Annotated in this window: 83 protein-coding genes, 3 pseudogenes and 1 riboswitch (1 of these 87 running past the window's edge); of the genes and pseudogenes, 37 read left to right on the top strand and 49 right to left on the bottom strand. The window is 47.6% G+C overall.

Annotation, left to right across the window (positions count from 1 at the left end; genetic code table 11):
- The 4 genes and pseudogenes from FB479_RS31310 to FB479_RS24495 form a co-directional block, all read left to right on the top strand.
- Nucleotides 1-1,115: pseudogene (locus FB479_RS31310) on the top strand (EAL domain-containing protein); it begins 312 nt to the left of the window's first position.
- Between the two features lie 155 nt (nucleotides 1,116-1,270).
- Nucleotides 1,271-1,729: a GreA/GreB family elongation factor gene (locus tag FB479_RS24510; protein ID WP_142067020.1), complete on the top strand. Its 459-nt coding sequence runs from the start codon at nucleotides 1,271-1,273 to the stop codon at nucleotides 1,727-1,729.
- 115 nt (nucleotides 1,730-1,844) lie between these two features.
- A complete protein-coding gene (locus FB479_RS24505; RefSeq protein WP_142067019.1) occupies nucleotides 1,845-2,120 on the top strand; it encodes a hypothetical protein in 276 nt (91 codons plus the stop codon).
- 237 nt (nucleotides 2,121-2,357) lie between these two features.
- Nucleotides 2,358-2,546 carry an alpha/beta-type small acid-soluble spore protein gene (locus FB479_RS24495; RefSeq protein WP_007729278.1) on the top strand — a complete coding sequence of 63 codons (189 nt, stop codon included), beginning with the start codon at nucleotides 2,358-2,360 and terminating at the stop codon, nucleotides 2,544-2,546.
- Between the two features lie 122 nt (nucleotides 2,547-2,668).
- On the opposite strand, the gene FB479_RS24490 is transcribed toward FB479_RS24495, so the two are convergent.
- Nucleotides 2,669-3,391 (bottom strand): EAL domain-containing protein, encoded by a 723-nt coding sequence (locus FB479_RS24490; protein WP_142067018.1) that lies wholly within the window; start codon nucleotides 3,389-3,391, stop codon nucleotides 2,669-2,671.
- 224 nt (nucleotides 3,392-3,615) lie between these two features.
- Here FB479_RS24490 and FB479_RS24485 point away from each other — a divergent pair, with 224 nt between their 5' ends.
- The 7 genes from FB479_RS24485 (at nucleotide 3,616) to FB479_RS24455 (ending at nucleotide 9,111) form a co-directional block, all read left to right on the top strand.
- The gene (locus tag FB479_RS24485) at nucleotides 3,616-4,230 is read left to right on the top strand and encodes a superoxide dismutase (RefSeq protein ID WP_106655404.1); all 615 of its coding nucleotides are present in this window, start codon (nucleotides 3,616-3,618) and stop codon (nucleotides 4,228-4,230) included.
- Nucleotides 4,231-4,243: 13 nt separating this feature from the next.
- Nucleotides 4,244-4,903 (top strand): helix-turn-helix transcriptional regulator, encoded by a 660-nt coding sequence (locus tag FB479_RS24480; protein WP_142067017.1) that lies wholly within the window; start codon nucleotides 4,244-4,246, stop codon nucleotides 4,901-4,903.
- 138 nt (nucleotides 4,904-5,041) lie between these two features.
- Complete coding sequence (locus FB479_RS24475; RefSeq protein WP_142067016.1) at nucleotides 5,042-5,923, top strand: hypothetical protein; 882 nt, start codon at nucleotides 5,042-5,044, stop codon at nucleotides 5,921-5,923.
- A 98-nt stretch (nucleotides 5,924-6,021) separates the two neighbouring features.
- A complete protein-coding gene (locus FB479_RS24470) occupies nucleotides 6,022-6,801 on the top strand; it encodes a CsxC family protein (RefSeq protein ID WP_142067015.1) in 780 nt (259 codons plus the stop codon).
- 142 nt (nucleotides 6,802-6,943) lie between these two features.
- A complete protein-coding gene (locus FB479_RS24465) occupies nucleotides 6,944-7,381 on the top strand; it encodes a MerR family DNA-binding protein (protein WP_142067014.1) in 438 nt (145 codons plus the stop codon).
- A gap of 82 nt (nucleotides 7,382-7,463) precedes the next feature.
- Entirely contained in the window at nucleotides 7,464-8,657 is a 1,194-nt protein-coding gene (locus FB479_RS24460) for an MFS transporter (protein WP_106655399.1), read from the top strand.
- Nucleotides 8,658-8,745: 88 nt separating this feature from the next.
- A complete protein-coding gene (locus FB479_RS24455; RefSeq protein WP_142067013.1) occupies nucleotides 8,746-9,111 on the top strand; it encodes a MerR family transcriptional regulator in 366 nt (121 codons plus the stop codon).
- A 47-nt stretch (nucleotides 9,112-9,158) separates the two neighbouring features.
- Here the strand turns inward: FB479_RS24455 and FB479_RS24450 are convergent, their stop codons facing one another.
- The gene (locus tag FB479_RS24450) at nucleotides 9,159-9,917 is read right to left on the bottom strand and encodes an SDR family oxidoreductase (RefSeq protein ID WP_142067012.1); all 759 of its coding nucleotides are present in this window, start codon (nucleotides 9,915-9,917) and stop codon (nucleotides 9,159-9,161) included.
- A 145-nt stretch (nucleotides 9,918-10,062) separates the two neighbouring features.
- Here FB479_RS24450 and FB479_RS24445 point away from each other — a divergent pair, with 145 nt between their 5' ends.
- The 6 genes from FB479_RS24445 to FB479_RS24420 all read left to right on the top strand — a co-directional run bounded on the left by FB479_RS24445 (nucleotide 10,063) and on the right by FB479_RS24420 (nucleotide 13,979).
- Complete coding sequence (locus FB479_RS24445) at nucleotides 10,063-10,872, top strand: nucleotidyltransferase (RefSeq protein ID WP_142067011.1); 810 nt, start codon at nucleotides 10,063-10,065, stop codon at nucleotides 10,870-10,872.
- A 192-nt stretch (nucleotides 10,873-11,064) separates the two neighbouring features.
- Nucleotides 11,065-11,349, top strand: coding sequence for a hypothetical protein (locus FB479_RS24440; RefSeq protein WP_142067010.1), 285 nt, complete (start codon nucleotides 11,065-11,067; stop codon nucleotides 11,347-11,349).
- Nucleotides 11,350-11,387: 38 nt separating this feature from the next.
- Nucleotides 11,388-11,843, top strand: coding sequence for a DUF2628 domain-containing protein (locus FB479_RS24435; RefSeq protein WP_106655394.1), 456 nt, complete (start codon nucleotides 11,388-11,390; stop codon nucleotides 11,841-11,843).
- A gap of 34 nt (nucleotides 11,844-11,877) precedes the next feature.
- The gene (locus tag FB479_RS24430; protein WP_142067009.1) at nucleotides 11,878-12,279 is read left to right on the top strand and encodes a hypothetical protein; all 402 of its coding nucleotides are present in this window, start codon (nucleotides 11,878-11,880) and stop codon (nucleotides 12,277-12,279) included.
- Between the two features lie 77 nt (nucleotides 12,280-12,356).
- Complete coding sequence (locus tag FB479_RS24425) at nucleotides 12,357-12,998, top strand: hypothetical protein (protein WP_142067008.1); 642 nt, start codon at nucleotides 12,357-12,359, stop codon at nucleotides 12,996-12,998.
- Between the two features lie 45 nt (nucleotides 12,999-13,043).
- Nucleotides 13,044-13,979 carry a DUF4261 domain-containing protein gene (locus FB479_RS24420; protein WP_106655392.1) on the top strand — a complete coding sequence of 312 codons (936 nt, stop codon included), beginning with the start codon at nucleotides 13,044-13,046 and terminating at the stop codon, nucleotides 13,977-13,979.
- 133 nt (nucleotides 13,980-14,112) lie between these two features.
- On the opposite strand, the gene FB479_RS24415 is transcribed toward FB479_RS24420, so the two are convergent.
- The 3 genes from FB479_RS24415 to FB479_RS24405 form a co-directional block, all read right to left on the bottom strand.
- On the bottom strand, nucleotides 14,113-15,345 hold the full coding sequence (locus FB479_RS24415) for a hypothetical protein (RefSeq protein ID WP_142067007.1): 1,233 nt from the start codon (nucleotides 15,343-15,345) through the stop codon (nucleotides 14,113-14,115).
- Nucleotides 15,346-15,817: 472 nt separating this feature from the next.
- Entirely contained in the window at nucleotides 15,818-16,849 is a 1,032-nt protein-coding gene (locus FB479_RS24410; protein WP_142067006.1) for a YkvI family membrane protein, read from the bottom strand.
- Nucleotides 16,850-17,003: 154 nt separating this feature from the next.
- Nucleotides 17,004-18,398: a hypothetical protein gene (locus tag FB479_RS24405; protein ID WP_142067005.1), complete on the bottom strand. Its 1,395-nt coding sequence runs from the start codon at nucleotides 18,396-18,398 to the stop codon at nucleotides 17,004-17,006.
- A 234-nt stretch (nucleotides 18,399-18,632) separates the two neighbouring features.
- Between FB479_RS24405 and FB479_RS24400 the strand changes: the two genes are divergently transcribed.
- The 3 genes and pseudogenes from FB479_RS24400 to FB479_RS24390 form a co-directional block, all read left to right on the top strand.
- A complete protein-coding gene (locus FB479_RS24400; protein WP_142067004.1) occupies nucleotides 18,633-19,934 on the top strand; it encodes an AAA family ATPase in 1,302 nt (433 codons plus the stop codon).
- Nucleotides 19,935-19,946: 12 nt separating this feature from the next.
- Nucleotides 19,947-21,665 carry a hypothetical protein gene (locus FB479_RS24395; RefSeq protein WP_142067003.1) on the top strand — a complete coding sequence of 573 codons (1,719 nt, stop codon included), beginning with the start codon at nucleotides 19,947-19,949 and terminating at the stop codon, nucleotides 21,663-21,665.
- Between the two features lie 62 nt (nucleotides 21,666-21,727).
- Nucleotides 21,728-21,916: pseudogene (locus FB479_RS24390) on the top strand (MarR family transcriptional regulator); the annotation flags it as partial.
- A 61-nt stretch (nucleotides 21,917-21,977) separates the two neighbouring features.
- On the opposite strand, the gene FB479_RS24385 reads toward FB479_RS24390, so the two are convergent.
- Entirely contained in the window at nucleotides 21,978-22,856 is an 879-nt protein-coding gene (locus FB479_RS24385) for a 5'-3' exonuclease (protein WP_142067002.1), read from the bottom strand.
- 249 nt (nucleotides 22,857-23,105) lie between these two features.
- Here FB479_RS24385 and FB479_RS24380 point away from each other — a divergent pair, with 249 nt between their 5' ends.
- The 12 genes from FB479_RS24380 to FB479_RS24325 all read left to right on the top strand — a co-directional run bounded on the left by FB479_RS24380 (nucleotide 23,106) and on the right by FB479_RS24325 (nucleotide 33,111).
- Nucleotides 23,106-23,312, top strand: coding sequence for an alpha/beta-type small acid-soluble spore protein (locus FB479_RS24380; RefSeq protein ID WP_106655386.1), 207 nt, complete (start codon nucleotides 23,106-23,108; stop codon nucleotides 23,310-23,312).
- Nucleotides 23,313-23,499: 187 nt separating this feature from the next.
- Nucleotides 23,500-23,757 carry a hypothetical protein gene (locus FB479_RS24375; protein ID WP_047067209.1) on the top strand — a complete coding sequence of 86 codons (258 nt, stop codon included), beginning with the start codon at nucleotides 23,500-23,502 and terminating at the stop codon, nucleotides 23,755-23,757.
- Between the two features lie 104 nt (nucleotides 23,758-23,861).
- Entirely contained in the window at nucleotides 23,862-24,737 is an 876-nt protein-coding gene (locus FB479_RS24370; protein WP_142067001.1) for a M23 family metallopeptidase, read from the top strand.
- A gap of 14 nt (nucleotides 24,738-24,751) precedes the next feature.
- Entirely contained in the window at nucleotides 24,752-25,567 is an 816-nt protein-coding gene (locus FB479_RS24365) for a GTP pyrophosphokinase (protein WP_106655384.1), read from the top strand.
- A gap of 46 nt (nucleotides 25,568-25,613) precedes the next feature.
- Nucleotides 25,614-26,834, top strand: coding sequence for a D-alanyl-D-alanine carboxypeptidase family protein (locus FB479_RS24360; RefSeq protein WP_142067000.1), 1,221 nt, complete (start codon nucleotides 25,614-25,616; stop codon nucleotides 26,832-26,834).
- Nucleotides 26,835-27,022: 188 nt separating this feature from the next.
- Nucleotides 27,023-27,898, top strand: a complete 876-nt coding sequence (locus FB479_RS24355) for a glycosyltransferase (RefSeq protein ID WP_142066999.1) — start codon at nucleotides 27,023-27,025, stop codon at nucleotides 27,896-27,898.
- Nucleotides 27,858-28,613 carry a glycosyltransferase family 2 protein gene (locus FB479_RS24350; RefSeq protein ID WP_142067074.1) on the top strand — a complete coding sequence of 252 codons (756 nt, stop codon included), beginning with the start codon at nucleotides 27,858-27,860 and terminating at the stop codon, nucleotides 28,611-28,613. The genes FB479_RS24355 and FB479_RS24350 overlap by 41 nt, the downstream gene beginning before the upstream one ends.
- A 183-nt stretch (nucleotides 28,614-28,796) precedes the next feature.
- The gene (deoD, locus tag FB479_RS24345; protein WP_106655380.1) at nucleotides 28,797-29,504 is read left to right on the top strand and encodes a purine-nucleoside phosphorylase; all 708 of its coding nucleotides are present in this window, start codon (nucleotides 28,797-28,799) and stop codon (nucleotides 29,502-29,504) included.
- 80 nt (nucleotides 29,505-29,584) lie between these two features.
- Complete coding sequence (locus FB479_RS24340; protein ID WP_142066998.1) at nucleotides 29,585-30,274, top strand: DUF4241 domain-containing protein; 690 nt, start codon at nucleotides 29,585-29,587, stop codon at nucleotides 30,272-30,274.
- A gap of 1,472 nt (nucleotides 30,275-31,746) precedes the next feature.
- Nucleotides 31,747-32,310: a YkoP family protein gene (locus FB479_RS24335; protein WP_142066997.1), complete on the top strand. Its 564-nt coding sequence runs from the start codon at nucleotides 31,747-31,749 to the stop codon at nucleotides 32,308-32,310.
- Nucleotides 32,311-32,378: 68 nt separating this feature from the next.
- Nucleotides 32,379-32,567 carry a hypothetical protein gene (locus tag FB479_RS24330; protein ID WP_142066996.1) on the top strand — a complete coding sequence of 63 codons (189 nt, stop codon included), beginning with the start codon at nucleotides 32,379-32,381 and terminating at the stop codon, nucleotides 32,565-32,567.
- Nucleotides 32,568-32,895: 328 nt separating this feature from the next.
- Nucleotides 32,896-33,111, top strand: coding sequence for a hypothetical protein (locus FB479_RS24325; protein ID WP_142066995.1), 216 nt, complete (start codon nucleotides 32,896-32,898; stop codon nucleotides 33,109-33,111).
- A gap of 77 nt (nucleotides 33,112-33,188) precedes the next feature.
- Here the strand turns inward: FB479_RS24325 and FB479_RS24320 are convergent, their stop codons facing one another.
- Together FB479_RS24320 and FB479_RS24315 are read right to left on the bottom strand one after the other, a co-directional pair.
- Entirely contained in the window at nucleotides 33,189-33,395 is a 207-nt protein-coding gene (locus FB479_RS24320; RefSeq protein WP_106655357.1) for a hypothetical protein, read from the bottom strand.
- 612 nt (nucleotides 33,396-34,007) lie between these two features.
- Nucleotides 34,008-34,214: a DUF1657 domain-containing protein gene (locus tag FB479_RS24315; protein ID WP_142066994.1), complete on the bottom strand. Its 207-nt coding sequence runs from the start codon at nucleotides 34,212-34,214 to the stop codon at nucleotides 34,008-34,010.
- A 214-nt stretch (nucleotides 34,215-34,428) separates the two neighbouring features.
- On the opposite strand from FB479_RS24315, the gene FB479_RS24310 reads away from it, so the two are divergent.
- Nucleotides 34,429-35,913, top strand: coding sequence for a flavin monoamine oxidase family protein (locus FB479_RS24310; protein ID WP_142066993.1), 1,485 nt, complete (start codon nucleotides 34,429-34,431; stop codon nucleotides 35,911-35,913).
- Between the two features lie 481 nt (nucleotides 35,914-36,394).
- Here FB479_RS24310 and FB479_RS24305 read toward each other — a convergent pair whose 3' ends face one another.
- On the bottom strand, nucleotides 36,395-36,691 hold the full coding sequence (locus tag FB479_RS24305; protein ID WP_255438598.1) for a spore coat protein: 297 nt from the start codon (nucleotides 36,689-36,691) through the stop codon (nucleotides 36,395-36,397).
- A 319-nt stretch (nucleotides 36,692-37,010) separates the two neighbouring features.
- Here FB479_RS24305 and FB479_RS24300 point away from each other — a divergent pair, with 319 nt between their 5' ends.
- Nucleotides 37,011-37,604, top strand: coding sequence for a DUF421 domain-containing protein (locus tag FB479_RS24300; RefSeq protein WP_142066992.1), 594 nt, complete (start codon nucleotides 37,011-37,013; stop codon nucleotides 37,602-37,604).
- A 57-nt stretch (nucleotides 37,605-37,661) separates the two neighbouring features.
- On the opposite strand, the gene FB479_RS24295 is transcribed toward FB479_RS24300, so the two are convergent.
- The 15 genes and pseudogenes from FB479_RS24295 to FB479_RS24225 form a co-directional block, all read right to left on the bottom strand.
- Nucleotides 37,662-38,873 carry an aspartate kinase gene (locus FB479_RS24295; protein WP_142066991.1) on the bottom strand — a complete coding sequence of 404 codons (1,212 nt, stop codon included), beginning with the start codon at nucleotides 38,871-38,873 and terminating at the stop codon, nucleotides 37,662-37,664.
- Between the two features lie 43 nt (nucleotides 38,874-38,916).
- Nucleotides 38,917-39,813, bottom strand: a complete 897-nt coding sequence (gene thpD, locus FB479_RS24290) for an ectoine hydroxylase (RefSeq protein ID WP_142066990.1) — start codon at nucleotides 39,811-39,813, stop codon at nucleotides 38,917-38,919.
- Nucleotides 39,814-39,843: 30 nt separating this feature from the next.
- Nucleotides 39,844-40,227 (bottom strand): ectoine synthase, encoded by a 384-nt coding sequence (locus tag FB479_RS24285; protein WP_142066989.1) that lies wholly within the window; start codon nucleotides 40,225-40,227, stop codon nucleotides 39,844-39,846.
- Complete coding sequence (gene ectB / locus FB479_RS24280) at nucleotides 40,224-41,531, bottom strand: diaminobutyrate--2-oxoglutarate transaminase (RefSeq protein WP_106655351.1); 1,308 nt, start codon at nucleotides 41,529-41,531, stop codon at nucleotides 40,224-40,226. Before ectB ends, FB479_RS24285 begins: the two co-directional genes overlap by 4 nt.
- An 11-nt stretch (nucleotides 41,532-41,542) precedes the next feature.
- Complete coding sequence (gene ectA, locus FB479_RS24275; protein ID WP_255438597.1) at nucleotides 41,543-42,052, bottom strand: diaminobutyrate acetyltransferase; 510 nt, start codon at nucleotides 42,050-42,052, stop codon at nucleotides 41,543-41,545.
- Nucleotides 42,053-42,070: 18 nt separating this feature from the next.
- Nucleotides 42,071-42,859 (bottom strand): ectoine/hydroxyectoine ABC transporter ATP-binding protein EhuA, encoded by a 789-nt coding sequence (gene ehuA, locus FB479_RS24270; protein WP_106655350.1) that lies wholly within the window; start codon nucleotides 42,857-42,859, stop codon nucleotides 42,071-42,073.
- Nucleotides 42,860-42,864: 5 nt separating this feature from the next.
- Entirely contained in the window at nucleotides 42,865-43,527 is a 663-nt protein-coding gene (gene ehuD, locus FB479_RS24265; RefSeq protein WP_142066988.1) for an ectoine/hydroxyectoine ABC transporter permease subunit EhuD, read from the bottom strand.
- Between the two features lie 5 nt (nucleotides 43,528-43,532).
- Nucleotides 43,533-44,174 (bottom strand): ectoine/hydroxyectoine ABC transporter permease subunit EhuC, encoded by a 642-nt coding sequence (ehuC, locus tag FB479_RS24260; protein WP_142066987.1) that lies wholly within the window; start codon nucleotides 44,172-44,174, stop codon nucleotides 43,533-43,535.
- A gap of 14 nt (nucleotides 44,175-44,188) precedes the next feature.
- A complete protein-coding gene (ehuB, locus tag FB479_RS24255) occupies nucleotides 44,189-45,103 on the bottom strand; it encodes an ectoine/hydroxyectoine ABC transporter substrate-binding protein EhuB (RefSeq protein ID WP_255438596.1) in 915 nt (304 codons plus the stop codon).
- Nucleotides 45,104-45,314: 211 nt separating this feature from the next.
- Nucleotides 45,315-45,450: riboswitch (cyclic di-AMP (ydaO/yuaA leader) on the bottom strand.
- Nucleotides 45,451-46,004: 554 nt separating this feature from the next.
- Nucleotides 46,005-46,234, bottom strand: a pseudogene (locus FB479_RS31050) (biotin-independent malonate decarboxylase subunit gamma); the annotation flags it as partial.
- 147 nt (nucleotides 46,235-46,381) lie between these two features.
- Nucleotides 46,382-47,362 (bottom strand): NADPH:quinone reductase, encoded by a 981-nt coding sequence (locus tag FB479_RS24245; RefSeq protein WP_142066986.1) that lies wholly within the window; start codon nucleotides 47,360-47,362, stop codon nucleotides 46,382-46,384.
- A 122-nt stretch (nucleotides 47,363-47,484) separates the two neighbouring features.
- A complete protein-coding gene (locus FB479_RS24240; protein WP_142066985.1) occupies nucleotides 47,485-48,138 on the bottom strand; it encodes a YczE/YyaS/YitT family protein in 654 nt (217 codons plus the stop codon).
- Nucleotides 48,139-48,430: 292 nt separating this feature from the next.
- Nucleotides 48,431-49,714: a D-alanyl-D-alanine carboxypeptidase family protein gene (locus FB479_RS24235; RefSeq protein ID WP_255438595.1), complete on the bottom strand. Its 1,284-nt coding sequence runs from the start codon at nucleotides 49,712-49,714 to the stop codon at nucleotides 48,431-48,433.
- 230 nt (nucleotides 49,715-49,944) lie between these two features.
- Nucleotides 49,945-50,151: a hypothetical protein gene (locus FB479_RS24230; protein WP_106655343.1), complete on the bottom strand. Its 207-nt coding sequence runs from the start codon at nucleotides 50,149-50,151 to the stop codon at nucleotides 49,945-49,947.
- A gap of 402 nt (nucleotides 50,152-50,553) precedes the next feature.
- Entirely contained in the window at nucleotides 50,554-51,012 is a 459-nt protein-coding gene (locus FB479_RS24225) for a hypothetical protein (RefSeq protein ID WP_142066984.1), read from the bottom strand.
- Nucleotides 51,013-51,095: 83 nt separating this feature from the next.
- Between FB479_RS24225 and FB479_RS24220 the strand changes: the two genes are divergently transcribed.
- The gene (locus FB479_RS24220) at nucleotides 51,096-51,350 is read left to right on the top strand and encodes a DUF1292 domain-containing protein (protein WP_255438594.1); all 255 of its coding nucleotides are present in this window, start codon (nucleotides 51,096-51,098) and stop codon (nucleotides 51,348-51,350) included.
- Between the two features lie 86 nt (nucleotides 51,351-51,436).
- On the opposite strand, the gene FB479_RS24215 is transcribed toward FB479_RS24220, so the two are convergent.
- The 9 genes from FB479_RS24215 to FB479_RS24175 are packed head-to-tail and all read right to left on the bottom strand — an operon-like array spanning nucleotide 51,437 to nucleotide 59,986.
- Nucleotides 51,437-52,225: a 2-keto-4-pentenoate hydratase gene (locus FB479_RS24215; RefSeq protein WP_142066983.1), complete on the bottom strand. Its 789-nt coding sequence runs from the start codon at nucleotides 52,223-52,225 to the stop codon at nucleotides 51,437-51,439.
- Nucleotides 52,226-52,237: 12 nt separating this feature from the next.
- Nucleotides 52,238-53,260: a 4-hydroxy-2-oxovalerate aldolase gene (gene dmpG, locus FB479_RS24210; protein ID WP_142066982.1), complete on the bottom strand. Its 1,023-nt coding sequence runs from the start codon at nucleotides 53,258-53,260 to the stop codon at nucleotides 52,238-52,240.
- 25 nt (nucleotides 53,261-53,285) lie between these two features.
- Nucleotides 53,286-54,173 (bottom strand): acetaldehyde dehydrogenase (acetylating), encoded by an 888-nt coding sequence (locus FB479_RS24205; protein ID WP_142066981.1) that lies wholly within the window; start codon nucleotides 54,171-54,173, stop codon nucleotides 53,286-53,288.
- A gap of 22 nt (nucleotides 54,174-54,195) precedes the next feature.
- Complete coding sequence (locus FB479_RS24200) at nucleotides 54,196-54,981, bottom strand: 2-keto-4-pentenoate hydratase (protein ID WP_142066980.1); 786 nt, start codon at nucleotides 54,979-54,981, stop codon at nucleotides 54,196-54,198.
- Nucleotides 54,982-55,013: 32 nt separating this feature from the next.
- Nucleotides 55,014-56,480: an aldehyde dehydrogenase gene (locus FB479_RS24195; RefSeq protein ID WP_142066979.1), complete on the bottom strand. Its 1,467-nt coding sequence runs from the start codon at nucleotides 56,478-56,480 to the stop codon at nucleotides 55,014-55,016.
- Between the two features lie 10 nt (nucleotides 56,481-56,490).
- The gene (locus FB479_RS24190; protein WP_106655335.1) at nucleotides 56,491-56,952 is read right to left on the bottom strand and encodes a RidA family protein; all 462 of its coding nucleotides are present in this window, start codon (nucleotides 56,950-56,952) and stop codon (nucleotides 56,491-56,493) included.
- Nucleotides 56,949-57,953, bottom strand: coding sequence for an amidohydrolase family protein (locus FB479_RS24185; RefSeq protein ID WP_142067069.1), 1,005 nt, complete (start codon nucleotides 57,951-57,953; stop codon nucleotides 56,949-56,951). Before FB479_RS24185 ends, FB479_RS24190 begins: the two co-directional genes overlap by 4 nt.
- Complete coding sequence (locus FB479_RS24180) at nucleotides 57,944-58,480, bottom strand: 3-hydroxyanthranilate 3,4-dioxygenase (RefSeq protein ID WP_106655333.1); 537 nt, start codon at nucleotides 58,478-58,480, stop codon at nucleotides 57,944-57,946. The genes FB479_RS24185 and FB479_RS24180 overlap by 10 nt, the downstream gene beginning before the upstream one ends.
- Nucleotides 58,481-58,498: 18 nt before the next feature.
- Nucleotides 58,499-59,986, bottom strand: a complete 1,488-nt coding sequence (locus tag FB479_RS24175) for a 4-hydroxyphenylacetate 3-hydroxylase family protein (RefSeq protein ID WP_142066978.1) — start codon at nucleotides 59,984-59,986, stop codon at nucleotides 58,499-58,501.
- Nucleotides 59,987-60,321: 335 nt separating this feature from the next.
- Here FB479_RS24175 and FB479_RS24170 point away from each other — a divergent pair, with 335 nt between their 5' ends.
- Entirely contained in the window at nucleotides 60,322-60,969 is a 648-nt protein-coding gene (locus tag FB479_RS24170) for a Crp/Fnr family transcriptional regulator (RefSeq protein ID WP_142067068.1), read from the top strand.
- Nucleotides 60,970-60,995: 26 nt separating this feature from the next.
- Nucleotides 60,996-61,628 carry a Crp/Fnr family transcriptional regulator gene (locus FB479_RS24165; protein ID WP_142066977.1) on the top strand — a complete coding sequence of 211 codons (633 nt, stop codon included), beginning with the start codon at nucleotides 60,996-60,998 and terminating at the stop codon, nucleotides 61,626-61,628.
- Nucleotides 61,629-61,706: 78 nt separating this feature from the next.
- Here FB479_RS24165 and FB479_RS24160 read toward each other — a convergent pair whose 3' ends face one another.
- The 16 genes from FB479_RS24160 to FB479_RS24085 all read right to left on the bottom strand — a co-directional run.
- Nucleotides 61,707-63,662, bottom strand: a complete 1,956-nt coding sequence (locus FB479_RS24160; RefSeq protein ID WP_142066976.1) for a GTP-binding protein — start codon at nucleotides 63,660-63,662, stop codon at nucleotides 61,707-61,709.
- Nucleotides 63,663-64,170: 508 nt separating this feature from the next.
- On the bottom strand, nucleotides 64,171-64,644 hold the full coding sequence (locus FB479_RS24155; protein ID WP_142066975.1) for a DUF4358 domain-containing protein: 474 nt from the start codon (nucleotides 64,642-64,644) through the stop codon (nucleotides 64,171-64,173).
- A 5-nt stretch (nucleotides 64,645-64,649) separates the two neighbouring features.
- A complete protein-coding gene (locus tag FB479_RS24150; RefSeq protein WP_142066974.1) occupies nucleotides 64,650-65,789 on the bottom strand; it encodes a DHHW family protein in 1,140 nt (379 codons plus the stop codon).
- A 15-nt stretch (nucleotides 65,790-65,804) separates the two neighbouring features.
- A complete protein-coding gene (locus tag FB479_RS24145; protein WP_142066973.1) occupies nucleotides 65,805-67,211 on the bottom strand; it encodes an MBOAT family O-acyltransferase in 1,407 nt (468 codons plus the stop codon).
- 21 nt (nucleotides 67,212-67,232) lie between these two features.
- Nucleotides 67,233-67,919, bottom strand: a complete 687-nt coding sequence (locus FB479_RS24140; RefSeq protein ID WP_142066972.1) for a GDSL-type esterase/lipase family protein — start codon at nucleotides 67,917-67,919, stop codon at nucleotides 67,233-67,235.
- A 112-nt stretch (nucleotides 67,920-68,031) separates the two neighbouring features.
- Nucleotides 68,032-69,852 (bottom strand): sensor histidine kinase, encoded by a 1,821-nt coding sequence (locus tag FB479_RS24135; protein WP_142066971.1) that lies wholly within the window; start codon nucleotides 69,850-69,852, stop codon nucleotides 68,032-68,034.
- Complete coding sequence (locus tag FB479_RS24130) at nucleotides 69,849-70,523, bottom strand: response regulator transcription factor (RefSeq protein WP_106655324.1); 675 nt, start codon at nucleotides 70,521-70,523, stop codon at nucleotides 69,849-69,851. Before FB479_RS24130 ends, FB479_RS24135 begins: the two co-directional genes overlap by 4 nt.
- Before the next feature lie 289 nt (nucleotides 70,524-70,812).
- Complete coding sequence (locus tag FB479_RS24125; RefSeq protein WP_106655323.1) at nucleotides 70,813-71,037, bottom strand: hypothetical protein; 225 nt, start codon at nucleotides 71,035-71,037, stop codon at nucleotides 70,813-70,815.
- Nucleotides 71,038-71,040: 3 nt separating this feature from the next.
- On the bottom strand, nucleotides 71,041-71,358 hold the full coding sequence (locus tag FB479_RS24120; RefSeq protein ID WP_007729137.1) for a heavy metal-binding domain-containing protein: 318 nt from the start codon (nucleotides 71,356-71,358) through the stop codon (nucleotides 71,041-71,043).
- The gene (locus FB479_RS24115; RefSeq protein WP_142066970.1) at nucleotides 71,355-72,131 is read right to left on the bottom strand and encodes a CPBP family glutamic-type intramembrane protease; all 777 of its coding nucleotides are present in this window, start codon (nucleotides 72,129-72,131) and stop codon (nucleotides 71,355-71,357) included. The genes FB479_RS24120 and FB479_RS24115 overlap by 4 nt, the downstream gene beginning before the upstream one ends.
- Nucleotides 72,132-72,146: 15 nt before the next feature.
- A complete protein-coding gene (locus tag FB479_RS24110; RefSeq protein WP_142066969.1) occupies nucleotides 72,147-72,932 on the bottom strand; it encodes an ABC transporter permease in 786 nt (261 codons plus the stop codon).
- Entirely contained in the window at nucleotides 72,932-73,849 is a 918-nt protein-coding gene (locus FB479_RS24105; protein ID WP_106655320.1) for an ABC transporter ATP-binding protein, read from the bottom strand. Before FB479_RS24105 ends, FB479_RS24110 begins: the two co-directional genes overlap by 1 nt.
- A gap of 32 nt (nucleotides 73,850-73,881) precedes the next feature.
- Complete coding sequence (locus FB479_RS24100) at nucleotides 73,882-74,076, bottom strand: PLD nuclease N-terminal domain-containing protein (protein WP_106655319.1); 195 nt, start codon at nucleotides 74,074-74,076, stop codon at nucleotides 73,882-73,884.
- 104 nt (nucleotides 74,077-74,180) lie between these two features.
- Nucleotides 74,181-89,435 carry a linear gramicidin non-ribosomal peptide synthetase LgrD gene (lgrD, locus tag FB479_RS24095; protein ID WP_142066968.1) on the bottom strand — a complete coding sequence of 5,085 codons (15,255 nt, stop codon included), beginning with the start codon at nucleotides 89,433-89,435 and terminating at the stop codon, nucleotides 74,181-74,183.
- Nucleotides 89,436-89,509: 74 nt separating this feature from the next.
- The gene (gene lgrC / locus FB479_RS24090; RefSeq protein ID WP_142066967.1) at nucleotides 89,510-112,723 is read right to left on the bottom strand and encodes a linear gramicidin non-ribosomal peptide synthetase LgrC; all 23,214 of its coding nucleotides are present in this window, start codon (nucleotides 112,721-112,723) and stop codon (nucleotides 89,510-89,512) included.
- Between the two features lie 4 nt (nucleotides 112,724-112,727).
- On the bottom strand, nucleotides 112,728-115,343 hold a 2,616-nt coding region (locus FB479_RS24085; RefSeq protein WP_142066966.1), incomplete at its 5' end, for a condensation domain-containing protein.

The following is a 115,343-nucleotide window of genomic DNA, read 5'->3' as shown; positions in this document are numbered from 1 at the left end:
CTCATGCGAATTATAGATGATCGGAAAGAAGTTTATCCTTACTCAAAAAAACTGGCAAAAGCCATTACGAAGCTGCTCAGCTTTGTACAGCAATTGGTACTGGACATAGATCGTTTTAAAATGATCAATGACTCGTTGGGCCATACGTACGGGGATCGTTTTTTGCAAGAAGTGAGCGAGCGTATCAAAAAAAGCGCGGAAGGATTCGATGTGACAATTGCCCGTATGGGAGGTGATGAGTTCACATGGATCTGCCAAAATGTTGAAACGTGATCACGAGTTTTCGACGTTGGCTGATCGGGTGGTCAAGGAAATCAAGATCCCCTATGTCTTGCAAGGAAAAGATTATTACGTCTCGGCGAGTATTGGTGTTGCGGTGTATCCCGATCACGGATGCAGTGAGGAGCAATTGCTCAAAAATGCAGATGCTGCCATGTACGAAGTGAAGAAAAACGGGAAAAACGGATTTCAGTTTTTTACCAATGAGCTCGATGACCAAGTGTTGATGCGTATCGAACTGGAGAGGGATTTGAGAAAAGCGGTAAAGAATGACGAGCTGGTTTTGTACTACCAGCCACAGATTCAGACGGGGATCAATCAACTCAGTCAATCTGTCCTCTCGTCAGTTCCACCAACCCAATCTCGTAGGTTATATTCGACAAATTCTGGTAGAGAGCGGACTCGAACCGCAGTACTTGGAATTAGAAATAACGGAAAGCATGATGATGGACGCAGAACTTTCCACAGAAATTTTAAAGGAATTGAATGATTATGGCGTCAAAATTAGTCTGGACGATTTCGGAACGGGTTACAGCTCGCTCAGCTACCTCAAGCTGCTGCCCATTCACAAGCTGAAAATTGATCGTTCGTTCATTACGGATATTACAATGAATCCGAGTGATCAGGCGATCGTCGCAACGATCATTTCCATGGCGAAGCATTTTAACATGAATGTCATTGTGGAAGGGATCGAGACGCAGGGACAGTTAGACTTTCTCACGGAGAATGCCTGCAAGGAAATCCAAGGGTATTACTTTAGCCACCCATTACCCGCAACGGAAGTAGAGAAAGCATTCTTCACGCCGGTCCGCAAGCGTTTTGATCATCCTCTGTAAAGCATTTCTAAACAGCAGATGGAATCATTTTGAAATTATTGATACAATAGTGAGAGTCCCTTCGGGGGCTATTTTTTTAAGGAGGGTTTTTCCGATGAAGAACATTACGTTCATCAAACACGTTTATGAAAAACAACTGGGGGGTGAAATCTACTATGAACCCTAGTATATTGAATGGCACCAGAAATCATCTGATCAACCAGCTTGTCTTTTTTGACGAGCAGTATTCGCTCTTTTACGATCAATATGTACGCAATTATGGAAAAGAAAAGCAAGCCATCGATGAGATTGTCGAGCGTTACAAGCAAACACTTGAAAGCCTTTTGGCCAAAGAAGACAGTGCACTCTTTCAATCGCTTAAAGCAGTTACGTTATTAGGCAGCAGCGTAAAAGTGCTATTTGAAGAAGATCAATTTGAGGAGTCATTTACTGTGGTGTATCCCACAGACATTGACCCGGATAACAACAGAATTTCATTCTTATCGCCCATAGGCAGGCAATTGCTGCTAGCGGCTCCACACGATTCTGTTGTGCTGGAAAGTCCGGTTGGCAGGCAACAGGTGCAGGTTCGGGAGATAAGCTTTACATATATGGGGGGATTCTCGTCACCTTAGGAATCTCCCCATCGCATCGATCATATGAGAAGACACTAACACGATGTTAGTGTCTTTTTTTGTCCATTCGAGTAAAATGCAAGAAAAGTAAGCCGTGCGTACAGGAGGAAAGACGATGAAAACAATTGCGTGCCCAACATGTGAACAAGATGTGCAATGGGATATGAATCGCCTGCAGAAGCTGGAGGAGCGGTGGGTGATGGCTTGCGAAAAATGCGGTGGCCAGTTTTTCAGCGTGTCAGAGGAAGAAAAGGAAATGATTCTTGCGGGCATGCGATTGACGGAAGAGTATGTACCGGATATCATCAATGCTTATCACAGTGAGGATGTAAAGAATCTCCCTTCCAGGGTTGGGTTCGGAGAAATCAAAAAAAGCAACTCAGAGGAATGAATTGTAGGCTTTCATCCGATTGCTATTCCTCGTAATCAAACTGCCACTCGATACCAAATTGATCAACGACACTTCCAAAGCATTTGCTTCAAAACGTCTCTTACAGTTCCATTCTGACCGTCCCGCCCTCTTTTCATTGTTCATATTCATACTTCGGTCGGAGCATGTTTGAATATGCTCCCATAATCTGCATATACTACCATTCACTAAAACAATCACAACCAGAGGTGAACAGCAATGGCACGTTCGAATTCCTTGGTGTATGGACAAGCTCGCGCAGCACTTGATCAATTAAAGTACGAGATCGCTGCTGAATTTGGAGTCGAGTTGGGAGCAGATACGTCGGCACGCCAAAATGGTTCTGTCGGCGGAGAGATGACGAAGCGTTTGGTACAATATGCGGAACAGCAAATGTTTCGTTTGTAATCCCTCCTTGTGAGGGATTTTTCTTTCGCTCACATTTGATCGAAATATCGCGTATCGTTAGGAGACCGACGAGACAATCGCAAGGAACGAAGAACAGCAAAAGGGGGGACGATGAGAAGTTTTCATCGTCTTTTTTGTGTTGCTTGAAGTGGTTCTGGGTGCCCCAGCAAAAAACCTTGACCAACAGGTACCCCTAATGCCAAAGCGGCAGATAAATCTTCCGGCTCCTCAATTCCTTCCAGTACAAGCTGCGTTTGATCTTGACAGTATTGGACGAAAAGCGAGACGAGCTTTTGCTTATTCGGTACGGAGGACAATTGCTTGCCGAAGTACCTGTCGAGCTTAACGATATCCGGTTCATACTCCACGATCTTTTTTAATGACGCGGCACCCGAGCCGACATCATCTAATGCGATCAAGAATCCATGCTGTCGCAGCTCACGTATTTTTTGCCCCAACAATCTGATTTCCCACATCTTGTCTTCTTCATTGGCCTCGTTAATTTCCAAGACAATTCGACTGTTCCACGATCTAAACAAGCCCTCGGTAATAAACGATAGGAAAGCAGGGTTCAACAACGTAGAAGGAAACACGTTGATGAACAAGAGCGGAACATGATCGTTGAAAGCCACATTCGTAAAGTACGATTGAATTGCTTTTTTCATCGACAGCGTATCCAACTCATACAAGTGTCCTTCTGAACGAGCCTTTCGAAAAAGGGATTCTGGCGAGTAGTGTGTAGCTGAGCGAAGAAGTGCTTCGTACCCGAAAAATTGTCCTGTCGTCAAATGCACCAGGGGCTGAAAAACAGGATATGGAGGTTCCTTTTGCAATACGACGTTCATGGAATCATATTCCTTCCTGCACCAAAGATTTGACTTAAAGAAAAATTGTTTCCTTTAGGAAAGATAAGTTGTCGATATTTTACAACAGAGCGGTAGGGTTTGCAATGCAAGTTTCCTACATAATTACATTTTGCATTAAGGAAACAAATTTGGATATGTACAAAATATTTTTCATCTTGTAAACTAGGCTTGTAACCGACAATCAAGATTGGAGGAGATAGGAAATGGAAGCCTTTACGTTACCGGAACTGCCATATCGCTATGATGAGCTGGAACCTTACCTGGATGCGAGAACGATGGAAATTCATCACGGGAAGCATCATGCAACGTATGTGGCCAACTTAAACAAGGCCCTAGAAAACTACTCGCAGTTCAGGAATGCTTCGGTCGAAGAACTAATCAGTAACTTGGAGGATATCCCGGAAGACATTCGCATGGCAGTTCGCAATCATGGAGGCGGTCATTATGGACACAGCTTGTATTGGTCGATCATGAGTCCGGCTGGCGGCGGGAAACCGACAGGGGATATTGCGAAAGGAATCGACAAGTATTTCGGAAGTTTTGAGGAAATGAAGGATGAATTGACAAAAGCAGCTGTCAGTCGCTTCGGATCAGGATGGGGCTGGCTTGTAGTCAACGGAGACAAGTTGGAAGTGACGAGCACGCCCAATCAGGATACTCCTTTTATGGAGAAGAAAACGCCCATATTGGTCGTAGATGTGTGGGAGCATGCTTATTACTTGCAGTACCAAAACAAGCGCCCTGATTTTGTCTCGTCCTGGTGGAATGTTGTTAACTGGGAGGAAGTCAATCGTTTGTATAACGAAGCAATCCGCTAAGGCAGGTCCATCAATGAACAGACACGCGGTCTATTTTCAAGAACAGGAGAAGCGTCGAGAAATTTTGATGTTGCTTAAGAAGCGCCGTTCGATCAATGTCCAGGAACTGTCAAAGCATCTTGGCATAACCAAAGTCGCGGTGCGTAAGCATTTAGATGTTTTGCATAGAGAACGGTATATCGAGTCGCGAATCGTCCGCCAGCGAACAGGCAGACCAGCCTATGTGTATCATCTGACGAATACTGCTGAGCAATTATTTCCGCGTCACTACAGCGATTTGGCTACGGAGATGGTGGCGGGCATTCAGGATTTGTATGGGGAAGCCTTCGTCGATCAATTGTTTGAGAAGCGAATGGCACGGACGTTACAAAACTATCGGGAGGTAATGAGAGGACAAGGTTTTGACCAGCGAGTGAAAACGTTGGCGAGCATACAAAATGAAGAAGGATACATGCCTCACTTGGAAAAAATCAGGGATGGTTTGTATGCGCTTGAAGAAGCAAATTGTCCTCTCCTACAAGTAGCCATTCGCTATCGCCACGCATGTCAATGCGAGCTCTCCTTGTTTGAGTCGCTAGTAGACGCTCATGTAGAGCGTACTTCGTGTATGACGGAAGGACAAGTGAAATGCCGTTACCTGATTAAAGAAAAGCGCAGCAATGAAGAATCGTAGTGAACAAGACATCCGTTATAAAGGCGGATGTCTTGTTGTTGTAAGCAAGTGGATGGGAAGACGAATTGTTTACCGAAAGGGCAGGCGTCTATACAATCAGACGGGCGATCACGTATGGATAAAGGGAGGAGTATTTTGATGGAAAGGAGTGAGGACATGCCGAACGACAAGAAAAATCCTAAGAATAGAAGGCCCATTCTTAATCATCGAGGCTCCTTGAAAAAGTCGAGAGCATCACTCCCGCTCCTCTATGTCGAAACGAAGGAACAGATGTTGCCTCAGGAAGGTGCCATAGATAAGCAGAAATTGTATCGTTCTAAGAAACAGAAGGGCAAACGACGAAATCATGCCACGCGGCCTCCTGCCAACCAGGCAGCTAGCGAACACGTCTCTCCTCATTCCAGTCCCACCCCCACCCCCATAGATGCCAAGGATCTTCCGCAAGAAAATAACAGTGCTCAGCATGAACTGATTCAAGCAAAAGTAGTCTACGTGGAACGCACCGGTCAATCGTTCATGCAGGTGGCTTTTCTGGAAGAAATTTGGGACGTAGAGTGGGTCCATTCCTTACGTATACCCTGGAAGCTAAATTGGAAGGAAGTGGAATGCCAAAGCAAGATTGATGTCCAGCACGTTCGGCACGATGATAGCAAAAAGCTTATCTGGCTGTCTGGTGAGTTGGAAATCAAGGGTTTGGGGATCACTGTCCATTCGCAAAAATTAGAGCACGAAACGATTCGCATTCCATTTACCTCCACAGTATTACGACCATCCTTACCGAAAGCAAATGTAGGAACAAGTGCAATTCTCCTCACAGCACCAGCTTGTCCGACGAATAGATGGGTAGAGACGGGAGAATGGCAAATCACAGTGATGGCAGATCCGCTCACGGATTCTCAATCAGAATGGAAGGAGTTCAGCGGCTTGGCAACCATTAGCGGTCGTGTATGGTGGTATCGGAAGCAGCTGGTTCCCGTTCCGCCACCATACATAACGAAAAAGGTAAACAGTCTTTTCTAGAAAAAAGGGCAGATAACGCTTGGCATCAGCCAAATCCATATTGAATCTAGTCCATATAATATAAGGAGAGTAGGTCGTTGATAAAGGAGAGAGTAAAAATGGGTATACATGGCGATGGCTGTAAATGTGGCCAAACTCAAGTTACGCAAAATAGCTGCACGGTGGAAAACGCCCGTGTGTTCGGAATGGCTTCAACCGAAACCGCTTTTCCTAAAACAATTAAAGTACCTGTAACGTTGGCAGAAACGGCTGTTGTCGTCTGTGTGGAGGCTAATGTCCATTTGGAAAGGCCTGCACTTGAGATCATTCGGGTATTAAAGAGTGTCATTTTGGAGCAATGTGAGCTGGTTCCCACATTCAACCCGTTGTCTGCAAAGTTGTTCGTCAGTGGTTTTATTCGCAAAAATATCGAGTACACCACAGTCGATCAAGTAACGGGAAGTGCTGTATGCGGTGATGTACGACATACAACGGCGCTGATCCCATTCGATTTCTGTACGGATCTGACCTTTCCGGCTACAGGACCGACTTTGCAACTGGCACCAGATTTCGAGTCACACGGAGAATATCTGAATAAATCGGGTCATGGGGCAAAGATTAACGTAGGTTTGTTTGGCAACCGAAAATTTTACAACGAAAGACCGTATTGTGAGCTGCTATTCACGGAATTCACCGAATTAGACATCGGTTTGGAAAATAAGCGGTGCAAAGACACAACCAAGACATTCTCGACCGTTCGTGAAAAAATCGTTCTGCGTCTTGGCCTGAAGGTTTTGCAGGATCAGCAAGTTCCTATTCCAACAACACCAGCACCGACACCACCACCAAAACCGACATTTCCGCCGCCTTGCAAACCGATACCTAAGAAAAAATGGTAGTAAAGCTGTAGAAAAAAGAAACATAGTAGAAGTGCAGATGAGACTTCCTGGGGCGTTATTACATGCTGACTGGAAGTCTCATTTTTGCTGATTGACTCTGTACCTAACTACAGCCTTTCTCATACCGATTGAGGAGGAAAAAATGGATAGATTGACCAGAAGCCAAGTGGCAAGTGAAGCCAATGTGCATATTGAAACAGTCAGATACTACGAAAAAAGGGGACTCATTGCCACAGCCCCTCGGAATGAATCCGGCTACCGCATGTTTCCTCTGCAAACCGTTACCGACATCCAATTTATTAAACGTGCTCAGGAAATTGGCTTTACCTTAGAAGAGATCAAAAACCTTTTGATTCTGTACAAAAAAGACGAAGAGCTTCCCACTCAGGAAATGCACCAGCTGGCCCTTGCCAAAATAGAAGAAATCAACAAAAAAATAAGCCAGCTTGAGCATTTCAAAGCATTACTTGAAGAAGTCACGAATCGTGCGCCATCGATGTGGTCCGTTCAAAGGAGCAATGCCCGATCATGCAAAAATGTTCAAAAGGAGAGAAGTAGAATAATCCGTTTCGGGGCATAAATTCTCCGCTCAGAGGTAGCAGCCGTTATGCATTTCTTTTACGATTTCTCTAATGCGAACGTCTGGAAGGAGAAGATGTACAATGTTTCGAATACGGTTCAGCATCTTTTTAAGTGTGTTTGTCGCGATGGTAGGCTTGATGATTATTGCTCCTGTGATGCCCCCGCTCATTCGTGAATTGGGACTCAATGAAATCCATTCTGGCATCATTATTTCACTCGGCTCCATTGCAATGGCTGTGATGGCACCCGTTTGGGGACGGTTAAGCGATCGAAGGGGAAGGAAAGCAGTCATTGTCATTGGCTTTATCGGAATGTTCGTGAGTTATGTCCTGTTCACGGCAACGATGTATGCGGGTTTGTCGCAGCTCATAGGAGGTGGATTACTGGTTCTTTTGCTGATTATGGCTCGTGGATTAATCGGGATGTTTATTCCGGCCGTTCCTTCGGCGGCTCAGGCGTACATGGCGGACGTCACGGATGAAAAAGGCAGAGCAGCAGGTATGGCGTTAATCGGCGCCGCCAATGGGATGGGGCTTGTTCTTGGCCCGGCGATTGCTGGAGCCTTTGCGCTTATCGGTCTCATCTGGCCGTTATACATTGGCGCCCTGTTACCGATTGTCGCTTTGCTTGTCGTCAGTTTCTTGATTCCTGCTCACAAACCAGTTATTCAAGAAAAACTACCCAAGGTGAATCCTTTTCAAAAAGGCCTAACGCTTTATTTGTTTGCTGGATTGGCGACAATGGTCAGTATCGTTACCTTGCAGGTCGTGGGTGGGTTTTATTTTCAGGACCAGTTGTCTTTGACGACGAAGGAAACCGCTCGCATGATTTCAGTTGGCCTCATGATTACCGGAGTAGCGATGATCGTTACGCAAGGACTCCAAATGAGAAATCCGAAATGGCAGCCAAAACCACTTATTCTAATTGGTTCGTTGCTTGTCATCATCAGCTTGGCTCTCTTTCTTTTTTTCATGAACTTGATCGTATATTACGTGGCTTTTTTCTTGTTCGGTATTGGAACCGGGTTCATGATGCCGGGATTTATGGCTGGCTCTTCCTTAGCAGTTGGTCGCGAGCAACAGGGAGGCGTAGCGGGGCTTGTCGCATCCGTCCAAGGTATTTCTGCTGTGATCGCGCCCATTCTCAGCACAAGTCTTTACCAATTGGAAAAGCATCTCCCTTTTGCAGTAGTAGGCGTGCTTGTCATATTGATGGGAATGACATTGCTCTTTTCCAATAAGGAGAAAGGATTTACGACACAGCGACATCTATGAATCATCCTGATACGCGGCATCTTTCATTCCTCGTCTCGACTCGCATATAATTGAGGTAGCCAATTGTTGTGAGGAGGTCCTTTGCCGCGTGAAAATAAGTGAATTATCACAATTAACCAATGTCAGTACCCGGTCGATCCGCCATTATGAAGAAAAGGGCTTGCTACAGGCAGAAAGACTCGAAAATGATTACCGCCATTTCAATGAATCGGCAGTCAAGCGCGTCAAGATGATTCAACTGTACTTAAAGCTGGGGTTAACAGCGGATGAAATCAGAACGTTGTTCAGAGGGGAAGTTGCATCTCCCGACGATTACGAATATTGCGAGGAAATGCTTGCGATTTACGAACAAAAGCTCAGCAGAGTGAACGAACAGATTGAGGCACTCCAAGAGTGGAAGAAAACGCTGGAGAGGCAAATATCCATTACACGTGGTAAAAAAGTTACGAGCTAGTTCATAGTCACAGCCCCGAAGCGATCAGATGCTTCGGGGCTGTCTTATTACAATGAACTTAAGTTTTGCCCGAGACCACCATCCACAGTTAGCCTCGCACCAGTCGTAAAGGTAGCGTCAAAGGCGAGGAATAGCACAGCTTTGGCCACTTCATCAGATGAACCATGACGTTTCATTGGTGTAACCTTGTCGCCAAGCTCCTGGAAAGTAGCACGTTCTGCATCCGTGAAACCGGCAACTCCCATGGAAGGCGTATCAATGAAACCGGGACTCACGACATTGACGCGAATCCCCTTGTCTAGCAACTCCACTGCAAAGCCGGAGGCCAAGGAACGCAATGCCGCTTTGGATGCACTGTATACGCTCATGCCGGGGTAGCCGCCTTCATCTGCTACGGAAGATGTAAATACGATCGAGCCTCCTTCATGAATAAGTGTCGCCAAGCGCTGGACGGTGAAAAATGCCCCTTTGGTATTCACTTGAAAAATCCGATCATAGGTCTCTTCAGTGACTTCCAAAAACGGTTCCAGAATGGAAGTACCTGCATTCACATGGAGAAAATCGATCTTGCCGAAATGCTTTTCAACATAGTCTCCGAATGCTTGCACATCCTTCATGCTTGAAACATCAGACACTACAACCTGTGCCCGTTCGCCCAGCTCACGTTTGGCTTCTTCCGCATTTTTCGGATTGCGGCCAGAAACGATTACCTCAGCGCCACCTGCCAGCAATGCTTTTGCCACAGCCAAACCCATACCATGTGTACCTCCAGTTACGACAGCTTTTTTCCCTGTATAGATGTTCATTTCTGTTCCTCCTTGAGAGAATGAGTAATCTTTCAGAATGTAGTCTAAACGTTCACGCTAATGTGAAAGTCAAGGGCTTATGGATTAGGTAGACGGTATACCGAAAGAAAAATCTGTTGTAAAATTTTTGAAAGGAGTGTGTGAAATGCTAAAACAGAAGCAGATTATCGAAGCCGTTCAAGAAGCTTGTGAGCAAGATGAGCAAGTTACATCATGCATGATGTATGGCTCCTTTACAAAGGGCGAGGGGGATCAATACTCGGATGTTGAGTTTTATATTTTTATAGACGATCCTTCTTTTGAGACATTTCAATCCAAACATTGGGTCGCCAATATTGCTCCTTACGATTTGATGTTTTTCAATGAATATGGAACGGAAGTCGTGATTTTTTCTAATTTGATCCGAGGTGAGTTTCATTTCTTGCCTGCCTCAAAAATCGAAATCATAAAAAGCTTCAAGCCGACGGGAGTTTTCCCTGATACAAACTCCATGTTTATTTACGACAACACAGGGATGCTGAGAGAATATCTGGATGATTTAGGGGGCAAAGGTCCAGAGAGATTGACTGATGAAAATGTTTCCTTTGCTTTCCATAACTTTGTTAACGCTTGGTTGTTGGGAATAAACGTGATGAGAAGAGGAGAACTCGCACGATCTTTAGAGGTGTTAACCTATGTGCAAAAGTATATGTTGCAGCTCCTTAGAATCAATGAGCAGAATGTAGAGCGGTGGCTAAACAGCACGAAGAATTTGGAGAGAGACTTGAGTCCTGAAGCATACGAGGATTACACATTGATCACAGCAAGATTGCGGAAAGAGGAATTGGAACAAGCCTATACGCATGCGCTGATGCTGGCGGACAAATTGAGGAAGCAATTGGAGCCTCACTATGATTTTGATGTGGATGAGAAAATGATCGGTAAGCTTCGCGATTATTTGAGTCAAACCGAATAACAGATGGCCCGCGTATGTAAAAGCTAGGTTTATACGGCAACATATTGGATTCAAAAGACACTAGAGTCGTTCTACTAGTGTCTTTTTGTCAAGATCGGGTTTGGTGTCGAATGGGTTGGTTATTTTTGGTATAATTCAAGGGCATTGAAGCTTTGGGGTTGGATCCAACATGAATGGAAGTGACTGTATTACATGATCAATCTGGGGCAATATCCTCATAGCAAAGAGAGTCTTCGTCAACTACTTGAACGATCAAGAGCGAGAACACTCTCCCATGAAGAAGTCGCAAAGTGGTGTTGGCTGTTTTGGTCAAGATGGAGATCAGATGAAGACGATTTATTTACAAAAACAGATGAGATGGCAATCGATATCGTGATGGAGATTGGAGAATTTTGGGTAAATAAGCCACGGTATGGAGTCCAAACAATCATTTTCGGGGATGAACAGATCGATATGTGGATTGGCAGATTACAATAATCCGTTAGAAAAGCACGATTAGAATTGGAGGGGAATACTTGGACACTCAACTAACGCTAAATTATTTATCTGCGTATGTCCACCACCATAAGTACTATCTGGATGTGTGGCGTACAAAAGGGTTCTCATGGAATTGGGGAGCTGCATTTTTTGGAGAAGCATGGTTTGCCTTCCGGAAGATGTATCTGCTTGCAATCATTATTTATTCTGTGAATCTATGTGTAGGTTTACTATTGGGTTTAGTTGGACTTGATGATGCTACTTTTTATGAAATATACATTGTCTTCGCAATTACTCAACGAGTACTTTTCGCATTAACAGCCAATTTTTTGTACTATGTTTCGGCAGTGCAAACAATTAAAAAAGCTCACAGTAAACATACAACGCTTGATCTAGATGAGATAAAGAAGCTGGGTGGGACTAGTGTCCGGGCTGTTATTGTGGTGGTGCTGGTAAATTTTTGTTTTAGTCTACTGGATCGATTCTTGACATAGTGAAAAAGTTTCCTCAATAGAGGAGGGAAATAGTATGGGAGAAGCTTATAAGCTGCTTTGTCATCATTGTTCCTATAACCAAAAAATATATGTTGGCGTTGGATTCAGATATATTCGATTGCCGGAAATATGGGAATGGTTCGAGGATGAAGCTGGCAAGGAGCGTATCCGTGATTTTATGCAGGACAATAGCACGAGACATAGCTGCTTTCAAGGTCTGTATATTTGCGAGAAATGCAATTACCTGCTGAATGCCACCTATTTGTATATGGAGTCGAATACCGATACATATAAGAACAGCTATGATTGTCCACGATGTTCAGAGAAAATGCCTTCTATGCCTGTCGATGAGGAGCTTGATCACGGTCTTGCGTTAGCTTGTCCCGAGTGCGGCACGGAAAAGCTGTCCGTGGAGTGTTTCTTGCATTGGGATTAGAAAAGGCGTCCCATAGACAAATACGAGTATTTGGACGAATTATTTATAGTAGCTAGAAACTTGAAGGAGAATCTAACATGAGCATTTGGCCTAAGCCTTTCTTAGAGCCCGAAGCATTAAAACAGCGCCTGCTTATCCTAAGCGCACTGGATATCGTATTGTGTCAAGAGGAATGGCTGCGCAGATATCAGTTCGATCCACAATGGGATGAAAACACAGCCTTCGCGAGCGTTAGCAATGGCGCTGGCGACGATCTTTTCATCCTGTTCACCCCTGAGGGCGTCATTGTAAAAGGGTTCGATCATGAATCGGAAATGAGTCCCCATGCCAGAGAAGAATACGAAGTTTGGCCTGGCATCTACGAGCAAGTCCCTCCTGCTTTGCTTCATCGATTCGATGACGAAGCGGTTACCAAGGAGGACGTTACGTTTTGCTTATGGCGAGAATCTACTGATCGCGTGTGGAAAACAGGAGACGTACATAATCCGCAAGGCTTGGATGACGGATCAGATTTTTTGCTTGGGATGATATATGACAGTCCAGAAGACTATGTAGAATGGGCAGAAGCCTACTACGAGGTGAAAGTCCCGCTCGATCTAGTTGGTTTCACGTATTCAAATACTTCCATCACCAAAGAAATGATCATGGAGCTGAATCCGGAAGTTGATCTGGAAATAGCGATGAAGGAGCTTCAAGGGATCGGATTTACAGTTACGTAAAGCACACCATGCCTCATAAAAATAGAATGGAAAGAAGATGACGATATGCCAAAAGGTATGTATTCTCAAGGAGTTGCCGTCCTGCTGTCAGAGGCGGTTCCGATTCATAAAATAGCAGACATGCTCAAGGATCAATTCGAAATTGCCAACATCATGGAAACGTTCGACCAATGGGTGTTCAGCGGTCCTAGCTTGCTTATTCCGTACCGTCCAGATGTAAACGGATATATTCAGGTCGATGTCGTCGATAAGCCTTGGCCGGATAGTATGGGAGATCCGGCAGAAGATACGATGCTGTTTGGCGCTTGGTCGATGGGCTTTTTCGGACCGTTTACGTTCTCGAATAGCCTTGAGCGGGCAGCTCAGCAGTCGTGGGGATTTCCCGAAGGGCGGCAAGTCTCATCCGAGCACAAAGCGTTTATCCGTATTCGCTCTTCTTTCGTGTTGGGAGAGTCGAACGATCAGGCTCCTGTACTGCCTGAGGACTACGAGCCGCTCCCGGAGTTGAAGACAGTCACTGCTATTGCGGAATCGCTGTTGAAAATGCCAGAAGCCCTTTGCTTTTTTAATCCAAATGGAGAGTGCCTTGCGTCTGCCGAGCTGATGCAAGAGCTCGATCAACGCTATGAGCAAATACAGCTTCTTCCGCTGGAGCTGTGGTCCAATGTCCGGTTATTCAATCTTCCAGAAGGATGGCTTTTGATGGATACCGTCGGCATGCAACAGTTGGATGTGATCGATCATGAGGCGGTATTTAATGGGGATGCCTACGATCCGAATGAAGTTGCGAGTTTCCTGCGTAATATATCGAACTATGTATATGAAAATGGTCCTGTTATCAATGACGGCGATACAACCGATGGGCCGGGTGATGAAATTTGGAAGTGTGTCTTGTTAGAGGAAGGGTTGGCAAGCCCTCCGCGTGATGTGCTTCGCTGGTATCCATTGGATGGAAGGGAAAAGCCTGCGGGATTGGAATAATTGCGTGATCACTTGGGAGACCAAGGAAACTTGATAAGAAAAAGCACGACCATTTCCCTTGATTTGCAGGGCATTGTCGTGCTTTTTTCGTTAGCATGAGTATTTCTAGAGAAGCCAGGCTCATTGTACCTGCTTATTTGATAATCTCCTCATAGATCAGTTTACCGTCATGAGTATACACGCCTATTTTCTTGGTCCCTGAGATGGTGTACTCGATGGCAACTGTTTCATTCGTAGGGGTGATCAACAATTGATGCGGAAAGTTGAAGCTTTTATTGTTAGCTGTGTTCGTTATGATCTGGGTATCCGTATGGAACAACTGCCCCGTCTGTTTGAGCTCTTTTAATTGTTCCGGCTTATTTAGCACATATTGTTGAGGTGAGACGACTTTATCTGCTGCGTTTATTTTGGCAAAGGTATATTGCTTGTTGTTTTTCGTCACAGCGAGAAAGTGACCATCAGCTGTCGGGCGGATAAACGCATACTTTTTGGAAACAATGAGCCCTTTTTTATTCATCAGCACATAAAATTCTTCGTTCCCCAGCTTGCCTGAGACAATGAATGCTCCACTGTGCATATTCGATTCGACTTTGTAATTACGGGAAGGCTTCAGCATAATTTTGCCTTCATTGCTGATAAAATGCGTCTGGCCGTTTATTTTCACACGATGCCAGCCTTCACCATATCCGAAATATTCATCAAAAAATGGCTTGCTCAGTTTTTTTCCATGAATATTTCTCATGCCCATCTTGTAGTATTCGTCCCCTTTTGCGTCTTTTACCATTTCACCATAGGGCAAGAAGTACGGATCAAACGTTTTCGTAGTCGGTTCGGCTACGTAGAATGGATGATCCGCGTCCGGAAACTTCTTGGTAATTTTCCCTGTTTTGGCATTGTACAGATACGGCAAGTTTCCCGGGTAGTCCGTGCCCGTAAACCATTCCCCATGTATCTGGTTGAAACCAACATCGCAACAGGTACCCATCGGTGAAACTTTGCCATGCTTATCGTAGACCAAATATTCCGTATGCTTGAAAAAGCTGCCATTATAAAAATAACCGTACCCATTTCGGAGCGGGTACACTTCACTTTTATAAGCGAGGTACTTGCTTTTTATTACTTTTCCAGACGGTGAAACCAATGACATGGTGTAAGTCTTTGGAGGTGAATCGTGCTTGTAAAGTGGTTGCTTCGTGAAAAGAAAGAATGGCTCTGTCAAATGAGACGGGATTTGCAGGTTTTGATAAACCACTGGTAATTGTGGTGGATTTAATGGGTCTTGCTGCTCTTCAGCCTTGATTGGCGAGGTAGAGACGAAGGTGAGGAACAGAGCGAGCATGGTTTTTAACAGGGTAGAAAATTTCATGATAGGAATTCCTTTCTAGTAGGTTGAAGAGTTGGCCTTAATATATGACGGTTCAGTCGTGACAAATGTTACCATTCGTTTGTAAATAAATGAAAGAGTTCCAAAAGAGAGTGCGAATATGTCTGGCGGGTACAAATCAACAAAATTGAAAGCTAGCGGGTGGAAATGATTGGAGATATGATCAAAGAAGCGAGTCGCGAACAATTGATCATTTATAGTAAAAAGCCGACTGCTTCACGATGGAGAGTCGGCTTTTACGTATAGGTTCATATGTGAAAGACTGTTGAGAAACGTGGTCAGGATTTATTCGAACTATATATAAATGTAATTTAAAATCGTTCGTAAATATTGAGCCGTCATCTCATTTTGTTAAAAAATTCTCGGGGGTAATACTTTTGGTTATCGTAAGTATCTCTCCTAAACACGAACAATATGTGTTCTTGATCTTGATGGGAAGAGTGGTCGTCCGTTTTTAAAATCTATGCTTAGGAATCGTCCCTGGAACCGAAATCCGACAGAGGGTAGACAACCCCAAATACCCAAATAACGGATACAAAAACATGAGCAACTGACTATACCCAATCAGGCACAATACAAAAGAAGTTGAGAACAAATACAGGTAAAGCCTCGATTCCGGAACGTTCAATAATTCACGCAGCTGCTGACCAATGCCGAACACGTTGGAAATCAGTGTGGTAAAAATCTCGGAATAGAGCACGAAAACAAAGAACAGTTGGAGCCACTCATTCCATTGGTCCGTTACAAAGAGAATCGGGATATTCATGAGACGGACATCGTCCCAGTTGGCCAACATGGCAGTATGGACGACAAGGAGCATGAATCCAAGCACAACCCCGCCGATAACGGCTGCCCGAAACAAAACAACCTTGTTGCGGATCGCATAGCCGATCGGGATGAGAACGGATTGGGCCATGGCCAGATTAAAGGACACATACAAGATCGTTTTCCATAGAAACGAGTAATCGGATGGCGCTGAGAGGGGCATTGGTGATTCGGCTGTGCCATCCAGCAATATAAGCAATGCAAACAATAACATCGACGGAACGACAATCGCATTCACGACGAGTAGTTGCTCCAACCCTTTTCGCAGAATCAACAGGGCGAACAGAACAGTGGCTATGGTCCCGACCAAATACGGAATGTCAAACTGCTCCTCCAAGACTGAGCCCGCTCCTGCCAACATGACAGTCGTTACGCCAAAAAGGGTGAGAAAGACCAAAATATTCATCGTACGACCGATCATCGGTCCAAACAGTTTCTGATTAAAGGATTCATAGGAGGGTGTGCGCAAATGATGAGCGATTAGCATCATCTTGTAGCCCAGCCAAACAAAAAGAGATGTGGCGAGCAGGATGCCGATCGTTCCCGCATGACCGTAAGCGGTGAAAAACGCGAGAATTTCTTGACCGCTCGCAAACCCGGCACCTACGACCGTTCCAATGTACGTTGCTGCGACCTGGATACTTTTTCCCCACAACTTCATACTGGTTTTTTCCTTTCCCATCCAAATAACTGCTAGTACAAGTGTATGAACCTCGGAAAAAAACAGAATGAGAAAACTTGTCTATCTCCAAACCAGATCAAGAAAAAAGCGAATGGCACGTGACCATTCGCTTTTTCGTATAAATACCGACATTTTACAGAAGAAACATCGCCACGATTGTCGTCACCAAAAGTCCGATCGCCACCGGATATAGATTGCGTCTCGCCAGCTCAAAAGGGTCTACTCCGCAAATCGCGGCAGCAGGGATCAATGCCCAAGGAATAATCGTTCCACCGCCGACCCAGATGGCAGCAATTTGTCCGAGGGCTGTCAAGGTTGCCGCACCAGCACCCAAAGCAGTTGCGAACAGTTGGGCCAAAGAGCCAGCTAGGGTAATCCCGGAGAAGCCTGAGCCATCCAGCCCTGTAATGACACCTACTGCGGATACAGTAAGAGCAGCCACTTCCTTGCTAATGGGAATCGTCTGTGCAAGCGCCACGCCAAGGTCGTTCACGATTCCGTGTGAACCCTGCGGCAGCACTTCCCCAAACACCTTAATAAACCCACTGTCGCCCATATAAAAGAAAGCAGCAATCGGGATGACTGGCCCAAAGACTTTAAACCCGAACTGAAAGCCTTGAATGAGATGTGTTGTAACTTGCTCGAGACCACTTTGCTTGTGCGCGAGCATTGTTGCGATGATGAGAATGAGCAAGGCGGTTCCGCCCACGAGCGCCGTTGCATCGCCTCCGCGTAAATCAAAAGCAAACATGGCCACGACATCGAGGATAAATAATACCGGCACAAGTCCAGCCAACGTACGACGCACGCCATCTGACAAAGGGACTCGTGTGGAAGTAAAAACAGCATCGGGTACGACTGTCTCTTTGGGGGAAGCAAGCACACCGAGCTTCATGTCCTTTTTCAAATACCAGAATGCGATTGCTGTTGTCACGACGCCCATAATAATAACGAGGGGGACACTGGCCGAAATCACGTCCGAGACAGGAATCCCTGCGGCTTTGGCTGTTAAAGTGGGAGCCCCTTGAATAATATAATCGCCGGACAGTGCAATCCCGTGTCCGAACAAGTTCATCGAAACGGCGACACCCATCGCCGGCAGGCCAGCGCGTAATGCCACGGGCAACATGACAGCACCGATCAGTGCGACAGCTGGAGAAGGCCAGAAAAACCAGGAAATGACCATCATGACGATCCCGATGACCCAATAAGCCAATGTGGGATTTCGAACCAAATGGGTCATCGGCCGAATCATCGTTTCATTTACGCCCGTATCCGTCAAAACGTGACTCATGGCAACGATGATGCAGATGACTAAAATCGTCGGCAATAGCTCGGTAATCGCATAGATGAAGCTGCCGAATATTCCGCCGACAGCTGTTGTCACAGATCCGGTCGCTACGAAACCGAGGACCGCTATGCCTACGATACTGATCAGACTCGTATCTTTTCGCAAAACCATTACGAGAATAATGCCGATTACGAACAAGACGTACACACCATGTATCCACAAAAGCTCGATTCCCATGTCGCACCCTCCTTTTTCGTTACTCCGATGAAAGTACCTGGATGTCACAACATATGCGAAAAATAGGCCATGGGTGAACGCACATCCTAGATCAAGCGAGTGGATCGGCTGGAAAACTGGCATTTTTGTCCATGATATGCCACTATTAATGAATGACGAATATTTGGGTTCCAAGCAAGAGAGGGGGATCGGCACATCGACGTACGTAACCAGTCCGTCGTGCAGCCAACTACGATGAATTCGACTACACCCATCCAACGTAAAATGGACCAGGCAATTGAGCTTTTGGAGCGCCGTTTCCTGGAAAGAAGTGAACTGATTCGCCTTTTAATGCTCGGCATCATGAGCGGGGAAAACGCTTTGTTAATCGGTCCGCCGGGAACAGCCAAGTCTCAGCTAGCACGATCTGTCTCTCAGCTTTTTGGATCGGGACATTGGTTCGAGTATTTGCTTACCCGTTTTACGACGCCCGATGAGATATTCGGTCCGGTCTCTCTCCAGCAATTGAAGCTGGATCAATACGTACGAAAAACAACAGGCTATTTGCCCAACGCGCAGTTTGCGTTTTTGGACGAAATTTTCAAAGCGAACAGCGCGATTCTGAATGCGCTGCTTTCAATATTGAACGAACGAATTTATTTCAATGGCAGAGAAAAAGAGGAGGTTCCGTTGCAGTTCTTAATCGCTGCATCGAATGAACTTCCCGATGACGATGATCAATTGACTGCTCTCTATGACCGCTTCCTGTTCCGTTATGAGGTTCACTATTTGAAGCATGCCGCAAGCTATGAGCGCATGTTTTCTTTGCCAACGACGCCTCTTCCTGTTGTGTTCTCGCTGTATGACGTGAAGGATATTCAAGCGGCAGCGAAGCAAGTGGTCATTCCAGAAACCATCATTTATTTCTTGTACCGTCTAAAACAAGACCTGGAAGCAAAAGAGTATGTACTCTCCGACCGTCGCTGGAGCAAAATCGCGCATGTATGGCGTACTTCTGCTGCCTTGCATGGACGTGAGCAGGTGACCATCTGGGACACGGTTTTCACTCCGCATATGCTGTGGAATGTTCCTGAGGACTTGACGGTCATGCAGGAAGCGTTTGAACAACAATTTACGGAAATGCTGAAGAGTGATATGGAGAATGAATTACCACTCCAGCGCTTCGGACAAATTGCGGATAAATGGAAGGAAAAAGAATCGGATCTGCATGCGTTCCAGTTTAAAAAGGAAGTGGGCGCAAAGCTGGGCAAGGAAGCGATGGAGCGCAATATCCGTTTGTTGGAGGAGAGTCGCGAAGAGGTAGAAGAGACGGCGCGAGACTTGCGTAATCGTCTCATTCAATGGGAGAAGCGGGAGCACGATCTGCATACCTATGTCCTGGAAAAAAACCGTTTGATTCCCCATGTAGAAAAATACGCAGTCAAGTATTCGTACCTGCGAATTGAAGGCGAACGGATTTTGCAGCAGCTACAGCGCACGTATCGGACGATTTTTGACAAGGAAATCCCCGGGGCGGATTATGATTTTACGTTGTAGGGGGTAGTTCGCATGATCATTCGCGCTAGCGGTGTTGATCGCTATGTATTTGAAACGTATCTCGCCTCTTCGCGCACTGCTCAGGAATGGGTTCATGAGGCGCGGGTACGAGCAGCATGGTTTGATTTGGAGCTCTTGGCCGATTTTTTCCTCGTCTTTTATTTGGAAAAGCCGGAGATCGATCTGACGCAAGAATCCACTCCTTTTCATCATTGGATGATTCGTACGCTCATGAAGCAGTATTTTACACGCATGATTCATCCTCGTACAGTCGGGCAGGAAAGTGCTTCGTTCAAAACCGCGATCAAGGCCTTGCTGTGGCTGACAGAGACGTTTTCCGAGGAAGTGAAGCAGCGGGAGAAGGATCAACGGCTTTCTCCGCTCTTAACTGGCTTGAAAGACCAGCAAGGCCAGGAAGGCAGTCAACAAGCACAGCTTTCCGAGCTGCTGACAGAAAAGCAAAAGGCCAAGCTCGAGTTAGTCGGCTATACGCTTCAGCAGGGGAAGCGGGTCGTGGAAGACAAGCAAGAGGCCATGGACACCAAGCCGTTAGTACGGGCAGAGGTACTGTCCTTGCAAAATCGCATTACTGAGCTGCAAGAAGAAATGAAAGTTCAGTTCACGAAACGGACCAAGCTGCTGCAAAAGGTGAAAAAATTGGAGGGTGAGCTCTCTCAGCGCGAAAAGCAGCTGGATCGACTGCAAAAGCAAGAGAAGGAAGCGATCGCCGCTTTTGAAAAAGAGCTGGGACAATGGCTGGAGCAATCGTTAAAGGCGACCCTATCCACTGAAGAACTCGATACGCTTTTTGTTGAAGAGGTATTTACGGCCAGTCAGCGTTTTGCCAACCGAAGCTGGGGGCATGAGCTTGGCAAGCTGCGCAGGCAAAGCTTTGAGCAGTATTTAAAATGGATTGAGAAATTGAAGCGACATCCTGACCTGGTCGCTTTTCTGAACGAGGTAGGCAGGCAAGTCCATCGCTTCCGTGTGAAGCGCAAAGAAATTCGCTCCAGACATTTTCCAGAGGAATACTATGACTTGCGGCAATCGGGCGATATTGCACGCATGCTGCCTGGTGAAGCCGTGCTTCTCGCTGATCCGGACTTCGAGAACTATTTCATGCTCAAATGGCTGGAGCAAAAGCTCATGACCTACGATACCTCAGGATGGGTAGAAGAACCGCCAAAAGGTCCGGTGATCTGCATGCTGGACACATCCCATTCGATGCGCGGAAGTAAGCTGCGGCTTGCGCAAATTTTCATCATGACGTTTGCCGCCCTCTCGATGCTGGAAAAGCGTGATTTTATCCTCCTCTTGTTCGGGGCAAAAGGCGAGATCAGAGAACAACCGCTCTACTACAAAAAGCCAGATTGGCCTGCCTTTTACGGCTTGGCGCAAATGGCGTTTGGTGGAGGGACTCACTTCGATGCCCCAATGAAACGAGCCATCGAGCTGGTTGAAAAAGAACAAGCGTGGCGTGGTGCAGATTTTGTCATGGTAACGGATGGAATTGGGGGCATATCTCCTTATGTCCAAGAAAAACTCATCTCTTTGGGCCAGCATAAACAAGTTCGCTTGCACAGCTTGATTGTGGGTTCTGCGAGGCAGCATCTCGTACAAGCGTATGATTTGCTGGGCGTTTCTCACCGCGTCAAATTTGCGACGAGCTGGGAAGCGGATGGGGAGGAAAACACAGGGCTGCTCCTGGATGTATTTCAAACAGCTAAATAAGTGATTCGACGTCAATTCCAAATCTCGTCTCCTCTCGTGGGACGGGATTTTTTTAGGAAGCGATTCTCGAATTTCTGGGAAACGGACCAAAAACAATGGGGGATATTAGCAAGGCTGTTGATTTGTCAAACAGCACAACTTCAGGCTTAATTAGTAGGCTGGAGGAGGAAAATTTGGTACGAAGATTCCGAGACCGAACGGATCGTCGAATCGTGTGGGTTTCACTGACGGAGCGATTATGCAGTGCCTAAAGGAATCGGCTGAAAAAAAGTGGATAGACCGCTTCCTCTCAGCCGATAATCATGACCCCAATTAACCAACTCTCGCTGCCATCGTACGTCCGAATTCAAGCTCGTCGAATTTGCTCTGAACGAGTTGACGATCGTATTCCCACACGGCATCCTCCAGTGCATACTCCACCGGAACATCCCGAATAATCGTAGCCAGCTTTCTGCTCAAGTACACCTGATCGCGATTCTCTTCCAGCTTGCTGCGCATTTTAGGCGTACAGCTTGCCAGATTTACATATAGGTTGTCCAGATCACCATGCTCGGTAATCAGTTTTGTCGCTGTTTTCTCGCCGATACCTGGGCAGCCTGGAATACAGTCAGATGCATCTCCCATTAAAGCTTTGACGTCAACGACCTGTTCAGGTGAAATCCCACGCAACGCCAAGAGGCTCGCTGGATCATAATGCTCGTGTTTGCCACCGTTTTTCAGGATTTTTACACTAACTCGTTCAGATATGAGCTGCAAGCTATCGTAATCCCCTGTCGCAATAATGACCTCGTGTCCTTCTTCGGAAAGACGTGTGGAGAGCGTACCCAATACATCATCGCCTTCATAGCCTGGGCAACCCAAGTTCGGAACCGAGAACGCATCCGTTACTTCTTTTACCAAATCGAATTGTGGAATGAGCTCATCCGGTGCCGCTTGACGATTTGATTTATAGCCGTCATACCATTGACTGCGCACCAAAGATTCGCGCGAAGCGACATCCCAGCCCACCACGAGATGAGTAGGACGTGTCAACTCTGCGTAATCGAGCATCATCTTTGTAAATCCATAAACCGCATTTGTGTACACACCTGTTGAAGTCTGGCGATAGGCTCCACCCCAAGCAGAACCATAAAAGGCACGAAATAAAAAGCTCATGCCATCGATGAGCAGTACTTTTCCTGAATCACTCACAAAACCTTGCCCCTCTCACTACCAAACTATACGCACCATTATAGCATAAAGGAGCGGGACAACCTTGTCAGATTTTACAACTGAAATATCGAAAGAAAACGTGCATGTACTTTTGTTGCGGTGGGATGATAGTACCACAAGAGGTCAACAACCACCTCTTGAAAATCAACTTCCGGTCTCAAGGCGAGAAGCAAACGCTGACGGTGCAAACCCGTCCCGGGAGAAAAAACGCGTCGGGAGGAATCAATCATGGCTAACAACCAAGGTGGCACCAACAACCTGCTAGTTCCTCAAGCGAACCAAGCTTTGGATCAACTGAAGTATGAGATTGCATCTGAATTCGGTGTAAATCTCGGCCCAGACACTACTTCTCGTCAAAACGGTTCTGTTGGTGGCGAAATTACCAAGCGTCTGGTGAGCTTTGCTGAGCAACAAATGGCAGGCCGTCAAGTTTAACGTACTGACAAGTAAATAGCTGGATGAAGAGAGGTCCCTTTTTAGGGGCCTTTCTATGTTTTTCCATTAAAAGCCCTTTTCTTTCCTGTGTGGTGCAAACACACAAGCACAATCGCGGACTAGTCATATGGTGTAACGAACAGTTAACTATCCTCGTTTGTCCAGTGGAAAGGAGCGACGTCCGGCTATGAAGAAAAAAGAAATCAAGCAACTTTTAAAAAAGCATCCCGAATTTGAAGCGTGGGTTCTCGAAGATTCCATGCGGATTAGAGCGGTTCGTAGCAACCCGGGAATGGCTGAAGAGCTGTTTAAAAGATGGAACGACCGAAAAAAAGGGGTGCTTGATTTTGAAGGCATCTCGCAAAAAACAAAACGTGCAAGCGAAATGCTGACAGGCGTGCAATCCATCATGGAAATGATGTCGGATTATTCGAAGAAACAGTAAGATTACATTTGGAATGTTTGGAGAAGGCTAGCTCATTAGCCTTCTTTTTCTTTTTCCTTTCAGGGTGTGTTTTGTTATACTAGAAAATGGGAGGGAGCATGTCTATGTTCAAATCAATGGTTAGTCTCATGTTGGTCACAGCATTGACGCTCGTCTCTGGGACAAGCATATTCAGCCAGACAGTAGAAGGGGTTTACGCCCAAACAACGAAACAACAACCAGCAATCAGCGTAACACCAGCCAAAACATATCCTGGGGACGTTATTTTTGTACGCAGTAAAGAGCCACAAACCGTTACGGTATTCTCGCAGAACTATCGTTTGCAAAAGACTCAAGATGAGTATGCCCGGTTCATCCCGATTCCTTTTAACACGAAAGCAGGGACCTATAAAGTTACATCTGCTGACAAAAAACTTTCCGTAACTGTGACAATCGCACCGAAAAAATTTGAAGTAGACAAGCTCACGGTAAGTAAACAGCTCAACAAAATGCGACAGGATACGAAACGAATCAATGCCGATCAAAAAAAGATCAATGCAGCCCGATCAAACTCGAGAGCGATTCCGTATTTCTCGGAGCCGTTTAAACAGCCAGCAGTCGGAAAATTAACGACTCCATTCGGCTATCAACGCGTAGTAAATGGTGTGCCAGCCAACCGGCACTCTGCGATTGACATCGCGAACAAAACAGGAACGCCAATTTGGGCGAGCAACCATGGGAAAGTGGTTCTGGCCGACTCGTTATACTTAACAGGCAATACCATCATCATCGATCACGGGTTAAATATTTTTTCGATATATGCTCACTTGTCCAAGCTAGATGTCAAGACAGGGCAAGAAGTGAAACAGGGACAGGTGATTGGACAAATGGGTAGCACCGGTTTTTCTACAGGTCCTCACCTTCATTACGGCATGTTAGTGGGAAATACGTATGTGAATCCGCAGCCGTTTTTTGATGCATCACCTTTCCTCTGGAAGTAATTGGAGGTGTCTTCATGAGAGTCACAAATGTGCCAAGCAAAGTGCTCAACAACATGGTTCATTTCTTGGCGCCGTATGAACAGGCAGTTGAAGAGCTAAAGTTAAAACTAAAAGGAATTAAATACGGCTTTCTAAAAAGCGGCCGCTATTCTCCTATTGAATTTGTTGTCGGACGAGTGAAAAAAGTCGACAGTTTAGTAAAGAAGGCGAATGAAAAAGGAATCGATTTTTTGGGAGATCATTGGCAAAGTGACGTCGCCAAGGAAGTCCAGGATATCGCGGGTCTTCGAGTTGTATGCCGCTATGTAGACGACGTGCGCGAGGTGCAGCAGTTGTTGCAGGAGCGGGAGGATATCGTCATTCACGATGTCAAGGACTACATCGCAGCTCCAAAGGATTCCGGCTACAGAAGTATTCACATGATTGTTTCGTATACGGTATACCACGGCAGCGAAAAGAAAACACTCTTTTGTGAGATCCAAATCCGTACATTGGGCATGAACTTCTGGGCGACGAATGAACACGAACTGCGATACAAGTATGCGGGCAACATTCCGACAGACGTGTTGGAGCAGCTTCATGAAGCGTCCGTGATCACGCATCAGCTCGACGTGCTGATGAACAATTTGCGTCAAGAAATTCTCACACCGGCAGAAGTTGATACGACACTGGAAGAAAAATTGGAGGAAATATTTTCCTTGTACGTCAAGCAGGATTTGGATTCGGCCGCAGCCTTGTACAGGGAACATGTCAGTGGTTTCGAAGAGGCTTTTGCGGACAATCCAAAGTTTAAAATGATTCACGATTTGTTGGGGATCCGGTTGAAATAACGTCTCCTGAAAAAACGCGACAAAGTAGGAAAGGATATAGACTAACATGCGCTTTTTACTAACGAACCTACTCGTTGTGGTGATGGTTTTGTTCAACCTTGGCATGCCTTTCGCTTTTGCCGAGGAGTCATCAAGCCTGGAGCCTACTACTCTCACTGGACAATCAGCCATTCTGATTGATGCTACAACGGGACAAGTCTTGTTTGAAAAGAACCCTCATGAGAAGCTGTACCCTGCTAGTATTACAAAAATCGCAACAGGTATTTACGCGATAGAAAAAGGGAATCTGGATGACACTGTCACCGTCTCAAAAAAAGCACGCCGTGAAGAAGGAACACGTGTCTATTTGGAAGAGGGAGAACAGATTTCCCTACGCAATTTGTTGTACGGACTGCTCATGAATTCTGGCAACGACGCTGGTACAGCGATTGCGGAGCATATGAGCCAGACGACAGAGCGTTTTGCAGTGGATTTGAACGCCTATTTGAAAGAAAAAGTAGGTGTCACCGAAACGAATTTTAGCAATCCACACGGACTGCATGATCCAAATCATTACACGACCGTCGCTGACATGGCCAAAATTTCGCAGTACGCGATGAAAAACCCCGTTTTCAGGGAGATTGTCGGTACGAAGCGGCTGCCTTGGCATGGACAAACGTGGGAGACAGTGTTAGTGAATCACAACAAGCTCCTGCGCGATTACGAAGGGGCGACAGGCATCAAAAACGGTTTCACAGATCAGGCAATGCATACGCTGGTAGGCTCCGCCAAGCGTGGAGAAATGGAGCTCATCGCTGTCACGATGAAGGCCTCTACAAGTGCAAATGCATACAAAGATGTGAAAAAGCTACTGGACTTTGGCTTTCAAGGATTTGAGACAAAACCAATCGCCAAAAAAGGAGATGCTTTTTCAGAAGTAGCTGTTCCTGGCAATAACTCCGTTGTGACTTTTACAGCCAAGGCGGACTTGTATGCGACGGTTCCCAAAGGTGTGGAGCCTTTGGTAAAGTTAAAAGCAGATGGGAACCTGTCTGTCCAGGCTGGCAACCTAACCGTCTCTTATCCGTTGCTTCGTCATGATCCGCCTGCTCCAGCTCCTGCTTCTGTATTTGGGGATTCAGAAAGTGGCAACACACATCCTCTGGCCCGTTATAGCGTATTAATCGTCTGGTTAGGAATGAACCTTTTCTTAATCGTGTATACGTTTTCCCGTGCACAGAGGAATAAACGAATTCGTGAGCGAAACCTTCAACGGCGGTTCTACTAATACAAAAATGAGAGTCAAAACAGGACGTGGCAATATGCGCGTCCTGTTTTTTTTGTGAAAGCGCATGGGAAAACCAGTGTTCCAAGCAGGTCATCTCTTGTTGAGTTATGATGGATAGATGCCGTGTCCAATCGTGAAAAACGAGCGTACATTAGAGTAATCACTTATCTCTGGTGAGGGGGATTGAGATGGACAACCGAATCTATGATCGCCCTGCCGTGTCCGTCATCATCCCAATGAGTGACAACGCCAGGAATATGAAGAAACTGCTCTCTATTGCCAAAAGAATAGATCGAGACACGGAAGTAATTGTCGTACGCAACGGAGTAAGCTCCAAAGAAGCTATCCTGTCCAATGAATGGGGAGCCCTCGTTATTTCAACCGGTTTGGAAGTAGACAGCCATGAGGCCAGAGCGATTGGCTCTGCTCACGCGAGGGGAGACGTTGTCCTTTTTATCGACGAACGCGTCGCCGTGCCTCTTTTATATTTGAAGAAATATGTCACGCTGGTCAAAAAGGGATCGGATGTCATTATCACGACATGCTCCAACCGCTCGGTATCAAGAAGAGGAGGAGGTTCACCAAGAAGTGCCTATTGCTTGCTGAACCATCTTCTTGGTCAAAAAAGCATGGGCTCCGCTTCCTTTGAAAACATACCCTTTGCTTTGAGTCGATATGCTCTGGAGGCAATTGGTTCCAAGACTTTAATCAATCCGGCAGTTGCTTTGGTTCAAGCGTCAGTCTTGGGGCTCAAAATGACGACAATCGCCCCGTTTGCCCCGGAAAAACAAGCAACTGGCACTCGTGATATCGTGCGAAAAGACATCCGTACGATTTATCGTGAGCATGCAAAGGCAATCCAGTTACTAACGGGTGGAACGAAGCTGCGACGCGGAGAGCAGGATGGACAACGACACCGCGACTTGGTGCATTCATCGAACGTTTTGCATTTGCGCTCGGTCATTCATCTAGAATCGCGCGTTAAGGAGGGTGGTGGATGGGGTGGCAAACGCAAAGCGAAATATGCGAGATCCCACAAAAAAAAGCAAAGAAGAGAACATTAATGGCAAAGAAAAATGCCAGAACTTAAATCGATTAAGTGTCATCCTCTCCGTTCACCACCACGAGCGGACGATCAAAAAAGTACTCAAACAAATTGAGAAGCTCCGGCCCATGGAAATCGTACTCGTTGTGGATGGCTGCCCGGATCAATCGGTGAAAAAGATACTCACATATTCCTCCTGCCCACTCACAGCGTTTGTGTACCCGTTTCCTTTAGGGAATGATGTATGGAGAGCAATTGGTGCCAAGGAGGCCGCAGGAGATGTGTGGTTGTTTCTCGATGCGGATCACGTCGTAGCTGCAAATGATATGCAGTCCTTTGTCAGAACGTGTTACCGGGGAGCAGACATCGCTTTGAGAAAGCGCATGACATCACTTCGACGACCATCAATGGAACCGGATACCATTTTGCTAGCGAAGACATTTCTCAATACCTTGGTTTCACGACATGAACTAGGGACTTCCTCGATGTACGATTTGCCTTTTGCTATGACGCGACAAGCTGCCTCTATCATAGGCGTTCAACATTTGGTCGTACCTGCAGTTGCGCACGCCATTGCTCTACACAATCAATTGCGAGTCGTGCCATCTCATTACATTGCATCAGCAAAGCTTACGAGAAAAAGAGCGACACAGAGAAAGAATAAACCGAGCGTTAACCAGACGATCCTGGGAGATCACCTGGAAGCGATGGACTATGTGTTGTCCCTCAAATGAATGAAACCGTTGTTGAGGCGATGCCGTCTGTGGGTATCGCTTATTCGTTATTTTCAAAAGTCTCACGCAAATGAGCAATCATAAGCCGCTGGAATCATTTGATCTCTTGACTTTGCATTGTTCGGTTTTTGTAGTACGATAGGCAAGTAGGTCATTTTTTTCTGATAAAGGAGCAAACAGATTATGAGTATTCATATTGGAGCACAGCAAGGTCAAATTGCTGAAACCATCCTGCTGCCGGGCGATCCGCTACGGGCCAAATACATTGCTGAAACTTTCCTCGAAGGAGCAGAGTGCTACAACAACGTGCGTGGCATGCTCGGCTTCACAGGTACATACAAAGGTAAGCGCGTTTCTGTACAAGGAACGGGCATGGGAGTTCCTTCTATCTCGATCTACGTCAATGAACTTATGCAATCTTATGGCGTTCAAAACTTGATCCGCGTAGGCACTTGCGGCGCGATCCAGGAAGACATCAAAGTACGTGACGTGATTATTGGTATGGCTGCATCATCCGATTCCCAAACGAATCGTCTCCTGCTCAATCAGGTTGATTTTGCTCCTACTGCTAACTTTGATTTGCTGCACAAAGCGTATCAAGCAGCGACAGAGCGCAATCTGTCTGTTAAAGTGGGCAATATCTTTACGAGCGACAGCTTCTATCGCGAGAACTTGGATTTGTACAAAAAATTGGCTTCCTATCAAGTGCTTGCTGTTGAAATGGAATCCTCCGCACTGTACACATTGGCTGCAAAATACAAACGCAACGCATTGTCTATCCTCACCGTAAGCGATCACATCCTGACCGGTGAAGAAACTTCCGCTGACGAACGCCAAACGACCTTCAATGAAATGATTGAAGTGGCGCTGGACGCAGCTCTGATCAAGTAAATTAGCATGCAGACGACATCCCACTGGCAAACTATCGTCAGTGGGATTTTATGTAGAGAATGGAAAAAGGGGATGAAATCATGATTCATAACTGCCCTGCCTTTTTTGAAACGGCATTTGACGAAGGGTATACGATAGAGCAAGAGGGCTATTTCTATCGGTTGTTCCGCCAAGATGTGGGCAAGCTTCAGGTGAAAACAGGAAAAATCGTGGCGAATGATCCGTTTGTCATGTTTGAGACGGAACCGTTTACAGAGGTTTTCCCTAAGGGTAGCTTCCCCGTACAGCTCGCAATCGCGCAAGTTCAATCCCTGTCAAAGGAAAACCAAACAGATGACTCTCTGGAGCCAGACGAACGGGTAGCATTGGCACGGATTGCCTTCTCGGATAAACCTGTCGTGTCTTGGGAAATGGCTGTTTGGCCGGAGTCAGATGTGTCACAGCTTGGCGAAGGTGAATTTTTTGGCTACGGTGTGGATGCGGGTACAGGCTCGTTCATGGATACAGAAGCTTGCGCGCTTTTGGAACGAGAAATGGAGAAGGACGAGATGTTCTATGAGACGTTGACGAAGAAAATGGACCAAACGTATAAGCACACGCGGAGTTGGGGTCTAATAGATTTAGCGGGAGGCTGTAATGCTGCCATGTTTTCAACAGGATGGGGAGACGGCAGCTACGCGAGCTATATCGGTTATGATGCCGAGGGACAAATCGCACGTTTGGTAACAGATTTTTACTTGTTGGATTGGATGGGAACGGCTGAAGAATAGAGGTTGGGGTAAAAGGGGAAGGAAGAGAGAAGAAAAGCTTATAGACGCCAAAGTAGAGTGCCTCCGTGGCACTCTTTTTCTATTGGTTATTTTTTCTTATTTCGTTCGAGATATTGCGCCAAGTTGTTCAAGGTATTTTCGTACGATCTTTTTTTCGGTGTAGTGGTGATCGCTTTGGATTTTGGGATTACTTTGGTCATTTGGGGACCTCCGGGCGTTTTTAGTTATAGTGATCTTAATTATATTATAAATGAATTTACAATAAATGTAAATGCTGTTTTTTTATTTAAAATGAATTTTTTTATTCTAATGAAATTTAAGCAGTTTATGTAGATAGTTGATAAATGTTTGAGTGATGGTTCAGACAGCAGTTTGGTTGCTGCTGGTAATGTCTTACTGTGAAGCCGACAAACATACTGGAAAAGCTCCTGATTACTATTAAGGTTTTTATGAGAGCGTGTTTCGGCACATGCATGTATGTCATTTGGGACCAACAGATGGGAAAAAGCTATTTAATTTGCATCATCTTTCAATTAGATTCATGTACGAACGAGTTTGTGACACGTAGCTTATAAAACAGGTGAGTACCCCTCTTAGAAATTATGCATTTCATTTTGAGTCCGATAATATATATTATGTAAACTGATAAAAAGAGCAGAAATCGGCTAGGTGCAAATATAATGGGATTTTATCTGGCGACACAAGCATACTACTAAAGTAGTCATTAATATGTATTTAGCAGTAAGTTTGTGTCGTGAAAACTGTGACACAAGCTTACTGCTTTAACCAGCGTCATACTTGTTAAATAAATTATTTAGATTATATACGAGTCACAGTTTAATTAATGTAAACAACACGAGTAGCCTAACGATACATAATTGGTGAAATAATCTACATCAATATCATCTATAAGTGATTCAAAAGCCCCGATGCATTTACACTTGGTATATACGTTCTCGCGTTCGATCAAAATAAAGTTCAGTTCATGAAATAACATTTTTATGAACTGAATATAATTCTGCATAATAGGCTGCTCATCAGCCAGTGATTCAAAATGTAAAAACTGAATTGTCAATAAAAACTCCTGCACGGTTTCTTCAAGATACTTATCTTATTTAACATGCCTTAATTCGTTGATAATCCACCGCGCTTATTTTCACCTTCCACAAAAAGCTTTCTCAATCTATTTGTGGATAATCCTCTACTCTACCTATTCTTAGGATTAATGGAATAACCCAAACACCGTGATACCAAGGGTTGCAACAATAAAGAGGCTCCATGCGAATACTGAATGAAATGCTGCAAACCTCTGCCGGATTAAACTGATGTAGGAAAGTAGCTTGTATTTTAAGGGGTAAAAAATCCGGGTCCCCTCTCTTTTCCATTCCTTGCGATGAATATCTTTTTTTCAATTGTTGACTCTAAGTTTCATCATGACGTGTTCAAATCATTTTTCATGGAGATTAAAGAAGATGAAAACTTTCATTCACATGTGGTCACTTGTAGACAAACTCTATTTTTGCTTATCCCGCTTAGAGTATGTGAATCAATCCGAAAGAAATATTTTTCGTGTAAAACCTCTGTTTTTTCGCGGTGACGCCCTTTCAATGTCTGACGGAACTTCATTTCTTCCCAACGATCTGCTACTCAAGATCCACTTGCATAACTGCTCACTTTTAAAAGAAATGATGACGATAGAAAATGACGTTAAGCGGGCATTGTATGTGTATAATCGGGTTGAAAATTCTCTTCCCGGTTTAGCACAATTCATAGCCAAGCATCCGCAGGAAAAACTAATCAAAGGAATTATCGGGATTACGCTTTTGACGCGAGGAGTAAAAAAGCTTGGATTTGAGGTTAGAGAAATAAACAATCCACTTTATCTACAACTGAAACAAGCCTATTTAAAACCGATGTTTATTTTATGTCATCCGAATCGAAAAAGCATGGCCAAAGAAAAAGATCTGGTCCCGAAATTCCTAATCATGTCAAAAGAAAAATTGCTGGAAAATTATTTGTCAGCTCCGCCGAAGTGAATCGTATTTTTGAAAAAAGGACATAATTATGTTTGTTAAATATCAAATCGAACAACAGGAGGTTAAAAATGCCTGATAATCAAGAGCAATCAGCACTGGAAGCCACGTCAGCAGCAATTAAAAGAGGGGTTGAAACTGCAACGGATGCTACTCAAAATGCACTGGAAACTGCCAGTGATGCAACTCAATTTGCTATTGACGCAACGGCGGAAAGCGTTAAAAAAGGTAGTGAAAACATTAACCGAATTCAAGAATAAACGATCTTGACCTGTTGATAATTCGTCACGATCCTTCACCCTACATTACAGCAGGGTAAGCACATTAATGGCCCCTTTTATAAGAGCAAGGCGCTTGTTTCCGGTGCCTTGCTTTTTTTGTGGGAAACTGTCTATACTCGCAAAATAATTCCGTACGATTTTCAATTAAACAACTTACTATAATATTTTTTAATGTTTCTAAAAAACGTATTCAATTGCCCATATTATGCTTAATGCTTTGTTTTCCATTCATAAATCATTTATATCATCAACACGAACGGTTTATGGATGTTTTGGGCATACTGAAAACTGTTAGGAGGGAAAAAGATTGGGGAATAACGAAGCAAAGAAAACAATGAGGTTTTGGATATTTGCGGGCATAGCTGCAATTGCTTCATCTCAATTACCATTACTACTCAAAAAACAGCAACAAGAAGAAAATCAAACAAAAGAGCCAAAAAAGAAAAAATCAAAGTGGATGATGTTTCTTATAGGAGCTGTTTTGTTTGTGGTTATTCTTTGGTTGTTCGATTACTTCATTTAATTCATCATCCAGTTCTAAGGAAATGAAATAAACCCGCCTCTTCTGCAGAAACGGGTTCAATCATATTTTTCGTTTCATTACCCCTTCATGTAGTGATCAAGAAATGAATGTAAAGAGTCATCAAGCAGGGTTTCACGTTTAGGATCTTCATTCACATCGCTATCGATCTCAAGATTATCACTATGAATGGCTTCGGTATCCTCTTTTTTTCCGGTGATAAAGAATGTGGACATATTTTGTTTTGTGTCATTTTTAGAATTTTGTATTTTTTCACCTTTATTCATGCTCTTCTCCTTATCCAGTTTTTTCTGGGGAAATCTCTCGGGCAAGAGAGGGTTATGAAGTTTAGTTTATTTGTCATCTTTAGGACTCCCGATTCTAAATTCCTCCTCATGAGTCTGGAAATACTAGTCTATTCTGTGCGGGAGCTTCTATCTAAGATTCGACGTTCCAACCTAAGCGAGCTAAATCTAAAGCGATATACACTACGTCACCATTGATCTGCCGATGTAGAATCGGTCGTTCAAAAAGTTCCTCTAGTGATTCCCTATTTATCCTTTTCTTACTCTCAATTCAAATACGCTCTGTAAAAGCCACTGATATTTCACAACTTCTCAGTTCACTTTATGAACAGAAAAAACATAACCAAGTCTAACTGGCATTTGTTTAAGTGGCAAAAATCACTTCGTCATGGAGAATCTTCCTTAATAGTGAAGCTAAGTGTGCAGTACATCCATTCCATAAGCAGAAACCTGCGATGGAACCCATGGTGATGCCGACGTTATAAGCTCCTTAGCCAGTAGTGTATGTTCAACCAGTCAGGTATATTCCACCTCTGTTAACCATGGGCAAGATCTAAGAGAGAGGGATTCCCTCTCCCTGTTCAAGCGAGATCTCTAGAATCCTTTGTACTGCGGTTCCTCGTTTTCTAGTTCTGTTACCCGTTGTTGCAAGTTGGTAACGATGGCTTGGGTCTGTTCAGCTGCTTGTGCATACAATTGCTTCGCTTGCTGATTTTGAGTACTGAGTGCAAATGCTTCCAAATCTGCTTGTGTACCTTTCAAGGTGGCAAGAGCTTGCTTTACTTGAGCTGCTACTGTCATATCCCTTCACCTCCTGGTACATATAGTTCGGCCCTAAGCCGAAATTTATTCCACCTTAATTGATATGAAGTTTCGATAAAAAAGAATTAGTCGCAACAAGAGAAATACAAAATAATTCATTTTACACAAATACCAACCACTCAATTTGGAATAATCACACCTAGGCAAATCCCAGAATAATTTGTATTCAATATTAAACTCTAAGGTGATACTAATGGCAAATACCTCTACACTATCTGAAGCTCAAATGCTTACTCTAATTAAACATGGGCTACCCAAAACTTCTACTCCAAAACACATCGTTATCGTCGGCGCGGGTATGGCAGGACTGGTTTCAGCCACACTGCTTAAAGACGCGGGACATCACGTAACAATCCTAGAAGCCTCCGACCGGATTGGAGGGAGAGTCTTCACACTTCGTTCCCCTTTTTATGATGATCAGTACATAGAGGCTGGTGCTATGCGGATTCCCAGCAGCCATCAATTGACGATGGAATACGTTTCGAAATTTCAGCTACCTCTCAATGAATTTTTAAACCTGACACCGAATGATTTGTTGTATGTGAATGGAGTAAGGTCACGTCGATGGGTATATGAACAAGATCCCGACATCCTTCGCTTTCCGTTAGCACCGCATGAAAGAGGTAAGACTGCTGACGAATTAGCCCAACTTGCAGTCAAGCCGGTCATAGATTTTATAAATCAAGACCCTGAAAGGCATTGGCCCATCATAATCAAAAAGTTTGATAAATATTCGATGGAACTTTTTTTGCGTAACAACCCTGTGGGCCCATCATTGTCCGCTGCTGCCGTCAATATGATCAATGTCATGTCTGGTTTTGAAGGTTTTCCCGAACTTTCTTTCCTTGAAATTTTGCGCGACTTCATCCTCTTCACACCCACTACCCGGTTTTATGAAATATCAGGCGGGTTTGACAAATTGCCTCATGCATTCCTACCACAATTACAAGAGAATATACACTGCAATTGTAAGATGACTAAAATCATCCAGTACGACAACCATGTTACAATCGCTGGCGAACAGACTCAAAACTTTGAGTCATTTCAAGTAACGGCAGACCTTGCAATCATTACCGTTCCTTTTACTGTGCTTCAATTTGTCGAAGTAGAACCCTTCCATTCGTTTTCTTATCATAAACGGCTCGCCATTCGCCAGCTTCATTATGTCGCTTCAACGAAAATAGGCATCCAATTTTCACGCAGATTCTGGGAAGAAAATGGGGTGTATGGTGGCCAAAGTGTTACTGACTTGCCTATTCGCCTTTCTTACTACCCCAGTCATAATTTTAAAAGTGAAAGTGGAGTTGTTTTAGCTAGTTATACATGGGAAGATGATGCGCTACCTTGGATTAGCATGTCAAAGGAAGAGCAAGTGATGAAGGCTCTCAAGATCATGGCTGACATACACGGTGACGTAGTCTACAAGACATTTGTCACTGGAGTCGCACATAATTGGTCGTTAGATCCATTTTCCGCAGGAGCCTTTACCTTGTTTAAACCATTTCAAGAAACTTATTTATCTCCATACATTGCAACACCTGAGGGAAGAGTTCACTTCGCTGGTGAACATGCTTCTGATTTTCACGGATGGATTCAGGGAGCAATACAATCTGCCATCCGTGTGGCGTATGAGATCAACGAAATACCGACTCACTGTTCCTTTGTTCGAGAACAGTAACCAAATTCAAATGAAAAACCATCGCGCACTAGCATTTCCAATGGCTTTTTGAATGGCTGATATGTAATTGTGAAGGGTATTACGCAGGTGATTTTCGAGTTCCTCCACTTCTTATGAGCCATAGATAGTGTAAAATGTTTAGTCACGGCTAAAAGAACTCCTGTTAGAATAGCGCGAAAGTTACATTCGCACCAAAGAACAAATTGTTATGTACTGGACATTGGGAAATAACCAAGAAAAAAGAATAACGACTATTGGAAACAAGAAAATTATAAGCAATAAACTGGCAATCCAAAACCTTCGATGCTTGAGATATGGAAAACTGCCCTCTTCTGTCAAACGAAGAGGGCAGTTTTGATGCCACACTTTATTGTACAGGTACGGTGACCTGTTCTTGGAACACCTGATACATTCCACCAAGAATGTTAGTCGTTGTTTGCGACGCAGGTTCCAATGGGTAGAACCCCTTTTTTACCATCCATTACCAGACGTCATAGGCATGATGTGAACTCATACGAAAAGCATCCTCTAAAAAGCTTCTAATCTCCGGATGACTCATCTCCATTGTTGCCCACGCATATTCTCTGCCTGCCCTCTTCAGTGTCAGTAAATATGCGGTAGCGATTTCCCGGTCATTAAATTGTTGAACTGTCGTTCTGGGAGTAACTGGAGAAGGGGGCACCGGGGATTGTATGAACGACTGCAGGACTGGCTGGATCTCAGGCACAGGTAGCTTTGACGTTGGACCCGCGGCTTTACCCAAATACTCGGCCTTCATGTTATAGTCCTGAATATGTAATGGGAAATGGCTTTGCAGGATTAGTTTAATTCTGTATCTTGGGCCTGATTAAGAAAGCAGGCCATGTTCGTAATGGAATTTACACAACTTAACGCCAGTCGTGTAGATCTTGCATCTCATGTGCTGCCAATTGCATAACAGACGTATCCCCCTATCAATTTAATTTCAGACAACAGTAGAAAGTACAAAAAACTAGATATGCAAACATCATGATTGTAGATGAAGACATATTTGCATTCATAATACCTCCATCATTTGGGAAACCTATACTGACATGATTGGAAGATGGGGGTAAAAAATGAGCTGGATACTAATTATGCAAACCGTCGGCGTTATCGTATTTGGTACTCTTTTGCTTCGTATTGCAGGCAGAAAATCTATCTCTCAAATGACTATGGCCCAAGTGGTTGTCATGATTGGCATAGGAACGTTACTCATTCAGCCGATTAGTGGTCACGGATATTGGCCTACTTTTGTCTTGGCACTTGTTCTTGTTATTGGAATGATCGCGATTGAATACTTGGGTGTGAAATCTAATTTATTCGAATCCATTATTACAGGCAAGGCAGTCCTCGTTATTGAAAATGGACAATTGCTTATTGAAAACATGCGGAAACTCAGGCTCTCCACTGACAAATTAGAAATGAGACTTCGACAAGCTGGAATATCAAGTATATCCGATGTTGAATGGGCTACGATTGAAGTAAGCGGAAATTTAGGCTATCAACTTAAATCAGATAAACAACCGGCAACCAAAGAAGATATCCAGAAGTTAATTCATTTTATTGAGAATAGAATCCCAATGGTACGAAGAGACTTAACTGTCGAAGATAATATTTTTTCAGAAATCAAGTATGGACATCAAACTACTCATTCAGACAACCTACAGTAAAGATAAAAAATATCCAAACCGATTGGACGATCCTCCGCTCGGTTTGGATATACTCAGCTATGAACCAACGATTGCCTTCATCTTTGCGTCCAGCCCAAGTCCCGTATGCAAAGCCTGAATTGCCCGCTTGCTGAATTTTTGAGGTACGAGACAAGAAGCCCCTTTCGTTCCTTGTCTCCCCCAGCGAATCGGAAAAGTGAAGTCTCTAGCCTTTTGCATCAGCTCTTGTATGCTCGAGTGATTCACACCAATAATATTGATTTTGGTCCATTCCAACTCTTCCCTCCAAAAATCCACACCACCGTCAACTTTCACCTGAAGTAGAGCAAGCAGGGGGTTTACCTGGTATGTGGGCAAACAAATGTCGAGGCTGTTTTTTCCCCTCGCCCATACTTCCGCATAAATGTCCGCTTCATGAAGTATTTCAGTGAGCTCGGTATCCACATGGTCAGTCGAATACGATTTTCTCTTTATGCATAGAACGGACATCTTTTCCTGATGAGCAATTCCGCATACCTGCTGTGCGCTCCAGCTCCTCTCATTTTGTCCTACATAGGTTCCTTCCCTCTCTGTAAAGCTGGAGCGCACGACCAAGGGTACTTGCTTTTTCATCGCCTCTTCCACAGAACGAGGGTGAAGGACACCAGCGCCTGAGCGAGCAAGCTCCAGCATATCCGAGTAAGTGATGCGGTGAATTTTTTGAGCAGTGGGAACGGTTCGCGGGTCAGCCGTGTATACACCTTCCACGTCGGTGAAAATCTCACAAATCTCGGCACCTAAGCTTCCAGCTAGCGCAACTGCACTTGTGTCTGACCCGCCTCTCCCCAGTGTCGTGATTTCCCCGTCTGCCGACACACCTTGGAAACCCGCTACCACTACTACTTTTCCTTCTGCCAATCTTCTTTCAATGGGGGTGGGATCAATGTGCACGATTTGGGCATCGGTGTGTTTGGCTTCAGTCAGAATCCCAGCCTGCCACCCGGCAAGTGAAATGGCATTGCAGCCCTGTTGACGCAGAGCAATCGATAGAAGAGCCGCAGCTGCCTGCTCTCCCGTACTGACCAGCATGTCTAGCTCACGTCCTTCTGGGCAAGGATCGATGTCCGTCGCCATTTTCAGCAGCCGATCCGTGGTTTTCCCCATCGCTGACAAAACTACCACTACCTTGTTTCCGCTTTGTCTTGATTGGGCAATCCGTTGCGCAACCGCGCGAATTCGTTCCACGCAAGCAACCGATGTGCCACCATACTTTTGTACAACGAGAGCCATTTTTCTCCTCCCATTTGCTTGCTAGACTTGTGAGCCGTACTCCTTAGTCCCTTGTGGCGATGTAATCCGGTCTTGGTTTTTGGCCGGAAAAAGGAGCTACCAACCGATTTTCTACGCTGTTGTAGACCATGAATACATTGCTTCGCGGCATAGGTGTTATATTTCCATTGGAGCCGTGCATAGTATTGCAGTCAAAAAAGACTACTGAACCGGCAGGACCGATCATCGTATCAATTCCGTGCTGCTCCACCATTTTCTTCAAGCTTCCCTGATCTGGTACACCGTACTCCTGTTTGCGCAAGGAATGCTCGTAATGAGACTCTGGCGTCTGGCCCACGCATGAGACAAACGTTTGATGCGAGCCTGGCAGCAATAGCAGCGGCCCATTGTAATGATAGTTTTCTTCCAGTGAAATCGAGCAGCTGAGTGCTCTCATGCGCGGCATCCCGTCCTCGACATGCCAGGTCTCAAAGTCGGAGTGCCAGTAAAATTCTTTCCCTGTAAAGCCATGCTTGTAATTGATCCGGGATTGATGGATGTAAACCTCACTCCCCAAAATCTGTTGAGCGATAGAGACTAAGCGCGGATGACGAGACAAGTGTTGAAACACGAGGTTATCACGGTGAACGGCAAAAATGGAACGGACTTCGTTGCTATGCGGCTCGCAAATAACCTCTTTGCGTGTGGACCCGCGGTTTTCTTGCCAGAGTTTGGTCAATTCATCGCGCAATTCCTGCACTTCCTCCGGCGAGAAAAATCCTCGCAGACTGATGTAGCCTTTGTTCTCATACGATTGCAGCGACTCCTGCGTAAGCGGCCCTTCCTTTGTCTTTTCATTCCAGTAGACGACAGGATCTACTCGTTGCAGGAGTGCGGGATGCTCATGGATGCGGGAAGGGTATTGATCTTCTATCAGTAGTTCAGGTCTTGATTGCTTCATACGACAGCTCCTTTCTCCTTTTAAAAATCATTACACTTCCAGCAAAGGATAAGCGCCTTCTTCATCATGGACTTCACGGCCTGTCAGCGGAGGATTGAAGACGCACACCATCCTCATCTGGCTTCTAGCGCGCAAATAGTGTTTTTCATTTTCCGACAAGGCGTACATCATTCCTGGCTTGATCTGGTAGGTCTCGCCGCCTACCACCTCGATTTCTCCCTCGCCTTCTATGCAATAGACGGCTTCCAGATGGTTTTTGTACCAGATGAAGGTCTCCGTTCCCGCCTTGATAATCGTGTCATGCATGGAAAATCCCATGCTATCCTTCTTCAAAAGCATCCGTCTGCTGCTCCATGTTGGCGTATCAATGTCATCCTTGGTCCCCATAATTTCTTCCAAATGCTTGACGATCATTTTCCTTCACTCCTTTTTCGAAAATCGCCAGATAGGCACTCCTTCACGGCCTCATCCAGCATGTTCAAGCCTTTGCGCAGCGCCTCTTCGGTGATGGTCAAAGGCGGCATGACTTTCATGACTTCGCTTTTCGGCCCGGATGTCTCCATAATCAGTCCTCGTTGAAATGCCCGCGTGCATATTTCTTCTGCCAACCCGTCGACACCCACGGCGATTCCTTGCATCAAGCCCTTCCCTCTCACTTCTCCCGACAGGTCAGGATACGTTTGCACCAGATGTGACAAATGCGTTTGCACGATGCTCCCCTTTTGCTTGACTGACTCGCTGAGGCTGTCGTCTCGCCAGTACTCCAGCGCTTCGGCTGCCGCGATGAAGCTGAGATTATTGCCCCGAAAGGTTCCGTTATGCTCGCCCGGCAGCCACACATCAAGCTCCGGCTTCAGGAGTGTAAGCGAAAAGGGCAAGCCGAATCCCCCAATCGATTTGGACAGGCACACGATGTCAGGTGTAATGTCTGCCTCTTCAAAGCTGAAGAAAGGACCCGTTCGTCCGCATCCCGCTTGCACGTCATCCACGATTAACAGGATGTCGTGTTTGCGGCAGATACGCTCGATCTGTCTCAGCCACGAGGCACTCGCTACATGGATGCCGCCCTCCCCCTGAACGGTTTCGAGGATCATAGCTGCGGGGAGAGGTACGCCGCTGCCATCGTCTTCGAGCAGCCGTTCAATATAAACCGTAGTGTCGATTCCCTCGCCCATGTACTTATCAAAAGGCAGAGCCATCACATGGGAGAGCGGGACACCTGCTCCCTTTCTTTTCATCCGGTTGCCTGTGGCAGCCAAAGAACCAAGGGTCATTCCGTGAAAGCCGTTCGTAAAGCTCATGATCATCTCTCTCCCGGTGGCTTTGCGGGCGAGCTTCAATGCTGCTTCCACCGAGTTGGTCCCGGTTGGCCCTGGAAACATCACTTTGTAGGAAAGCCCTCTTGGCGTGAGTATACTCTCGTGAAATTGGGTGAGCAGCGCTTCCTTTGCTTCTGTCGCCATATCCAGGCTGTGCGTGATTCCGTCCTGTTGCAGGTACTCCATCAGCTTTTTCTTGATCGCAGGGTTGTTGTGTCCGTAATTGAGCGCACCCGCACCTGCAAAAAAGTCGATGTACTCCTTGCCCTGACGATCCCAGACCGTATGCCCGCTCGCCTTGGTGAAGACGACAGGAAAGCTGCGGCAATAACTTCTCACTTCCGATTCCATCTGGTCAAACACAGATAAATGTGATCTCGTCTCGACAATCGTTTTCATGCAAAACCTCCTTATGAAATGGTGGGAACGGGACCGATTCGGTACGTCCATTCCGGCTCGTGTGTACGTCCCGGAAACAATCTTGCGGGAAAGCACTCCGTTACTTCACATTCGGTAGCAAGCTCCTTGGCGATTTTCGTGAAAAGCGCACGGGAAGCGCCGTTTGAAGGGGAGACTGTCGCCTCCAAAAAACGCACGTCACTCTTGGCTGTTCGCTGAAGCATTGTCCGGAGCATCGCTTTGGCAATTCCTTGACCGCGCTTGCTCTCGGATACCCCAATCTGCCAAACAAACAAAGTATCCGGAGACTCTGGCGGATGGAAGCCCATTACAAAACCGACAGCTTTGCCTTCTTCCTCTGCAATAAGGCATGTGTCCGAAAAATACTTGGCAAACAACAAGTAGGCATAGGAAGAATTCAGGTCAAGCGTCTTTGAATCTCTTGCCAGCTCCCACATGCTTGCTCCATCCTCCTCAGTCGGCAGGCGCAGGACGATGCGGTCTCGACTTGTCGCTTTCAAAGATTTCACCTCCTTTCATCAGCCGGCACGAAAGCGGCTCAGAAACGCCTGCAAACGCGGGCTTTGCGGATTGTAAAAAATTTGCTCGGGAGAACCTTGCTCGACAATCGTGCCACCGTCTGTAAAAATGACGCGATCCGCAACATCGCGAGCAAAATCCATCTCATGGGTGATCAACAGCATCGCCATCTCACCTTCCCTGGCGATTTCCTTGATCACGGCAAGCACCTCGCCCACTAGCTCCGGATCGAGCGCGGACGTTACTTCGTCGAACAGCATGACCTTTGGACGCATCACCAGCGCACGGGCGATTGCCACTCGCTGCTTCTGCCCTCCAGAAAGCTGGGAAGGATAAGCAGCCAGCTTGTCATCGAGCCCAACTTTTTTCAACATCGTCACGGCCCGTTCTTTTGCCTCCTCCTTGCTCATACCCAAGACATGGATCGGAGCCTCTGTTACATTTCGCAGGATGGTCATATGCGGGAACAGATTAAAATGCTGGAAAACCATCCCGATATTCCCACGGATGCTGTGCAAATGCTTCTCATCCGCCTTGACCAGTCTGCCGCTTACTTGCTTCTGCCATAAATTTTGACCAGCCACCTCAACTGTTCCCTCCGTCGGCTCCTCCAGCGTCATCAATATACGGGCGAGCGTCGTTTTACCGGAACCGCTCGGGCCAATGACCGCAATTTTTTCCCCAGGATGAATATCTAGGTCAATCCCTTTTAAAATTTGCAGGTCACCATAGGCTTTGCTCACATTTCGGTAACGAACGACGGGTTCCGTCTGTATGCCTGTTTTCATGTCGATCACCTCTGCATGTACTGTTTATTCCAAGACTGCTCCCATTTTTTGATCAAAAGGGAGGAACCGTAGCTAAGCACCAGAAACAGAAGTCCCACCACCGTGAACGCCTCCAGATAACGGAACGATTCGGCACCGATGATCTTGGCTGTCGCCAGCATTTCCACTAAGGTAATCGCTGACAGGATGGGCGTCTCCTTGAACATGACGATCAAATAGTTGCCCAGCACGGGGACCACTGGACGGATCGCTTGCGGTAAAATAATGCGCAGCCATGTCTGCCCGATGGAAAAGTTCAGTGCCCGTGCTGCTTCCCATTGCCCGCGGGGGACAGCATCAATGCCGGATCGGTATACTTCTGACAAATAGCAGCTGTAATGAATACCCAAACCAAGAACACCAGAGGTTAGGGGACCAAGCGAGATACCAATCGCCGGAAGCCCGTAAAAGAGAAAGTACAGCTGCACGAGAAGCGGCGTGCTGCGGACAAATTCGATAAATGCCGCGGAAGACCAGGAGAGCACTCGCCTTTTCGACCTGCGCCCGAAGGCAAGTACCAAGCCCCCGACCATGGCTAGGACAAAACCGGCCAGCGTCGCCACAATCGTCGTTTGGATCGCTTGCAAAATTTCAGGAAGGATACTCCACGTAAAAGACCAGCTCCACATTTTTCTTACGCCCTCCCTGCATGAAAGCGCCTTTCAAGCCACCGCATCGCAAGTGTCAGTGGATACGCCATGAGAAAGTACATAACCAAAATCACAAAGAATATTTCAAATGTTCTGGACGAGTCAGTTGTACGCAATATCATGCCCTGGAACGTCAAATCCGCAAGAGTAATCAATGAAATCAGGGATGTACCCTTCAAAAGTTCAATCAACAGATTTCCGAATGCAGGAAGCATCATGACGAGGGCTTGCGGCAAGATGACCAGCTTCATTCGTTGCCATGCTGTCATATTCAAGGCAATCGCCGCTTCGGTCTGTCCTTTTGGAATCGCCTGAATGGAGCTGCGCACAACCTCTGATCCATAAGCGCCGTAGTTGAGTCCCAGCGCAATGACTCCCGCAGCCAGAGGCGGTAGTTCGATCTCCAACAGCGGCAAAGCGTAAAATAACCAGAACAATTGCACTAAAAGAGAGGTCCCGCGAAATAACTCTACGTAAACCGTACTCACAATACGAATGCCGCTCCATCGGCTGAGACGTCCAAACCCTGCCAGAAATGCAACAAACAGAGCGACAAGCACCGACAAGACTGTCACCTGGAGAGTGGTTCCAGCTCCTTTTGCCAATAACGGCAGAAGATCACTCATAGCTTCTCCCTCCACTACTGCTGCAAAAGCTCATTCGCTGTCATATCACCCGGCAGCTCCTGCTCAGTAAAACCGAAAGGCTTCAAAATTTCCAACAGTTCCCCTGATTCTTTCAGCTTTTGCAACTCCTCATTGTAGGCTTTCACGAACGCTTCATCCTCTTTGCGGAAGGCCGCTGCCCCATAACCGCGTACGCTCTTCCCTTCAATTTCCGGTTGGACAAAATCCATCACACGCTCCAGCTGGTCGTCTTTGGCGCTCTCAAGCATGGCTTGCAGGGATGGACCTGTCATCGTTATGGCATCCGCTCTTCCTGCCTGCAAAGCGGCTATGGCAGAAGGTTGATCAGGAACAAGCACCATCTGTTCCTTTTTCACTCCCGATTTTTCGAGATACTCCGTTTCGATGCCGCCGCTCATCACCGCTACTTTTGCCTGCGGCTTAGCCGCAATGTCTTTGTAGCTTTTAAGACCGAGCGGATTGCCCTTCTTCACTGCGAGAGCCTCCCCGATGCTGTATTCAGGGTTTGCAAACGCAACCTCTTGTGCCCGTTTTGGAGTGATGTACATACCGGCCGTGATGATGTCAAATCGCTTCGCCTTCAGTCCGGGAATCAGGGAGCCGAACTCGGTAAGCACGCCATTCATCTCATTGATTCCCATCCGTTTCAGGATCACTCGCGCCACCTCGACCGCTTCTCCCGTCAGCTTTCCATCTGGACTGGCATAGGCGTACGGCTTTTCATTGGCGAAGCCTACCGTGACAAACCCCTGGCTCTTGGCTTTTTTTAGCGTATCCTGGCCTGATTCAGTGGTATTCCCGCCTGCTACTTGCTGGGCTTCCTGTGTTCCCGCGCCGCATCCTCCTAACAGCAAGACACACGTCAGGATCGCCATAGCCCCCCATCTCGCTATGCTAGTCTTTGTCATTCCTCTTGCCCCTCTCTTTTATGAGAAATGGTAGAAAAAAAGTCGGCACATCGCTTCCGCTTCAGGAGGGCCATCCCTGACGGAAAAGCAAAATGCGCCGACTGATTTCTCTAAATACGCATGCCAAATATCACGGGAAGAGCCAACCATCTCCTCAATGGACATGGGCGCCCGATACTTGCATCAAAAAGATGACATGCAACTGATGTAAGATTACTCTGCTTTAGCCGACGAGGTTAGCTGACGGGTAGGATGGCAGTTTTGCACCCCTTCTGTTTGCACAGAATTAACCCCGGATAGATGGTTCCCCCGCTTCCGCCATGAGCGGAACTAGGCCCTTATTTGGTTGAGGTTGGTATCTTGTTCTCCTCTCACGAATCATTATGGTTAACTTGGGGGTTATGGTAACATAACTGTCTTTACTAGCTCACCCCGCATATTCCCTTATTTTCAGCCCTCACTCCCTCTCAGATGAAGTTACCCCTGATTACCAGTCGTATCCAAAGATATCCTTCCATATTCTGTCTCGTCCATTCACATTAAACATAATTAGATTAGTCATTTGTAAAAAAGAAAGGCGAACAAACGGCACCTTCCTTTTTCCTCTTTTATTTATCTACGGTGTCCCTGACGCTTACGCAGTAAGACTCCCGTTTCATTTTTTAATGAATTGGTTACTTATTTGAAATGTGCATACAAGCCAGTTATCCATTCGTATTTTTCACTGAAGGTTTCTTTAGCACTGGTTCACTCCTTATGAAAGTTATTGCGACCATGACTTCTTTCCACTCTGCGAATTATAGGGGGTAGTGAGATTAAGTAGCCGATTAATCAACATCCAAATCATTTGCAAACCATCTGCTTTTGTAAAAATCACCGGAACACAGGCACAATTGAACGAAATCTTTGTTGCCACTTCTTCTACTTCTTCTATACATCTACGGGTGACACGAGCGGCTCACTTGTACAACAACATCAGGATCATCAAGTGCTAGAATGCGGTTGGCCTGTAGTCCATGAGCAAGGAAAGCACCTGAGATGGAACGCAATGACAGGATGTCCAGCCAGTCGAGCAGCTGCATAGGCGTCTGTGGCAGCGGCACAAGCCAAATGAATACCCAGTAATTCCTTCTTTCCTCGTCCTATTTCTCCATGCTTCACGATTAGAAACTGTCCTTCGATTAACTTCCTCTACCTTTTTATCTATGCAGCTAGTAAGGAAACCGTAAATTGTATTAACAATCATAATTGTGTGGGTGCAGCTGTCTTGCCGTATCCTTAATCGATGGAGAGAATGATCTTTCCATGTGCTTTATGATTGATGATTTGTTCATGTGCTTTTTTGGCATCCTCAAGGGCCAATACTTCTCCGATCTCCGGATGTAAAATCCCGGTTTGGAGGAACGCCTCAACAGCATGTAGACTCTCCTCGTACTCGTCGGGCAGCGCGTTCCAAAGAGCTAGCCCTAAAATATCTGCTTCTTTCATCATCACCAATCTCGGATTGATTTCAATACTGCCCCGATTTCCAACTACAACGACACGGCCATAAGGTGCGAGTATTTTTAGATCAGTCTCCAAATTCACATTTGCCAAAAACTCGATGATTACATCGGGTCCTCTTTCTTGTGTCAAAGACATGATTTTCTCCATTGAATCTTCCGTGATGTGATCGAGCACGTGTGTAGCTCCTGAAGCTTTCACCAAAGCTTTTCCCTCTTCTGTACTCGCCGTTCCGATCACGGTCGTCCCTAAGCCTTTTGCCATTTGAACAGCCAATAATCCAACACCGCCGCTTGCCCCGTGTATCAGAACAGTCTCGCCTGGCTTAATTTTCGCCCTGTGAAATAGTGCCCGGTAGGCAGTAAGTGCTGGAATGCCAAGAGACGCCCCTGTTTCATAGGAAATTGACTCCGGCAAGCGATGGACCGCTTTTGCATCACAAACTACCTTTTGTGCATACGTACCAGTATTCCGCTTTGCCAGTAGAGCGGCGACGAATACGCGATCTCCCACTTTGAGATGCGTTACTCCCTCACCTGTTGCATCAATCACACCGGCGCCATCAAATCCAGGGGTATATGGCAGCTCCGGAATATAAAAGGAGTACGTCCCAGTGCGAATATACGTTTCATTTGGGTTTACACCTGCTGCATATAGTTTGACACGTACTTCATAAGGAGCTGGGATCGGTTCGTTTAGTTCCGCGTACTGCAAGACTTCGGGTCCACCAAACTCTACTATTTGAATAGCTTTCATTTGTATTCCTCCCATTTGTATTCCTCCCATTCATACAAGGATGTAATGGTCGATCACTTCTCAGGTTCTATCGATGTATAAAACCACCACGCGATAAGCTAGCGTGGTGGTCATACAGAAATCTATTCTACTAGATTGTTCACGGCTTCTTTTCCATACGGTTTTGCCATCATTCGTTCCCACAACGGGATAAACTGTTTGATTAATGGTCCAATCGCCAAAGCCGTCACCAGTGTCCCAACCGATACAGGACCTCCGAGTAAAAAACCTAACACTGTCACTGTGCATTCAATTCCGATTCTGGCTTTGCCGATGTCCCAACCCATTCGTTCATGTAGGGCCAACATGAAGCTGTCGCGTGGTCCAGCCCCTAGACGTGGCGAGATGTACATTCCTGTACCGAAAGTATAGATGAGCAAACCCGCGGCGAAAAAAACGACTCGCTCCATGACTGTCTCTCCGATGGGAACCCATTTCAGCCACATGAATAAGTCGATAAACAGCCCGAAGAAGATCATGTTCAAAAACATGCCCACGGTAGGCTTTATTTTACCAATGACATAGGATGCGAAAATAATGCTCGCACCCATGATTTGTGACCACATGCCGATCGTTAATCCAAATGTCTTTTGCAATCCGATATGCAGGGTATCCCACGGGGCAACACCCACATTGGCTTCGATCATCGTGGCAATTCCAAATCCCATGACGGCCAATCCAAGCATAAACACACTATACCGAACGATAAGTGGATGAAGCAACAGCTTCCTGTGCATGATTTTCCCCCTTTTGGGGGTGTTCAACCCCCTCATTCATTGCCCTCTTTCGTTACAACAAGGGGGAGATTGAGCGAATGCTACGCATCCTTTTGTATCAACAACTGCCAAGACTTGACCAAGCATACGATCACCTACTTTCCTACCGTGTAAATGATATGGGTTCATGATCTACCATTAGGGGGAAATGGCTTCATGTAATCGTTTGCCCTGATTATCAATCAAGTCACATATTTTGTCTACAACTTAAACCATTGAATTCCAGCTTGATATTATGCTGAGTTTGTCGAACTCAAAAAAGACCGCTTATGACTTCCCATATAGAACGGAACAGTAGTCGAAACCAACCTGCCTTTTCCAATTGTTCCGCAGAAACCACGTTTACCGTTTTCTCTTGGATCATGTCCATTCCTTGTATTTGGTACGTGTAAGTAATGGTCCCCACCTTTGTTCCGGCAGGAAAAGGTGCAGTGACTTCTACTGGCACGAAATTCGTCTGATAGAAAAGCTGAGAAGCATCAGTGCCTTTCGGAACAAGAAAAGAAACGGCTTGCTCAGACAGCACAGGAACCTCTGTTTTTGTACCCATTTTGACTGGAACGCTCTCCATGCCTTTTGGCGTACTCTTAGCAGCTACCACTTGTTTGAGCTCAAAGTAATCAAAGCCATAGTCCAACACTTTTTTCGTCTCCGTGAATCGTTTAGAGATTGATTTAGTTCCCATCACAACACTGATCAACCGCATTCCATCACGCTCTGCGGTTCCCGCAAAGCAATAGCCAGCGCTGTCAGTAAAGCCCGTTTTCAATCCGTCTAGGCCATTATAAGCGTATTGCTTATATTTTGTATCCTTATTGGATTCCAACATCCAATTCGTATTGACGAGAGGCTCTCTGTCTGACGCTCGGAACTGATAGGATGGCATGGTCGTAACCTCTAACATCTCTGGGTGATCCTGAATAATCGATTTCACCATTGTCGCGACGTCCATTGCGGACATCACGTTTTCCCCCAGTTTCTGGGGGCGGAATGGGATTGGCATATCTGTACGGTCAAGTCCGGATACATTGATGAAATGAGATTGTTTCATTCCAAGTCGCTTGGCTTCCGCGTTCATCAATGTTACGAATTGCTGCTCGGATCCCGATGCATACTCCGCTAGGGCAACGGCAGCGTCATTTGCAGAATGGACGAGCATTGCCGCAAATAGCTCTTTTACCGTATGCCTCTCCCCGTTCGCAAGGTCAACGCGAGAACCTATCGTTTTCGAAGCATTTTCCTTGACAGTTACAACATCGCTCCAAAAAATTTCTCCTTTTTTGACTTTATCCGCGATGATGTATCCCGTCATCATTTTTGTCATACTTGCTGGAGCATACGCTTGGTCTGCGTTTATAGACAATAAGACCTGACCGGTTACTGGTTCAACAAGAACTGCTGATCTGAGTTCTAGATCAAGTGATTGGATAGATGGTATTTTCGCAGCTTCAGCAAAAGCAGAGACAGGAGCTACCAAAAGGCAAAGCAAAATCATGAAGCTAATAAAATAGTTTCTTCCTTCTTTGTTTTTTCTCAAAACAATCTTACCTCTCCCCTTCAGAATGCCTTTATAGTCTGTGTTATCTAACAGTCCGGCAACTAAGTGACCCGAAATATTAATAATACCCCTTTTCTTTCCTTACGGGAAAGTCAAAGGGGTAACTTCACGTCAAATTCAAATTTCTCTCGTATACAACCTTCGATCCTTTACCAGACTATGCATTGGTGTAAAGGGCACCGCTTGAAATAAGCACACTGAAAAACCTTCTATCTTACATCGTTCTCCTTGGCTATGGGATTGGTTCCACTATTAGATGCTTGCGTTAGGGTTTGAAAACTGTTAAGAATACTCGTCATCCTTTTTACATCTTCGTTCAGCTCATTGGGGGAGTTCACATGTTTTTTGATATCCAAGGCAAGTCCCTCCATTTGATCAGCTAGCCTGTGCACTAAGCCAACATCGAATTGAGTCATTTTCATCCCTCCTTTGAAAGTAATCGTGTTAAATCGAAGATCATTTATTCCGGATTCGTGAAAAAAGCGCTCAAATCGAGCACCTGATTATGTGGAAAAACACGGTAATTGTTCAAAACATCCCATCAGTTTTCAGGGTTTTTGCCGACCCCTGGGATTTCCTTTCTCATTTCAACGTTTTTATTTTCGGGTTCATTCTGTACTTTCTTTGCACTTTTGGCGAAGCCCTCTGCTTTCAGCCTGTCCACTAATCGCTCTTTGTCGAGCATCCTATCACCAACTTTACATAGCGTAGGGGAGAAATTCCCCTCGCCTTTTATAATGAACCGAGATGTTTACATCTATATGCTACTTTCCTTCTTTCATTTTTTTGGAACAAAAGATCAGCCATTCAAATTTTATCTAGGTGGACAGCAGCTTTTCTGTATGAACCAGTTTTCGTAACTCAGGGATAATTCGCTCCTTTTCTTGATTGCTATCCCATTCTTCTTCAATAGCGCTATAAAGCCGTTCGTATTCTTCCACCGTAATAACCTTTCTGATTAACAACTGATAAAAACAATCCAGTTTGTCCTGCGTCCGCTTCACAATCTCTTCGTAGGACAACCCGTTTCGCATCATACGCCGATTGTAGATAACATGGCCTACCTCATGCGCCAGTATGTCAGAGAACGTATCGAGGCTGATGTGCTCCTTGTCCGCCAATATGTATATAATGTTTTTTCCGTTTCGATATTCCACAAAGCCATTTGCTTGCCTAGACTGCTCTAAAAAATAAACTTCACAATCATAATGGGCTTCAACCCAGGACATCATCCGTGCGAACGTTTCATCATTTCTCGATTGTTGTGGACTGTTCATCATGTCATCTCCTATTCCATCAATAAAGCGATCTGTCCACGTACATAATAAGCGAGACTTACGAGAGCAGGAGGGCTTGTATCGTGGAAATTGATGATCGTATTACAGTTGAGGATGAGCAAGGTCATGAAAAAGAGTATGCAGTTGAAGCTTTATTCGATATGAACGAAAAATTCTACGCCCTTTTAACATCAGATAAGGATCGAATTCTTATGCGAGTCGTAGACGTGGAGGGGGAAGACCAATATCTGGTGGGGATTGATGATCCCGAGGAAGCAGCATCTATATTGGACGCCTATCAAATTGCATTGGAAGCAGATGAAGAATTTCCAGATTGATGATGGTGTTTTTTATCCGACGTAAAAAGAAGCCGAGAGAATACGAGATAACCCCACGCATTCTTCTCGGCTTTTCGCCTTACTGCCTATCCCGTTTTCACCACAAACTCAATGCTTCCGAGGCCACCCCATTTGGCGCTTACGACATCCCCTTCCCGTAGCTGGTGGGAACCGGTAATGCCCCCGGACAAAATCAAATCTCCCTTGTGCAGCTTGCGCCCTTCGCGAGCAAGCATGTTCGCCAGCATCGCGACCGAGCGGGCTGGATGACCGAGAACCGCCGCACCAGCCCCCAAGTCTTTGAGCTCGCCATTGATCGAAAGAGTAACGCCTACCAAATCGAGTTCAAGCTCATCAGGCTTTCTCCACGTCGATCCGATAAACACACGGGAAGACGAAGTATTGTCGGCAATGACATCCGGCAAGGTAAACTGGAACTGCACATACCTGCTGTCGATAATCTCCAGTGTGGGAACCACGTAGTCAGTGGCTGCCAGGACATGAGCCTCAGTGATGCCGGGTCCTTCCAAATCCTCACGCAAAACAAAGGCGATTTCCGCTTCCACCTTGGGATGAATCAATTCACTAATCGGCAGAATGCCGTCCTCGATATTCATATAGTCAAAAATGTAGCCCCGAATCGGTTCGTGCACATTCATCTGCTTCATTTTTGCCTGACTGGTCAACCCCATTTTAGAGGCAAAGATTCGATGTCCCTGCTCAAGCTTGAGGGAGACCAGCTCATTTTGAATACGATATCCATCTTCCACTGTCAGCTCGGGGTATTCAGTCGTCAGTTTCATGACCTCCTCCCTATTTAACTCCGCATCCACCAGCTTTTGAGCCAACCGTTTGTACCATAGTTCCGATTGCACGCTGATCACCCCCTATCTGATTTTGGTAGAGCTGTTTAGTTGGGCGATTTCCGCTGCGACATCCACGATCATATCTTCTTGTCCCCCCACGACCTTTCGTCTTCCCAGCTCGATCAAAATATCCCGGGAGTCAATGCCGAATTTCCTGGCTGCACGCTCGGCATGAAGCCGGAAGCTGGAATAGACACCCGCGTATCCGAGAACGAGAGCGTCTCTGGTAATTTCCTGTGGTACTTGAAGAATCGGCGACACGATTTCCTCTGCCAGGTCCATCATTTTGTACAGATCGACGCCCGTCTGAATGCCCATTCGATCCAGTACAGCAAGGAGAACCTCGGTTTGTGTATTTCCGGCACCTGCACCCAAGCATCTAACGCTGCCGTCAATCCAGGTGGCACCCTCTTGAATGGCGACGAGCGTATTGGCCATGGCTAAAGACAAATTGTTGTGTGCATGGAAGCCAACAGGAATATGCAGACATTGCTTCAACGCCCGGACTCGTTCCCCTGCTTGATCAGGCAGCAGAGCGCCAGCAGAATCGACGATATACACGACATCGGCTCCATAGCTTTGCATGAGTCCAGCTTGTTCCGCCAATTTTTCCGGAGCAGCCATATGCGACATCATCAAAAAGCCAACTGTCGTCAAGCCAAGCTCTTTAGCCTGATAAATATGCTGAGCGGAGACGTCCGCTTCGGTCGCATGTGTGGCGATTCGTGCCATGCCTACCCCTAGCCTTGCAGCCGTCTTCAAATCTTTGATCGTGCCGATTCCCGGCAGCAAGAGCACGCCAACTTTCGCTTGTTTACAAACGGAAACGGCCGCCTCGATCAGCTCCAGTTCAGGGGTCCTGGACAGCCCATACTGCAGGGACGATCCGGTCAATCCATCTCCATGGGAGACTTCGATATACGGTACGTTCGCTTCATCTAATGCGCGTGCCACCTCGACTACTTGTTCCACAGTAAATTGGTGATTGATTGCATGGCTCCCATCTCGAAGCGCTACCTCTGTGATCACAATATCACGAGTCATATGCGGTTCCTCCTTTCATTCTCGGCTATATACCCGTGCCGATGCCGACAGCATGCTTGGCATATGCCTCTGCTACCTTCACCGCTGTCGCTGTCATGATATCCAGATTGCCTGAATATGTAGGGAGGTAGTCGCCCGCGCCTTCCACTTCCAAAAAAACGGTGATTTTGTTTTCATCAAAGATCGGTTCTGTGCGCAGGCGGTAACCAGGAACGTATGATTGAATATAGGCAACGGTTTGTTGGATAGCCTTCACGATCGCCTGTTGGTCCGCACCTTCTTCCACTATCGCATAGACCGTATCTCTCATCAGGATCGGCGGCTCCGCCGGATTCAGGATGATGATCGCCTTGCCTTTCTTCGCTCCGCCGATCGCTTCGATACCATGTGCGGTCGTCTCTGTAAATTCGTCGATGTTGGAACGTGTGCCAGGACCCGCGCTTTTACTGGAAATAGTGGCCACGATCTCTGCGTATCTGACCGGACTTACACTCCCTATTGCATGAACGATCGGAATAGTAGCCTGGCCGCCGCATGTGATGAGATTGATGTTCTTTTCATTCAAATGAGCACCGAGATTTACAGATGGTACTACATAGGGCCCCACAGCAGCAGGCGTCAGATCGATGGCGAACTTTCCAGCCTCTCTGAGCGCCGTGGCATGCCGAATATGTGCTTGGGCTGAAGTAGCGTCAAAGATGATATCCGCAAGATCCGCACCGCTTTCCAAAAATGATTGTAATCCGCCGTCAAATACGTAGTATCCAGCTGCCTTTGCTCTATGCAGACCATCCGAATCAGGATCGATTCCAATCACGGATGTCAGTTCAAGAACCGGCGACCTTCCAAGCTTGGTCATCAGGTCTGTCCCGATGTTCCCCGAGCCCAGTATTGCTACTTTTACTTTCTTCATACATGCACTCCTTTCATGTTTTTTACTTGCCAAACCTGACTCCTACTGAACCAAGTCCAGCAATCCGTGTGAGAAATACATCGCCAGGCTTAGCTTCAACCGCTGCCGATAACGCACCAGACAAGATGATTTCTCCTGCTTTGAGTGTAATCCCTAATTCGTACAGCTTGTTCGCTAACCACGCCACACAGGATGCGGGATTGCCCAATGCGGCGGCACCAACACCGGTATTGACCAGCTCCTGATTTTTATAAAACGCCATTCCTACCAGAGGAAGATCCAGATCTTGCGGTTTCACGGGATGTCCACCCAGCACATAGAAGCCCGAGGATGCATTGTCCGCAACGGTGTCTTCTAGCTTGATTTGCCAGTTGGCTATACGGCTGTCCACGATTTCCAAAGCAGGCACTACATATTCCGTTGCCATCAAGACGTCATAGGTTGTTACACGTGGACCTTCCAGATCGCGCTTCAGCAGGAAGGCAATTTCTGCTTCTACCTTTGGCGAAAGGACATACTCGAAAGGCAGTTCTCCGTTGTTTTCCACGACCATATTGTCCAATAGATGTCCATAGTCTGGCTGTTCCACGCCAAGCAGTGTCTGCATGGCACGAGAGGTCAGGCCGATTTTCTTCCCTGTAATTCTCGCGCCTTTTTTCACTTTTCGCTCAATCGTCTTCAATTGAACGTGGTATGCCTCTATCTCGCTGATTTGCGGGTCCAGTAAAGTGAGTGGCGCTACTCCCGCCCCTTCACGACTCGCCGCCGCTAAATGATCGGCGAATCGTGTGATTTTTTCTACGTCCACACGGCTCCCTCCCTGATTTGCTGTCCTTCTCGCTATAATTTCATTGTGACTGTCTTGACCTCGGAGTAGAATTCGAAGCTGTGACGCCCGCCTTCGCGGCCAATCCCGCTGTCCTTGGCACCGCCAAACGGAGTTCGCAAGTCACGCACATACCAGCAATTGATCCATAAAAGACCTGACTTCACTCGATCAGCTACGCGATGCGCGCGCCGCAGGTTGTTGGTCCAAACCACTCCTGCCAAGCCGTAAACCGAATCATTGGCGATTCGAATAGCGTCTTCTTCTGTACGAAATGGAATGATCACGACGACCGGACCGAAAATCTCTTCCTGCGCCACCGTCATTTTGTTGTCTACATCATAGAGAACGGTTGGCTCAAGGAAATTGCCGTCAGCCAGTCCGCTGATCCGTTTTCCGCCGTAACCGAGCTTGGCTCCTTCTTCCAGTCCGATCTGGATGTAGTGCTCCACCGTCTCCAAGTGACTGCGGGACACCAACGCTCCCATATCCGTTTCTGGCTCCAGAGGATTTCCCACCTTGATCCTTTGAACAGCCGCCACAAATTTGTCCAGAAACTGATCGTATACGCTTTCTTGCACCAACAAACGCGATCCTGCCAGACAAATTTCGCCCTGGTTGCGGAAAATCGCCTCGATCGACCCTTTTACCGCTTCATCAAGATCGGCATCTTCAAACACGATATTGGCTGATTTGCCTCCCAATTCAAGCGATACCGGAATCAGATGCGAAGCGGCATTCTGCATGACGGTCTTGCCGGTGTTAGATTCTCCCACAAAAGATATCCGACGCACATGGGGATGGGTTGTCAGCGCCGTCCCGACAGTCCCTCCCGGACCAGTGATGATGTTGAGCACGCCAGGAGGCAGACCTGCTTCATTGGCAATCTCTCCGAGCATCACCGCCGAGAGAGGCGTGTACGAGGCAGGCTTTACAACGACGGTATTTCCCGCTGCTAAAGCCGCCGATGCTTTCCAGGTCATCTGCATGAAGGGCAAATTCCATGGAATGATCAGACTTGTCACACCTGCCGGAGCATATTTGGCGTAGGACATAAAATGGTGCATTTCATAATGCTCATGGACCATGTATTTGGCCATTTCGGCAAAGAAGCGCAAATTGGCTGCCGCTCTCGGAATATCGAAGCCCCGGCTTTCTTTGATCGGCTTGCCGACATCGAGTGTTTCTACCAAAGCGAGTTCGTCCACACGCTCCATCACCAGGTCAGCCATTTTGCAGAGAATCTTGGCGCGCTCATCTACGGACATCTCGCTCCAAACACCTGACTCAAATGTACGCTGCGCCACGTCGATCGCCCTTTTTACATCCTGCTCACTTGCATTGGCCACAGAAGCCAGCTTGAGATTTGTCGCTGGGTTGATCGTATCGAAGGTTTCACCGGAAACAGCGTTCACGTAATCTCCGTCTATGAATAGCTTGGCGTCTTTTCGTACCTGGTTTTCCTTGGAAGTCTGACTCATCGGAATCCTCCTAATTCTCGATTTCCAAGATCATCTCTACTTCTACGGCGTTATTTAGCGGGAGCTGGGCCATCCCTACAGCGGACCGCCCATGCCTGCCTTTCTCGCCGAATAGCTCCACCAACAAATCGGATGCTCCATTCATGACTGTAGGCTGATCTATGAAAGCTGGATCGCTGTTAACGAATCCGAGTATTTTGACCACTCGTTTGACTCTCCCCAGTTCCCCTAGCTCATGTTTGGCAACAGCCAGCAGATTGAGCATGCACTGCCTGGCAGCCAGGTAGCCCTCCTCTATCGTGACATCCTGTCCCAGCTTTCCTCGATATTCGTTTGTCCCTTGGCCTGCCAGAAAGAGGAGATTGCCCGCTTGGACACAACCAACATAATTGCCGGCCGGCTGTCTCGGTTCTGGCAGGTCTAGGCCCATTGCCTGTAGACGTTGTTCCGGCGTTTCAGTCTGATGCTTCACAGTCCGTTCCTCTCCTTTATGTTCAGGAAGCGAAGCGCGTTTTCACCCAGCAACGCCCTCTTCTGTCCGTCAGTCAGCTCCAAAGTATGATCGATGACTTCCCCGGGAGGTGTCTCACGAAGCAGGAAGGGATAATCCGATCCCATCATGATTCTCTCTTCGCCAAAGCGCTTCATCATGTATTGGATGTTCAGTGGGTCGTACGTCAAGGAATCAAAGTAGAATTGTTTCGCGTATACACTAGGCGGTTGTTCGGTCATACGCAGATGCGGCCATACCTTCCAGCCTTGGTCCAGCCTGGGGAGAATATAAGGAAAAGAGCCGCCGCCGTGGGCAAAGCAGATTTTCAGGCGCGGAAACTTCTCGATCACGCCTCCCAAGATAAGACTTGCTGCGGCAAGCGCTGTCTCGCTTGGCATCCCGACGGTGTACATCAGGTTGTGCCGCGGCATCCGTTCTCTGCCCAGTGTCTCCCATGGATGTACGAAGAGTGGAACATCCCAAGTCTGACACATATCAAAAAAAGGAATCAGTCCCGGGTCGTCCAGATTGTTGCCATTTACGTTGGTACCGATTTCGATCCCTCTCAGGCCGAGCTCATGCATGCAGCGATCCATTTCCCGAATGGCTACCTCGGTGTCTTGCAATGGAACTGTACCCAATCCGATGAAATGATTGGGATGTTGGTTAACCGTCTCTGCGATAAAATCGTTTTGAATCCGTGCCATCACTTCTGCTTCGGCAGCCGGGGCCCAGTAGGAAAACGTGACCGGAATGGGTGACAACACCTGCATATCCACGCCTTCCCGCTGCATGTCATGAATCCGTTTTTGGGGATCCCACACCTGATCGGTCACTTCGCGAAATACTTTTCCCCCGACGATGATAGTCGCCCCGCATGTGCAAGTGCGGTGGAGAACTGGCCAGCGCTCTCCATGAAACCGTTCAGCAAGGTTCGGAATATCCTCTGGAATCATGTGGGTATGGAAGTCTACTCGCATTTCCACTCACTCGCTTCCGGAGACATGACGTATCCGCATTTTTGGCATGTCCGCAGCTCCAGATTGCTGTTGAATCCTTCGATCGCGTCTTTTACCTGCACCTCTATGTTGGTCAGTTGAATCCGTACGCGATGCATTTCATGGTCGCAGTTTTCGCAGAACCAAGCAAAGTCCTCCAGTTCTCCCTCATCTCTGTTGCGCTCAATCACGAGTCCGATCGTATCGGCGATCCGGTGTGGGGAATGCGGGACATTCGCAGGAAGAAGGAACATTTCGCCTTCTCTGACCGTAATGATCTCACGCTTCCCATCCTGATTCATGATCTCTACGAAGCAATCACCCTTGAGCTGGTAAAAGACTTCCTCGGATGGATCAATGTGAAAATCCCGCCGCTTATTCGGCCCTCCCACTACCATGACCATTAGTTCTGCATCTTTCCAAATCACCTTGTTATTCACCGGTGGCTTGAGCTGATCGATGTGATCCTCGATAAACTTCCACAAATGGATAGGTGCCAATGTACGCATGCTCGATTCCCTCCTTGTTTAAAGAACCTGCTCCGTCTGCGATGCCGATTTGGCAGCAAAAACGCTGAGCGCGTCATCCACCATCGTGCATGCATGAGACTTCTTGTAATTGTTGTAAAAAATCGCTAATTTGCGCACCGGATCACCGGTATAGTACCGCTCGTATTGCAGCAAACGCTGTCCGAAGGCTTCCCCGCACAGGTCCCAAGCGAGCTTAAACAGGCGAACCCGATCTGTACCGGAGATACCCTCCCGTCCGGCATAAAACTTTTCCATATCCTCCACCAACTCGGGATGCTCCATATCACTGTCAGTCGGGGACATGAGTAATCCGCCTGCTCCAATAATTTGTATAACTTCGATCGCCCGCGGGTACAGCTTCGGAAGCAGTCCGCGAATGGTTTCGAGCTGTACGTAACCCGGCATGAGCTCGCCCGACGGCAACGTCTCGTATTCCTGCTCAGCGGTCCTCAGGAGCGCTCTGACCGATTCCAGCGATTGCGCTAGCTCCCCGAGAATGTTTTGGACATTCGGATAGATGTCTACCCCGATGGAGTCTGCCAGCCGCATGGCAACCTCCGTGGCAAATTGGAGCTTCAACAGTCCTCTCACCCCTGTCTGGTGAGCCGGCTGCTGTCCGATGCCTGTCTTTGGATAAAGCAGGTTGGCCGCTTCTACATTGTTGTACAGGAATAAGCGCTCCCAAGGTACAAGTACGTCTTTAAAGACAAGAACCGCATCCATTTCTTCGAAGCGCGATGCTAAAGGATGGTCATAAACCGAACGAATTCCATCCTGCATGGGCTCTCTACAAATGATGCGCAAGCCCGGCGTGTTAATCGGAATGGCAAAAGCCAAGGCGTAACGCTCATCTCCTGGCTTGAACCCAGGGAACGAATAAATGAAGACTTCATCCGTGATTGGCGCCAGTGTTGCGAGCATTTTCGCTCCTTTGACAATCAGGCCTTCCGGTGTCTCCTCTACTGCCCCCAAATGGGTGTACACATCGTTTTGTTCGTGCGAGGACTTGCTTCGGTCATTTTGCGGATTGATAATCGCATGCGTCAAAAATAGGTCTTGGTCGCGAACATACTTGTAATAATTTTTCACGTTTTCCGCCCACTGCGGATTGTACCTTTCCAAGAAAGACGCATTGCTGTATAGCGACGTCAAGACGACATTGAGAAAATCCGGCGTTCTTCCCATCAAGCCAAAAGTGGCTTTCGCGTAAGCTTCGTACAAGGCTCGTTTCGCCTGCAATTCCTCAGGGGTTTTTGCAACGAGAAAGGCGTTGTTCACACGTTCGCCAGTCTCCTGACAAATATGGGTAATCTTTTCCTGGTACTTCTCGTCATGCTGCATGTCATACAGTTTGGCTATTTCATGAATCGGCTGTCGAAAAACAGCTTCCTCACATACGTTTGTCACCTTTCTGCCTTGCAGCCAAATCTCCGGTTGCCGTGATATCAAGCCCCGAATGTATTGGTCACCTGTACGGATTCCCACCACAATACCTCCCTGTTGTTTTTTGTTGATTGCGCCGTTTTTGTTCTTAAACCGCATTATAGTGTCTGTCTTTTCTGAAAAGTGTAACCCACTTAACATCACGGCTGAAAAATATAAAATGCCGCTCCCACCTTTCATGGGCAACTGAGGATATGTAAACGAATTAACATCATTTCTGTTTATCTTTCGAATGCACGTCATTTTCACGTTGAAATATTGGTAAGGAGCTCTTTGTTTTCATATAATCAAAAGTAGTAAGTTCAGAAAATTAAGATTTAATCTGGAGTAGACGATTGGAAGAGGCAAGATCATTGATGAGGAAAGGAGCGGTGATGATGGTATCCCCTTTTGAAACGGATTTGAAATGGGAAACCCTTTTAGAATACGGCACCCGTCAATTTGTGAAAGGAAAAACAGCAATCTATAAGCAAGAGACGATGGGAGAAGGTTTTTATTACCTTCATAAGGGATTAGTCAAGATTGTGACCTCTACCTTCAAGGGGAAAGATCGCCTGGTGAACATCGTAGTCCCTGGTCAAATCATGGGACTTCAAACGATGGATCAACAACCTCATTTCACCACGGCTATTGCTGTAAAGAATGCAGTCGTCTACCATTTCTCCTGTTTGCAATTCCTCGAAATGCTGAAAGCACGCCCTGAACTCTTGTCTCTTTTCACCCAAACAATCAATCAAAAAATGCGGATTCTTCTAACCGCCATCAACATGAAGGCATTGACTTCAGAAGAGCAAATCGCTCGCCTCCTGCTCAACATTTGCGAAGACTTCAAAAACCACGAGGTTCCCCTCACGCAACAAGAGCTTGCGGAATGTGCTGGCCTCACCCGTATCACTGTCTACAAGATCCTGAAGGCATGGAAGGAACATGGCATCATTGAAATCAAAAACCGATCCTTTGTCGTCAAACGCCCAGATATGCTGAAGCCCCCACAACTCACGGCACACACTGCTCGCACAGTGTAAGTCTATCCATGTGAAAGGTGGTCAAAATGGCCTGTCTCCGCTATCAGTGGACCCCGTACCTGATGTATGGCAAGAAGATCGAAATGGGAAAACATACAACGATCTACCATCAAGGCGATGTGGGAACTGGATTTTATTATCTAGACAAAGGGAGCGTAAAGATCACTCTCTTATCTGAGAACGGGCATGAGCGGTCTATCGATTACATTCCCACAGGTGGGTTGTTCGGGGAGCACGGCGCCTATAACGGCACATACCTGACGTCAGCCATAACTACTGCTCCTTCTGTCATTTACTTTTTCTCCGACGAGGTCTTATCGCGCGTATGCCAAGACCACCCACAGTCGGCAGTGATCTTCACCAATTCACAAATCTATAAACTCCGTCTCCTGGCTGAAATCATCGCGTTTACTGATAGTCCAATTGAGCTTGCGATGGCTAATTATCTGCTTAAACTGATAGCTGTGTACGGAAATAATCATATCCCTATCGATCAGTTGTCTTTTGCGCGCTATATTGATACGTCTCGCATTACGGTGAACAAGACTTTGCAGAAATGGCGACAGCAAGGCTTGATAGAGCTATCTGAGCGTAGTGCCATTCGAGTTGTGGATGTAGAGGGATTGCGTGGGATTTATTCTCGCATCCAATGTAAATAGGGCGAAGCCTAATCAGGCTCGCCCCTCTGCATTGAAAATAACCTTTGAAACTCTTGCTACAGCCCTGTTCGATCCTGCTCAGAGCAGATGCATCTTGGCTTCTGCCTCGTCCCACGGCACCGAGTAGCCTGCCCCCTTGGCGCAAAAGATCGAGGAGGATGTATAAAGCGGATCTGCATCCTTTTCATAGCGTTTCCTTTCCATCACTTCCTCCGCGTTATGGCAGCGATCGTATCCGCCAAATACACAGCGGATGCTGCCTCGTCCATGCGTGAAGGAAGCGAATTCGGTGCTGTAATTCATGAATGTTGCCACGGGCACCCTTCCCGTAATGAACGCATGCGTATCCGACAGCTGCGGTGGCTCGAACGAACCTGAGGCTCGCTGAATATCCGAAAGTACCCTCCCCATCTCGTTCATTCCTACCTTTATTTTGAAGTCATAATAGGGTTCTAACAGCATATTCTCCGCTTTCTCCAGCCCCTGCCGCAGCGCGCGGAAGGTGGCCTCACGAAAGTCGCCCCCAGCAGTATGTTCGTTATGCGCACGGCCTCTTAGGAGCGTAATTTTCATGTCAGTGACTGGCATGCCCGTCAATAGCCCATGATGCTCCCGTTCGTAGAGATGAGACCGAACCAGATTCTGGTAGTTAAAACTCAGTTCATCAGGATGACATACGCTAGTAAAGTGGATTCCGCTGCCTCGCTCTCCCGGTTCAAGCAGGAGGTGCACTTCCGCGTAATGCCTGAGCGGCTCGAAGTGCCCATACCCCGTCACAGCAAACTGTATCGTTTCTTTATACAAGATTTCCGGTTGGCCAAAAGAGACAACGAAACCGAAGCGTTCCTTCACAACCAGCTCCAGCACTTCTAATTGGATCAGACCCATGACACGAATGTGAATCTCTTGCAAACTCTCTTCCCAAACCACATTCAGAGACGGGTCCTCCGCATTCAGAATGCGAAACGCACCGAGCACTTGCTGCACGTGAAGCGAACCGTCAAACTGTACTTTGGACTGTAGTGTCGGCTCAGTCTCATAAGCAAACTTGTCTGAGTAGAGCCCCACCCCTTGTCCAGCTTCGGCCTCGGACAAGCCGACGACCGCGAACAAATCGCCGGCAGCTACTTGTTCAACCGCGTGTGATTTTCTACCATTAAACAGTAAGATTTGTGTAATCTTCTCTTCGTTTCGAAGTCCGCCGCTCTCATAGCTAAGCAGCTCCCGTACCTTCAGCTTGCCGCTCAGTGCTTTGACGAACGTAAGCCTCAACCCGTTTGCTGCGTGTCGAATTTTATAAATGCGCCCCCCGAACGGAGCCGTCTCGTCATAAGACGCAGTCGTCAACAAAGACAGTTGATTCAGGAATTCTGCCACGCCATCATCCTGTAGTGCCGAGCCGCAGGCGCAGGGGAAAAGACGCCCATCTCGTATCATCTCCCGCAAGGCACCCAGCCAGAATTCTTGATCGTCCCTTTCCTCTAAAAATGCTTCCAGCAGTGAGTCGTTCCGCTCTGTCATCATTTCTCGTAGTCCTTCGCTGACAATACCGTTGGCGAAATTGTCCCTGATGCAACAGACATCCCCAGTCAACTGACTGCGTATCTCCTCTTCCGTCCTGCTGGTATCCGCACCTATCCGATCTGTTTTATTGATGAAGAAAAATGTCGGTATCCGATGTTTGCGCAACAACTGCCAGACTGTTTCGGTATGACCCTGAACACCTTCTACCGCACTGACAATCACGATAGCGTAATCCATTACTCCGATCGCCCGCTCCATCTCGGAAGAAAAATCGACGTGTCCAGGGGTGTCGATCAAATAATAAACATCGCCCTTATGGTGCATAACCGCCTGATCGGCGAATACGGTAATGCCTCTTTTCCTCTCGATATCGTGGCTGTCCAAAAAGGCATCTTGATGATCCACCCGGCCCCGCGACCGGATGCTGTTCGTATGGTATAGCAACTGTTCGGCGAAAGTAGTTTTACCCGCATCCACATGGGCAAACAAGCCGATCGTAAGACGCTTCATGTTATCCCTCTTCCATAGCTACTCGACTGCCATTTCTTTTTTCATTAAAACATAAGAATGGAGAAGAAGAATAGTTGTCTAACGCTTTCTTGTAACTAGCCGTATCCATTCGCACATTTTCATTCACTGCAGGCTCGTATCAGTTGCCAAGCTTCCCCCATTTGCATGCTCTATACCATGCAGAGAGAAGCGAGGTGATCACTATGACTGACGTAGTAGTAATCCTATTCAGACGTATCAGAGTGAATGGCGTACGGAGGCGAATTATTCGCGACGTTAGCATCATTGGAAGTGCCGCACCATGCAACCAATTATTAATGATTGGTAGACGTGTGGGTCCTGCTGCACGTTGTCTTTTGAATAACGGGTTCCAACGTGTGTTATCAAGAGATAATGTTTTGGTGTTTATCCGAGTAAGGTAAATGAGTTCGTATGAAAACGGTAGCGAATAGGGTTACCGTTTTCTTTTTGTTTGTACGCTGGATTATCAAGGGCTTCCATTCGTGTTTTACTTCATAGCTTCGTCAAACACAGATTCTATTTGATCAACCTCTTTCGACACCGCGAATAAAACAAACTGCCCTTTCGTCTTCAAAACATGCTTTTCGATGAGAAAATACTCCTCTGGGCGATAGTCTTTCAATTTGATTGTTTGTGCCTCGATCCGTTGTTGTATGTTCTGTATTACATTTTCGGTGTCGCTCGCATCTTTGACTTTGATAACAGCCAGTTCTTCCGCTTTCACGTTGGATGAAGCCGTGTACAGGATGAAATCCTCCACTTTTCCTGCCTCAATCTGATACAACTTTTGCAGCTTCTCCAGATCCCCTTGCTTCATATCCTGAAAACTTACCGTTTGTTGAATTTTTTCTCCCACTTCTGCGGCCGAAAGTTCTTCGGAAGTCCCGACGTCACTGGAGCATCCGGCCAACATTCCCATTCCGATAGCAACCATAAGCAGTACAGACAAAAATCGCTTCATTCCAATCACTCCATGATGTTCAGAATAGAGGTGTCTTCAAAAAACGTTTTGACGTTGTAAAGGAATAGCATCTCATGAAACTGCCGATCTTGTATGAGTTTTGTTACGGATTCCTCATAATAGCGAAGGTCAACGACATCAATCTCTGCGAAGTGTTCGGAAAAAAAGGGAATCAGGCTATTGGCGTACGAATCTTTCACTACCAGCAGCTTCTTCCCGTCCGGATGGTCCGTTGTGATTCGGACCAGTGCATGGTTGCCGTTCAGGAATACCGCATACTTATCCTTTTTGGCCAAATTGTCCATCTGGTACAAGGAATTCGTGGTACGGCCTTCGTCCACGTACTCCAGCTTCTTTTTGCTTTCCTCTTTTGGCAGATAAAGATCGATACGATCAGGCTGCAGATGACGGAAGCCGCTTTTCGAATAGAGTGATCCGTAGAAGGCATCCGTCACCTGCCGGATGTTGAACGCAGCTTCGTCTTTTGGAACAATCTCCATCTGCTTGCACAACACCCGATAAGCATAATAAGCGCCTTTGCTCGTCCAATGATGATCCGTTTTATAAAAAATGGCTTCTTCGCGTCCGGCATACAGCGCGGGATAGACATCAACGAAGCGAATACCAGACGGGAGCGATTGCCGAACTAGATTCAGCGCAGCATGTTCGTCGCCCATTGGTGCGTAGGCTGGCAGTTTATCCCGAAGCAACGCGGCGGCGGTCGGTACCAGCATGATGTACTTGCGAAGGTCGGGCGTTGTCTGGTGAATCGACTGGATGGCCTGAACTCTGTCATTCACCTCTGTTTCCAGCGGCGATGAGAAATGTTGAATCAGGTACCCATCTTTGCCCAGATAAACACCGTTGCTGTCCTTTTTACCCATAACACGATCCGCATCCGTTTTTAGCCCGATCCAAACGTCCCGGAAAGCAAATTGATCGGTGATATAGGTCTCGTAATCAGAAGTGAACTTCCCCGCCAGCAGTGATCGCAGTGAAAAAGGCGGTCTCCTCTCGAGCACCCTGTTTTCCGATTCCGAGAATGTCTGATCAGGGGTCAGTATGTTCAAAACGGCCACCATGACGATAAATAGCAAGAACAACAAGCCCGTCACGGCTCGTGTCCGTTTGTCATATCTGGTCAAGTCCGCTCCCTCCCCTCAAAACCGAAAATATAAGAATGGATTGTAATCCTCAAAGACCAAATAAGCTGACGACAAAACTAAACTGATGATAAAAAGTGCCAATACAGCGATCATGCCTACCGAATTCCATCGCGCTTTCATCTGCTCCAATCCTTTCCGGGGCAGCGGTGTCGCGCACAAGGCCAACAGAACGAGCAATCCCCCATACGTCGTCAGTTCGTAGAGCGCCTGGCGATCCACCCATTCGTGCGTCCCGAAACCAAACATCGTACTGACGAACATCCAGGCGGAAGGCAAATGTTCGAATTCAAAAAGAACCCACCCGACAACGACAATCAGCAGCGTGTAGAGATGTCCTGCCCAGTTCGGCCAACGCTTCAGCCATTTCAGCAAAAATAGCTTCTCAACTGCAACGAAACAGCCGAAAAACAAGCCCCAGACGATAAAGTTCCAGCTCGCCCCATGCCACAGACCGGTTAAGAACCATACGATCAAGAGGTTACGGAACTGCTTGCCCAAGCCCATCCGGTTGCCGCCGAGCGGAATATAGACATACTCCCGGAACCAGGAACCGAGGGAAATATGCCATCTTCGCCAAAATTCTGTAACGCTTCGTGAAATATACGGATGCTTGAAGTTTTCCGGGAATTCGAAACCGAACATTTTGCCGAGCCCGCGCGCCATATCCGAATATCCGCTGAAATCGAAATAGATTTGTAACGTAAACGCCAGAATGCCGAGCCACGCGGAAAGGACAGTCAAGTCCTCCATCGGCGTCGACTTCACGTTGGTCCATAGCAGTCCAATATTGTTGGCTAGCAGCACTTTTTTGGCCAATCCCCGGATGAACCATTCCGCTCCTTCTCCGAACCGCTCCAGCGTCACTTTACGTAAGACCAGTTGCTCGGCGATATCTCCATATTTGACGATCGGACCTGCGACCAGTTGAGGAAACATCGTGACGTAAGTGCCGAAAGCGACGAAATTTCGTTGTGCCGGCACTCTACCGAGGTATACATCCACTACATAGGACATCGTTTGGAACGTATAAAAGGAAATACCGACGGGTAGTGGCAAATCAGCTACCTGTATTTGCAAACCGAATAGATCATTCACATTCGAGACGACAAACCCCGCATATTTGAAGAAACAAAGAATCGCCAGACTGCCGCAGATGGAGCCGAACAGCACTGCTCTGGCGATCGGTTTGCAGTGACTGTACTTGTCGATCACGAGCCCGTTGATATAATCAAATACGGTTGTAAAAATCATGAGGATGATATATACCGGTTCGCCCCATGCATAAAAGATAAGGCTCGCTGCGAACAGAACAGCATTTCTCAGCTTCTTGGGCGACACATAATAAACGAGCAGCACGGCGGGCAAAAATTGAAACAGGAAAATCAGACTGCTGAATACCAACGTTCGTTTCCTCCCGCGCCGTTATTTTGCGCTCTTCTTACGATCCAGCTCATCTTTTATGTAATCGAGCAGGACCGGATAAAACTGGGCTTGGAAATGAATGCCGTCCGCATCGTACATGTCAGGATGATCGGCCACAGTTGACGACACATCGATGTATCCGACTTGTACCTTGCTTGCCAGCTCCTTCAGTCCCTGATTGTAGTCGCCGATATTTTGATAGCGGGGCTCCGCTTTTTCTGCCTTTGCCGTAACCGGGGTAACGGATAAGATCGTGATGGACGCCTCTGGAAGCCTTTCTTTGATGCGATCGATCAATTGGGCGTAGTATGACAACGAATATTCCTTGGGATGGTCGGTCGGCCATAAAATGTCGTCTGAACCCAGCTGGATAAAAATATGCTCAGGCTTTCGCTTGACTAATTCGTCCACATCTTCCAGCGCGAATTCGGCCGTTTTCCCTGCACCTGCGAGCACGTTCTCCTCTTTCAGCACATCATGGTAAGACAATCCCTCCGTAATCGAATCTCCGAGAAAAACACTTGTTTGATACAGTGATGAATATGAGGTTTGCTGCGGAGTGGAGATGTCCCTGGCCTGCCTGGTAATCTCGGAAGCAGTTGGTTGTCCGATGATGCCACATGCCGCAACCGATAAGGCGACCATGGCGAACAGTGTAATACCCATTATTTTCTTTTGCACTTTCATCTTTCCCCTTTCTTCTTGAACAAGGTAAAGAGTAATCGTCGGAGATCAAGATTAGATGCAGATCAGTTGCAGATTGAGTAGAAATGCAATAAAAAAGTGCAGAACCGAGGTTCTACACTTTCTTTTTCTTCAATTCAAAATAGAATAAGACGCCTTCCTCCGTATTCATTGCTCCATAGAACGTCCCATGCAGTTCTAGTATCTGCTTGGAGATCGCAAGGCCCAATCCGGTTCCTCCGGTCGAACGGTTGCGGGAGTGCTCACCGCGGTAGAAACGATCCCATATCTTCTCCAACTGCTCGGCCGCAATTTGGACGCCTTTGTTTTCGATGCAAATCTTGACGGTATCCTCCCCTTCAACCGTCGAGATGACAATATCCTCTTGTTCCGGCGTGTAGCGTATGGCGTTTGTCAGGAAATTCACGATCACCTGCTCGATTCGATGCTGATTGGCGATGACTTCGACTGGGGCTAAACGGTAGTGCAACTGCAACTGCTTGCTGGCGAGGTCCGGTGCCAACTTTACGCAGATTTGCTCCAGTAGCACATCAATCCGGAACGAATCCATCTGCATTCTATACGTACCGGATTCATATTTTGCCAATTCCAGCATATCCGTAACCAGCAGGTTCATCTTCTTCACTTCATCTTCCATCGCAGCAAAATAATAGTCCCGCTTCGGGCTGTCCGCCTTATCCTTCAGAATGTAAAGGCAGCTTTCCATGACGCTGAGCGGAGTTCTCAGCTCATGCGACACGCCAGCGATAAATTCTTTACGCGTTTGCTCCAGCCGCTTTTCTTTCTCAATATCCTGCTCCAGCTGGACAATATGGGCATGCAGCATATCCGAAAGCCGATTAATATTCCGTGACAGGCTGCCGATCTCATCCTCTGTCTTGATCGGAATTTTTTCAGAGAAGTCCAGCTTGGCCATTTTTTGTGTCATGTCGTCCATGCGGAGCAAAGGAGCTGCTATTCTGCGGGAATAATAGAAGGAGGCGAGCAGAACGAGCAGCAAGGTACCCGCAATGATGTAGCCGTAATAACTTTTCATGACCTCCGCCGCTTCGTTTACGGGCTGTAGGGATGTCATGGCGAACAGATAGGCGGGCTTCCCTGTTTGATCGGTCACGCGCTCTACGAATATTTTGTACTCCATATCGTTCTCTTTGTAGTCCGTTATGGTGCTTGTTTGCTCCACAACATCTCCGTATAGAAGATCCGCTTGAAAAGCTTTCACCCGTTCAAGAAATAAGCGGTTCGTATAGCGGGATACATCCGCGCCTTGCGGTGTTCGGACCTGTGTGATGGTTCCGCTTATCAAAACGCTGGGATAACGCTCATGGTATTCGGTGCCACTCTTGAATCTCGGGACGACCTCATACTCTTTTTTGACGAGTTGCTGATTCTCCAGCTGATCTTCCTCTCTGAGATTGGAGACACTCCTCCCGATCCGCTGCGCAAACCATTGATTATCGATCATGATCCCTTCCATGGCAATCTGTTGTCCCACTTTAACATAAGTATCGAGGAAGGGGTTATCAGCGGTTACATCCCCCACATCCATGACCGTGTACAGCGGAACGACAATCGATTTACCAGAAAGAGCAGGGGTGTCTTCCGAGTACTCCAGACGGACCTCCATCTCGAAATCGTCCGAGTATTTCAAATGGCCTCTATCATCCAATCGAGCAAACCAGGCATTCGTCTTTTGATAAAACTCCTGTTCCTTCCTGACTTCATCCTGGGAAGCCCCGGCATGAGTCAACTCGTTTTGCCGATAGGATTGAAGGGCTTCCTTCACCTTTTCTACCTTTTGATGCACATAATACTGCTCGAAAAATACGGTTTGTCCGATAAAAATGCTTGCGATCACAAACAAGCATAATCCCGTCGTAAGTAAAAACAGCTTGAGTACAATGCTTGTTCTCATGGTCGGTCCTCGAATTTATAACCGGAACGAACAACTGTGACGATATGCTTCGCATGCTCTCCCAGCTTGGAACGCAAATTACGAATATGGCTGCTGAGCGTTCGATCCTCGCCGACAAAGTCGTATCCCCAGATTTTTGTAATGAGCTGTTCTCTGGTGAGGATGATGCCTTTGTTTTTCATCAAGTAAGCCAAAATTTCGAATTCCGTGTGCGTCAGGCTATAGTTGTTCCCCTCAATTGAAACGGTTCGGGACGGCAAGTGAATCGTAATCCCGCCGCCGGACAACATATCCCCCGGTTCGTGCATTTGCCGGTTTTCCAGCAACCGTTTGGCGCGTGCCAGCAGGATGGGAGGACTGCACGGTTTCACCACATAATCGTCCGCCCCGAGCTCGAATCCAAGCAACGTGTCATCCTCATCCGAACGAGCTGTTAACATCAGAATGGGGACGTTGGAAACTTTGCGAATGCGTCTGCATACTGACCACCCGTCCAATTCCGGAAGCATAATGTCCAGAATGATCAAATGCACTTCATGCTCTTGAAATAACGTCAGCGCTTGACTCCCGTCCCCCGCTTCCAGCACTTCGTATCCTTCGTCCATCAAGTATTCCTTCATAATCTCTCGCAAAACCTGCTGGTCTTCCACAATCAGTATCGTTTTCGCCATGCTAATGACCTCTCGTCCTCTATCTCTCCAAAAGATATTTTTTAGAATGTTATCATGACTTTGGGGTCATCACAATATGGGCAGCATAGCCAAAGGTCGTAGAGGACGCCACTTTCTAATCAGGCAACATGCCCGGATAATGCAACTTCATGGCTGGGTGCACAACAAAAGCCAAATCTTGTCATCTAACAAGATTTGGCTCGTTTCTACTAGAAATCTACTAGTTACAAATTTTCTACCAAATGATAGTACCGGCATGCCCTACGAGTTGGACAGTCATCCTGATCGCTTATTTTTCAACTTTGTAATAGCGATCCCCGGTCTTCGGATTGAAGTATACACGACGCTTTTCCTGCGTTACCGGATCGATCGTCACTTCATTCGTCGCCTCAAATCCGGGCGGGACGATTTCTCCGTGGTCTGCGTGAAGCCGTTTGTCCTTGAATTTAGAAATGACTAGCAAGGTGATGAAAAGCAAGATCTGAAACACAATGTAATAAAGGACATAAATCATTCATTACACCTTTTCAACGACCACTGCTGTACCGTATGCGACAACTTCACCCATATTTCCCATATTTCCCGAGTCGTAACGACACATGACCACAGCGTTAGCTCCCATGGCCGTTGCGTTTTTAATCATGCGGTCAAGCGCCTGTTTGCGCGCGTCCTCCAGGAGCACTGTGTATTCCTTGATTTCTCCGCCAACTACTGAACGGAGACCTGCCATGATGTCTCCCCCAATTCCGCGTGCTCGAACGATTAAGCCGAATGTCGTTCCTTTCACTTCAACGACACGATATCCTGGAATGTTTTCTGTTGTTACGACGATCATTTGCTTCTCCTACTTTCTATCGTTTTATTTTTGAAGATCACATGTAGAACGATGTCAGCGCTAAAATGACTAATGATCGCGGCTTCTAAACCGTATCGCCAATATAGGAACCCAAACAAGATGCCCAAGATACCGTTTAGCAACAACGTCCATACAGTGACCACGTTGCTTTTTCCGTACGTCATGTAGTTGGTTGGGAGATGGGATACAGCAAAAACAATGGCGGCGACACAGATGCCCAGCCAGTAGGAAATTCCCATCCATCCAATCTTCTGTGCCAAAAATACGACAACAGTCATAACCCCTAGACGCATGAGCACTTCTTCGCAAACCCCTCCGTAAAAAGACGAGAGAAAGCCGAAGAACCGTGATGAAATCGGTTCTTTACCCATTATTGTGGTCATGTGTCGTTGAAAGAAAGAACGGTCCACCCATTTTACTAAGAGGCCTACCGCGATACCTGAACCAATAGATACGGCCCAAAACGACCAGATGGAAAAAGGCAGCTCCGCTCCGGACCGCCAGTGATCGAGAATCCAGAGTCGAAGTCCAGTGGAAGGTATGAGCCATAAGCCTATAGCGGTTGCCAGAGCCAGAAATACACAACTCTGAATGATCATAATCGCAACCATGACGGAAATTGGCGGGATTTTCTTATTAGGATAGAAGGCGGCTTGCAGCTGTACTTGTTGGCGAATCGTGTTGGATTGAATCGGTATAGCGCATAGAGCGCACAGTACACTAACCAACCAGATCAGCCAAAAATGTTCCATTTCTACGCCTCCATTTTAGATTTCTGATCGTTCTAAAAAGTACCAGCCCATAAAGAAAAACACGATGTTGAGTGTAAAGACACCTGCGAGGCCAGGTAAACCTGTGATGAAGGCTTGCGACAGAGTTGAGTTTTCTTGAATAATCATCATCGCCGCATTTGACAATCCACCAGGAGATACCATATCCAAAAATTTACCGAGAAATTGTGGAACCGTGAAGATCAGGATATTGAATACCAGTGAGGCTCCACCGGCTCCAACAGCATTGCTAAAAAAGCTGGAGGCGCACAGTGTTGTTGTGACGACAAGGAATAGATTCGGTATGTACATCAACGTACCTATCCATACATGGGTCCAATCTAGTTTTCCGAAAAGGATCTCTGTATAGTAGGCGGTTATCCCCATCCCGATCAGCATGCTTGCAATTGTCAATGCGTAGTAGGTAATGGCTTTGGCGAGATAGTATTTGGCTCGACTGATGGGCTTGACGAATACCATGGATGCTACCCCAGAGGCTTTCTCTCCTGCAATGGATCCCATAACGATAAGGATTAGCACAAACGTGCCGAGTGAGCTGAATTTGCTAATCGCCGTCGAGAGTACTTCCGGAGCAGACGGGGTTGGAATTTTGATGACTGCCCCTTCCGGCAGTCCAGTGGAATTGGCCAAAATATCAGGGAGCATTTTCATCGTGATCGGCTGTGTAATCATTAAAGCAATAAACACAATCGGGACAATGAGAATCTTGTAGGTTCTGACCAATTCATTGAATTCTTTTCTGATCATCGGGTGGGAAGTCATCAGTTATTCACAACCTTTAAGAAAATATCTTCGAGGGTCGATGCGGACAAGCGATAATACGCCAGTGTCCCGCCAGATTCCAGAAGAACGTGAGGCAGGAGTGCCTTGGCTTTTTCCATGTCATTGGTAAGAATTTTGTAAACACCGCCGTCTAGGCTCCATTCCCTGATCCAGGTTAGCCCATTCAATACAACGGTTAAATCTATGTCCTGTTGATCAAGCTTGAACTCAATCATTGGCTCCACATGGTTTGCTCGCAGCTGATCCAAACTGGAAGACAGCACCACCGTACCGTCCTTGATGATGACGATATGGTCGGCGATTCTTTCGATGTCATCCAAAATGTGGGTCGACATGAAGACAGTCATATGTTGCTTCAGCTTTTCTATTAGCAATAAGACGTCATATCTGCCCATGGGGTCGAGCGCGGAAACTGGCTCGTCCAAGACGAGCAGCTTGGGGTTGTGGATGAGCGCCTGGGCAATCCCCAGACGCTGTTTCATCCCTCCGCTGTAACCGCTTATGGGGCGGTTCCTCGCCTCATTGATTCCGCATAACTCCAAGAGTTCATCTGTCCGCTGTGCGATTGTGTGCTTGTCCAATCCATAAAGTCTCCCCACCCAATGCATCCACTCTGTCGCTGTCATATAGTTGTAAAAGGCTGGGATTTGTGGGCAATACCCTACTTCACTTGTGACTTTATTGCGATCGGTCACGACGTCGTAGCCTACTACTCTCACTTTTCCTCCGGTCGGTGCAGCCAACCCGGTTAGGATGCGGATCGTCGTCGTTTTCCCGGCACCATTCCCCCCAAGAAAACCGACACAACCGATGCCGTCGACGGAAAAGGTTACGTTCTTTAACGCTTTATGGTCTTTATATTCCTTCGTGAGGCCTTCACATTCAATAACTCGCAAAGAATGTCAACCCTTTCCTCGGTTCTCTAGAGCTAGTCTTTTCTGCCTACAAAGAAATACACGATCGGACCCAAGGTGTTTATAAAGATAATGCCGAGAGCCCACGGCCATTTTTTTCCACCTGCAACTCGGTACGCTTCGCGTCTAGCCAAATCAATTAAAGCAATAACAGCTAGTATCAATTGAATAGCAATGATAGGTGCAAGAAGCTGAATATCGATTGGCATGGATAAAACCTCCAATTTTTATAGTTATTTTAAAGTTTATCATTATTTTGATAATTTTCCCACCCGCCGCCATGAAATGAGGTGACGGATGGGCTTTTATTTTTTTATTGTAAAGCTTGTTCCGGTAATTTTAGTTGGCCGCTTCTGATAAAGTAATCAAGGACTTTACCAAAAACTTCTTCGTCGATTTCCGCGCATTCAATGTCGTTTTGGCGCAGCAAACGAGTCGTTTTATTGCCTACATAGACGACACTTCCTCTGCTAGTGTGGCCGTCTGTGAATAGGTTGCCGAGTGGAGCGGCAGAATTGGCCTCGTTGCCTTTTTCTTTCGCATCTTCTTGCACCGCTTCAATCCACTCATCCATGGTGACTCGATCCAAAACAAATCCTCTGTTTTCAATCGCCGAAATCAGGTCTTCGTAATCGGTTGCGTTCGGGTTGAGCAAGTGGAAGTTTTCGCTCAAGCTCTGTTCGGTCATGGAGAGATGAACGATTCCTTTACTTGCAAAATCAACTGGCATCATGTCCAGATCGCCGCTCATGTCAGGAGCTTTGCCCAGATCTATAATCCCTGCCGCAATTCTCCACATCAGGTCGTCCTTCTGGCATGCTCCTGTTTCGCTGTCCCCAGTCATCCGTCCGCAACGGTATATCGCCGCTGGAATGCCGCGTTCGCGTGCGAGATTGACGAGATGCTCGGCTACCCACTTGCTCTGTGTATAACCGGAAGTAAGGACGCGACTGTTCTCTGGCATATCCTCTTCGCGGAAGGCCATGGATTCTTCCGTTTCTTCGGAGGCAAACGTGAAAATCGTTGAGACGAAATGCACTGGCTTGGTCTTTTTGGCTACAGCAAGGCGGAGGATTTCCTCAGTCCCTTTTACGTTTGCTTTCTTCAGAGCTGCGTACGGATAGACAAAGTTAACGAGAGCACCGTTGTGGTAGACCACATCCACTTTTTCAGCCAGCTCGGAAAACTGATCGTCGGACAGATTGAGTCGTGGCTGTGCCAAATCACCGATGACAGGAATGATCCGATGCGCCTCTTCCTCATTCCATAACTCGTACAGCTCTAATGTTTTGCGTAAGCGTGCCATTCCTTCCTCTTCGTCAGAAGCTCGAACGAGGCAGTAAATGTCAGCGTCTGTCATCTGTAGAAGGTCCCGCAACAAGAAAGCACCAAGGAAACCAGTGGCTCCTGTCAACAATGCCGCTTGGAACTGGCTTGGATCGCCCACGTACGGATGTTCAGGCTGAATCGCTGGATCGAGTACGACTTCATCCTTGAGATCCTTGGCGTCGATGTCATGGGAAACAGCAGAAAGACCGTGTTTGAGAATTTCCTCGATGGTCTTGGCCATACCCGCAATAGTCGGGGTCTCGAACAGGATTCGCAGCGGTACCTCAAGCTGTAGCTCTTCGCGAATCTTGAAAATAAGCTGGGTAGCGAGCAATGAGTGACCGCCAATCTCAAAGAAGTTGTCGTGCACTCCGATTTTGTCCATTTCCAGTACGGCGGCCCAGTGCGTATGCAACATGATCTCGACTGGCGTTTGCGGCGCCTGATATTCGACGCCTGATTCCGAGCGATCGTATTCCGGTTTCGGTAGCGCTTTGCGATCCAGTTTACCGTTTGGCGTCTTCGGCAAGCTCTCCAAGATCATAAAGTGTTGCGGGATCATATAGGCTGGAAGCTTGTCAGTCAGGAAGTGGTTCAGGTCATAAGATGTACTTGCGTGATTCTCTTCGAACACGATGTACGCTACCAGACGTTTGTCTCCTTCTCTGTCTTCACGAGCGATCAGCACGACTTCCTTGACATCAGGGTGGCGTCTCAGGACAGATTCGATTTCGCCCAATTCGATGCGATAGCCGCGGATTTTGACCTGGTAATCAACACGTCCCATAAACTGAAGATTCCCATCTGGCAAGTAGCGTACGAGATCTCCAGTCCGGTACATTCTCTCCCCTGGCCCACGGAACGGATTTTGCACAAAGCGTTCCATAGTCAGATCGGGGCGGTGGAGATAGCCACGCGCTAAGCCTGATCCACTGAGGTACAATTCTCCCGGCACCCCTACTGGAACTGGTTTTCGATGACTATCTAATACAAATACTTGCGTATTGAACTGCGGTCGTCCGATCAGTGGTTCGCTGATGGCTCCTTTTTTCACGATGGAGTGAGTCGAGTAAACGGTATCCTCTGTCGGTCCGTAGAGATTAAAGACTTTTTCTACGTTTTCAAAGGTATACAATTCCTGCGCAAGCTTGTTGGAAAGTGGTTCACCGCATAGGTTCATGACGCGCACCGACGCTGGAATCCCTTTCATACGCACAAGCTCCATCGCTGCTGACGGGACGGTATTGATCAGTGTCACCTGATTGGCTGCTGGCAAGGCTGGCAATTGTAGCGCATTTTCCGCCATGATCACTTTGCCACCCATGGTCAGTGTTGCGAACATTTCGTAGACAGACAAGTCAAAGCAGATTGACGTGGAGAACAGTACTCCGCTCATCTCCTCTGGTGTGAATGTGTCGTGTGCCCACGATAGGAAGTAGCTGACACTGCGATGTTCGAGTGCTACACCTTTTGGATTGCCTGTAGAACCTGACGTGTAGATGACATAGATCAAATTGTCGGAAGTCCCAAGCTTGGTCGGGTTTTCCTCGCTTTCGTCGGCAACTGCTTCCCAATCACGATCTAGGCAGATCACTTTGGCGTGGTGCTCAGGCAGAGTTGGCAGCAGATTTTCTTGCGTTAATAGGACTGGAACCTGTGAGTGCTCGATGATGTAGGCAATGCGGTCTGCCGGATAGCTTGGGTCGATTGGCACATAGGCCCCGCCCGCTTTCATAATGGCCAAAAGTCCAATCATCATCTCGGTTGTCCGCTGGGCGCATACTCCGACGAGCACTTCGGGTCCTACTCCTTGCTTGCGTAAATAATGAGCCAGCTGGTTCGCTTGTCTGTTCAACTCACTGTAGGTAGTCGTTTGCTCTCCTACAATTAGAGCGATGTTATCCGGGGCTTTCGCCACCATGTCCTCAATCATTTCATAAACGCATTTTTCTTTCGGGTATGGCGCTTCAGTACGATTCCATTCGGTAATGAGCCGTTGTTCCTCTTCCTCACGCATGAGCGGTAGCAAAGTGATTGACTGATCTGGGTTGGCAATGATTTCTTCCAGAAGCTTGTGGAAATGATCAACCATTCGAACGATCGTGCTGTGATCAAACAACGCCTTGTTGTACTCCAAGGTAGCCATGAGACCTTCAGATGTCTCCAACATCGTCACCGTCAAATCGAACTTCGAGGTGACGGTTTCCGCGCCGACGTCAAAGCTGCTGATCTGAATATCATCAACAGGATCTACCTGCATCGGGATGTTTTGCAGAATAAACATCACCTGGAATAGTGGCGAGTAGCTCATGCTACGCTCCAGCTGCAGTTCATCTAACAATTTTTCAAACGGAACGTCTTGGTGTGCATAAGCTCCCAGCGCTGTTTCACGAACGCGTGCAAGCAATTCGCGGAAGCTTGGTTGACCTGACATATCTGTTCGTAAAACGAGTGTATTGATGAAGTAACCGATCAACTGCTCCGTCTCTTGTTTATTGCGTCCCGCAATCGGAGTTCCGACAAGAATATCTTCTTGATTCGTATAGCGGTACAACAGAGTTTGGAAGGCCGCAATCAATGTCATGAAGAGTGTAGTCGTTTCTTTTCCACTCAGATTACGCAATCCTTCCAAGAGGTCGGCTCCAAACTGAATGGAGAGCTTCTCTCCTTCATATGTCTGTACAGGTGGGCGCGGTCGATCTGTTGGCAGTTGCAGTAATGGTTCGCTGCCCTTGAGTTTTTCTCTCCAGTACTCGAGCTGTCCCTCAAGAATCTCTCCACTTAACCATTCACGCTGCCAGACGGCAAAATCTGCATATTGGATCGGCAATTCCGTAAGTGGCGATGCCACTCCTTGACTAAACGCTTTGTAATTGGTCATTAATTCGCTCATCAATATTCCCATCGACCAACCGTCTGCAGCAATGTGGTGCATCACGAACAGGAACACAAAGTCATTTTCGTCGAGCTGAACCAGATTTGCACGGAGCAATGGACCTTTGGTCAGGTCAAATGGCTCGAGTGTGGCCTGCTCGGCAAGGCGTTTGACTTCTGCTTCCCGTTCAGCAGGGTCCATAGCCCGCAGATCGGTTTGGTTCATTACCCAATCGTCCTCTGGGTGAATCACTTGAACAGGTAGTCCGTCACGAACCTCAAAGCGAGTACGCAAGCTCTCGTGACGCTGTATGATGGCTTTCAAGCTTTCTTCCCACGCGAATATGTTGAGGTCTCCTTGGATACGTAGGAAGGATGGAATATTGTTGACTGAGCTTCCTTGCGTGAACTGCTCCAGGAACCACAAACGCTGCTGGGTAAATGACAATGGGAGCGGTTCTTTGCGAGATACTTTCACAATCGGTGGAGCCATCTTGATGGATGTTTGCTTGGTGAGCATAACCAGCTGTTCACTAAGCCCTTCGACTGTTGGGTATTCAAACAACGTACGAATTTGCAGCTCTACCCCAAAGATTTCCCGCAGGCGAGAAACTGTCTGCGTTGCGAGCAGGGAGTGTCCGCCTAATTCGAAAAAGTTGTCATGTACGCCCACTTTCTCTGTGGAGAGGATTTCGGTAAAGACGTTGGCGACCATTTCTTCCACGGGGGTACGTGGAGCGACATATACAGCTGAAAGCTGTCCCCAATCTGGCGTAGGTAATGCTTTTCTGTCAATTTTTCCGTTAACCGTCAGTCGAATTTCCGGTAGCCACATGAAATGCGACGGGATCATGTACTCTGGAAGTTTCTCTTTGAGCCAGAGCTTGATTTCGTCTATAGACGTCTCCTGCTCCATCGCATTGGTCAGATACGCTACCAATCGTTTGTCACCAGGTCTAGCTTCTCGCGCAATAACGACTGCTTCTTTGATTGCTTCATGTTGTCTCAATGCCTCTGCAATTTCGCCTAACTCGATACGGAATCCACGGATTTTCACCTGATCGTCGACACGACCGATGTAGTCCACGTTGCCATCTGGCAGATAACGAACGAGGTCGCCTGTTCGATAGAGTCGTTCTCCCGGTTGACCGAATGGATTCGAGATAAAACGCTCTGCTGTAAGCTCTGGACGATTCCAATAACCACGCGACAGACTCTCGCCACCAATGTACAGCTCTCCCGGAACACCGATAGGAACCGGCTGAAGATTTCGATCTAACACGTACAGCTTGGTATTCGGGAATGGACGACCAATAGTCGGGGCATTGTCAGCATCCGTTAAAAGTGCGATGACCGTACCAACTGTTGCTTCCGTCGGTCCGTAGCAGTTATAAAATTTTCGTCCTTTTGCATAGTGGGCAACCAGTTCACGGCTGCATGCATCTCCTCCCACCTCAAGGCAGACCAGATCCGGGTACTCTTCAACAGGTAATGACGCGAGTACCGAAGATGCCATGGATACCTTGGTGATGCGACGTTCACGAAGGGTGCGAACGAGGTCTGGGCCCGGTAACAGAGACTCACGATCTTCGATGACTAACGTTCCACCAGAGAGCAGAGCCTGCAGAATCTCAGAAATGGAAACGTCGAAGCCAAATGACGTAAATTGCAGGATACGGCTGGATTCGTTTATTTCGAAGTAATTCATGTAAGCCTGCACCATATTCATCACACTGCGATGCTCAACAGCTACCCCTTTCGGCAATCCAGTGGTACCGGATGTGTAGATGACATAGGCGAGATTGGTTGATACTACATCGGCTTGTGCGTTTTCTGCGGACATCTGCTCGTAGAACAATTCTTCATCCAGGCAGATGACCGTAGCTTTCGTTTTTGTGAATGGCTTTGCAAGTCTCGCTTGCGTCAGTACGACAGCTGCTTGTGAATCTTCCAGCATGAAAGCCATTCTTTCTTCGGGATGAGCTGGATCAACCGGTACATAGGCTGCTCCCGCTTTTAGCACACCAAGAATGCCAATAATCATTTCCATGGAGCGCTCCACGCAGATGGCAACAGTCGTATCAGGCTGCACGCCTTGAGCGAGAAGCAGATGCGCTAATTGGTTGGCTCTTTGGTTCAGCTCCGCATAAGTCAAGGCTTGTTGTTTATACTCAAGTGCAATATTTTCAGGAGTTTTCGCGACTTGTTGTTCAAATGCCTGATGGATGCAAAGATCGCGTGGATACTCCTTCTCCGTGCGATTCCAATCGATGAGTACCTGCTCGCGCTCGATATCGTCTATCAACGTCACGTCACTCATATGCATCTCCGGAGACTTGCTCATAGTGACCATGAGTTGGGTAATTTGGTTCAAGACCCGGTCGATCATCTCGTCATCAAAACGGTTTTGTTCATACTTGAGTTTGATTGCCACTTGCTTGCCTGGTGCTGCCACCAAGGTAAGTGGATAATTCGTTTGTTCGACAGCGGCTACGTCGTGAATTTCCAAAGAAACACTGGACGAGGCTGAATTGGACTCGTCTGTTTCTTGCCCTGCTGCTTGTACAGCCGGATAGTTCTCAAATACGAGTATTGATTCAAACAGGGCAGATCCACGCGGCAGTTCGCTCCATCCTTGGATGTCGAACAACGGTGTGTATTCATATTGGCGTATCTCTAACTGTCGGTGCTGCAAGTCTCTCAGCCAATCTAGCACGGTCGCGTTCGTCTGTAATGATATCCGAACAGGTAAGGTATTGATGAAGGAGCCTACGATCGTCTCAACATGGGAGAGGTCTGCCGGACGACCTGAGCCTGTCGCACCAAAAATGACTTCCTCTTCCCCGCTGTAGCTTCCCAGTATCCAGCCCCACGCCGCTTGTACCAAGGTATTCAGTGTTAACTGGTGTTCGCGTACGAATTTTTGCAAGTGCTCGCTTGTTTCGTCTGATAGGAGGATGCTCTTCTCTTCGTATTGCTTCGGTCCCGCGGTGACTACTGTTTTGCTCATTCCCAAGGTGGTTGGTTCGTGGAAGCCTTTTAGTTGGTTTACCCAGAATCGATTGGCTTCCTGCATATCCTGACGTTTCAACCAAGCAATGTACTGGGAAAACGGCTGAGGATGCCCAAGCTTAACTTCTTGCCCTTCGCTGATCGAGGCATAATAGGCAAACAGTTCATTCAGTACCAAAGGAACGCTCCAACCATCAAGTAAAACGTGATGGAAGCTCCAAACGAAGCGATAGCTTTCTTCTTCTGTTCGGAAGACAACCCATCGTGACAAAGGTGCATGTGTAATATCGAAGCTTCGTCTACGGTCTTCCTCTAGAAAAGCGGTAAACATCTCATCCTGTACATCCGAATGCAGATGCCGCCAATCTTCCTGACGGAGAGATACGTTTACCTCTTTGCGGACAATTTGGTGTGCTTGCTCCAAACCTTCCCAGACGAAGTACGTTCTTAGAATGGAATGGCGATCCATTACTTTTTGCCATGCTTGCTCGAATACCGGCACATTCAGGTTCTTGAAATGAATGGCAAATTGGACGACGTAATCCCCGCTGTCTTGTGCATATAAGGAGTGGAACAGCATCCCCTGTTGGAGCGGAGAAAGTGTATAGATATCCTCGATATTTCGGTCAGAACCGATGTGTTTGTCGATGCTCTTCTGATCCAATACAGCCAGAGGAAAATCGGATGGTGAGTAACCGCCAGCTTCCTCTGTCGCACAATGGGCAATAATCTCACGAAGCGCATCCATAAAGTCATTCGCGACTGCTGCAATCGTGCTCTCTAGATGCATCTTCTCACTGTATCGCCAAGTCACATGCAGTTGTTCCCCTGCAACGACACTATTTACGTCGATCAGGTGGTGTCGCCCCGCGTCCGGGCTAAGGTTGGAACCGCTGGACTCTGGTGCCCAGCCAAATAAGGAATCGCCATCGACAATCTGATCGATTTTGCCCATGTAGTTGAACAGCACTTGTGCTTGAATGCGGGAAATTTCATCGACAATATGCTGATCCGCATGGAGGTAACGAAGAACGCCGTAACCAAGCCCTTTGTTTGGGATCGCACGCAATTCTTCTTTGGTCGTCAAAAGTGCTTTCCCTACGGAGAATGTTTCGTCCCATTGAAGGTGCACCGGATACATGCTGGTGAACCAGCCGATGGTACGGGACAGATCGATTCTCTCTGACAATTCTTCACGGCCATGCCCTTCTACGTTTACGAACACAGATCGATTACCCGTCCACCGAGTAAGTGACTTCGCCAAAGCGGTTAGCAGGACGTCATTGATCTGCGTGCGGTATGCCTGCGGTACGTTTTGCAGTAATGCTTTGGTTTCTTCGCTGGTCAATGCAAAGCTGACGGACTTTGTCGTTGCTTCTGTATTCTCCCCATCATTTGTCACGTCCACAGGCAATTGTGCTGATTCGACGGAGGATTTGGTCATCCAGTATCTTTTTTCGTTTTCCAAAGCATCTGAATTCGCGTAGCGCTCCAGTTCATCCGCCCATTCTTTGTAGGATGTCGTTTTCGCTGGTAGTTTCACGTCTTGCCCTGCGGCAATTTGTTGGTAGGCGTTTTGCAAGTCCTCGAGAATGATGCGCCACGATACCCCGTCTATGACTAAGTGATGGGCTACGATTAACAGACGATTGGGTTGCTCTTGACCCAGATCGAAATAAATGGACTGAACCACATGCCCTTCAAACAAATTCAGACCTGACTGCGTCTCATCTGCAATCTTTTCGATGGCCTTGAATTGTTCATCTGGCGTAAGGTGGGACAGATTTTCAATCCGGAATGGAATTGTATCACTTGGCGCATCCATCTCTTGCTTCCAGCCAAGCTCTGTCTGTGTATAGCGCATGCGTAATGCATCGTGCTGCAGGAGTAAGTGCCCTACCGCTTGTTTCAGTGCTTCCTGATCAATGCCTGCCTGGATGGAGAGCAGCACGGATTGATTCCAGTGATGTCTGTTCTTCAGCGGAAGCTGGAAGAACCACTTCTGAATCGGCAAGAGTGGCAATTCGCCGATAATCGGACCTTGTTCAGCAAGGATCGCTTCTTTTTCCTCTACGACCTCTGCTAATTCAGCGATGGTTTGGTACTCGAATAATTGCTTCGGAGTGAGCCTTAGACCTGATTGATTGGCGCGTGACACAATCTGGATACTGAGAATCGAATCACCGCCCAGCTCGAAGAAATTATCGTGTATGCCAATTTGGTCAATACCGAGAACTTCTTTCCATATCGCGGCAAGGTGTTGCTCCTTCTCCGTAGTTGGTGAGACAAATTTTCCTTCCAACTCAGGACGATTGAAATCAGGTGCAGGCAAATTTTTACGATCTACCTTTCCGTTTGGTGTTAGCGGCAGATAATCTAACACGATGAAAAATGCAGGAACCATATAATCAGGCAGTATTTCCTTTAATGCTTTGCGAATGTCACTTGTGGCAATCTCCGTGTCCTCTTCTAAAACCAGGTAGGAAGCAAGACGCTTCGTTCCTTGATGATCCGTGCAGACAGTGACCACTGCTTCTTTTACCGCAGGGTGAGCGAGAATGGCTGTTTCTACTTCCCCCAGTTCGACGCGGAATCCGCGAATACTCGTCTGATCATCTGCACGACCGATGAACTCAATGTTGCTGTCCGCCAGATAGCGCACCAAGTCCCCTGTACGGTAGAGACGTGCTCCATCTATTTCACTAAAAGGATGAGTGACAAAGCGCTCTTGTGTCAGTTCGGGACGGTTCAGGTAGCCGCGCGCCAAGGAACTACCACCAATGTATAGCTCACCAGTGACTCCTACGGGGACAGGCTGCATACGCTCGTCGAGAATATAGACTTGCACGTTGTCAATAGGACGTCCAATGGATGGTGCAAAGCTTTGTCCTGCCCCTATCGGAACGATACCAGCTGTTGCAACGACTGCGTTTTCAGTTGGACCGTATTGGTTCACCAGGGTAAACGGCAGATGCGCACTAGGATAGTGATGGAGCTTGTCTCCTCCTGTCAGCATGTAACGAAGCTTGGTATGGCTCGGCCAATCCAGAGCCAGCAAGCTCTCTGTTAAAGGCGTCGGCAAAAAGCTGATCGTGATCTCAGAATGGATGAGCCAATCACGGAGTTTTTCCGGGACGAGACGGATTTCCTCTTCTGGCAAATAAAGTGTGGCTCCTTTTGTTAAATAAGGCCAAATTTCCCATACAGATGCGTCAAATGCCGTCCCGGAGATCTGCGATGCTCGATCTGCGGACGTAACATCATATACGCGCTGATGCCAAGAAATTAGATTGAGAAGCGCGGCGTGCTCGATCTCAACCCCTTTTGGCGTACCTGTCGAACCAGATGTGTAGATGACGTAAGCAAGCTGGTTCGTCGTAGTCAAGTTCGTTGGAGTTGTCGTACTTTCTTGGGCGATCGACTCCCAGTCTGCGTCCAGGCAAATCAATTGGCTCGTACCCGCAGGGAGTTTTTCAGCGAGTCTGGCTTGTGTAAGGACAATCGACATACCTGCATCCTGCATCATGAAGGCGAGACGATCCTTGGGATACGCTGGGTCCATTGGTACGTAAGCACCGCCAGCTTTCATGATAGCCAGTTGACCGATCAACATCTCGATTGAGCGCTCAACGCAGATCCCTACGAGATTTTCCTGACCGATTCCCTGTTTTTGCAGATAATGCGCCAGTTGATTCGCTTTGGCATTCAATTCCGCATAGGTAATGAATTGGTCACGCGTGAAAACAGCCGGCTGGTTGGGCATTTCATGAGCGACCTGCTCCACCAGTTCATGCACGCAATGATCCTTGGAGTAGGCAATTCTGGTGTTGTTCCATTCAGATACGACCTGCTGCTGCTCCGTTTCTCCCATCAGTTTTAGAGCGGTGATGGCTTGATTGGCGTTGGCAGAAACGGCTTTGAGTAGCTGGGAAAAGTGTTCGATCATTCGTTCTACTGTGTTCTGATGAAACAGAGATGTGTTGTACTCGAATGTAGCGGACAGACCGTCTGCCGTCTCTGCCATCGTCAAGGTGAGATCAAACTTGGTTGTCTCTACCTGTTGACTCCCTTTTGGTGGCAAAATGCGAATCCCGTCAAGTGCTTCTACCTGAACCGGAATATTTTGCAGAGCGAACATCACTTGGAACAATGGCGAGTAGCTGAGACTGCGCTCTAATTGCAGCTCGTCTACGAGCTTTTCAAAGGGTAGATCTTGATGGGAATAGGCTCCCAAGGCTGTTTCCCGCACACGGCTAAGTACCTCTCTGAAGCTAGGGTCGCCTGACAAATCTGTTCGCATCGCCAATGTGTTGATGAAAAATCCAATTAATCCTTCTGTCTCTTGGTGACTGCGTCCTGCTACAGGAGTACCAACGAGGATGTCGTCTTGTCCTGTATATCGATACAGAAATACTTGGAAGGCGGCGAGCAACGTCATAAACAATGTCGTACCTTCACGCTTGCTCAAGGAAAGCAGATTCGTCATCAATTCTTTGTCATACATCAGTGTGATGCTGTTTCCTTCATAGGACTGAACAGCTGGACGGGGACGATCTGTTGGCAAGGCGAGTAACGGTTCTGCTCCACCCAGCTTTGCACGCCAGTAGGACAGTTGTTTTTCCAATACGTCTCCTGTAAGCCATTCGCGTTGCCATGCCGCATAATCTGCGTATTGGATAGGCAGGTTGGTAAGTTGCGGTACTTCTGATTTGCTGAGTGCCTGATAGCAGGTAAACAATTCACTGAGTAAAACACCCGCTGACCAACCATCGGCGATGATATGGTGTACGTTCAGGAGGAAGATGAAATCCTGCTCTCCTGTTTGAATAATCATCGAACGCATGAGCGGGCCTGTGACGAGGTCAAATGGCTTGTTCGCATGTTCTTTGGTCAAGCGTTGTCCTTCTTCGTCTCGTCTATCATCTGGCAGCTCTCGTATATCCATTCGGCTTAGTTTCCAATCAACCTCTGGATGAATCACCTGAACGGCTTCCCCGTTGATGTCGGAGAACGTTGTACGCAAGCTCTCGTGACGGCAGATAATCATCTGCAAACTTTGCTCCAGCGCTTCAATGTTTAGCTCTCCTTGCAACCGAACGGCAGTTGGAATGTTGTAGAGCGCACTGTTTGGCATCAAGCGGTCAAAGAACCATAAGCGCTGTTGTGCAAAGGAAAGCGGTAAATGTCGATCACGTGAAACGGGTACGAGCGGAATGCTGGAGAGTCCAGATTTGTCCTCGTTCATGGATACAATCAGTTCGCTGAGTCTGTTGACTGTCGAATATTCGAATAAGGCACGGAGCGGTAAATCTACGCGAAACGCTTCTTTTAAGCGGGAGATGGTTTGCGTAGCCAAAAGAGAATGGCCTCCCAGCTCAAAGAAATCGTCGTAGCTACCAACTCGTTCTACCGAGAGAACCTGCGACCAGATGTTGGCTACCAGCTCCTCTGTAGGCGTACGGGGGGCAACATAATTGCGCTGCGTGGAAAATTGTCCCCAATCTGGTACTGGTAGTGCTCTTCGGTCTACTTTTCCATTAACCGTGAGCGGAATAGTCTCTAGCCATACAAAGCCTGCTGGGATCATGTATTCAGGCAACGATTCTTTCAGGAACAGAGCGAGCTCCTCGGCGGTTGGCTTGTCTCCCGTTGCTACCAGATAGGCGGCCAAGCGTTTGCCTCCCGCTTTTTCTTCACGGACGATGACCACAGCTTCATGTACGGCAGGATGCTGTCTGAGCGAATTCTCAATTTCACCCAATTCAATGCGGTAACCGCGAATTTTGACTTGATCATCCATACGTCCAAGGAATTCGAGGTTGCCGTCTTCTAGATAGCGAACAAGGTCGCCCGTCCGATAGAGTAGCTCTCCTTCTTTGCCGAACGGATGAGTGATAAAGCGCTCTTCTGTTTGTTCTTTACGATTCCAGTAGCCGCGAGCCAAGCCTTTTCCTCCGATATACAGTTCACCTGGTACGCCGATAGGTACGGGCTGCCTATTTGCATCCAGCACGTACATCGTCGCGTTGGCAATTGGCCGACCGATAGGCGGATTGCTCATTCCAGCCTCGCAACGCATCATAGTGGAGCAGACAGTTGCTTCCGTTGGACCGTAGCAGTTGAAGAACTGGCGATTCGCCGCATAGCGTGCCACAAGTTCACGGCTCGGAGCTTCTCCGCCTACAATCAAGGTGCTTAAGTCAGGCAGGTCAGCTTCAGGCAGTGCTGCCAGTACGGAAGAAACCATGGATACGGTGGTAATGCGTTGTTCTTGCAAAACTTGGATCAGCTCAGGGCCTGGCAAAAGGGACTCTCGATCCTCGATGACTAGCGTCGCACCAGCGAGTAAGGCCATCACAATCTCGGACACCGATACGTCGAAGCTAAACGAGGTAAATTGCAGAACACGACTGGTTGGCTGAATATCAAAAGCATGGATCAAGGCATGAGCCATGTTTATCACACTGTGGTGCTCTACCATTACCCCTTTTGGCTGTCCGGTTGAACCTGACGTATAGATTACGTAGGCAAGATTATGTTCTGTGACCTTGCAAGAAACGTTGGTGATAGGTTCATTCGTTACAGGATTGCTGTCTAAACAAATGACGTTTGCCTGTGTTGTTGGCAAGCTGTCCATGAGAGACTGCTGGGTCAGCAAAACATTTGTTTGCGAATCCTCGATCATATAGGCGATGCGTTCTTGCGGGTAAGCCGGGTCAATCGGTACGTAGGCAGCTCCCGATTTTAAAACGCCGAGAATACCAATGATCATCTCAGGGGAACGATGCACGCATATGCCGACGAGTGTATCCGGTTTTACGCCTTTACTTACGAGCTGATGGGCCAGTTGGTTTGCTCGCTCGTTTAGTTCCTTGTAGGTTAGCTCTGTGTTCTTATAGGTAATGGCAATCGCATCTGGTGATTTCTCCACTTGTTGTTCAAACGCTTGATGAACGCACAGGCCGCTCTGATATTCCTCCGCCGTCTGGTTCCACTGAACGAGTACCTGTTCACGTTCGTTTTCGCTGATCATAGAAAGGTCGGCAATCCGTTGCTTGGCGTTTTTGGCGATAGAGATCAGTAGTGAATGAAGCTGATCAAGAACTCGCTCAATTGATGGAAGCTCAAATTGACTTTCATCAAATTTGACTTTGATGTCGATTGTTTTGCCTGACGCCGCAACCAGCGTAAATGGATAATTGGTTTGCTCCTCGGAATGTACATCCACGATCGAAAGCTCACTCTCTCCACTACCGCCGCTAGCATTACCGACAGGAGTATTTTCAAAGACGAGAATGCTTTCAAACAGAGATTGTCCACGCGGCAAGTCGCTCCAGCCTTGGATTTCCACGAGTGGGGTATATTCATACTGGCGGAAGTCGGCTTGCTGTTGTTGCAGAGATTTGAGCCAATTGATTACGCTCTCCTCCCCTTTTACCTGCACGCGGACAGGGAGTGTATTAATAAACAGACCAATCATCGTCTCGACTCCAGGCAAATCGGCAGGACGTCCGGATACAGTGGCGCCGAAAATAATGTCGTCCTGTCCGCTGTAGCGATTCAACAGCAGTGCCCATGCGCCTTGCACAATCGTGTTGACCGTCAGGCGATGTTGACGAGCCAATGTCTGTAATGATTTGGAGATTGCTTCGGAAACGGTCAGATCTAGCTCCCGATAATTTTTCTGATCAAGGTACGGATTTTTGTAAGCGCGACCGAAGGAAAGTGGCGTGGTTTCCGTAAAGCCTTGTAGATACGTGCGCCAAAACGCCTCCGCTTGCTTCAAGTCCTGCTTTTTCAGCCAGACGATGTAGTCACGGTAAGATTTAACCGGAGGAAGTTGTACAGGCTGCCCTTTGCATAGCATGTTGTACGCCGCAAACACTTCCCCGAAAACTAGCGGCATACTCCATCCGTCTATCAGCACGTGGTGCAATGTCCACGAAAAATGAAAGGTATTACTACTCAAACGGAACAGATTTAATCTCATCAATGGCGCTTCTTCGATATTGAAACCACGTTTGCGATCATCTTTGGTAAAGGTTTGTAGAAACGCTTCTTGTTCGGAGGAGGAAAGATGAATAATGTCATGTTCCACCAGGGAAACCTTCAGCTCTTTCAAAACAACCTGGACGTATTCTTTTACTTTCCCGCCAATAAATCTGGTGCGAAAAATAGCGTGTCTGTCTACGAGGCATTGCCATGCCTGTTCGAATAACGGAATGTTCAAGGGACCTTGCAGCTTCAACCCCATCTGTACGATATAGGCTCCGGACTCTGGTTCCAACAAGCTGTGGAAAATGAGACCCTGCTGCAAAGGAGTAACGGGATAATACGTTTCAATGTTATTCATCTTCTCCTGCCCACTCCCATAAAAAATTTGCCATAGAGGCGCCGTGCTTGACGCCTCTATGCAGTTCGTATTCATTACTTGTCTTGGATGAGATCAAGTAAGTCGGCAATCTCTTCATCATCCCAACCGAATTCGGACAGATCACTTGTCGTTGGTGTTGCGGCCGTCTCCGTCTGACCTAGCTCGATCAATTGTCGTAGCGCATTTACATAGTAATCCGCCAAATCTTTGACCGTTTCTTTGCGATAAATCTCTTCACTGAAGGCGATCGTGACAATCAATTGTCCCCCAACGACAGAGCTACCGAAATCCAGCAGGTGCTGACGTTCTGAATTGCGGTTGAAGTTGTCGCCTCTTGCCTCGTTTGCAAAGCCAAACAAGGATTCTGTCTCATCGACTGCCTGATCAAGCTGACCGAGGTAGTTGAAGCTAATCTCTGCTTTTGGCAAAGACTTGAACTTTTCAGTCATCTCCTCGTTCAGGTAACGGAGAATTCCATAGCCGATCCCCTTGTTCGGAATGCTACGCAGCTGTTCTTTGGTCGTTTGCAGCGCTTCTTTGAGAGAGGTAGTTCCCCTCGTATCCAAGAGGATGGTATACATGCTCGTGAACCACCCCAAGGTACGGGACAGATCGACATCGTCGAAGAGCTCTTCACGTCCGTGTCCTTCCAAATGGACGAGCGAGGTTTGATTGCCAGTCCAGACGAAGATCGCTTCTGCCAATGCAGTGAGCAAGACGTCATTGATCTGAGTTTGGTAAATCGAAGGCAATTCCTGTATGAGCACTTTGGTTTCTTCCTGCGTAAGTGCAACAGAAACCATCTTGGCAGTAAGCTCTCGGTTCTTTCCGTTCTCATCATCTTTTGGCAGAGCGTTTACTTCTGTATCGAAGCTGCTTAGCCAATAATCCGCTTCCTCTCGCAGGCTGTCCGATTGAGCGTACTCCGTCAATTTTTCAGCCCAATACTTGTAGGAGCTGGTCTTTGGCGGCAGTTGCACCTGCTTGCCTTGTAGCAGTTGGGAGCTGGCCTTATTCAAGTCTTCCGTGATGATGCGCCAAGACACACCATCGACTGCCAAGTGGTGAATGACGATTAGCAAGCGGCCTTCCTGTTCACTGCCCAAATCGAAATAGACGGCACGGAGCAACGGACCTTCCGAGAGATGCAAGCTTGCCTGAGCTTCCTCAGAGATTTCCCCGATGCGCTTTACTTGCTCTTCATACGGCAAATGACCCAATTCCTCTACGGTAAATGGAATGATATCTGTCCAATCATCGTTGATTTGCTTCCATTTTCCATCCTGATGGTAGAAGCGGAGGCGGAGGGCATCATGATGTCCGAGCAAGTGATAGAATGCTTGTCTCAAAATCTCTGGATCGATCGGTTTGACCGTTAAAAGGACAGATTGGTTCCAGTGGTTGCGATCTGCCAATTTTTGCTCGAAGAACCAGCGCTGAATCGGCAGGAGTGGCACTTCCCCTGTGACGATGCCTTGCTCGGCGAAAATGTTAACCGACTCCCCGATCGCATGTGTCAACTCGGCAATCGTCTGATTTTCGAACAAGAGCTTCGGTGACAAGCGAATTCCAGATTGGGCTGCACGGGCCACGATCTGAATGCTTAGAATCGAATCACCACCGAGTTCGAAGAAGTTATCGTGAATGCCGACTTGCTCTAATCCTAGAACCTTTTTCCATATTTCGGCCAATACTCTCTCGACAAACGTCTCTGGTGCAACGAATTCTCCATTACTCACGGTGTACTCCGGTACAGGTAATGCACGACGGTCTACTTTGCCATTTGGAGTGAGTGGCAGAGTATCCATGATCACGAATGCGGCTGGTACCATGTACTCCGGCAGTTTTTCTTTGAGGTAGCTGTCGAAGTTGCCAGCTTGATCCTCTCCCTCTTCTTCAAGCACGACATACGCGGCCAGTCGTTTCACACCTGGCATGTCTTCCCGGGCAAGGACGATCGTTTCTTTGACAGAAGGGTGAGTGTACAAGGCGGTTTCAATCTCGCCCAGCTCGACGCGGAACCCCCGGATACTCACCTGATCGTCGGCACGACCGATAAACTCGATGTTGCCGTCCGGCAGGTAGCGTACAAGGTCTCCTGTGCGGTACATTTTTGCCCCTCGAATGTGAGCGAACGGGTTTTCGACGAAGCGTTCTTGTGTCAGATCAGGACGATTTAGATACCCGCGACCCAAGCTGTTCCCTGCGATGTACAGTTCACCTGCAACGCCGATCGGCACGGGTTGCAGCTTTGCATCAAGAACGTATACTTGCACATTGTCGATTGGGCGTCCGATTGTTGGTGCAGCTATCTGACCAGCTTGTACAGGAACGATGCCTGCTGTAGCGACGACGGCATTTTCCGTTGGCCCATACTGATTTACCAATGTAAATGGCAGATGAGCCGATGGATAGTGATGCAGCTTGTCACCGCCCGTCAGCATGTAGCGCAAATCTGAATCGGTCGGCCATTCAACAGACATCAAGCTCTCTGCTAATGGCGTTGGCAGGAAGCTGATCGTGATTCCTGAGCCGACGAGCCAATCACGCAGTTTTTCCGGTACGAGACGAATCTCTTCTTGTGGCAGATACAGCGTGGCTCCAGCCGTCAGATACGGCCAGATTTCCCAGACAGCGGCGTCGAATGCTGTTCCGGCGATTTGTGATGCTTTATCCTCTGGCGTGACGTTGTAAGCGTGCTGGTGCCAATAGATGAGATTCAATAGAGCGCGTTGCTCGATTTCCACTCCTTTTGGTTTTCCGGTAGAACCGGAGGTGTAAATGACATAGGCGAGATTGTTCGTTGTCGTCGTGATTTCGGGTGATTCCGTGCACTCATTGGCAATCAAATCCCAATCGATGTCGAGACAAATAAACGCTGCATCACCTGTTGGCAATGCTTCAAGCAAGCGTTCTTGGGTCAATACGATCGGCATGTTCGTGTCATCCATCATGAAGGCAAGACGTTCCTTTGGATAAGATGGGTCCATCGGAACAAACGCGCCGCCTGCTTTGAGAATCCCTAATTGGCCGATCAGCATCTCGACGGAGCGTTCGACGCAAATACCAACGAGAGTCTCTGTCGTAACCCCCTGTTGTTGCAAGTAGTTCGCCAGTTGATTCGCTTTCGAATCCAGCTCTGCGTAGGTGAGCGAGCCTTCCTCGGAGACAACTGCCAGTTGATTCGGCATTTTCCTTGTCATTTCGGTGACTAGCTCGTGTACTGTCTTCTCATACGTGTAATTTGCAGCTGTGTTGTTCCACGCGAGTATAAGCTGTTCACGTTCATCCGGACGAAGCAGTGGTAACGCCATGATCGAACGATCTGGTTGGGCGACAATTCCCTCCAGTAAATAATGGAAATGATTCACCATTCGCTCCATCGTTGTTTGGTCGAACAAATCTGTATTGTAATCAAACGTAGCGATCAGGCCGTTTGGCGTTTCTCCCATCGTCAAGCTGATGTCGTATTTGGACATCACTTCTTGGCTCTTGCTTTCAAACGGAGCAATCCGAATGCCCTCAAGCTCATGAGTCTGCATTTGGAAGTTTTGCAGAGCGAACATGACTTGGTAGAGCGGCGAATAGCTTAGGCTACGTTCCAACTCCAGCTCATCTATTAACTTTTCAAAGGGCAGGTCTTGATGGGTATATGCCTCCAGTGCAGACTCGCGCACTCTTGCAAGTAGTTCACGGAAGGTTGGAGCGCCAGACATATCGGTTCTCATCGCCAGCGTGTTGATGAAGAAGCCAATTAATGACTCCGTTTCTTGTCTATTGCGTCCAGCAACCGGACTTCCGACGATAATGTCGTCTTGACCGCTGTAGCGATGAAGCAGGATTTGGAATGCAGCGAGCAAGGTCATAAAGAGCGTGGCGCCTTCTTGTCGGCTGAGCGCGTGTAATTTTTCCACAAGCTCCGTTGGGAAACTCGTCGTGTATAAGGCTCCATTATATGTCTGTACAGGTGGACGCGGACGATCTGTCGGTAAGGCCAATAGCGGCTCACTGCCACTCAGTTTTGCCTTCCAGTATGCGAGTTGTTGCTCCAGCGCCTCACCTTGTAGCCATTCACGCTGCCAAGCTGCAAAGTCTGCATATTGTAGTGGCATGTCGGTGAGTTGCGGCGTTTCTTCCTTGCGAAGCGCTTCATAAATCACAACCAGCTCTCGGATGAAAATGTTCATCGACCAGCCGTCAGATACGATATGGTGCATGTTAAGCAGGAAGACGAAATTCTCTTCGCCGATCTGGATGATCGTGGCCCGCAGTAAAGGTCCTGTACTTAGGTCAAATGGCTTGGTAGCCTCTTCTCTCTCCAGGCGATGTACCTCGGTGTCACGCTCTTCTTCTGGTAGATCACGCAAATCAATCTTGCTCAGACTCCACGCGATTTCTGGGTGAATGACTTGTATCGCTTCGCCGTTGATGTCAGTGAAAGTTGTTCGCAAGCTCTCGTGTCGCTCGATGATCATCTGCAGACTGCGTTCCCATGCATGGATGTTGAGGTGTCCTTGCATCCGCATGGCAGACGGGATGTTGTACAAGGCGCTGTTCGGCATTAAGCGATCCAAGAACCACAAGCGTTGCTGTGCAAATGAGAGCGGTAGATGCTGGTCGCGAGAAACGGGTGCAAGTGGAATGCTGGCAACATTCGATTTGGCTTCCAGTAGTCCGGTTACCTTTTCGCTCATTTGTGCCACGTTCGGATTTTCGAACAAGGCACGGAGTGGTACTTCCACACCAAATGTTTCTTTCAGGCGGGAAACGGTTTGGGTAGCCAAGAGTGAATGTCCACCCAGATCAAAGAAGTCATCGTGGATTCCAATTCCCTCAACGGAAAGAACCTGCGACCAAATATGGGCAACGATTTCCTCTGTTGGTGTTCGCGGTGCCACATATTCTTTCTCTGTCCCCCCTTGTCCCCAATCCGGTGCTGGAAGGGCGCGGCGATTTACTTTCCCGTTGACTGTGAGCGGAATCTCTGCCATCCATACGTAACCTGCTGGAACCATGTATTCTGGCAGGGTCTCTTTCAGGTAGTGTATAAGCTCAGCTTCACCCGGTTGTTGTTCGTTCGCTGCAACGAGATAAGCTGCCAAACGCTTGTCGCCTTCCCGATCCTCACGCGCGATAACGACGACATTCTGAACGGCTGGATGCTGTCTGAGTCTATTCTCGATTTCGCCCAGCTCGATTCGATATCCGCGAATTTTGACTTGGTCGTCGATTCGTCCGAGGAATTCGAGCTGTCCGTCTTCCAAATAGCGAACCAGGTCCCCAGTCCGGTAGAGGCGTTCTCCTTCCTTGCCGAACGGATGAGTGATAAAGCGTTCTTTCGTAAGCTCAGGACGATTCCAGTACCCTCTGGCTATTCCTTTTCCGCCGATGTACAGCTCGCCTGGTACGCCGATTGCCACAGGTTGCCGGTTTGCATCCAGTACATACACTTCCACATTAGCAATGGGTCGGCCGATTGACGGATTTTTTCCGTTATTCTCACAACGTATGAGAGTAGCGGTGACGGTTGTTTCTGTTGGTCCGTAGCAGTTAAAGAACTCGAGATCCTTCGCGTGACGGGCGACAAGCTCACGGCTTAACGCTTCTCCGCCGACAATCAGAGTCTTCAGGTCTGGCAAATCCGCTTGTGGCAAGGCAGATACTACGGAGGCAGCCATTGTCACGATCGTGATGCGTTGTTCCTGCAGGACTTGGATCAACTCCGGACCAGGTAAAAGTAATTCGCGATCCTCAATGACTAGCGTGGCGCCAGCGAGCAGGGTCATAGCGATCTCGGAGACAGAAACATCAAAGCTAAAGGATGTGAATTGCAAAACCCGGCTCGTCTCATCGATTTGGAACGAATGGATCAGGGCATGTGTCAAATTGATCACGGAGTGGTGCTCGACCATCACCCCTTTGGGCAATCCAGTTGATCCAGAAGTATAGATGACGTAGGCGAGATGATGCTCGTTGACGCTGCTATCCACGTTTGTGGTAGGCTCCTCTGCCAGTTCATCGCTATCAAGGCAAATGATCTGGTTAGAAGGGACTGGCAGCATGTCTTTCAGCGATACTTGCGTCAACAAAATGTTCGCTTGCGAATCTTCGATCATGTAGGCAATGCGATCTTGCGGATGCGCCGGATCAATAGGCACATAAGCAGCCCCTGCTTTCATCACACCGAGGAAAGCAATGATCATCTCGAAAGAGCGCTCGACGCAAATGCCAACTAGCTTATCCGGTTGCACACCCATTGCAATCAGTCTGTGTGCCAGCTGGTTTGCACGTTTGTTTAGCTCGGCATAGGTCAACTCCGTCTTCTTGTAGACGAGTGCAATCGCATCAGGTGTCTTTTCCACTTGTTTCTCGAATGCCTGGTGGACGCAAAGCTGGGTCGGATAATCCACGCTCGTGTCATTCCATTCGACTAATACCTGTTGGCGCTCGGTTTCACTGATCATCGACACCTCTGCAAGGCACTGTTCAGGTTTTGCCATCATGGATTCGAGCAAGTAAGACATCTGGTGCAGTACACGTTCGATATTTTCAGACGCGAATCGGCTTTGGTCGTATTTGATCTTAAGGATGAACTCTATACCCGGACCGCAGACAACGGTGATTGGATAATTCGTTTGTTCCATCGTCTCCACGTCCGATAATTGCAGTTCATAATGTTCATCTTTTACCGATTCACCGATCGGGTAATTCTCAAAAATGAAGATGCTCTCGAACAGGGCAGCATTACGCGCCATTTCACTCCAGCCTTGGATGTCAACCAACGGCGTGTACTCAAACTGGCGCAGCTCCACTTGATGTTCTTGAATCTCGCGTAGCCATTCCCGCACCGATTTGTTCGCATCTATCAAAACACGAATCGGCAGAGTGTTAATGAAGAGACCAACCATGCCCTCTACGGTAGGGAGATCAGCCGGTCGACCGGAAACGGTTGCACCGAAGACGACATCATCCGTTGCGGCGTATCGGCTCAGGATGAGAGCCCATGCTCCTTGGACAAGCGTATTCAATGTCAACTGATGGGTACGGACAAAGGCTTGCAAACGTGAAGTCATTTCCGCCGATAAGCGAATTTCTTTCTCTTCGTACACTTTCGGCATATTTTCCTGGCCGCCTGAGTGGTTACTCATCGCTAATGGTGTAGACTCTTGGAAGTTTTTAAGCTGTTCGCGCCAAAAATGTTCGGCAGCACGCAAGTCTTGGCGCTGTACCCAATCGATGTACGCAGAGAATGGTTGGACGAAGCTGTACGAAACCTCTCGATCTTCCGCTATGGCCACATAAGCACTAAACCAGTCTTTTAGTACAATCGGGACGCTCCAACCATCTAGCAATACATGATGGAAGCTCCACGTGAAGCGATAAATTCCCTCACGTAAGTGGAACAACGTCCAACGCATAAGTGGCGGGGAAGCAATCTCGAAATTGCGTCTACGGTCAGCTTCTAGATAGTGAGCCAGTTCCGCTTTTTGCTGCTCCGTCGTCAAATGACGAAGGTCGATTTTTTCTACAGATGCTTTTACTTGTTTGCGTACAATCTGATGAGCCTCTAAACCTTCCCAAATAAAGTAGGTACGTAGAATCGGATGTCGATCCACTACCTTTTGCCACGCCTGTTCAAACGCATCGACGTGCAAGCCCTCCATCGTCATGGCAAAGTGAACAATATAGTCTCCCCCCTCTTGCTCGTACAGGGAGTGGAACAGCATGCCACCTTGCAATGGACTGAGTGGATAGACGTTTTCGATCAGGCGATCCTGTCCCAGATGCTTGTCGATAGCACGTTGATCCATTCGCGCTAGTGGGAAGTCAGATGGCGTATAGCCGCCTGCTTCTTCGGACTGGCAGTGCGCAATGATCTCGCGCAAAGCTTCCAGATAGTTGCACGCAAGCTCTTGAATCGTGCTTTCCTCGTGAATATTTTCGCTATATATCCATGTGACATGGAGTTGTTCTCCGGTGATGACACTGTTTACATCAATCAGGTGCTGGCGTATTGTGTCTTTCCCCAGATTGGAGCCTCTTGATTCTTGTGCCATGCCAAATCTCGATTCGACTTGAACGATCTGATCAAACTGCCCAAGGTAGTTGAAGCTGATTTCTGGCTGCGGCTTTTCACCTAGGAGTTTTTTCAACTCCTCATCCTGACTGAGGTATCGGAAAATGCCGTAGCCGACACCTTTCTTTGGAATGCGACGAAGCTGTTCCTTGACCGCTTTCAAAGCGTCACCCCACGGTTTCGACGGGTCAATTGAAAGCTGTACCGGGTACATGCTCGTAAACCAGCCAACCGTTCGGGATAAGTCCGCTCCTTCGATCATTTCCTCACGTCCGTGCCCTTCCAGATGAACGGCTACTATTTTTTCACCTGTCCAACGATTCATTGCTTTGGTTAAAGCGGTAAGCAATACATCATTGATTTGCAGGCGGTAAGGCGAAAGCGTCTCCTGCAACAACGCGCGAGTTTCTTCAATAGTAAGCGCAAGACTTACTTGCTTGGAGGTTGCATCTGTGTTTTGACTTGGTTCGAAAGCACGGTCAATTGGAAGTGGATTCACTTCATCACTTTGGCCCAGCCAGAACGCTTTTTCCGGCTCGAACGCTTCGGAATTCGCATAGGATTGCAATTGCTCTGCCCATGACTTGAATGAAGTCGTTTTCGCTGGGAATTGTACCGGTTGATCGTTTACAAGTTGCCCGTAAGCTGTTTGCAGATCCTCTAGCAAAATGCGCCAGGAAACACCGTCTATCACCAAATGGTGGGCAACAATCAGCAGACGACCAGGTAGGTCCGCTCCAAGATGGAAGTAAACGGCTTGGAAAACGGGTCCCTCACTTACATGTAGACTTGATTGCACCTCGTTTGCGATTTGCTCCAGACGACCAGCTTGTTCTTCTGCTAAGAAAGTGGACAGATCCACACTACGGAATGGAATGGTATCAGGACGTCCTTCCAAATGTTGGGTCCAGCCTTGCTCGGTATGGTTATATCGCATACGTAATGCGTCATGATGAGTGAGCAGACTCTCGATGACACGCTCTAGAACATTCAGGTCAACGGGTTGTCGAACCGTCAAAAGCAAGGATTGGTTCCAATGATGGATCGACGGCTGTTCAGTCGTGAAGAACCACGATTGAATTGGCGTGAGCGGCACCTCTCCCGTCAAGATGCCTTGTTCTGCTTCGATTTTTACTGCTTGTATGCCGCCAGTCTCTGTTACGACTCTTGCCAGTTCCGCGATGGTTTGATTTCTCAAGAGCTGTTTCGGTGTCAAACGAATTCCAGCCTGATTGGCTCGAGAAACAATTTGGATACTCAAGATTGAGTCTCCACCCAACTCGAAAAAGTTGTCATAAATGCCAGCGTTGTCAATACCTAGAACATTTTTCCATATATCTGCAAGCGTAGCCTCAATAGCAGTTGTCGGAGCTGCAAAACTGCCTTCTGCTTCATTGTGTAAGAAATCAGGTACAGGCAATGCTTGTCGATCTACCTTACCGTTTGGAGTCAGCGGCAGGTTACCCATGATGACAAATGCAGCTGGCACCATGTACTCAGGCAGCTTTTCCTTTAGATAGCTGCGGAAGTCACTTGCTTGAATTTCTTGTTTTTCTCCAAGTACGACGTAGGCAGCGAGTCGTTTTACGCCCGGAATATCCTCACGTACGAGGACGATGGTTTCTTTTACCGCTGGATGAGTGTACAGAGCCGTTTCAATTTCACCCAGTTCGACCCGGAATCCTCGAATGCTCACCTGATCGTCAGCGCGACCAATGAAATCTATGTTTCCATCTGGCAGGTAACGAACCAGGTCACCAGTTCGGTACATGCGCGCTCCCGGTTTTTGTGAGTATGGATTGGCTACGAACCTCTCTTTGGTTAGATCAGGGCGCTTCAGATAGCCCCGTGCCAAGCTGTCTCCTGCGATATAGAGCTCACCGGCTACACCAATCGGCACAGGTTTTCGCTTTTCATCAAGGACGTATACCTGCACATTATCTATTGGACGTCCGATTGATGGTGCGAAAACATGAGTAGCTTCTGGCGGAACGGCACCTGCTGTGGCGACAACCGCGTTTTCGGTTGGTCCGTATTGGTTCACAAGAGTAAACGGCATTGTTGCTGGTGGGTAATCGTGTAGCTTGTCGCCACCTGTGAGCATATAGCGCAGCTTCGTGTCGCTAGGCCATTCCAAGGTAAGCAACCTTTCCGCCAATGGCGTTGGCAAAAAGCTAATCGTGATACCCGATGCAACAAGCCAATCTCTGAGTTCCTCCGGTACAAGACGAATTTCTTCAGATGGGAGATAAAGCGTTGCTCCCTTTGTCAGGTACGGCCAGATTTCCCAAACAGATGCATCAAAGGCTGTCCCTGCGATTTGTGAAGCTCGATCATTTGAATCTACGCTGTACGACCGTTGGTGCCAGAAAATGAGATTTAACAAGGCGGCATGTTCGATTTCTACCCCTTTTGGCGTTCCAGTAGAGCCAGACGTATAGATGACATACGCCAGATTCTCTGTTGTCATTGCCATGTTCGGTGCCTCGCTGCTCTCTTCCGAAATGATAGTCCAATCACGGTCCAAGCAGATGAATGATGCAGTTCCTTCCGGCAATCGCCCTAACAGTCGTTCTTGGGTTAATACAACTGGCATATTGGCATCTTTCATCATGAAAGCAAGGCGCTCTTGTGGATACGCCGTGTCCATTGGGACATAAGCACCGCCAGCTTTGAGTATTCCTAGCTGACCGATAAGCATATCGATGGAACGTTCTACGCAGATGCCGACAAGTGTTTCGGAGGATACTCCCTGTTTTTGCAGGTAGTTCGCTACCTGATTCGCTTTGGCATCCAGTTCTGCATAGGTGATCTGCCCTTCTTCGGAAACAACTGCTAATTGATTTGGCAACTCTTGTGCAATCCGTGCAACCCTTTCATGTACGCATGTTTCACGTTCATAAGGTACATTTGTATCATTCCATTGAAGGAGAAGCTGCTCCTGTTCCATATCGCTCAAGAGAGGTATGGCTGTGACCGGTTGCATCGGATTGATCGAAATCGCCTCCAGCAGGTTGGAGAAATGGTTCCCCATGCGCTCGATCGTTGCTGGATCAAAAAGATCGGTGTTGTACTCGAATGTGGCGATAAGTCCATCAGGTGCTTCTACGGTGGTCAAGGTGATGTCAAACTTGGCGCTTACGCCTTCCTGACCTCTGTGGAAAGGCTCGATGCGAATCTGGGACAATTCTTGTACTTCCATCGGGATGTTTTGCAGTACGAACATCACTTGGAACAACGGTGAGTAGCTCAGGCTTCGTTCCAGCTCCAGTTCATCTACCAGTTTTTCAAACGGCAGGTCTTGATGCGCATAAGCTTCCAGTGCGGTCTCTCGTACTTTTGCAAGCAAGTCTCGGAAGGTTGGCTCCCCAGACATGTCCGTACGCATGACCAAGGTGTTAATGAAGAAACCAATAAGTGACTCCATTTCCTGTCGATTTCGTCCTGCGACCGGACTTCCGACGAGGATGTCATTTTGACCACTGTAGCGATAGAGCAGTGTCTGAAAGGCAGCTAGCAAAGTCATGAATAAGGTTGATCCTTCTTCACGGCTAAGCGCTTTTAGATCGGCAAGCAGTTTTTCTGAGAGCCTAATCGTATGCATCGCCCCTTTATGGCTCTGAACGGCAGGGCGTGGACGATCTGTCGGCAATCTCAGAAGTGGTTCTGCATCGCCTATTTGTTTTTTCCAGTACGCCAATTGTTGCTCCAATACTTCTCCTTGCAACCAATTGCGTTGCCATGCCGCATAGTCTGCATATTGCAGCGGCATTTCGGCAAGCTGTGGTGTTTCTCCAGCAGATAACGCTTCGTAGATGGAGACTAACTCACCCATGAATACACTCATGGACCATCCATCCGCAATGATGTGGTGTAAATTGAGCAAAAATACATACGCTTGTTCATCCATGCAAATCAGTTTTGCCCGCAATAACGGCCCTTGATTCAGATGAAACGATTGTTCTGCATCTTCTATGGCGAGACGCAATGCTTCTACTTCTCGCTCCTCTTCGTTCCAGTCTCGTAAGTCGATTCGTTCCAGGTTCCACTCAATATTCGGGTAAATAACTTGAACGGCTTCTCCATTGATATCGGAGAAAGTTGTACGCAAGCTCTCATGACGTTGGATGATCAGCTTGAGACTGCGCTCCCACGCATCGACGTCTAGCTCACCGATCAGACGAACAGCAGATGGGATGTTGTATACGGAACTGTCTGGCAACAGCTTGTCCAAATACCACAAACGTTGCTGTGCAAACGAGAGCGGCAAGTGTTCGTCACGCGACACTGGCACGAGCGGGATGTCAGTAAGACCCGCTTCCCCTTGTAACAATGTCGTAATTTTTTCACTGATCGCAGCCGTTGTCGGATAATCAAACAGCGTACGAAGCGGCATGGCTACGCCAAAAGCTTGACGCATACGGGAAATCGCTTGGGTAGCCAGGAGGGAATGTCCCCCTCGTTCAAAGAAATTGTCGTGAATCCCGACTTGCTCAACGGAAAGCACCTGTGTCCAAATGTTCCCCACTATTTCTTCTGCTGGTGTGCGAGGTGCGACATACTCTTGGTGTGTGGTCAAAAGTCCCCAATCCGGTGTAGGCAGTGCTCGGTGGTCTACTTTTCCGTTGACCGTAAGCGGAATAGCCTCGATCCAGACTATGCCTGCTGGAATCATGTAATCTGGCAATGTCTCTTTCAGATAGAGAGCGAGCTCCTCTGTAGCTGGCTTCTCTTCACCCATTGCAACCAGATAAGCAGCCAAACGATTGTCTCGTACGGTAATGACAGCTTCCCGAATCGCAGAGTGCTTTCTCAATGCGTTTTCGATTTCGCCTAATTCGATGCGGAAGCCGCGAATTTTCACCTGATTATCGATACGTCCGAGGAATTCGAGGTTACCGTCTTGCAAATAGCGCACCTGATCCCCCGTGCGATACAGACGTTCACCTTCCGCTCCAAACGGATGAGTGATAAAGCGTTCCGCTGTAAGCTCTGGACGATTCCAGTAACCGCGTGCCAAGCCTTTTCCACCAATGTACAGCTCACCTGGTACGCCTATAGGGACAGGCTTCAGATTGGCATCTAATACGTAGATGGTCGCATTGGCGATTGGGCGGCCAATTGGCGTGCTCGTCAGATTCGCATCCAAAAGCATCAGTGTAGTGCAAACGGTTGCCTCCGTTGGTCCGTAGCAATTGAAAAATTGACGATGCTTTGCATAGCGAGTGATGAGCTCATTGCTTGGTGCTTCGCCACCGATCACTAATGTTTTCAGATCAGGCAGGTCGGCGTCAGGTAATGCTGCCAGTACAGCGGGCACCGTCATCACAGTTGTGATTTGTTTTTCTTGCAAGACAGAGATGAGTTCAGGGCCTGGCAAGAGCATTTCCCGATCCTCAATGACTAAGGTCGCACCCGAAATCAAAGCCATGACGATCTCAGCAACAGATACGTCAAAGCTGAACGAACATAACTGCAAGACGCGGCTAGACGGTTGGACTTGGAACAAATCGATCAGGTAATAAGCCATATTCATCGCACTATGGTGTTCGACCATTACGCCTTTGGGCAAGCCAGTGGAACCAGATGTGTAAATGACATAAGCAAGATTTTGTTCTGTAATCCCACTTGCCACATCGTAAACAGGTTCATTGTCCAGAGCATTACTGTCAAGGCAAATGACCTGAGCCTTTGTTGTACCCAAATGGTTTGCCAGAGATTGCTGGGTCAACACGATGTTTGCCTGCGAATCCTCGATCATGTAGGCAATACGCTCTAGCGGATGTGCCGGGTCGATTGGAACATAGGCGGCACCTGCTTTCATCACACCGAGAATCCCAACGATCATCTCAGGAGAGCGCTCGATGCAAATCCCGACGAGCGTATCTGGTTTCACGCCTTGGGCAAGGAGATGATGCGCCAATTGGTTCGCTCGCTGGTTCAGTTCGGCATACGTCATTTCCATCTCTTTGTACATGAGTCCGATCGCATCTGGCGCCTTTTTTACTTGGTGTTCAAATGCTTGATGAATGCAAAGCCCGGTTGGATAATCCGTCTTCGTTTCGTTCCACTCGACCAAAACCTGCTCTTGTTCGCTTCCGCTGATCATGCGCACATCAGCCAGAGATTGATCAGGATTTGCTGTCATCGATTGAAGCAGAAGTGTCATTTGCTCTAGGACACGTTCGATACGTTCATGATCGAATCGGTTTTGATCAAAAACGATTTTGAGGACAAATTCTTTGCCAGGGCCACATACTACGGTAAGTGGATAGTTTGTTTGCTCCGCAGAGTCTACATCAGAAATCTGAATACTGCTGTCCATTTCTTTTACAGACTCGTCGATCGGGTAGTTCTCAAAGATAAAAATACTTTCGAACAGAGATGTGTTGCGCTCGAATTCACTCCAACTTTGGATGTCAACCAGCGGCGTGTACTCATATTGGCGAATCTCCAATTGCATTTCTTGCAATTCCCGCAGCCATACCCGAACGGTTTTGCTTGGATCGAGTGTGATTCGAACCGGAAGCGTATTGATGAACAGACCAACCATATTTTCTACGCCATGCAAATCGGCTGGACGTCCTGAACCAGTGGCCCCGAATACGACATCTGCTTCACCACTGTAAGCTCCGAGGATCATTCCCCACGCACTTTGTATTAATGTATTCAGCGTTACCTGATGCTGACGGGCAAATGATTGCAGATGTTCTGTAAACTCGGTTGAGAATCGGATAAAGCGCTCGTCGTAGGTTTTTGGTTCTCCGATGGATTGGAGAGCTTGTCCGAGATTGATTTGTGTCGGTCCGTATATCCCTTTCAAATGGTTGCGCCAGAAGCGTTCCGCAGCTTGCAAGTCTTGACGCTGGATCCACGCAACATACTGGGAAAATGGCTGTACAGCCCCAAGCTGAATGTCTCTTCCATCTGCCAGCGCTAGATAAGCGGCAAACCAGTCTTTCAGGACAAGCGGCAAGCTCCAACCGTCCAGTAATACGTGGTGGAAGCTCCAGATAAAGCGATACGCTTCGTTGCTAATCCTGAACAAAGTCAAACGCATGAGAGGTGGTTCTGTAATGGAGAAGTTCCGCTTGCGATCCTCTTCCAAAAATGCGTCTAACGCTGCCTTCTGCCTATCCGTCGGCAAATGTCGCAGATCTCTTTCATCAACTGTCACCCATACTTGCTTGCGGACAATTTGATGCGGATTGACTACTCCATCCCAGATAAAGGAGGTACGCAGAATAGAATGACGATCGATGACTTTTTGCCATGCTTGCTGGAAAGCATCGACCTGCAAATGATGGATCGTCATGGAGAATTGAACCACATAGTCTCCGCCCTCTTGTTCGTACAGGGAATGGAAAAGCATTCCTTCCTGCAACGGCGTCAGTGGATAGATGTTCTCGATAGAGTGATCTCTACCCACATAGGTGTCGATTGCACGCTGATCCAGACGAGACAACGGGAAGTCGGAAGGAGTATAGCCTCCTGCTTCTTCGGAGCGGCAATGTGCCATAATCTCACGCAAGGCGTCCATATAATCACGAGCAACTGCTTCCACCGTACTTTTCTCGTGGATGTTTTCGTTGTAAAACCAAGTGACATGCAGTTGTTCTCCGGAAATGACGCTGTTTACATCGATTAAATGCGCCCGAATGGAATCAGATGCAAGATTCGAGCCTCTCGATTCAGCAGCCATACCGAACTTAGCGTTAGACGTAACTACCTGATCAAACTGGCCGAGGTAGTTGAAGCTGATCTCTGGCTTCATGCGAGACTTCAACTGCTCTTTCAACTCGTCATCCTGACTTAAGTAGTGCAGGATACCATAGCCAACTCCATTTTGCGGAATGGCTCGAAGCTGTTCTTTGACCGCTTTCAGCAGTTCGCTCCACGGTTTCGTCTGGTCGAGTGTAAGTTGTACAGGATACATACTCGTAAACCAGCCAACCGTGCGGGATAAATCTGCTCCTTCCAAAATTTCCTCGCGTCCATGCCCCTCGAGATGGAAAGATAACGTCTGTTTCCCTGTCCAACGGTGCATCGCTTTTGTTAAGGCAGCGAGTAATACATCGTTTATTTTCAATCGGTAAGGAGAAAGTGTTTCCTGCAACAGGGCACGGGTTTCTCCTGCGTTTAACGAGAATGTTACTTGTTTGGTTGTCGCTTCCGTGTTCTGACTTGATTCATAAAGGTGATCAATCGGGATTGGACTCGCCTCATGATCTTGTTTGAGCCAGTACTCTTTTTCTTGCAGGATGGCGTCTGAATTGGCATACGCGACTAATTGCTCAGCCCACATCTTGAACGAAGTCGTCTTTGCTGGCATTTGTACGTCTTGACCGTTCGCTATTTGATCATAGGTATGTTGCAGATCCTCCAGCAAAATACGCCACGATACACCGTCAACAACTAAGTGGTGAATGACGAGCAACAGTCGGCCAGCCTGCTCTTCGCCCATGTTGCAGTACACGGCTTGTACGACGGGACCCTCTGTGATATTTAGGCTCGCTTGTACTTCTTGGGAGATTTCCTCCAGCCTGGACTCCTGTTCCTGTTTAGGGAGATTAGAAAGATCCACGCTACGGAATGAAACGTTCTCTTCAAGACCTTCCATCATTTGTGTCCACATGCCGTTCTGGTGTGAAAAGCGCATGCGCAACGCATCATGATGGGCCAAAAGGCTCTCGATTGTTTGCTCCAGTACAACAAGGTCTACTGGTTGCTGAACAGTCAGAAGTACCGACTGATTCCAGTGGTGCAGCGACGGTTGATTGGATTCAAAGAACCAATTTTGGATGGGAGTGAGCGGTACATTTCCAGTAACGGCGCCCTGTTCATTTTTCCATTTTGCATCTGTTGCTTGGCTTAAATCAGTAACAACGCGCAGCAATTCTGCAATGGTTTGATTTTCAAAAAGTTGCTTGGGTGTGAAATGAATTCCGGCATGATTGGCTCTTGCGACGATCTGGATACTAAGAATGGAGTCGCCGCCCAATTCGAAAAAGTTGTCGTAGATGCCGATGTTCGCAACGCCCAGCACACTTTTCCAGATTTCCGCCAATTTCATTTCCAGATCCGTTGCAGGTGCTACATAACCGCTGTCCGCCTCATTTCGGGAATAGTCAGGAATTGGTAGCGCCCGGCGATCCACTTTTCCGTTTGGTGTCAGCGGGAAGCTGTCCAACTTCACGAAGGCGGATGGGATCATGTACTCTGGCAGCTTATCCTTGAGATAGGATCGCATCTCGCTGTGAGTAACCTCTGTTTCTTCTGCAAAAACGAGGTAGGCGGCTAGGCGCTTGTCTCCAGGAGTTTCCTCTCTCACCATGAGTACTGTTTCTTTTACAGCCGGGTGGCTCTGCAACACCGTCTCGATTTCGCCCAGTTCAATGCGGAAGCCGCGGATTTTTACTTGGTTGTCGATACGCCCGATAAACTCAATCGTGCCATCAGGCAAATAACGAACCAAGTCACCAGTACGGTACAGGCGAGAACCTCCTTGTGGGTCAAGCGGATTCTCCACAAAACGCTCTGCGGTTAACTCCGGGTTGTTCAAATAACCGAGAGCGAGACCATCTCCGCCGATATATAATTCGCCTGCTGCACCCAGAGGGACAGGTTGTTGATGTTTGTCCAATACGTACACCGTCGTATTGCTGATCGGTCGGCCGATCGGGAAGGAAGTGACGCCTTCCGGAAGCTCCGTGACGGGATTGCAGCAAGTAAACGTCGTGTTTTCCGTCGGGCCATAGCCGTTTATTACCGTGATACCGCCAAGTGAAAGCACCTTGCGTACATGTGACGCGGAAACAACATCCCCACCCACAAGTAGTTGGCGCACGCCACGCAAGTACTCCACCTTGTGGTCAACCATGACCGTGAACAGACCAGACGTCAGCCAAAGTGTCGTCACCTTGTGATTCTCAATCGTCTCTCCCAGTTCATCGAGTGAAGGCTGATGCGGAGGCATCAACACCAGCTTCGCACCATTTAACAACGCACCCCAAATTTCAAAGGTAGCAGCATCAAATGATACGGTAGAGGCTTGCAGGAACACGTCCTCTTCCGTAATAGTCACGTAGTTCGTGTTTTTGATCAGGCGAACAATCCCACGATGGACGACCAGCACTCCTTTTGGTGTCCCTGTTGAACCCGATGTGTAAATGACGTAGGCGAGACTGTCCGCGCTCATATCTACTTGAGGGGCAACGGTGCTTTCATCTGTCCATTTTTCCCCAACAAGGTCGAGATTGAGAATGGCAAGCTCTTGTCCTTGCCACTTGTCAGCCAAATGCTCCTGTGTTAATAAAATCGAAATCTTAGCATCTGCCAGCATGAAAGCCAGACGTTCTTGGGGATACGCCGGATCGAGTGGCACATACGCTCCACCTGCTTTGAGAATCCCGAGCATACCGACGAGCATATCTGACGAACGCTCTACGCAAAGTCCGACAAAAGTACCCGTTTTTACTCCTTGCTTTTGCAAGTAGTTGGCAAGCTGATTGGCTTTTGCCTCCAGCTCGGCGTAGGTCAACTGTTCTTCCCCCGCAACGACGGCGATACGATCTGGGTATTGGGCCGCTGTTTCAGCAAACAGTTGTGGAACGGTTTTATCCCGCGGGTAGTCGCTCGCTGTGTTGTTAAGCTCTACCACCTGTTGATTTCGTTCGCTCTCCCTTAGAAGATCAAGTTTTTCAATCGACTCCTCTGGTTGGGCGATGATAGCCTCAAGCAGATTTTGCAAATGACCAGTCATTCGCTCTATCGTCGATCTGTCGAACAAATCTGTGCTGTACTCAAAGGAAGCCACAAGTCCGTCTGCCTGCTCTCTCATTGTCAATGTGAGATCAAACTTGGAGGTCGTCAAATGCCGCTCAGAATCCAATGGTGTGAGCTGAATGCCGGACGTTACTGCTTCCTCCAGCGGGAAGTTTTGCAGCACAAACATGACCTGGAACAACTGCGAGTGGCTGAGGCTACGCTCCAGCTGTAGCTCATCGACCAATTTTTCAAAAGGCAAATCTTGATGTGCATATGCCTCCAACGCTGTTTCGCGAACGCGTGCCAGTAATTCTGTAAATGTTACATCTCCTGTTACGTTGGTTCGGAGAGCCAAAGTGTTGACGAAGAATCCAATCAAATTCTCGGTTTCTTGACGATTGCGTCCAGCTACCGGACTTCCCACAACGATGTCTTCTTGACCACTATAGCGGTATAGAAGGGTTTGGAATGCAGCCAGCAACGTCATAAACAAGGTAGAATTGGACTCCTGGCTAAGTCCTTTCAATTTGGCGAGCAAGTCCGCAGAAAAGGTCTTGGTGTAAATGGCACCTTTATAGGATTGCACAGCAGGGCGCGAACGGTCTGTCGGCAGTGCTAGAAGCGGCTCTGCTCCACTCAGTTTTTCTTTCCAATAAGTAACCTGCTGCTCCAAGATTTCGCCATCCAGCCACTCACGCTGCCATGTGGCAAAATCCGCATATTGAATCGGTAGCTCTGCTAGCTCTGGTGTTTCTTGTTTGCTGAAGGCTTCGTAATTGGCAAGCAATTCGCGATAGAAGATGCCCATCGACCAACCATCAGAGATGATGTGGTGCATGTTGATCAAGAAGACATACGCGTGATCATCTGTTTGGATCATTGTCGCGCGTATCAGCGGTCCTTTTCCAAGGGCAAATGCTCGGGCAGCATCGGCTTCGGCCAATTGCTCTATCTTTTGTTCTTTCTTTTCAGCGGATAGGTCGCGTAAGTCCAGAATGTCCATTTCCCAGTCCATATGCGGATGAATGACTTGTACGGATTGTCCGTCTATTTCGTGGAACGTGGTACGCAAGCTTTCGTGACGCAAAATGATCGCCTGTAAACTCTTCTCCCATGCCACTACGTCGAGTTCGCCTTGCAAGCGAAGGGCAGATGGGATGTTGTACATTGGACTTTCTGGCATGAATCGATCAAAGAACCACAATCGCTGTTGGGCAAAAGACAACGGCAGATTGCTTTGTCTTGACACAGGCTGAATCGATCCACCAATCGCTTCTTTCTCCCCCAAATGAAGTGCTGCTCCCTGTTCACTCCATGCTGCAATGGTCGGATTTTCAAAAATGGAGCGCACCGTCTGCTCTATTCCAAAAGCCTCTCGTAGGCGTGAAATGGCTCGTGTCGCCAATAGTGAATGCCCACCAAGCTCGAAAAAGTTATCGTGAATCCCCACTTTTTCGACTCCAAGCACCTGCGACCATATGTTGGCAATCAGCTCTTCTACCTGATTGCGCGGCTCCATATAGCCTTTGTCGGAAGCTGGATTTGTCCATTCCGGTTCCGGCAGTTGTTTGCGGTCGATTTTACCATTTGCCGTCAAAGGCATCGCATCAAGGAAAATATAAAATGATGGCCTCATGAATTCTGGCAACTTCGTTTTTGTCCATGCACGCAGATCAGAAGTTTCGAGCGTATTGTCTCCTGAAACGGTAAGATACGCAGTTACATGCTTCTCGCCCGGCTTACTCTCACGGACCATGACCACTACTTCATTCACAGCCGGATGCAAGCTGAGTGCTGCTTCCACCTCACCTAATTCGATGCGGAAGCCGCGGATTTTTACCTGATTGTCGATACGTCCGATAAACTCAATCGTGCCATCAGGCAAATAACGAACCAAGTCACCGGTACGGTACAGGCGAGAACCTCCTTGTGGGTCAAACGGATTCTCCACAAAACGCTCTGCTGTTAACTCCGGATTGTTCAAATAACCGAGAGCGAGACCATCTCCGCCGATATATAATTCGCCTGCTGCCCCCAGAGGGACAGGTTGTTGATGTTTGTCCAATACGTACACCGTGGTATTGCTGATCGGTCGGCCGATTGGGAAGGAGCTGACGCCTTCCGGAAGCTCCGTGACGGGATTGCAGCAAGTAAACGTCGTGTTTTCCGTCGGGCCATATCCGTTAATCACCGTGATATCGCCAAGTGAAAGGACCTTGCGTACATGGGATGCGGAAACAACATCCCCACCGACAAGGAGTTGGCGCACGCCGCGCAAGTACTCCACCTTGTGGTCAACCATGACCGTGAACAGACCAGCCGTCAGCCATAGTGTCGTCACCTTGTGATTCTGAATCGTCTCTCCCAGTTCATCGAGTGAAGGCTGATGTGGCGGCATCAACACCAGCTTCGCACCATTTAACAACGCACCCCAAATTTCAAAGGTAGCAGCATCAAATGATACAGTAGAGGCTTGCAGGAACACGTCCTCTTCCGTAATAGTCACGTAGTTCGTGTTTTTGATCAGGCGAACAATCCCGCGATGGACAACCAGCACTCCTTTTGGTGTACCTGTTGAACCCGATGTGTAAATCACGTAGGCGAGACTGTCCGCGCTCATATCTACTTGAGGAGCAATTGTGCTTTCTTCTGCCCATTTTTCCCCAGCTTGGTCGAGATAGAGAATGGTTAGCTCTCGTTCATGCCACATGTCTGACAAATGCTCTTGTGTCAATAAAATGGAAATCTGGGCATCTGCCAGCATGAAAGCAAGACGTTCTTGGGGATACGCAGGGTCGAGTGGCACATACGCTCCACCTGCTTTGAGAATCCCGAGCATACCGACGAGCATATCTGACGAACGCTCTACGCAAAGTCCGACAAAAGTACCCGTTTTCACTCCTTGCTTTTGCAAGTAGTTGGCAAGCTGATTGGCTTTTGCCTCCAACTCGGCGTAGGTCAACTGTTCTTCCCCCGCAACGACGGCGATACGATCTGGGTATTGGGCCGCTGTTTCGGCAAACAGTTGTGGAACGGTTTTATCCCGCGGGTAGTCGCTCGTTGTATCGTTAAGCCCGACCAGTAGATGCTGTCTTTCTTCTTGACTGAGAAAAGAGATTGAGGACAGGCGTTGTTTCGGATTCTCGACAATTGCTACTAGAATGGATGCCATTTGGTCAAGTGTCCGTTCGATCGCCGCCTGCTCAAAGCGGTCTGTCCTGTACATCATTTTGATGCGAAACTGCTCGCCCGGAATCCCGACAATCGTGAGTGGATTATCGACTTCTTGGAAGTGCTGTACATGGGAGATGGAAAAACCGAATTCCTTCTCTTCTCCTTCTCCCAGCGGATAGTTCTCAAATACGAAAATACTTTCAAACAGTGGTAGTCCACGCGGTACATCCGTCCAGCCCTGGATATCCACCAATGGAGAGTATTCATATTGTCGGACTCTAGATTGCTGATCCTGTAACTCCTTGAACCACTGATCCAGCGTTTGCTCAGGCTCGACTTTCGTTTTCATCGGCAACGTGTTGATAAACATTCCAACCATCTGCTCTACTCCTGGCAGATCGCTCGGGCGCCCGGAACCGGTTACGCCGTAAACCACGCTTTCTTCTCCGCTCAAACGGCTGAGGAGAATGGCCCATGCCCCTTGCACGATGGTGTTGATCGTAACTTTATAAGTTCGAGCTAACTTTAAGAGAGCTTTCGTGACTTCATCAGTCAAGGTTCGCGTCGATTCATGAATCCCTTTTTCCTGCTCTGAATCTCTCAATGGATAAGATTCAAAGGGAAGAGGTGTGGGACTCTCGACGGACGCTAGGAAATCGCGCCAGAACTTTTCAGACTTCGTCTTGTCCTGACGGCGAAGCCAGGAGATATAATCTTTGAATGGCTTTGGCTGTGGAAGTCTCAAGTCTTTGCCTTGGCAGTACGCCTCATAGAAATCGAGGACTTCCTGAAAAAGAATGGGGCTGCTCCATCCATCCAAGAGCAAATGGTGAAAGGTCCAGATGAACTGGTGCACATCTTTGGCCTTTTTGATGACCGTCACTCGCATGAGTGGGGCTTCGCTCAAGTCGAAGCCCGCCTCTTTTTCTTTTTGCAAAAACGATGTCAGCATGGTTTCCTGCTTTTCATCGGTGTGATGTGACCAGTCTTCCTGGTGTATGGAAAAAGGAACACTTTCGAAGACCACCTGAAGCGGCTTCTCTACCTCTTCCCAAAGGAATCCAGTACGCAAAATGGAATGTCTTTGAACCACTTTATTCCAGGCTTTTTCAAAGTTGACGATGTCAAGCTCGCCTGTAAGAATGGCAATGTTCTGCACCATATAGGCTGAACCCTCAGAGTACAGCGAATGGAACAACATCCCTTCTTGCAGCGGGGATAAGGTGTATAGATCGGTAAAATCCCCCATTGGATTAATTCCCCTTTCTTTTCTTCAGCTTGGAGAGAACCTTGTTTAACGCAGTTTGACTCAGGTCTGCATCCTCGAAGTCTTCGGCTTTATAGCTTTGCTTTTCCGCTTGTATCAGTGAACGCAGGATTTCCGTGAAATGATGGGCGAAAGTCTCTACGCTCGCTTCGCTATGCAATGTCTCGCTGTAGAGGAAGCTAAGGTTCAGCTTGCCTTCTGTGACTACTCCTACCACATCAATCAGATGCGCCCGTCTGTTGTCCGGACTGATGTTGGAGCCTCTTTCTCCTGCCGCAAATCCAAACAGGGAATCTCCTTCTCCCGCCTGATTGAATTGTCCCAGATAGTTGAAGCTAATCGGTGGTTGCGGAATAGCCGCTAGCTTTTCGGACACCTCGTTATCTTTCGTCAGGTAGCGCAGGATGCCATATCCAAGGCCTTTGTTCGGAATTTGTTGTAGCTTCTCTTTGACTATTACCAGCGCATTTTCCTGAGACATGTTCTGATCCAGTCGAATCAGGAGTGGATACATGGACGTAAACCAGCCGACTGTACGGGATAGATCGACCTCCGAGAACAATTCTTCACGACCGTGACCTTCAAGGTTGACTAGCAGGGATTGTTCTCCCGTCCATTTGGCATGTGCCAATGCTAACGCGGTCAATAGGACATCATTAATTTGCGCGCGGTAACGGGACGGTACTTTCTGCAGCAGGGTTTCTGTCTCTTCTTCCTCCATAGAAATCGTAATCGTCCGGCAGTTTCCTTCTGTGTTCAACTCACCGTCATGGATTGGCGGTGTAAAGGACACCATCTCGTCTGCTGCAGCTATCCAGTACTCCCTTTCAGCGACAATATGTTCAGAAGATGCGTACTCATTCATTTTTTCTGCCCATGCTTTGTAGGAGGTTGTCTTTGCTGGCAATTGAATCTCTGCTCCCTCCGCAGCCTGCCTATATGCCGTTTGCAAGTCTTCGATCAGCACTCGCCACGATACGCCGTCTACCACCAAATGGTGGATGACAATCAGCAAACGGCCCGGTCGATCATACCCGAGATCGAAGTACACGATCTTCATGAGTGGTCCGTTTTCCAAATTCAGGCTCGCTTGTGCTTGGTGTGAAAGTTTCTCGATTTTTCTCATGTGCTGAGCTGGCGAGATGATGCTAAGATCCTCCACGATGAGCGGTACTTCCGAATCGACTTCTACGTGTGTCTGCTTCCACTGTCCATTTGTGTAGGCATAACGCAGGCGGAGTGCGTCGTGGTGAGCGATCAGGTCGGTAATGGCTTCTCCCAGATGCTCTTCGTCCAATTGTTCGTTCACTTGCAGGAGCATCGATTGGTTCCAGTGATGTGGTGTTGGTTGCTCTTGCTCGAAGAACCATTTTTGGATCGGCAATAGTGGAGCTTCACCTGTTACCATTCCTTGCTCTGCTTCCATTTTCGTGCTTTGGCCTGCAACCTTTGCCAACTCTGCGATCGTTTGATGGTCAAAAAGATTCTTCGGAGTGAGATGGATGCCAGCTTTGTTTGCACGCGCGACGATCTGAATGCTGAGGATGGAGTCGCCCCCAAGCTCAAAAAAGTTATCGTGAATGCCGATACGATCCATTCGCAGAACGGCGCACCAGATTTCCGTCAGTCTTTGTTCGATGAGGTTGGTAGCCTCTGTAAACGAATCAACATCTTGGCTGCGTTCATAGACAGGGACTGGAAGTGCTTTTCTGTCTACTTTTCCGTTTGGCGTAAGCGGCAATTCATCCAGCATGACGAAAGCAGATGGCACCATATAATCTGGAACATGTGCTTTGAAGTGTTGGCGCAGTTCGGCTGTGTCAACCTCTTGCTCCGCTTTCTTGACCGCATAAGCGACGAGCTGTTTCTTGCCCGGCTCATCTTCGCGGACAATGACGACGGAGGCGGCAAGAGCGTGGTGTTTGGCTAAAACGGACTCTACTTCACTTAGCTCGATGCGGAATCCGCGGATTTTTACCTGATTGTCGATTCGGCCGATGAATTCGATCAGACCATCTGGCAGGTAACGAACCAAGTCACCAGTCCGATAGAGTCGTGCCTGCGAATCGGTTGAGAACGGGTTTGATACAAAGCGCTCTTCCGTCAAATCAGGACGATTCAAATATCCTTTCGCCAAACCATCTCCGCCGATGTACAGCTCACCTGTTACACCAATCGGGACGGGCTGCATGTTGCTATCAAGTACGTACACAGTCGTATTCTTGATGGGACGGCCAATCGGGAAAGAACTGATCGACTCAGGCAACTCCGTGACTGGATAGCAGCAAGTGAATGTCGTATTCTCCGTTGGACCGTATCCGTTGATAATCGTGACCCCTTCGATTTCCAAGGCTTTTCTTACGTGAGGAACCGAGACGACATCTCCACCAACGAGTAGTTGCCGAACTCCTGTCAGGTACTCTTTGTGATGATCCACCATCAGGGTGAACAGTCCCGCCGTCAGCCAAAGCGTCGTAACCTTGTGCGTCTGAATGGCTTGTCCCAGCTCTTCCAGGGAAGGCAGATCAGGCGGCATCAGCACCAGCTGTGCCCCATTCAGCAAGCTGCCCCAAATCTCAAAGGTCGCCGCATCGAACGATAC

The organism is Brevibacillus sp. AG162 (assembly GCF_006715575.1).
GTDB classification, from domain to species: Bacteria; Bacillota; Bacilli; order Brevibacillales; family Brevibacillaceae; genus Brevibacillus; species Brevibacillus brevis.
This window is presented reverse-complemented; position numbering and strand designations above follow the sequence as displayed.

Excerpts from the sequence above, each read along its gene's own strand:
- FB479_RS24510 (WP_142067020.1), top strand. The coding sequence starts at position 1,271 with ATGAACCCTAGTATATTGAATGGCACCAGAAATCATCTGATCAACCAG.
- FB479_RS24505 (WP_142067019.1), top strand. The coding sequence starts at position 1,845 with ATGAAAACAATTGCGTGCCCAACATGTGAACAAGATGTGCAATGGGAT.
- FB479_RS24495 (WP_007729278.1), top strand. The coding sequence starts at position 2,358 with ATGGCACGTTCGAATTCCTTGGTGTATGGACAAGCTCGCGCAGCACTT.
- FB479_RS24490 (WP_142067018.1), bottom strand. The coding sequence starts at position 3,391 with ATGAACGTCGTATTGCAAAAGGAACCTCCATATCCTGTTTTTCAGCCC.
- FB479_RS24485 (WP_106655404.1), top strand. The coding sequence starts at position 3,616 with ATGGAAGCCTTTACGTTACCGGAACTGCCATATCGCTATGATGAGCTG.
- FB479_RS24480 (WP_142067017.1), top strand. The coding sequence starts at position 4,244 with ATGAACAGACACGCGGTCTATTTTCAAGAACAGGAGAAGCGTCGAGAA.
- FB479_RS24475 (WP_142067016.1), top strand. The coding sequence starts at position 5,042 with ATGGAAAGGAGTGAGGACATGCCGAACGACAAGAAAAATCCTAAGAAT.
- FB479_RS24470 (WP_142067015.1), top strand. The coding sequence starts at position 6,022 with ATGGGTATACATGGCGATGGCTGTAAATGTGGCCAAACTCAAGTTACG.
- FB479_RS24465 (WP_142067014.1), top strand. The coding sequence starts at position 6,944 with ATGGATAGATTGACCAGAAGCCAAGTGGCAAGTGAAGCCAATGTGCAT.
- FB479_RS24460 (WP_106655399.1), top strand. The coding sequence starts at position 7,464 with ATGTTTCGAATACGGTTCAGCATCTTTTTAAGTGTGTTTGTCGCGATG.
- FB479_RS24450 (WP_142067012.1), bottom strand. The coding sequence starts at position 9,917 with ATGAACATCTATACAGGGAAAAAAGCTGTCGTAACTGGAGGTACACAT.
- FB479_RS24445 (WP_142067011.1), top strand. The coding sequence starts at position 10,063 with ATGCTAAAACAGAAGCAGATTATCGAAGCCGTTCAAGAAGCTTGTGAG.
- FB479_RS24440 (WP_142067010.1), top strand. The coding sequence starts at position 11,065 with ATGATCAATCTGGGGCAATATCCTCATAGCAAAGAGAGTCTTCGTCAA.
- FB479_RS24430 (WP_142067009.1), top strand. The coding sequence starts at position 11,878 with ATGGGAGAAGCTTATAAGCTGCTTTGTCATCATTGTTCCTATAACCAA.
- FB479_RS24425 (WP_142067008.1), top strand. The coding sequence starts at position 12,357 with ATGAGCATTTGGCCTAAGCCTTTCTTAGAGCCCGAAGCATTAAAACAG.
- FB479_RS24420 (WP_106655392.1), top strand. The coding sequence starts at position 13,044 with ATGCCAAAAGGTATGTATTCTCAAGGAGTTGCCGTCCTGCTGTCAGAG.
- FB479_RS24415 (WP_142067007.1), bottom strand. The coding sequence starts at position 15,345 with ATGAAATTTTCTACCCTGTTAAAAACCATGCTCGCTCTGTTCCTCACC.
- FB479_RS24410 (WP_142067006.1), bottom strand. The coding sequence starts at position 16,849 with ATGAAGTTGTGGGGAAAAAGTATCCAGGTCGCAGCAACGTACATTGGA.
- FB479_RS24405 (WP_142067005.1), bottom strand. The coding sequence starts at position 18,398 with ATGGGAATCGAGCTTTTGTGGATACATGGTGTGTACGTCTTGTTCGTA.
- FB479_RS24400 (WP_142067004.1), top strand. The coding sequence starts at position 18,633 with ATGAATTCGACTACACCCATCCAACGTAAAATGGACCAGGCAATTGAG.
- FB479_RS24395 (WP_142067003.1), top strand. The coding sequence starts at position 19,947 with ATGATCATTCGCGCTAGCGGTGTTGATCGCTATGTATTTGAAACGTAT.
- FB479_RS24380 (WP_106655386.1), top strand. The coding sequence starts at position 23,106 with ATGGCTAACAACCAAGGTGGCACCAACAACCTGCTAGTTCCTCAAGCG.
- FB479_RS24375 (WP_047067209.1), top strand. The coding sequence starts at position 23,500 with ATGAAGAAAAAAGAAATCAAGCAACTTTTAAAAAAGCATCCCGAATTT.
- FB479_RS24370 (WP_142067001.1), top strand. The coding sequence starts at position 23,862 with ATGTTCAAATCAATGGTTAGTCTCATGTTGGTCACAGCATTGACGCTC.
- FB479_RS24365 (WP_106655384.1), top strand. The coding sequence starts at position 24,752 with ATGAGAGTCACAAATGTGCCAAGCAAAGTGCTCAACAACATGGTTCAT.
- FB479_RS24360 (WP_142067000.1), top strand. The coding sequence starts at position 25,614 with ATGCGCTTTTTACTAACGAACCTACTCGTTGTGGTGATGGTTTTGTTC.
- FB479_RS24355 (WP_142066999.1), top strand. The coding sequence starts at position 27,023 with ATGGACAACCGAATCTATGATCGCCCTGCCGTGTCCGTCATCATCCCA.
- FB479_RS24350 (WP_142067074.1), top strand. The coding sequence starts at position 27,858 with ATGCGAGATCCCACAAAAAAAAGCAAAGAAGAGAACATTAATGGCAAA.
- deoD (WP_106655380.1), top strand. The coding sequence starts at position 28,797 with ATGAGTATTCATATTGGAGCACAGCAAGGTCAAATTGCTGAAACCATC.
- FB479_RS24340 (WP_142066998.1), top strand. The coding sequence starts at position 29,585 with ATGATTCATAACTGCCCTGCCTTTTTTGAAACGGCATTTGACGAAGGG.
- FB479_RS24335 (WP_142066997.1), top strand. The coding sequence starts at position 31,747 with ATGAAAACTTTCATTCACATGTGGTCACTTGTAGACAAACTCTATTTT.
- FB479_RS24330 (WP_142066996.1), top strand. The coding sequence starts at position 32,379 with ATGCCTGATAATCAAGAGCAATCAGCACTGGAAGCCACGTCAGCAGCA.
- FB479_RS24320 (WP_106655357.1), bottom strand. The coding sequence starts at position 33,395 with ATGAATAAAGGTGAAAAAATACAAAATTCTAAAAATGACACAAAACAA.
- FB479_RS24315 (WP_142066994.1), bottom strand. The coding sequence starts at position 34,214 with ATGACAGTAGCAGCTCAAGTAAAGCAAGCTCTTGCCACCTTGAAAGGT.
- FB479_RS24310 (WP_142066993.1), top strand. The coding sequence starts at position 34,429 with ATGGCAAATACCTCTACACTATCTGAAGCTCAAATGCTTACTCTAATT.
- FB479_RS24305 (WP_255438598.1), bottom strand. The coding sequence starts at position 36,691 with ATGAAGGCCGAGTATTTGGGTAAAGCCGCGGGTCCAACGTCAAAGCTA.
- FB479_RS24300 (WP_142066992.1), top strand. The coding sequence starts at position 37,011 with ATGAGCTGGATACTAATTATGCAAACCGTCGGCGTTATCGTATTTGGT.
- FB479_RS24295 (WP_142066991.1), bottom strand. The coding sequence starts at position 38,873 with ATGGCTCTCGTTGTACAAAAGTATGGTGGCACATCGGTTGCTTGCGTG.
- thpD (WP_142066990.1), bottom strand. The coding sequence starts at position 39,813 with ATGAAGCAATCAAGACCTGAACTACTGATAGAAGATCAATACCCTTCC.
- FB479_RS24285 (WP_142066989.1), bottom strand. The coding sequence starts at position 40,227 with ATGATCGTCAAGCATTTGGAAGAAATTATGGGGACCAAGGATGACATT.
- ectB (WP_106655351.1), bottom strand. The coding sequence starts at position 41,531 with ATGAAAACGATTGTCGAGACGAGATCACATTTATCTGTGTTTGACCAG.
- ehuA (WP_106655350.1), bottom strand. The coding sequence starts at position 42,859 with ATGAAAACAGGCATACAGACGGAACCCGTCGTTCGTTACCGAAATGTG.
- ehuD (WP_142066988.1), bottom strand. The coding sequence starts at position 43,527 with ATGTGGAGCTGGTCTTTTACGTGGAGTATCCTTCCTGAAATTTTGCAA.
- ehuC (WP_142066987.1), bottom strand. The coding sequence starts at position 44,174 with ATGAGTGATCTTCTGCCGTTATTGGCAAAAGGAGCTGGAACCACTCTC.
- ehuB (WP_255438596.1), bottom strand. The coding sequence starts at position 45,103 with ATGACAAAGACTAGCATAGCGAGATGGGGGGCTATGGCGATCCTGACG.
- FB479_RS24245 (WP_142066986.1), bottom strand. The coding sequence starts at position 47,362 with ATGAAAGCTATTCAAATAGTAGAGTTTGGTGGACCCGAAGTCTTGCAG.
- FB479_RS24240 (WP_142066985.1), bottom strand. The coding sequence starts at position 48,138 with ATGCACAGGAAGCTGTTGCTTCATCCACTTATCGTTCGGTATAGTGTG.
- FB479_RS24230 (WP_106655343.1), bottom strand. The coding sequence starts at position 50,151 with ATGACTCAATTCGATGTTGGCTTAGTGCACAGGCTAGCTGATCAAATG.
- FB479_RS24225 (WP_142066984.1), bottom strand. The coding sequence starts at position 51,012 with ATGAACAGTCCACAACAATCGAGAAATGATGAAACGTTCGCACGGATG.
- dmpG (WP_142066982.1), bottom strand. The coding sequence starts at position 53,260 with ATGACTCGTGATATTGTGATCACAGAGGTAGCGCTTCGAGATGGGAGC.
- FB479_RS24205 (WP_142066981.1), bottom strand. The coding sequence starts at position 54,173 with ATGAAGAAAGTAAAAGTAGCAATACTGGGCTCGGGGAACATCGGGACA.
- FB479_RS24195 (WP_142066979.1), bottom strand. The coding sequence starts at position 56,480 with ATGAGTCAGACTTCCAAGGAAAACCAGGTACGAAAAGACGCCAAGCTA.
- FB479_RS24185 (WP_142067069.1), bottom strand. The coding sequence starts at position 57,953 with ATGCGAGTAGACTTCCATACCCACATGATTCCAGAGGATATTCCGAAC.
- FB479_RS24180 (WP_106655333.1), bottom strand. The coding sequence starts at position 58,480 with ATGCGTACATTGGCACCTATCCATTTGTGGAAGTTTATCGAGGATCAC.
- FB479_RS24170 (WP_142067068.1), top strand. The coding sequence starts at position 60,322 with ATGGTATCCCCTTTTGAAACGGATTTGAAATGGGAAACCCTTTTAGAA.
- FB479_RS24165 (WP_142066977.1), top strand. The coding sequence starts at position 60,996 with ATGGCCTGTCTCCGCTATCAGTGGACCCCGTACCTGATGTATGGCAAG.
- FB479_RS24160 (WP_142066976.1), bottom strand. The coding sequence starts at position 63,662 with ATGAAGCGTCTTACGATCGGCTTGTTTGCCCATGTGGATGCGGGTAAA.
- FB479_RS24155 (WP_142066975.1), bottom strand. The coding sequence starts at position 64,644 with ATGAAGCGATTTTTGTCTGTACTGCTTATGGTTGCTATCGGAATGGGA.
- FB479_RS24140 (WP_142066972.1), bottom strand. The coding sequence starts at position 67,919 with ATGAAAGTGCAAAAGAAAATAATGGGTATTACACTGTTCGCCATGGTC.
- FB479_RS24135 (WP_142066971.1), bottom strand. The coding sequence starts at position 69,852 with ATGAGAACAAGCATTGTACTCAAGCTGTTTTTACTTACGACGGGATTA.
- FB479_RS24130 (WP_106655324.1), bottom strand. The coding sequence starts at position 70,523 with ATGGCGAAAACGATACTGATTGTGGAAGACCAGCAGGTTTTGCGAGAG.
- FB479_RS24125 (WP_106655323.1), bottom strand. The coding sequence starts at position 71,037 with ATGATTTATGTCCTTTATTACATTGTGTTTCAGATCTTGCTTTTCATC.
- FB479_RS24120 (WP_007729137.1), bottom strand. The coding sequence starts at position 71,358 with ATGATCGTCGTAACAACAGAAAACATTCCAGGATATCGTGTCGTTGAA.
- FB479_RS24115 (WP_142066970.1), bottom strand. The coding sequence starts at position 72,131 with ATGGAACATTTTTGGCTGATCTGGTTGGTTAGTGTACTGTGCGCTCTA.
- FB479_RS24110 (WP_142066969.1), bottom strand. The coding sequence starts at position 72,932 with ATGACTTCCCACCCGATGATCAGAAAAGAATTCAATGAATTGGTCAGA.
- FB479_RS24100 (WP_106655319.1), bottom strand. The coding sequence starts at position 74,076 with ATGCCAATCGATATTCAGCTTCTTGCACCTATCATTGCTATTCAATTG.
- lgrD (WP_142066968.1), bottom strand. The coding sequence starts at position 89,435 with ATGAATAACATTGAAACGTATTATCCCGTTACTCCTTTGCAGCAGGGT.
- lgrC (WP_142066967.1), bottom strand. The coding sequence starts at position 112,723 with ATGGGGGATTTTACCGATCTATACACCTTATCCCCGCTGCAAGAAGGG.